This window comes from Methylobacterium mesophilicum SR1.6/6 (assembly GCF_000364445.2).
GTDB lineage: Bacteria > Pseudomonadota > Alphaproteobacteria > Rhizobiales > Beijerinckiaceae > Methylobacterium > Methylobacterium mesophilicum_A.
In genome coordinates this window covers 2,986,692-3,102,034 of record NZ_CP043538.1, presented here as the reverse complement: position 1 = coordinate 3,102,034, position 115,343 = coordinate 2,986,692, and the positions used below count along the sequence as shown (strand labels likewise).

The window sequence follows — 115,343 nt, the reverse complement described above, 5'->3', positions numbered from 1 at the left end:
CCCGAGCAGGTGCGCGCCGTGCTCGACCGGCTGCCCGTGCGCTCGGTCAACCTCGGTACCGGCGAGAACGGCATGCACCCGCGCTTCGCGGAGCTGCTCGCCCTTCTGGCGGACGAGCCGATCAAGCTCACCATCACGTCGAACGGCCACTCGATCGCGGTGATCGGCGACGCGCAGGTCCGGGCGTTCGCCGATGTGGAGTTCTCGATCGATTACCCGACCCGCGAAGAGCAGGACGGGCAGCGCGGCGCCGGCAATTGGGACCTCGTGATGGAGCAGGCGGCGCGATGCCGCCGGCTCGGCGTCGGCGTGACCTTCATCGCTGTGATGATGCGCTCCAACTTCGATCGCCTGCACGAGATCGCGCGGATCGCGGCCCGTTTCGACGCGCCCCTGCGGATCAATGTCTATCAGGCCGTCCGGACGGACGCCTTCGCCCTCACCTATGAGGAGTACTGGTCCGGATTCGAGCGCCTCTTCGCGGAGACCGACGCGATCGCGGTCGGCGAGCCGCTGGTGCGGGCCATGGCGGGCTTGCCCGCCCGCAGGGGCGGCTGCGGCACCGGCACCGTGCGGGTCACGCCGCGCGGCACGGTCAAGCCCTGCGTGTATTGGGACGGGACCGGGCAGAGCCTCGACGCCCTGGTCTCGGCGGGCGCGGCGATCGTCGAGACCGAGCCTTTCGTCGCGGCGCGATCGCTGCCCGCGCCCTGCAGCGGCTGCGTCCACGAAGCCGCCTGCCACGGGGGCTGCGCCGGTCGCCGGCGCCTGATGGGCCGGCACGACGCGCCGGATCCGTATTGCCCGGTCATGCGCGGCGAGAACCGCCCGCTCACCGTGCGGATGGCCGCCGCCCGGGACCTCCCGAAGCTCGAGAGTGCCTGCACCACGATCGTCCAGGCACGCAGCGCGCCTTGACGCGTTCCGGAGGAGGCGCTCAGCGCCCGTCGGCGGCGGTCGCGCCGCATCATGCCGCCGCGATCGAGCGTATTGACCTGACCGGTATTTCGAACCGGGCCAGCTGTGAGGCTACCGCATCGGAGAGCGCCCATCGTGGGTCTGAGCCTGCACCAAGTCGAAGCGTCAGACGTGGTTGCGATGGAACGGTCGCAACCGCACACACGAACCGTGCTTCAGCCAGAGGCGGCTGCGGCATCTATGTCGGCTGGGAACCGTCAGCCCATCGCGACGCCGGATGCTCTCCTCTGAGGGTCTCGAAGATCAGGCCCGATCCGTGCCGGCTTGCCAGCCGACTGCCCGCAGCGAAGCGGTGACGGTCTGTGGCGGCCCCTTCCCGGCGCGCAGCGGCATGGACGGGGATCCAGACGGCTCAACTTGAGGGGTGCCCTCGTCGGTGCGTGCGTTCGACCGAAGGGCCTCGCCTACGGTGGCATTCCTGCGTTTATCTCGTCCCGTCGGATCCACTCGACCAACAGCACGTAGCCGGTTGCCAGCAGGACCGGCCCGACGAAGAGACCGAGAAGGCCGTGAGCGATCAGGCCGCCTATGACGCCGGTTAAAATGACCGGCATGGGCACTTGCATGCCGCGTCCGAGCAGAAACGGTTTGAGGATGTTGTCGCTGAGCCCGGCACCGATGGTCCAGGCGAGGAAGATGACCGCCGGTCGTGTCGCTTCCGTCGCGAAGACATAGGCGATGATCGGCAGGGTCAGGAGGAGTGCCGGCACCTGCACGATGCAGAGGAAAAACGTCGCGAGCGTCAAAAGACCAGCGGCTGGAAGTCCGATGGCAAAGAAACCCGCGCCGAGCAGCAACGCCTGGATCACCGCGACGCCGACGATGCCCAGCGCGACGCTGCGGATCGTCGCGACGATCAGTGCTGCGAGCTGAGAACCTCGCGCCTCGTTACCGGTGGTGCGGGACAGAAATGTCCGCGAGAACTTGGCTGCACTCTCGCCATACGCGATGACCACGGCCGCAATCGCGAACGAGAGAACGAAAGAGATTTCGCTGGTCGCCAAGCCCCGCACGGCCGAGAGAAGCCAGGCCACGGGTCTCTTGAGCATTGAACCGTATCGCGCGAGAGCCAGAGGTGCGTTGGCGGCAGCGAGCGCCCATGCTTCTGCCAATCTCGGACCGACGAGCGGTGCGCGGGCGACCCAGTTCGGGGGCGGCGGCAGGGCCAGCGTCTGATTCTGAACGTCCGACAGGAACGTGTAGATCGTCGATCCGGCCGACGTCACCACCGCGATCGTGGGAACGGTGATGATGGTCCCACCGACGAACCCGATCAGCAGGGCTGACCAACGGTCGCCGATCCGGCTGAGCAGGCGCGCATGCAGCGGATATAGCATGACGGACAGGATCGCTGACCAGATCAGGACTTCGTGCAGCGGAAAGATGATGCGGCCACATGCATAGACCAGCGCTGCCGCCAGTCCGATCCGGATCGCGGCTTCGACCACCGTGGCCCGTGCGTCTTCGCGATCACGGCCGGGCACACGCGAGTCCCTGTCGTCCTGCCCGATGATGCGGCCCGGTGGGGCGCCGGAATTCCGCTCGACGAGCACGGGGTGAGGAGTCTCGAACATAGCTGTCCAGGCCGAGTATGTCGGTCGGCTTCAGCGACAACGGCAGGAGACCTCAGCCGGCGATCGAGGGGGCGTGCTCAGATCAGCTTCCGACCTTGTTCCCGCGCGAGCGTAGCCACGATCCCTATCATCGAACCACGGACGAGATCGTCTTTGCGCTAGCTCAACATCTCGCGCGCGACAGGCCCTTCACCAGATTTCATCAGTCGATCGGCAGCGACGGGAACTCTGATGTGTCCCGTTCGATCAAGCGTAAGTTCTCAGAACCGGAAAAATTGCGGTCCGCAGCCTCACGAGGAGACCGAGGCTTGGCCATGAACCGCTTGCTCACGCTCTCGCTGGCTGCCCTTCTGACCGCCGGCCTCGGCCCGTCGGTTCGCGGCGAGGGTGAGCCGAACGCGGCCTTGGCGGTCGGAACCGTCACGGCGCAGCTCAAGGCCTTGGACAAGGCGCTGGACTTCGTCGGTCGGGTCGAGGCGGTGGGTCGCGTCGAGGTCCGCGCCCGTGTCACCGGCTATCTCGAGGCCGTCCTGTTCAAGGAGGGGGATCCGGTCAAGGCGGGAACCCCCCTCTATCGGATCGAGCGTGACCTGTTCGTGGCCGCCGTCAGGCAGGCCGAAGGCGCCCTGGAGCGCGGTAAGGCGGCCCAGGCTCTGGCCGCCATTCAGTTGCAGAGGGCGCAGGAGCTGCTCGACCGCAATTCGGGGACCGTCGTGGCCCGCGACCAGGCACGCGCCTCCCTCGATCAGGCGAAGGGCGCCGTCACGGGCGACGAGGCCAACCTCCAGACCGCCCGCATCAATCTCGGCTACACAGACATCGTCGCCCCCATCGCCGGCCAGATCGGCCGCACGAGCGTGACGAAGGGCAACGTTGTCGGACCCGACAGCGGCGTGCTGACCACGATCGTCAGTCAGGACCCGATCTACGTCACCTTCCCGGTGAGCCAGCGCGAATTCCTGGGCTACCAACAGGGCGCGAAGAGCCCGGACCGCAGCAAGGTCGGGGTCCGGATCCGATTCCAGGACGGCTCGGACTACGGCCAGCTGGGCCGGGTCGACTTCGTCAACATCAGCGTCGACCGCACGACCGACACGGTCCTGGTCCGCGCCGTCATGCCGAACCCGGCGGGTGCCTTGCGCGACGGGCAGCTGGTCCGGGTCGCGCTGCAGATCGGCAAGCCTGACCAGAAGGTCGTGGTTCCGCAAGCCGCGCTCATCGCCGATCAGGGCGGCGTCTACGTCTTCGTTGTCGAGGACGGGCGGGCCGTGATCCGGCGGGTCAAGCCCGGTGCCGGCGGCACCGGCCCGGATGCGGTCATCGACGACGGCCTATCGGGTGGGGAACTCGTCATCGTGGACGGCTTGCAGCGCGTGCGGCCCGGGATCGCCGTGCAGGCGAACCCGATCGCCCAGCCAGCCAGCGGAATCTGAGACCATGTTCTCGGCGATCTTCGTCGACCGGCCGCGCCTCTCGGTGGTCATCGCGATCGTCACGTCGATCGCCGGAGCGCTGGCGCTCTACACCATCCCGGTCGCGCAGTACCCCGATATCGTGCCGCCCCAGGTTTCGGTCACGACGACCTATCCCGGGGCCTCCGCCGCGGTGGTGGAATCCACGGTCGCCCAGCCCATCGAGTCGCAGGTCGTGGGCGTCGACAAGATGATCTACATGAAGAGCGTCAGCGGCAACGACGGCAGCTACACGCTCACCGGGTCGTTCGAGCTGGGCACCGATCCGGACATCAACGCCGTCAACGTCAACAACCGGGTCCAGATCGCCCTCGCCAAGCTGCCCGAAGACGTGCGCAAGCAGGGCGTCACGGTCAAGAAGAAATCCTCCGCGCTGCTCGGCGTGCTGGCGGTCTACTCGCCCCAGGCCATGCAGGACCCGCTGTTCATCTCGAACTACGTCACGATTAACCTGCTCGACCGGATCAAGAGCACGCCCGGCGTCGGCGACGCGACGCTGTGGGGGCCGCAGGATTACGCGATGCGGGCCTGGGTGCGGACCGACCAGCTCACCGGCCTCAACCTCACCACGGGCGACGTCATCGGGGCGCTGCGGGCGCAGAACGTGCAGGCGCCGGTGGGGCGGATCGGCGCCCGGCCGATCTCCGACGAGCAGCAGCTCCAGCTGAGCATCCAGACGCAGGGGCGCCTGAACTCCGCGGAGCAGTTCCGCGACGTCATCCTGCGCACCAACCCGGATGGATCCGTGCTGCGGCTCGGCGACGTCGCCCGGGTCGAACTCGGCGCGGCCAACCTTGACCGGGAGACGCGTCTGAACGGTAGCCCGGCCACCGTCATCGCGATCTACCAGTCGCCCGGGGCGAACGCTCTGGCGACCCTGAAGGAGGTCGAGCGGCGGGTCGGGGCGCTCGCGAAGGCCTTCCCCGAGGGGCTCGCCTGGAAGGTGACCTATGACCCGACCGCCTTCATCACCGAGACGGTCCACGAGGTCCGGAAGACCCTTGTCGAGGCCTTCGTGCTGGTCGTGGTGGTGGTATTCCTGTTCCTCGGCAGCCTGCGCGCGACGCTGATTCCGACGCTGGCCGTGCCCGTCAGCCTGATCGGGACCTTCATCGCCCTGAAGGCGGTGGGCTACTCGGCGAACTCCGTCTCGCTGCTCGCCCTGGTGCTCGCCATCGGGATCGTGGTCGACGACGCCATCGTGGTCGTCGAGAACGTCGAGCGCGTGATGGAGGAACACCCGGAGCTGTCGCCCCGGGAGGCCACCAAGCGGGCGATGAGCGAGATCACGGCGCCGATCATCGCGATCACCCTGGTCCTGCTCTCGGTCTTCGTGCCGGTCGCCTTCGTGCCCGGGATCTCGGGCGAGCTGTTCCGGCAATTCGCGGTCGCCGTCGCCGTCGCGATGCTGATCTCGGCGCTGAACGCGCTGACCCTGTCGCCGGCTCTGTGCGGCGTGCTGCTGCGACCGCATCAGGGCCCCCGCCGCGGCATCATGGGCGCCATCATGCGGGCGATCGACTGGGTGCGCGACGGCTACGGCGCGGTCGTGGCGCGGATCGTCCGCCTCTCCGTCATCGGCCTCGTGCTCGCCGGCGCGGCCGCCTACGGCGCGGTCCAGCTCGCCAGGACGACGCCCACGGGCTTCCTGCCGGAGGACGATCAGGGCGCCTTCTTCGTCGTGGTGCAGCTCCCCGAAGGCGCCGCGGTCGGGCGGACCTCCGAGGTGGTCGCCAAGGCCGAGGAGATCCTGCGGCAGGAGCACGTGGTCGCCGACACGACATCGGTGATCGGTCTCAATTTCATCGACAACTACTCGCAGGGCAACGCCGCCTTCCTGGTCGTGACCCTCAAGCCCTTCGAGGACCGCACCGGCGCCGGGGACGGAGCCGCGGCCGTCATCGCGCGGCTCGGCCGGCGATTCCGGGAGATCCCAAGCGGGACCGTGGTTCCTCTGGCACCGCCGCCGATCATCGGCCTCGGCACGGGCGGCGGCTTCGCCTACGTCCTTGAGGATCTGCGCGGCGGCGACCCGAAAGACCTCGCCCAGGTCGTGCGCGGGCTGATCGTGGCGGCGAACGAGGAACCGAAGCTCAACCGCGTCTTCAGCACCTTCTCGGCCACGAACCCGTCGGTGTTCCTCGATATCGACCGCGACAAGGTCCAGATCCTCGGCGTGCCCCTGGACAACGTGTTTCAGGCACTGCAGGCCTCCCTCGGCGGCTACTACGTCAACGATATCAACCTGTTCGGCCGTACCTGGCAGGTTCAGGTTCAGGCCGAGGCGGCCGATCGGGCGCGGATCGACGACATCTACCGGATCAACGTGCGCAACAAGGACGGCGAGATGGTGCCGCTGCGCTCGCTGGCGGAGGCGCGGATCGTGGTCGGGCCACCCGCGCTGATCCGCTACAACAACCTGCGGGCGGTCACCGTGCAGGGCTCTCCGGCGCCCGGAGTCTCGTCGGGTCAGGCGCTCGCCACCGTGGAGGCGGTCGCGGGCAAGACCTTGCCGGCGGGGTTTGCGGGCGAGTGGACCGATACGGCGTTCCAAGAGAAGCGGGCCGAGGGCAAGACAGCCATCATCCTCGGATTCGCGATCCTGTTCGCGTTCCTGTTCCTGGTCGGCCTCTACGAGAGCTGGACGATCCCCGTGCCGGTGCTGCTGTCGGTCACCGTCGGGATCCTGGGCGCCTACGCGGCGATGGTCTGGGGCGGCGTGACCCTCGATCTCTACGCTCAGATCGGCATAGTGGTGCTGATCGGCCTGGCCGCCAAGAACGGCATCCTGATCGTCGAGTTCGCCAAGGAGCAGCGCGAGCGGGGCGTACCGCTCCACGAAGCGGCGACCGAGGGCGCGCGCCTGCGCTTCCGGCCGGTGATGATGACCTCCTTCGCCTTCATCCTCGGCCTGTTTCCGCTCGTCATCGCCGTCGGCGCCTCGCAACTCGCCCGGCGCAACGTGGGGACGCCCGTCTTCGGCGGCATGATCGCCGCGTCGTTCCTCGGCATCTTCGTGATCCCGCCCCTCTACGTGCTGTTCCAGAGCCTGCGCGAGCGGGCCTGGAGCCTCGTGGGCGGGAAAGGCCACCGACACGAGCCAGCAGAGTCAGCAGAGCCGGTCGGGACGCAGGAGCACATGCCGGCCGAATGACCGCGTGCGGTCGTGCCGGGCAGGATGGGGAGGCCCAGCCATGATGGACGAGGCGACGCAGGTCCGGGAATTCGTACAGGACGACGAAGCCGCCGACGACGGGCAGGCGCATCCCAAGCTCAAGCGCAAGGCGTACGAGCGGGAATTGAGTGCGTTGCAGGTGCAACTCTGTCACCTGCAGGATTGGGTCCGGAAGACCGGGGCGCGCATCATCGTGGTCTTCGAGGGTCGCGATGCCGCCGGCAAGGGCGGCACAATCAAGGCCCTCACTGAGCGGGTGAGCCCAAGGGTGTTCCGCGTCACTGCGCTGCCGGCGCCATCAGACCGGCAGAAGACCCAGATGTTCGTGCAGCGCTACATCGAGCACTTCCCGGCGGCCGGCGAGATCGTGGTCTTCGACCGGAGCTGGTACAACCGCGCGGGCGTCGAGCATGTGATGGGCTTTTGCAGCGCAGCGGAACGCCGCCGCTTCCTCGAACTCTGTCCGCAGATCGAGCGCTTCATCGTCGGCGGCGGAACGCAGCTGATCAAGTTCTGGCTCGAAGTGGGCAGGAAGGAGCAGAAGCGCCGCTTCCTGGCCCGGATCGACGACCCTCTCCGGCAGTGGAAGCTCAGCCCGATGGACCTCGAGTCCTACAGTCGCTGGTACGACTACTCGATCGCGCGCGACGAGATGCTCGCCGCGACCGATATCGACGAGGCCCGATGGCACATCGTCCGCTCGGACGACAAGCGGCGGGCCCGGCTCAACTGCATCGCCCATCTGCTTCACCTGATTCCCTACAAGGAGGTGAAGCGCGAGGCCGTGACCTTGCCGAAGCGCATCAAGGACAGGGCCTATGACGACGCCCTCAACGCGGGGCACTTCGTTCCAGAGCGATACTGAAAGGGCAACGGCGAGCACCCGCGCGAAGGTCGGTCCGTCAAAGTTCAAGCCCGGCCTTGAACTCTTCGAGGCGGGCGATCGAGACATCGAATCCGGCCCGTGTCGCCTCATCGCGGGTGGCGTCCCGCTGCGTCTGGAGCTGCAGGATCTCCGCGTCGATCTGATCGCCGGTCAGTTCCTCGACGGCGAGGACCCGCTCGGCGAGGATCGTCACCCGCTTGGCCGTGACCTCCGCCAGGGCCCCCCGCACGAAGGCCCGGCGGCCGGTTCCGGCGGCATCGATCGCGAACACGATGCCGGGGTGCAGCGCCGTCACGAGGTGCTGGTGGCCGGGCATGACCGTCATGTCACCCTCGACGCCCGGAAGGACGACGGAGCGGACCTCGCCCGCGAAGACGACCCGCTCGGGAGAGATCAGTTCGGCGAAAAGGTCAGTCATCGTGCTGCGCTCCGTCGCGCGCGGGCACGCCGGCACAGGGGCCGGTGCGCGTCACGCCATGATGCTGAGGCCGCCGTCCACGTGCACGGTCATGCCCGTCAGGTGGGCGGCGTAGGGGGTCGTCAGGTAGGCCGCGGTGAGGCCGACATCGTCGATGTCGACGAGTTCGCCGATCGGTGCGCGCTGCACGGCCTCCGCCAGCAGAACGTCGAAATCCTTGAGGCCCGACGCCGCCCGCGTCTTGAGAGGGCCGGGCGAGACCGCGTGGACTCGGATCGCTTGGCCGCCCAGCTCGTAGGCGAGGTACCGGACCGCGCTCTCCAGAGCCGCCTTCACGGGACCCATCAGGTTGTAGTTCGGGACGACCTTCGTGGCGCCGTGGTAGCTCATGGTGAGGAGCGTGCCGCCGTCCCGCATCAGGGGTGCGGCGAGCCGCGCCATGTGGATGAAGGAGTGGCAGGACACGTCCATGGCGATCTTGAAGCCCTCGGACGAACTGTCGACGAGCCGGCCCTGAAGATCCTCCCTCGGCGCGAAAGCGATCGAATGCAGGGCGATGTCGAGGCTGCCCCAGGTCTCGGTCAGCTGGTGGAATACGGATTCAAGATCCCCTTCCCTCTGGACATCGCAGGGGACCAGGACCGAGGCCCCGAGCTCCCGCGCCAGAGGCTCCACGAAGGGCTTCGCCCGCTCGTTCAGGTAGGTCAGAGCCAGCTCCGCTCCGAGTTGGCGGAAGACCCTGGCACAGCCAAACGCGATGGAGTGCGCGTTCGCGACGCCGAGCACGAGGGCGCGCTTGCCGGCCAGCGCGTTGCCGTCAGGGATCCGGGTCATCGGCGCGCCCTCTGCGACCGGTCCGGGCGGGTGCGGCGCCCGGGCACCTGCGGTGCGGCGCCAGCCGCGGCGGCCTGTACGGGAAGGGGCTCCCGCGCCAGCAAACGCCGGAACTCGGGCATCAGCGCCTTTTGCCCGCCGTCGAAGTTCATGTGCTCCGCGAGCCGCTCAAGGATCTCCAGGAGCCGTCGACGGTCCTCCGCCGTCCGCACGAGTGTCGGCAGAGTCGCGAGGGCGCGTTCGGGCTCGTGCTGGACGATGTAGGATTGCTGCCGAACGATTCGCCGCGCCGCCTCGGCCGGCCGCCCGAGGAGGCCGATCTCCCGGCCGACGAGTTCGCGGATGCGCTTGGCGGTCGAGAGCCGCTTCTCGCGGCTTCCGCGGCGGGCAATCAGCAAGCCTGCCCGGACCGCGGCTTCGACCAGTCCACCCTCCTCGATCCGGACGAGCGCCTCCGCGACGGCCGAGGGTTTGCCCGCCGCCTCAGAAACGGCAGGCGCGCCCGGTTCGGCAGGCACCGCGAGGCTCGCCGGGCCGTAGACCGCGTAGAACGTGTTCTCCACCGCGGCGTCGCGCAAGTGCTGATACAGGTCCCAGACGGCCGAGATGCCGGCCGCCGCGAGCCGCTCAGTGGCGACGCTCGGACCGGTTTCGTCGCGGGGCGCCCGATGAGCCCGCGTGAACTCCGCCCACCCCTTCACCGGCGCCAGCCAGGGATTCAGGTCCGAGATCGCCCAACGCCGCGCCCGGAGCGGGTGAAGCGCGCGGGCGACCCGTGCCGCCTCCGGCGACACGAGGGCTGCGAGCAGCGGATGCGCGAACGTCTCGTAGAGCGCGGCATTCAGCTGCGAAACCCGCTCCACGGCGCCGAACGGGATCTCGTCCCGCCGGGCGTATTTCTGCAGCGCCTGCAGGTCTTCGACCCGCCGCTCCGCCAGCACCACATCGTATTGGGCCGCTCCGCCCGCGCGCGTCTCCTCGATCCGCATCCCGTAGAGGCCCGGCGGCAGGTGCTCGATATATTCGAGCAGGTCGACGATCTGGGCGTGCTCGCGCCGCGCGACGGCCGCCGAGACGAAGATGCCGAGATGCCCGACGCTCTCGTGCATCAGCCCCACGATCACCTGGCCGCTCGCCTTGAGGTCCTCCGTGGTCGGGTAGAGGTCGGCGATCCAGTTGAAGGCCTGCTGCGGCGGCGTGATGTTGTCGCCGAGCGACGCGAACAGGATGATCGGCGCGCGGATCGCGCGGAGGTCGAAGGCCTTGCCCTCGGCCCACTCGGCGCGGCCCGCGGCGAGGCGGTTGCCGACGAACAGGTTGTCGACGATCCAGCGGATCTCGTCCCGGTTCATGAGGAAGTAGCCGCCCCACCAGCGCTCGAAATCGAGGTAGCGCCCCGGTTCGGTGTCGATCTTGGAATAGAGCGTGTAGTTCTTTCCGAAGAACGTGTTGGCCGGGTTCAGGTATTCGAAGTTGTCGACGAGGTGGGCCCCGTCGAATTTGCCACCGCCCAGATCGCTCGCGAGCAGTGCCGTCCAGCTTCCGCCGAGCATGCCGCCCGCGTAGCGCATCGGGTTCTCGGCGTCGTTGCCGGCCCAGTACGACATCGGGGCGCCGTTCACCACGATAGGACCTGCGCCATCGGAGTCGAGCGCGCCGACCAGCATGGCGGCCCAGCCGCCCTGGCAATTGCCGACGATGACCGGCTTGCCTCGGGTGGCATGCCGCGACCGCACGATGCGCACGAACTCGGCTTCCGCCCGCGCGACATCGGCAAGGGTCTGCCCATCGACCGGGTCGGGAAAGAAGATGACCACGTAGACGGGATGCCCCGCCCTGAGCGCTACCCCGACCTCGGATTCGGCCTTGAAGCCCCCGATCCCGGGCCCGTGGCCGGCCCGAGGATCGATGATCACGAAGGGCCGCTTGTCGGGATCGGTGTGCGTGCCCGGCGGCGGCGCGATGCGCGCGAGCGCGTAGTTGACCGGGCGCTCGAATGTCCGGCCGTCGGCCACGACCTCCCAATCGAAGGCCAGCAGGGGCGGCTTGCCGGCCTTCTCATGGTCCAGCCACCCGTTGCCGCGCTGCCGGAGCGTGTCCCAGAACAGCAGCGACCGCTGGGGGAAGTCGGTCCAGTACCGCGCGGCGTCGCTCCAGGCCTGAAGCGGCGTGAGCGGCCGAGTGGCGTCGAGCCATGTCTGGGCCGCCCGACCCATCGTGTCGAAGTAGCTCTGCGCGGCGGCCGCGCAGCGGCCCTGGTAAACATCCGCAATGTGTCTCTGGAGGGCGAAGAGACTGGGGAGTGACGCGTGTCCCCTCGCGGAAGTGGAGGCCTGTGTCCGCTCTTCGGTCATGATTGCCGTCCCGAGCCGTCCTGGACATCACACGTGGAGCTTTTCCCAAGTGAGAAAGAAGCCCACGTCACCCGGCATGCCGTCCGGCCAGTCGACGATCATCGCCGCCAGGCCGTAACCGAGGGGCTGCAACCGCTCGCGCCAGAACTCGTAAGCTTGACGTGGCCGGCCGGTCAGGGTCTCGGACCAGTCAGCCTCCGTGTTGTTGATCGCCCGTCCGCCGTCGCTGCACATCGCGTTCGGAAAGCGCATCACCAGCAGCTCGTTCTTGCCCTGCTCGGCCGCGATCCTCAGCTTGTGCAGAAGCGGCCGCGTGATCTCCTGCACCCGCTCGGGCGTGAGTTCGATGGTTTTGGACAGGGTCTTGATCAGTTCATCTCGCGCCTTGCTCGCCTGATCCTCGGCCTTCATGTCCTTCATGGCTTTGGCGGCCTTCAACTTGGCCGTGTACGCGCCGAGTTCAGCGGCCGACATGAAGGTTTCGTCGGCGAGTTCGAGATCGGTCGGCGGCCTCGTTTTCAACGCTTCCATGGCGATCTCCCGTTGCTCGTAGGGTCGGCCGCGGCCGGCTGCTTTCGTGCTGGGCCAGCACCGCGCGCGTGCCGCGCGCGATCATCAGTTCCTCGTCGGTCGGGATGACCCAGGCGGACGGCCCGGAGCCGCGGGTCACGCGCGGGCTGCCGGACGCATTGGCCGCCTCGTCGAGGGTGAACCCCGCCCAGGCGGCACCCCGCAGGACCTCGGCGCGGGTGGCGGCGTCGTTCTCGCCGATCCCCGCCGTGAAGATGAGGGCGTCGATGCCGCCCAGCGCCGCCACTAGGGAGCCGAGTTCCCGTCCGATCCGGTAGACGAACAGGTCGATGGCGCGGCGGGCATCGGGGTCGGTCACCGCGACGCTGCGCAGCGTGCGCATGTCGTTCGAGATTCCCGAGACGCCAAGCAGCCCCGACTGGGTGTAGAGCATGCGCTCCGCCTCGTCCGGGCCGAGCTTCATCTCGCGCAGCATGTAGAACACGACGCCGGCATCGAGGCTGCCGCAGCGCGTGCCCATGGGCAGCCCGTCGAGGGCGGAGAAGCCCATCGTGGTCGCGACGCTGGCGCCGCGGTTCAGGGCACACAGGCTGGCGCCGCTGCCGAGATGCGCGACGATCACGCGTCCTGCGGCCAGGGCCGGGTCGTACTCCGCCAGCACCGAGGCGATGTAGGCGTAGGACAGGCCGTGGAAGCCGTAGCGCCGCACGCCGCGCTCGATCATCGCGTGCGGCACGGCGAAGAGCCGGGCGATCTCCGGCTGGCCGGCATGGAAGGCCGTGTCGAAGCAGGCGATCTGGGGCAGGTCGGGGAGGCGCCGCTGCAGGATCCGGATCGGTTCGAGGTTGTGCGGCTGGTGAAGGGGGGCGAGCGGAACCAGCCGCTCGAGGGCTTCCAGGACCTGGGTGTCCACCCGCACGGGCTCGGAATAGGTCGTGCCGCCGTGGACGATCCGATGTCCTGCGGCGATCAGCCGAAAGCCGCCGCTTTGCTCGCCGAGCCACGCCGACACGTGCAGCAGCGCTTCCTCGTGGCCGAACGCCCCCCCGCGATCGAACCTCGCCTCGGCGACCACCGAGCCGGTGCCGTCCCGGATGATCAGATGGGCGGACCCGCCGAGGCCTTCGAAGAGGCCCCTGAAGAGGCGGCACGGGCCCGCTGCATCGTCGGACGCGAAGACCTGGAACTTCAGGCTCGACGAGCCCGCGTTCAGCACGAGCAGGACCGGGGTCATCGGCTAGACCTCGGGCAGCAGACGCGCGGTCCGCTGCGCGGCTGCGAACAGCGCGGCGACCGCGCAGGAGGCGAGCCGCGTCACGCGGGAATCGGCCCGGCTCGTCAGGATGATCGGGACCCGGGCCCCGAGCACGATGCGCGCGGCATCGGCGCCGGCCAGGAAGGTCAGGCTCTTGGCCAGCATGTTGCCGGCTTCGAGATTGGGAACGACGAGGATGTTGGCCTGGCCGGCTACGGGTGAGCGGATCTTCTTGATCCGGGCCGCTCCGAAGTCGATGGCGTTGTCGAGGGCGAGCGGCCCGTCCAGCAAGGCTCCCGTGATCTGGTCCCGGTCGGCCATCTTGCAGAGGGCGGCGGCATCGAGCGTCGAGGGCACCTTCGGGTTGACGGTCTCCACGGCCGAGACGATGGCGACCCGAACCCTCTCGACGCCCAGGGCGTGCGCGAGATCGATGGCATTCTGCGTGATGTCGCGCTTCTCCGCGAGCGTTGGCGCGATGTTGATGGCGGCGTCGGTCACGATGAGGGGCGTCGCATGCCCCGGCACATCCATGACGAAGCAGTGGCTGATGCGGCGGGCGGTGCGCAGACCGCTGTCCGGGCGGACCACGGCGGCCATGAGTTCGTCGGTGTGGAGGCTGCCCTTCATCAGCGCCTCGGCCTCGCCGGCACGTACGAGGGCGACAGCCCGGGCTGCAGCGTCATGGCTGTGAATGGCGTCCACGCGGCGATGGGCACTGGGGTCCGCACCGAGGGCAGCCGCGACCGCGCCGATCTTGCCCGGCGGCCCTACCAGGATGGGCTCGATAAGACCGAGTGCCGCCGCTTCGAGGGCGGCCCCGAGCGAGGCCTCATCGCAAGGGTGAGCAACCGCCACCCGCAGCTTCGGCAGCGCCTTGGCGGTAGCGATCAGCCGGTCGTACTTGTCGTGGCGGCGCGTTTCCACCGATGGCCGCTCGGAAGCCAAGGTCGGCACCATCATTCCTCCTGGCGCAACGCACACGTACGCCGCCGCGGCCGATGGCCTGTTGAGCGAGATCAAGTGGTCAAGCACCACCGCCGCGAAGACGCCCCGCAGTGTATGGCTGCCGAGGCTGAATGCTTGATCGGCTGAGACAGCTTAGCGGGCCTGCCATATCAGGAAATTTATCCAAGTCGCTCTGTCGAGATCGAACTGATCACGGGCGTTCATCGTCAGATATTTTGAGACGGTTTGTGTTTTTCAGCCACGAAGGCAGTGCTGGCGGCCGGTCGAGCTATCTGCGGTGTGATGCTGCCGGCGCCATTTCGCGCCGGCGCGAAGACGGTCGTCGCCGTTATCGGCGTGCAGCTTGTCCGGGCTGGGCTGCGGGCGGCGATGCTGGCCGGTGCGCCCCATCGGCGCCGTGTCGACGGTCGCCGCCAGCCTACGGCTGTCGTTGCAGTTGGCCCCGGGGTTTGGGTCAGGCCGATGGTTCGACAGCATAATCAGGAGGGGCGTGCCCCGGCGACCACGACGCGATGGCGCTTCGTCCACGGCGTGCCCCGATCCGTCGGGTTCGGCCCTGACACAGGCTGCCTGCCACGTGCCGAGCCGCCGCCAACTCGTCTTGCCGCTGCAGCCCGGCTCAAAACGCGGCCGGTGCTTCCAGTGCAGGCCCGTGTGCCGCACAAGAATGATCCCCGCCAGCGCCGGTCGGTCTGGGGCGCGCGGTCGGCTGCCTTTCGACTTTTCAAGCTCGGCTGATGCGGCTCGATCCCCACCCGGAGGTCGTCGGAAGCGAACGCGTCTCCGCCCGCCCGACGCGCTCAGGGCGGCGTTATTCGGCGTTCGTTAAGCCTTCGGTAACGATTGCCATTCAGGCTTGCCGCCTTCAGCCCCACAATGGGCTGCCAATCCACGCCCGTCCTATGTGCTCACCGAAGCTCGCCGGGCGGGCGTGGATGTCCGGTTCTTGCACCATGCGGGGGTCGAGGCCTTCCTCCCTCCACGGACGCGCCGATTCGTCCATCAAGCGACGTGATCGGGCGTAGAGGAATCCAGAAAAATTTGAACCGTTTCATCGAGAGCTGCATTGCGTGCGGTCGGCTCCGGTCGACCTCCACGCCCGTAGACTGGTGTGTCCCTCAAGCTGCTAGCGCGGGCGTGGATGCCAAGATCTGGTCTGGCAGAACGGCAGCCGTTTTCGCGTTTCAAAAGCCGGGCCGTCGCGCGTTCGGAAGGCTTCTAGCCGAAACTCTCCGTCACCCAATCGGGTCTCAGCCCGCGATGCACCCCGGTCTGCGCGGTTCCAAACCCGTGATTATTGAATTTTGGAGCGTTCGCGAGCTGAAATACTTATCGAGGCTGCCGGCTGATACGTCACGCTCGTGGCAGTCGGCCTCGGCGGTTTGGTGCCGATTGGCATTCCATTCGGTTCGATCGTCGCATAGTATCCAGGAAAGACAGACGGGTCCTTCACTCGTCGTTACCGCAGCGCTCCCTGACGGCGGATCCGCATAACGGTCTCTCGCGGCTCTCTATAGTTTATAGTCGCAGCAAAGCCGGCTCCCAGTGCTGTCGGACGCGTGCAGGCCTGGACTTTCGAGCCCTCCGGTCTCGTCGTCGCGGGTCTGCTCCACGGCTTCCTGGTGTCGAACCGAGCGCACCAGGTCGGGACAGTCGGGAGCGACGGGGCTGGAAGAAACTTGCGGGGCGGTGCGTGCGGCGCCGCGAATGCAGGCGTTCATGGCCGATCTGCGACGATGCGGAGAGCCTCGGTCGCGCGGGCCCCCGCCGCAGCCTCATGGATGCAAGCAACCGATGGACGTTTTCGCTCCTCCGCGGATTGGAGTCCGAAGCCTCGGCCTCGGCGTCCGCGGCGAAGCGGTCCTCCGTCCGCTCCAGCTCGACCGTCGGCGATGCGATCCGGCGGCTGATGCTCGTCTCGGACATGGAGGCCGCGTCGGCGCCACTCCGGTCGCTGAGGTGGACGGGCGCAATCTCGCGCATCCGGCTCGCCCGAAGGCATTGACCACCAACGCGCAATATCAGCCGGCTAACCTTCGCGTCTGTCCCGTGCCCGAAGCTTCATGCCGGTAAGCGGGGGGCGGCATTTCGGCTATCAATTCAACAGTCTCAACAGTCGAAGCCTATCAGAGAAGCAACGTTTCGCATCAGCGCCATCGCGGGGTTGTCATTTGTCGTGCTTCGCCCCTTGCAGCATGATTGTCAGAGCCGCCGCGCGATCGATCGGACGCTCGAATGAGCCGAGGACCGGTCAAGCCACGGGCATGCCACCCTCATGGGGGTTAAGCTCATGATCGGATACGTGACCCTCGGAACGAAAGATCTGAAGCGAGCGGCTCAGTTTTATGACGCCCTGGCTCATGAGCTGGGTGCCGGTCGCACCATGGAGAGCGACGACTTCATTGCCTGGGGGGAGAGCGGCGGGGGAGCAGGCATCTGCTTGACCAAACCTTTCGACGGCAATCCGGCCACGGTCGGCAATGGCGTGATGGTTGCGCTTGGCGCCAAGGATCGCGAGCAAGTGGCCCGATTGCACAGGCTGGCGCTCGATCTTGGCGGCAGCAGCGAGGGCGGGCCGGGGGTGCGCGGCAACTACTACGTGGCCTACTTCCGTGACCTCGATGGCAACAAGCTCAACGCCTTCGTTACGCGGTGGCAGCGCGACAACGCTCCCTTGAATAAGTAGCTGACGCCGTCTCTAGAGCGTCGAACCTTGCCGGCAGCAAGGATACCCTTCGTGGTGCTCTACGGATCGCCGCCCTGGGACCTTTTGATACGACGATCCGTGAGAGCCTGCGCGACACCACCGGCGGAAGCGATGGCGGTGGCGCGGATCGCGGCGCTGGTTCGGGCGAGGTCGGCCGAGGGGGCATCCAGCTTAACCTTCACGGCGGCCGTGCCGGCGGCTTCGGATGGCACCGACCGCGCTCCGCGCCTCGGCTTCTTGCGGGCTTTGGCGGCTGCTTGGACTGTCTTGCTGCAGGCATTGATGAGGCCAGCCTCCGGCTCAGAAGGGCACCTTTCCGTTGAGGATGTACTTGCCGTCGGGCTCCTCGGTCTGCCGCAGATCTCAGAACCGAACTGCAACGCCGCTTTCCAGCGCCCGGGACAGGAAGCTGAAGGAGCGCATCAGCCGCTCGATCTTCGCCACAAGCAGGCGGCACCGGTGCGCTCGAACGGCATCAAGCGCCGTACCCAGCCGAGAGCAGTGGTCGCTACCGTCTTTCGACGTCCCGATGCTCGACGACGATCCGCCACTTCCCACCGTTCAGGCGGCAGGTATGGGCTCGCGCTGCGACCCCAGGCCGAGACCGCAGCGGCCCTGCTGAACGGCGCTGACCGTCACCGAGGACACCGACGCGCCCTGGGTCACTGAGCACGAACGTGTCATCGGGTTCGAGGGCCGAGTCGCGGGTTTGTCCATTGCAATCGCGGGTGCGAGCGTCCGTCATTTTGCCATCGAATTTCGTGACGGTTCGATCCGGTCTGTGCCTGCTCTATGAGGCATGAGACGAGCGGGCGCGGCTCGGATCGCTGACTACCGGCGCAACGCGGTCATGGATTGCGCTCGTGGCGCGCCGAGGTCAGGCCGTGTAGCGTCCGGCGTGCGATCGGCCCCGACGCAGGTGAGGCTCAGCATGGATGTCGGCCCATCGTCGCCGGTCGAATCCGATCCGGCCATCAGGGCATTTCTCGAACAGTCTGGATTGGTGAAGACCGGCGAAGCAGCGCAACTCGTGCCTCTGACAGGCGGGGTCGCGTCGGACATCTTCCGGGTGGAGCTTGGCGACCGCAGGTTTGTCGTGAAGAGGGCTCTGGCTCGCCTGCGGGTCGAACAGGAATGGAACGCTCCGGTCTCGCGAAATGCCAGCGAGGTGGGCTGGTTCATCGAGGCGCAGCGCGCCGTCTCGAACGCCGTTCCGAAAATCCTCGCGCACAACCCCGCCGCGGGCGTGTTCGCAATGACCTATCTCGACCCTGCGACTTATCCGATTTGGAAGAACGAGCTCCGCGACGGCCGGATCAGCCAGGCGTTCGCCGCGGCGGTCGGCCAAGCCATTGTCGCCGTTCACCAGGCGACCGCTCGATCGGCGGACGTCGCGCGCCGCTTCCGCAACGATGAGACGTTCCACGCCATCCGCCTGGAACCTTACCTTGAGGCGACGGCGCGACGACACAGCGACCTCGCGGAAGAGCTGTACGCGCTGTCCCGCGAAGCGATCCAGCGCAAGCTGGCTCTGGTGCACGGGGACGTCAGTCCGAAGAACATCCTGGCCGGTCCAGCCGGACCGATCCTCCTCGACGCCGAATGCGCCTGGTACGGCGAACCCGCCTTCGACTTGGCCTTCTGCCTCAATCACCTCCTCCTCAAGTGCGTCTGGAAGCGGCAGCACGCGACGCGGTACATCGCCTGTTTCGATGCCCTTTCAGCTGCCTATCTCTCCGGTGTGCAGTGGGAGCGGCCCGAGGATCTGGAGGCGCGTGCAGCGCGGCTCCTGCCGGCACTCCTTCTCGGACGCGTCGATGGCAAGTCGCCCGTCGAGTACATCACAACGGAAGCCGATCGCGAGCGGGTCAGGCAGGTGGCCCGTCGCCTGATCGCGCGCTGTCCGCGGCGGCTGGCCCACGTTCGAGACCAGTGGGCGAAGGAGATCCTGCCGTGACCGATGCCATCATCAGAGGCGTTCACGGACGCCGCGTCTGGGACTCCCGCGGTCGCCCGACCGTCGAGGTCGAGGTCACCCTGCACGAGGGGATCGTCGGTCGTGCGATCGCGCCGGCAGGAGCATCCACCGGCTCGGGCGAGGCAGTCGATCTGCGAGACGCCGGCGCGGCTTTCGGCGGTCTCGACGTCCGCCGCGCGATCGGCAACGTGAACGGTCCCATCGCCCAAACTCTGGTCGGAATGGACGCAGGCGATCTCGCGGCGGTCGACGCCGCGATGATCGCGCTCGACGGGACCCCCGACAAGTCGCGGCTTGGCGGCAATGCCCTCGTCGCGACCTCGATGGCTGCGCTGCAAGCCCATGCCTGCGCCGCCGGCCTTCCCGTCTGGAAGCTTCTGGCCGGGTCGCAACGGGTGCGCATCCCCCTCCCTGAGATCCAGATCTTCGGGGGCGGGGCCCATGCCGAGCGACGCGTCGACGTTCAGGATTTCATGGTGATGTGCCCCGGCGCTGGCTCCTTCGCCGAGGCCCTCGACTGGACGGCCGAGATCTATCGCGCGGCCGGCGGCCTGATGCGCAAGGCCGGCAAGCTCCAGGGCGTGGCGGACGAGGGCGGGTACTGGCCCGTCTTCGCCTCCAATGAGGAGGCGCTGGACACGCTCGTGCTGGCGATCGAGGCTGCAGGCTTCAAGCCCGGCGCCGACGTGGCGATCTCTCTGGATGTCGCGGCCTCGGAGTTCGGGGAAGCCGGCATCTACGCCCTGGCGCTTGACGGACGGAGGCTCGATACGGGCCAGATGATCGACATGCTCGCAGGCTGGCTCCGGACGTATCCCATCGTGTCGGTCGAAGATCCCGTGGCCGAAGACGACACCGACGGCTTCCAGGCCTTCGTGGCGCGCTTCGGCCCGCGGTGCCAGATCATCGGGGATGATTTTCTGGTGACGAACGCGGCGCGGGTGAAGCGGGCCGCCCGTGACCGTTCAGCCAATGCGGTGTTGATCAAGCCGAACCAGGCCGGCACAATTACGGAGACATATGCGGCCCTGCGCGCCGGTCGCGACGCCGGCTTTGGCACCATCGTATCGGCGCGCTCAGGCGAGACGGAGGACACCACCATCGTGGATCTGGCGGTCGGCTGGGATGCCGGGCAGTTCAAGGTTGGATCTTTTTCCCGCTCGGAGCGCATGGCCAAGTGGAACGCGATGTTGCGCATCGAGGAGAGCATGGGCAGCGATGCGGTGTTCTCGGGCTGGTCGGCCCTGCCGTTCAGGAGGAGTGGCCCGCATCCTGAAGGCGACATGCCGTTGTCGAACTGACGGTTCGCATTGCCACGCGGGGAGCCATGTTCGGGCGCGAACCGACAGAGCGGACCTTGTCCAAGGTCGCTGGACCGCTCCGGGATGTGTGTGCCGCGGGACCAGACGCAGCCGTTCGCGCTGCGCGACAAGCGCCGATCATCCCTTCGACAAAAGCATCAGGCTGCCTGAGCAGTGGGGCGTCTAACTCACGGGCCGCACAGCTAAGGTCGACAACAGGGCGCAGAACGTCTCGACCGCCTTCGGCATCGTCCGGCCCGCCTTCTTGATCAGGCAGATCGGACGCTCGAATTGCGGATCGTCGATCAGGCGCGATCGCAGACCGGGCTCAGCCTGGATCTCGCGCGCCGAACCCGGAAGTATCGTCAAACCAAGCCCGGCCCGAACCATGCCGATCGCCGTCATCATGTAGGTCGCCTCACAGGCTATCATCGGCAGACGTCCCGCGCCGATGAAGGCGAGATCGACCACGGCCCGCACGCTCGTGGCGGGATCCATCAAGACCAGAGGAAATTCAGCCAGCGTGTCGATCGTGACTTTCGGGAGCGTGCCGACCGGGTGGCCTTGGGGATAGACGACGTGCAGGGCGTCGCTCGTCCGATGGAGGACGGTGAGGTCCGGATCGCGGACGTCGCCGCCGACGATGCCCACATCGACGTCCTCGGCGCGCACGAGATCGAGGACGCGCTGCGCGATCACGTCCTTGATGACGAATGTCACTCCCGGATGGTCCTGGCGATAGAGCGCGATCGCCTCGGCCAGCGCGGCCGCCGCGAAGGACGGCAGGGTCGCGACGCGCACGACGCCGTGACGGTGGGCTGCGAGGTCGCGGGCATCGAGCACCACCTTGTCGAGATCGCGCAGAACCCGCTGGAAGATTGGCAGGAGATCGCGTCCGAGGCGGGTCGGCGCCACGGTGCGACTCGTGCGGTCGAGGAGTCGCGCGTCGAGACTCTCTTCCAGGCGCTGGATCTGCACGGTGAGCGCCGGCTGCGACAGGTTCAGCAGGGCAGCGGCGCGGGTGAAGCTGCCTGCCTGAACGACGGAAACGAAAGCGCGTACCTGCCGCAGGTTCAGATCCATAATTTTTGACTATCGCTGCAATCCAACCTTTTCAATTGTCTTATGTCGCTGTTCGCGGTTTCCTTTCGGCTGAGAGCGCGAAACAAGGCGCCTCGTCTCACCGGGAGGATTGCATGCTGGCTCTGCTCGGCCTGTGCACGATCGTGCTGCTGCTCGCCGTCATCCTGACCAAGCGCATGTCCCCGCTGGTGGCGCTGATCGTGATCCCGGTAGCGGCCGCGCTGGTGGGTGGCTTCGGCCTCGACACCGGCAAATTCGTCCTCACGGGCCTGCAGAGTCTGGCCGGCGTCGTCGGCATGTTCGTGTTCGCGATCCTGTTCTTCGGCATCGTCAGCGATGCCGGGATGCTCGATCCGATCATCGACCGAATCCTCGCCACGGTCGGCACCCGTCCAACCCGGATCGTGCCCGGTACGACGCTGCTGGCGCTGCTGATCCACCTCGACGGGTCAGGCGCGGTGACGTTCCTGATCACGATCCCCGCGATGCTGCCCCTCTACGACCGTGTCGGCATCGACCGGCGCATCCTGGCCTGCGCGGCCTCGATGGCGGCGGGCGTGAATTTCCTGCCCTGGACCGGGCCGATGATCCGCGCCTCCGCCGCGCTCAAGCTGCCGATCCCGGAGATCTTCTCGCCGCTCGTTCCGGTGCAGGCGGTCGGTCTCGTGTTCATCTTCGCCGTCTCGTACTGGCTCGGCCTGCGGGAGGAGCGGCGTCTCGCACGCATGCCGCAACCTGCCACCGCTGGAACGGACGCAGCGCCGATGATGGCTACGCGCAGATTGAGCGACGCGGAGCAAGCCCTGCGAAGGCCGGACCGGTTCTGGATCAACATCGGCCTTACGGCTCTCGTGCTCGGAACGATGGTGTTCATGGCCGAGAAGGTGCCCCCGGCGCTGATGTTCATGCTTGGGACGTCCCTGGCGTTGCTTATCAACTACCCGCAGGTGGACGCCGAGCGTCAGCGCATCGATGCCCACGCCAAAGCGGCGATCCTGATGGCCTCGATCCTCCTGGCGGCCGGCGTGTTCACCGGGATCATGCAGGGCACCGGGATGCTCAAGGCCATGGCACAGGCCGCCGTGACCTTCGTGCCGCCGGAGATGGGACGACACATTCCCTTCGCGCTCGGCCTCGTCTCGATGCCTCTGTCAATGCTGTTCGACCCTGACTCGTTCTACTTCGGCGTCCTGCCCGTCGTGTCCGAGGTCGCCCACCAACTCGGCGTACCGCCGGTACAGATCGCCCAGGGCGCGCTGCTCGGCCAGATGACCACAGGCTTTCCGGTGAGCCCGCTGACACCGGCGACGTTCCTGGTGTGTGGCCTGACCGGCATCGATCTGGCTGACCACCAGAAGTTCACCTTCCCGTTCCTGCTGGCAGCCTCGGTGGTGATGACCTTCGCCTGCGTCGCCCTCGGCCTGTTCCCCCTTTGAGAGTCCTTCTGACAGCCCCTCTGACAGCGGAGATCGATCCATGAGAACCGTCCGCTTGGGCGCCGGTGCAGGCTACGCTGGCGATCGCATCGAGCCCGCTGTCGAACTCGCCGAGAAAGGTGAGATCGACTACCTCGTCTTCGAGTGTCTCGCCGAGCGCACCATTGCCCTCGCGCAGCAGGCCAAGCTGCAGGACCCTCAAGGCGGCTACGATCCGCTCCTCGAGGCGCGCATGCGTGCGGTCCTCGCGCATTGCCGGGCCCGCGGCATCCGCATCGTGACCAACATGGGCGCGGCCAATCCGCGTGCCGCGGCACAGAAGATCGGAGGCTTGGCGCGGGAACTCGGTCTCGCCGGGCTGAAGATCGCCGCGGTCACCGGTGACGACGTGCTCGACGCGGTGCGCGGCGGCGATTTCACCCTGGAAGAGAGCGGCGAGCCGGTGGCCAGTCTCGGCAACCGCATCATCTCGGCCAATGCCTATCTCGGCGCAGCACCGATCGTTGCCGCGCTCGCGGATGGCGCCGACGTGGTCATCACCGGCCGCGTCGGCGATCCGGCCCTGTTCCTCGCCCCCCTGGTTCACGAGTTCGGCTGGGCGATGGACGATTGGGAACGGCTTGGCCGAGGCACCCTGGTCGGACACCTGCTCGAATGCGCCGGTCAGATCACCGGGGGCTACTTCGCCGATCCGGGCTGCAAGGACGTGCCGCATCTCGCGCGTCTCGGTTTTCCCATCGGTATCGTGTCGGAGGACGGCACGGTCGAGATCACGAAGGTCGAGGGCTCGGGCGGCCGCATCAGCCTCGCCACCTGCAAGGAGCAGTTGCTCTACGAGGTGCACGATCCAGCCCGGTACCTTCAGCCGGACGTGGTCGGCGACTTCTCCAGCGTGGAGATGGAGCAGGTTGGTCCCGATCGTGTCCGGGCGACCGGCGCGACGGGTTCGCCGGCGACGGGCCTGCTCAAGGTCTCGGTCGGGTATCTGGATTCCTACATCGGCGAGGGGCAGATCTCCTACGCCGGACCGAGCGCCCTGGCTCGCGGCCGTCTGGCCCGGGACGTGGTGCTTGAGCGCCTTGCGCTCATCGGTGTGGCGACGAGCGAGCTGCGTTGTGACCTCATCGGCCTCGATGCACTTCACGGGGAGGCCCTCTCAGGTGGACGGGAGCCCTATGAAGTCCGGCTCCGCATCGCAGGTCGGACAGAGACCCATGCTGAGGCTGTCCGGATCGGAAACGAGGTAGAGACGCTCTACACCAACGGGCCTGCGGGCGGTGGCGGTGCCTGGAAGTCAGCGCGCGAGGTGGTGGCGGTGCAGTCGGTCCTCGTTCCGGCCGCGCTCGCTCAGCCGCGCGTACAGTTCGTCGAAGCCTGAGAACTGGAAATCGGACCATGAAGCTGCGCGCGCTCGCCCACTCCCGCACCGGCGACAAGGGCAACACGTCGAACATCTCGCTGATCGCCTATGACGTCGCGGACTATGATCATTTGGCGACGCACGTCACGCCGGAGCGGGTGAAACAGCATTTTCAGGGGATCGTGACTGGGGAGGTCGTCCGCTATGCGTTGCCGAAGATCGGGGCGCTCAATTTCGTCCTGAAGGGTGCTCTCGGCGGCGGCGTGACCCGCTCGCTGGCACTCGACGCGCACGGGAAGGGACTGGGCTTAGCCCTCCTCGATCTCGACATTCCGGAGCGAACCTGAACCGACATCGCGCGTGCCGGGTGAAATCAGCGGCCTATCCAATCCGAGCCATTTGGCGAGGGGGCACGGTGGCGCGGAAGATAAGAAGCGACCACGTCGCTTCCGCGTCTGACACAGGCCCGAGCGATCGATCCGGGCGCGACGCGACCGCCGGGCCTCGGCCGAAGTCGGCTGATTTCCTTGGACGGCGAATGCCGGAATAGTCGAGCGACTTCGATCGCGTGTCGGTTCATTCTGGAGCCGTACGGGACGGTTTCATTGCTGGCTCAACACAGCAGAATGGGATCCAAAGTTCGGCGGGTCGACGGAGAAAGTCCTCACACCGGATCGAATTCAATCGGCTTTTGAAATTGTAATGGCCGTGCGACTCCGATCCGGCAAAACACCTTCTCAACAGCTTGGTTCGGCACTAGTGACCGTTGTGCGAGCGTGAAGAAATCCGTTGGACTGACGGAGTACGATCTGCGCCGGAATGGCTGAAGACGGGATCGCTGATCCTGGCCGCTTCTGGTGTCGGCTCGCCGTGGCGACGGCGCTCGGCACGGCTGGAGACGTCGGCAAGTAGTCGACCGTCGTCGTGCTGCGCGCGCTTCAGGCCGAGTTCGCGGTCGATCGAGCGGCAGCCGCATTGCCCTATACGCTCACCATGCTTTGCTTCGCGGTCGGCGGCCTCCTGATGGGGCGGTTCGCGGATCGTATTGGGGATCGTTCCCCCGCTTATCCTTGGCGCCGTCTGTCGGGCCCTCGGCTCTGGGCTTAGCGCGCTTTCGACCAGTCTCTGGCAGCCCGTCATCGTGCGCGGTCTGCTCGTCGGAGCGCTTCGCAGCTCGGTCGCTTCCGGACCCCACACGGCCGAGGTCTCCCTATGTTTCTGGCGCCGGTACGGCTTGGCCGACGCGCTGTGCGCATCCGGCAACCATCTGGCGGGCACGCTCTGGCCGGCGGTGGTCGAGCATGGGGCTCACGCGTACGGCTGGCGCGCGACGCAGGCCGGCATGGGCCTGTTCTGCCTCGTCGCCATGCTGCGACTCGCGCTGCCGATGCGCGGCCGGTCCGCAAGCTGTGACGACGCGCTCGCCCGGATTCCTCCAGAGTCGCCTCGCCGTGGCCGGCATCGCGTGTGGCGTGGCGATGGCGATGCAGCAGTCACGCGTCCCGCGGATCCACGGGTTACGATCGCGGATGCTGTCCCGTGCCCGTTCGGCAATCCCAGACCCTCGCGGTCGCGTTCATTGAGGAGCACCCTTGCCGAAGGATGACGCTCCGGTTCATGCGTCGCATCGATACTGGGTTCGAGGAAGAGCGGCATGCTGTTGTGGGCTTGGTTCGACTCCCTGTCGCTGTTCGATCAGATCGTCATCGTGGCATGCATCGCCGCGGTCCTGTCCGGCATCTACAAGGCCGGCTACAAGCACGGGTTCGCGGCCGGTGCGGCCTCCACTAGGGCCCGATGGAAAATCCCGTGGCCCTGATGCACTGTCGTGTCGTTGGTGTGCCGGGCGTGTCTGACGGTGCAGCGAAGCCGTCTCGAAGGCCGGCGAGAGAGCGATCTCGCCCTTCTTCTATCGAGCACGAAAGGTGTCGTGAGATGCTCTCAAGGCGGCGAGCCGACTTGTCGTCAGCGAAGGAAGTTCGGGGGCACAGGCGGGCTCGCATTGAGCAGGGTGATCGTGACCCGTCGGTTCGGCGCGATGTAGGGATTGTCTGGGAAGACCGGCTCGGTGTCGGCGCGTCCCACAACGGAAGCGAAGTTGTCGTTGGGAACCCCGGCGCCCGCCAGGATCTCTCGTACGGCGAGCGCACGGCCGGCGGTGAGATTCCACGGTTCGCCCGCCCGCGCCGAGCCCGGGCGCGCGGCGGCCGTGTAGCCGGTGATGGACAGGCGATTGGGCAGCCGGCGCAGAGCGGGCGCGATCGCCTCCAGCACGCGGCGGGTGCGCTCGTAGGGATCAACAGACCCCTCGCGGAACATGGACCGACCGTCCTGGTCCACGAGGGACACGTTGACCCCCTCCTTCGTTTGCTCGATCACGATGTTGCGCGACAGTTCGGCGATGTCAGGCATGTCCTGGAGCGCCTGCCGGAGGCTGGCTATGGCACTGTAGTCAGCCTGCACGGTGGAGGGCGGCTTGCTGGCGTCGAGCTCGTTGGCGCGACCGGGACCGGTCACGCGCGCCCCATCCGCCTGCTGCGCGGAGCCCCGCGCCGCGTCGCGGGGGGTAGACGCCTTGTTGCCTGTCGTGTCCAGGGCGGTGCCGTACATCATTCCGCCCGCGCCGCTGGTTGCAGGGCTCAAGGCCCCCGGCGCGAAATACTCTGCCAAACCGATTTTCTGCTCCTGCGTCGTCATGCTGATCAGCCACATCAGCAGGAAGAACGCCATCATGGCAGTCACGAAGTCCGCATAGGCGATCTTCCAGGCCCCGCCGTGGTGGGCATGGGCGGCCTTCTTGACCTTCTTGATGATGATCGGCTGGATGGGCGTGGTCATCGTGTCCCTGCCGGAGATCAGGTCAGCTTTGGGCGGGCAGAGCGGCGGTTGCCGCTTCCACTTCGCTGAAGGTCGGACGGACGTCGCTCATCAGGGACTTGCGGGCGAATTCGATCGCCATCACCGGCGGCTGGCCGCCGATGTGCGCGAGAAGCCCCGTCTTGAGGGAAAGATAGTATTTGGACTCGGCCTCGAAGAGACTCTTCAGCGACTGCGCCATGGGCCCGAAGAACCCATAGGCGATGAAGACGCCGAAGAAGGTGCCGACCAGCGCACCGCCGATCAGATGTCCCAGCACCTCCGGCGGCTCCTTGATCGCCCCCATTGTCTTGATCACGCCGAGCACGGCGGCGACGATGCCGAGCGCGGGTGTTCCGTCGGCAAGCGACTGCATGGCCGAAACGATGCGCTCTTGCTCCTGGTGGTGCGTCTCCAGTTCCTCATCCATAAGCGCGTCGATCTCGTGGACATTATTGGCGCCGAGCGTCACCATACGCATGTAATCGCAGACGAACTCGACCGCGTGATGATTCGCTGCGAAGGACGGGAAGGCGTTGAAAAGCGCCGAATCTTCCGGGTTCTCGATGTGAGGCTCGATCGCCATCGCACCCTTGGATTTCGCGAGCTTGAACAACGAGTACTGCATCCCCAGCAATTCTACGTAGCTTTGCTGCGTGTATTTGGGGCCCTTCACCAGGGTGCCCAGCATGGCCGGCACGGCCTTGAGCACCGGTCCTGTGTTACCGATGATGAAGGCACCGATCGCCGCACCGAGGATGATCACGAACTCGAACGGCTGCCACAGGACGACCAGATGGCCACCCATCGCCGCGTAGCTGCCGAAGACGCAAGCGAAGACGATCATCGTGCCGACGATCAGCCGCATAATATGCCATCCTTGCGCGGCGCTAGGTTGAGCCCGCGCGTAACCCCCGATGATCTGGCACATCACCGATTATGATTAACGGCGCGTTAGGGCCGCGGTCGGAGCATGTGGAAAGCGCCCTTCCACCGGCTTGAGGCGCGCTGAAACCGCTTCGCGGCACGGGTAGGGACGTATGCAAGCGGACGGCTGGGCGAACGAGGGGCCGGCGGGACGGCCGACCGCGCCGCTGAAGACCTGACCGGTGAATCGGGTCGATGCGCGGAGGGCGCTGAGAGAAAGAGCGCGGCGCTGAACTACCCCGGCTGTCTTGATCGCTCGGTCGCGAAAAACGTTGTCAGAGCCGGGTTCGGCTTCGCGAGTACCGCCGGCGACCAACTATCCCGGATGCGACATAGACGGCTGACCGGTGCAGGAAGCCGTGCGGTAGCCGTCCTGCACCTCTATCGTTCTTCCGAGTCGCGCTCAGCTCGTGTCGGCCGTCCCGTCTCAATCGGTCTTTGTTGATCGACGAAGCATCTGGCCGTTCAGGACGTGCGACGCCTTCGCCCGACGCTGAAGGACAACTGCCCGATCCGTGCGATAGCTCCGGACCGAACGCGAAGGGTGACGCGATCCAAATTCAATCGTTCAAGATGCCCATCGACGGACGAGGACACACGACAGTATCCCGTCAGGCAGCACTCAGGCGAATCCAGCCTGCTACCGCAACCCGAAGTGACCGTATCAGCAAGCCTCGAAGGAGCGCTCCTTCCAGGCCTGCGCCGAGTCTGACTTTTCGGATTGTGGTACGAGAGCGGATCCACTTTGCTTTGAGCAAGACGGGACAGTTTCTGGCGGACAAACCGGTTCGTCAGTCAGCGCTCAGGCCGCAGCCTGCCACTGATCCGCCCGTTGCCGCCGAATCGGTCCGCAGCGCCCCAGGTCGATTCGCTGCGCCGACGCGAAGCTCATCGACGATCAGATGCCCTTCTCTGAGATCTGGTGATCGCGGCATCCGGCACGGCGCGCCTGGCTGCGCGCCTCACCGAGCCTGAGCCTCGCGAAGCACCGCCCGGACCTGACCGGCCGCTAAGGCCAGTGCCGAATCCTCGACGCGACCATCGCCGTGGTCCGCGGCGAGAGAACCCAGCCTATAGGCGATCCGGTGTTCGACGGCTTGCAACAACTCGCGGGCGGGGTCCGCATCGATCCGCAGCAGCGTCTGCGCGAGATCAAGATACGCACTCCGCAGGAGGCTGAATGCAAAGCGTGTCGCGGCTTCATCCGCGATCGGCGTCATATCGGTCATTGCGTGTTCCTCACTCAAAACACGCTCCCCAGACCGCGGGGCTTATATCGGGTTCCGCGAAGATTGTAAAACCTTTATTTTCTGACACCTGAGGCCAGTTTTTAGCCCAGAAATGCCGGGGAGATTTAACATAAGGCAAGGACCTGGCACCGATCCACTTCGGCACAGCTGAGGGCGTTCGCGCCAGGGCCCGGGTGGCGGCTTCAGCTCCCGCGAGCCCGACCGTCAGACTCAGGGTCGCGCCCTCGATGCGCCGAGAAGCGCGCGCTTGACCAGCGACAGGCGCAATTTTTTCTGACCGTGCATCGAAGAGTTTTTCAGGAGCAGAGTAGTCCGAAGTTGGAGTAGTGTGACACGTCAGGCATGTGCATTCGTGCAATGCCGCAGATATTGGTGCGGTGCAATAAGAACTGCATTCAGATTTACGCCATTCCTGAGCCCCCCTGCTCCGGACGGCGCGTGGACGGCGAACGAGAGTGCGGAAGACGGCGGCTGTGCGTTCCGTCGACGTTCAGGACCTCGGAGAGGATCACGATTTCCATGAGGAAGAACAAGGTCATCTCGGCAGACGAGGCCATCGCGCTGATCCGAGAGAACGACGTCGTGACCACTACGGGCTTCGTCCAGAGCTGCATCCCGGAGTCGCTGCACGCGGCGCTGGAGAAGCGTTTCGTCGACACGGGCTCGCCGCGCGGTCTCACGCTGATCATGACCGCGGGCGCGGGCGACAGCAAAGGCCTCGGGACGGGACGCCTGCACCATGACGGCCTGCTCTCGCGCGTGATAGCCGCCAATTTCGGCCGCATGCCGAAGGTCGCGAAGGCCGCGCAAGAGAACTTGATTCGCGGCTACAACCTGCCCCAGGGCGTCATTTCGCAGCTGTACCGCGCCTGTGCGGCGGGCCAGCCGGGCCTGTTCTCCAAGGTCGGCCTGCAGACCTACGTCGATCCCCGCCACGGCGGCGGCAAGGTCAACGAGCTGACGAGCGAGGATATCGTCAAGCTCGTGGAGGTCGATGGTGAGGAGTGGCTGTTCTACACGGCCACCAAGATCGACGTCGCCTTCATCCGCGCGACCTCGGCGGACCCATCGGGCAACCTGTCCTACGAGAAGGAGGCGCTGACCCTCGACTGCCTCGCCCAGGCGATGGCGGCGCGCAACAATGGCGGGATCGTCATCGCCCAGGTCGAGCGCATCGTGGACGACGGTTACCTGCTGCCGAAGGACGTGCGGGTGCCGGGCATTCTGGTGGATTGCGTGGTTGTCGCCGAGCCCGAGATGCACCGGATGAACTACGGCGTGATGCATGATGCGGCGCTGGCGGGCGAGATCCGCGTGCCGGTCACCGGCATCAAGCGGATGGCCTTGAACGAGCGCAAGATCATCGCCCGGCGCGCCGCCTTCGAGCTGCCGCCGAACGGCGTGGTCAATCTCGGCGTCGGGGCGCCCGAGGGCATCTCGTCGGTGGCCAACGAGGAGAAGATCACCCCCTACATCACGCTCACCACCGAGGCCGGGGCTGTCGGCGGCGTGCTGGCGTCGGGTTCGAGCTTCGGCGCGGCCACCAACGCCGACTGCATCATCGACCAGAACCAGATGTTCGACTTCTACGACGGCGGCGGCCTCGACATGACCTGCCTGGGCATGGCCGAGTGCGACCGGGCGGGGAACGTCAACACGTCGAAATTCGGCGGCAAGCTGAACGGCTGCGGCGGCTTCATCAACATCTCGCAGAACGCCCGCACGGTGGTCTTCGCCGGCACCTTCACGGCCGGCGGCCTGGAGATCGCGGTGCATGACGGTCAGGTCCGCATCGTCAGCGAGGGCAAGGCGCGCAAGTTCGTGACCCAGGTGCAGCAGAACACCTTCTCGGGTCCCTACGCGGTAGAGCGTTCCCAACCGGTCCTCTACGTGACCGAACGCTGCGTGTTCCAGCTCACGGCCGAGGGGCTGGAACTGATCGAGGTCGCGCCCGGCATCGACATCGAGCGCGACATCCTCGCCCACATGGATTTCGCGCCCGTGGTGCGCAACCCGGTGCCGATGGATCCGCGCATTTTCCGCGAAGAGCCGATGGAGCTGATCTCCGACCTGCTCAACCTCGATCTGAAGTCGCGCGTCAGCTACGACGGGGAGCGCAACATCCTCTTCATCAACCTGGAAGGCTGGTACTGCCGGGTGAAGGGCGACATGGATGAGCTGCGCATGACCATCGTGGAGGCCTGCCGCAAGGCCGGCCAGCGGGTCAACGCGGTGATCAACCACGATGGATTCCGGCTCAACGAGAACCTGTTCGATGATTACGCCGGGATGATCCAGTATCTTCAGGCGAACTACTACGCCACGACCACCCGCTACGCGACGAGCGCCTTCCTGCGCCTCAAAATGGAGGAAGCGCTGAACAAGCGCGGCGTCGCGCCCCACGTCTTCGAGCGGAAGGAGGATGCGCACGCCTTCGTCAGCAGCACGGAGGACCGGAAGGCGCGCAAGCGGATCTCCCCTGCCGTGGCATCGGCGGCCTGACCAGGGGTCGGATGCGCGGATCGCGTCGGGCAGATCCTCTGATATAGGCGGTTGACGCCGTCCTCGTCCGAGGCCCCGCCGACGTGCGTCGCGAGGAGCCCCAACCCTGGACCTGCATCCGAGCCCAGAACCGTCGCGCGTTGATCGGCCAGGTGTCCCCCACGTCGACAGGCCCGAGTGGATTGCGCATCACGCGCACGACGCGTTGATCGCCGAGCTGGAGACCTGGCCGAAGCCTGGGCTCGTGAGCCCGGTGGATTCCGGTAGCCACGACGACATGGACGCCGCAACTCTGCGGGCTAGTGCGGCGGCGATCCGCCCGTTCTTCGCGGACCTCGTCGTGGCCGGGGCGCGCGGCGCCGCCATGCCGGAACTCCGGGCGATCGGCCTGCGCGCCGAGGAGGCCATGATGGCCGCGACCGGGGGCGTCAATGCCCACCGCGGCGCCATCTTCTCGCTGGGCTTGGTCTGTGCTGCGGCCGGCGCGAACAGCGGAGGCGTCCGGTCGGCCGAGGCGTACGCGCTCGCCGTCGGCCAACTCTGGGGCGACGCCATTGCCCGTGCGCCGGCCTCGCCGACAAGCCACGGCGGCCGAGCGGCGCGCCGCTACGGGGTGGGCGGCGCCAGCGCGGAGGCGGCGGCCGGATTTCCCACGATCCGCGCCACCGGTCTGCCGGCCCTGCGCCTCGGCCGCGCCCGCGCACCTGCCGATCCGACGGCGGCCCGGGTCGACTGCTTCTTCGCGCTTCTGGCCGTCGTCGATGACACCAACCTCCTGCATCGCGGCGGGGCCGACGGGCTGAGCGCAGCGCGCGCGGCCGCCGCGGCCTTCGTGACGGCGGGAGGGATTGCGGCCGCCGGCTGGCGTGACCGCGCGCTCGACGTTCACCGCGCCTTCGTGGCGGCCCGACTCAGTCCGGGCGGCTGCGCCGATCTCCTGGCGACGACACTATTCCTCGACACCTTTGAGACCGGATCCTGAGCACTGGCCGGATCCCTCAACCTGTCCGGCGGGCCGTTCCGCCGCATGGTTCCGAGCGTGACCGCTCCCCACATGCGCCCTGCCCCTCCCCGATCCCGGTTGCCCAGTGACCTTCGTCAGGATCGCGCTCCTCGCGCTCGCTGCCCTCTTCCTCGTGCCTATCGCCATCTCCGCCACGCTCTACTGGCTGAGGGCCAGCGGAGACTGGCGGCTCGCCGACCGATCGAGCGCGGGCCTGCTCCCACAGGCCCGGGCGAATCCGGAGGCCGTGGTGCGGATCCTGTCGGCCCGCACGGTCAGCTGGCGCGGGATCGTCGCGACACACAGCTGGATCGTCATCAAGGATCGCGACGCGCCGGCCTATCAGCGCTTCGACTACACCGCGTGGGGGCAGCCGATCTGGATCGATCGCTTCGTGCCCGATGGCCGCTGGTTCGGGAATGCCCCCGCCGTGATCTTCGCCGCGGACGGGCCGGGCGCTGAGGCGATGCTCCCGCGGATCCGCAAGGCGGTAGCTGAGTACCGCTATGCTCAACCGGGCGACTACGTGGTCTGGCCGGGACCGAATTCGAACACTTTCGTGGCGGCCATCATGGCGGCGGTGCCGGAGATCCGCGCCAGCTTGCCGACGACCGCGATAGGCAAGGATTTTCCCTATGACGGCCGCTGGTTCGGCTCGACCCCGTCGGGCACCGGCATCCGGATCAATCTGGGCGGCTATGCCGGCCTCACGGTCGGCTGGGTTGAGGGGCTCGAACTGAACCTGCTCGGCGGCGTCGCCGGCATCGACCTGCGGCGGCCGGGGATCAAGTTGCCCGCGCTCGGACGGTTCGGGATGTAAGACGGTTTCGCCGACGCCTTCGCCCCGCGCCTCAGTGAACGGCACCGCCTTGCAGCAGCTCGATCGGGGACCCTACCCGTCCTTGTTCTTCCGCGATGACCGCGTAGGGGTTCTCGAAGGCGGAACAGGAGTTATCGGTGCCGCTGCTTGAGGTCTTCACCGAGGCCTCGACGACGGTCCGACACCACAGATGAGGGGTTCGGGTTTGAGCACCGCCTCCTGCCGTTCCGGTTGCGGGTCGGGCGATCCATAAGGCTGGGCACGGACATGTGCGACTGGGCATGATCGGCGGTCGGATTGTGTTTGACGCCGACGTCAGTGACCGGTTGATTCGACTGAGCGGAGCGCCGGGGTCGTGCTGAAGGCCAGCTCAACCGGTGACGAGCGAGATGGCGCGCCGCATCCAGCGCATCTGGGCCTCGACCAAGGAGGGGCTGCGATGCTTGAGGATTGCAGATTTGAGGAGGCTCTTAGGCACCTCCCAGAGCTGAACCGATCCTACCGGGAAATGCGCCACGTCCCCGGCTTTCAGATGATGACGTGTCCCGTCCTGCTCGGTGATGTGCACGTCGCCCTCGAGCACCGTGATGATCTCGTCAGACTGATGGGTCCAGCGGAAGGTGCTCGCCGTCGTGCGCCAGAGATAGACGTCCGCGTCGCCGTCATGGGTTCCGGAGACTGTGGCGATCTCGGTGACGGGATCGCCCGAAACGACCCATTCGGCCGGAATCGGAGACGGAATGAAGGCGGCGGCGCCAGGCCGAATCGCGGTGCTTGCGACGGGCCGGCCGTCTTCGTGCAGCCGGATCTCCACATAGGCGCCCGCGGCGGCCAGTAGCAGGGCGGCACCGACGAGAAACTTCTTCAAAGCCAGCTCCGAAACTCAAGACACAGGGCTCGCCTGGAACAGGAGAACAACGCCTGTTCGCCACCTGCTGAGCTCTAACAGTCTCGCTTGCCATATTCCAGTGGTCTTCACGATCCCGCGAGCTTTTTCCTTAACGGAGCTGTGATCCATCCCGGCTTGAACTTTGTGTTCAAAATTCGAGCTGAGTTTCGACATCAGGCTGGGCGTCCTGGCATCGATGCCATCTGCCACGAACGGCCACGGGGAAGCATCCGTGCTGCCGGAATTGGCGAAGACACGTGCCCGCCGCGACGACCGCGGCGTGTCGATCCTTTTTCTAACCGATGACCGTTCCTGCCGCGCCGTTTCACGTGCGGCCTGTCCCAGGTCGCATGCCACGACGCCTGGCATTGACCCGGACGCCAGATCGATGATTCGGAACGATTAGCCTGGAGGGAAAATCAGTTTTTGAAAGAAACCGACAACGATCAAGCGCATCAAAGCAACGAAATTCTAGAATAGTGTTCCAGTAAAAATAGGATCAGACGGCATCGTTGCAAGCACTCAATCATCTGCTAAGTCGTGCTGTCTCTGACGAACTTTCCGGCCGTACCGATGCGTGTCTCCATCAAAGCTCGGTTGATGCTGCTGCTCGCCATGATGGGGCTGCTCCTCCTCGGCTCCGCGGCGTTGGGAAATTTCGCACTGCACAGCAGCAGAAGCAGTCTACGCACCATCTTTGCAGATCGTGTCCTCTGCCTAAGCCAGATCAGCGAGATCAGAGATTCCTATGAAGCCATCCTCAGGGCCATGCGCCGGGTGATCGGCCGGGAAATCGAGCCGCAGGAGGCCGCCAAAGTCTTCGTCCGGGACCTGTCACGGTCGAAGCAGCTCTGGAACGCCTACAACGCCTCTTACATGACACCTGAGGAGAAGACCGTCGCGTCCGATGTCGATGCCCGTCTCAAGCGCGATGCCGTGATCGTCGAGGATATACTCCGGCGTCTTGAGACGCGGGAAGCGGTCGACTTCGCGGCGGAGCGGATCAAACTGCTCGGCGAGATGGGAGCGACCAGCGTCGGCCTGGCCAAGCTGACGGAGATCCAGGTTCGGGAAGCGAGTGCGGAATATGGCCGCGCGGATGTCCTGGCGGGACGGCTACGGGGCTTACTCCTCGCGGCACTCGGGCTCGCGACGATCGCCGTCGGGTACGGGCTCTTCATCATCATGGTGAAGGTGACGAGGCCCCTCAAGACAATAACCGCGACCATGTCACGTCTGGCGGCGGGCGACCTCGACGCGCCCGTGGCCGGCACACATCGGCACGATGAGATCGGCGCGATGAGCCGGGCCGTCGAAGTGTTCAAAGGCGCGCTCATCGCCAAGCGCGAGGCCGAGCGCGCGGCCGCCGCCGAGCGGACGGTGAAGGCGCGCCGGGCGGACACGCTGGACCATGCCACGGAGGCGTTCCGCGAGCAGGTCGAGCGCATGATGCAGACCCTGTCGGGCGCCGCGAACGAGATGGAAGCGGCAGCCCGCCTCATGAGCCGCAACGCCGACCAGACCGCCGATCAATCCTCCAACGTGTCGTCTGCGGCCGAGCAGACTTCGGCGAACGTGCAGACCGTCGCCGCGGCGAGCGAGGAGCTGGCGACCTCGATCGGGGCCATCAACGCCCAGATCGCCCATTCCTCGGAGATGGCCGAACGGGCCGCCGCCGACGCCTCCGAGACGAACACCCTCGTCATGGGCCTCGCCGACGGCGCGGAGCGAATCGGGACCGTGGTCAGCCTTATCTCCGGCATCGCTGAGCAGACCAACTTGCTGGCGCTGAACGCCACCATCGAGGCGGCGCGGGCCGGCGAGGCGGGCCGCGGCTTCGCCGTGGTGGCCGCCGAGGTGAAGGACTTGGCGTCCCAGACTGCGAAAGCCACGGAGACGATCTCCAGTCAGGTCGCCCACATCCAGGGCCAGACCCAGCAGGCGGTGGACGCCATCCAGGCGATCGCAGCCACCGTCCTGGATCTGCGCTCCATCGCAGTGGGCGTGGCGAGCTCTATGGAGCAGCAGGGTACTGTGACGCAGGAGATCGTCAGGAACGTCACCGAGGCGGCCGGCGGCACGGAGGCCGTCACGGTGAACATCACCGCCGTCACCCAGGCGGCCAGCGAGACCGGCACCGCCGCCGGTCAGGTGCTCGAAGCCGCGACGGCGCTGTCGCGCCAATCCGACGACCTGCGCGGCGCGGTGACCGCGTTCCTGGCGGCCGTGAAGGCGGCCTGAACGCTCACGCCGGAGGCCGGTCGGAGGTCGGCCGCGCAGGCTCCGGCAGACGCATCAAGGCCTCTCCCATGCGCAGCCGCGTGCCCTCTCGTAGGGCCGGGCACAGCTCGAAGCCGGCAGGCGCCAGAACCACGATGGTCGAGCCGTGCTCGAACCAGCCCATCTCGGCGCCCTTGGCGAGGCGCGCGGTGCTCGGCAAGGTAGCTCCCCCCGTGGCGCGCAGGCTCAGTCCGTCAGGCAGGAAGCCCAGGCGCAGGCCAGCCACGAGAATGGCCGCGACCGGTACCAGCGTGACGGCGTGCCCGACCTCCGCGACGGCCAGGCGGATGACCGCGCGCTCGTTGCGACAGAACAGGGCCTCGACGCGCTTCAGCGCGATGGGATTCACGTTCCAGGTATCCCCCCAGATGTGCCGGACGGATTGGACCTGCAGATCGTGGGGCGCGTGGAACCGGTGATACATGCCGGCGGTCAGCCGCAGGGTGGCATAGCTGCCGCCCTCGTGGGCGCGCGCCAGAGCCTCGTCGTTGCCGAGGAGTTCGGCCAGCCGGTAGGCCAAGCCCTTGACCTGGAACAGGCGCCCGGCCTCGACCCGGCCATGCGCGCCCAGGATCGCGTCGCAGGGACTCACGAGGATCGCGGGATCTGCCTCCACCGGCCGGGTACCTGGGCGAAGGGCCCGCACGAAGGCGGCATGCAGGCTCGGGAAGCGCGCCTCCCGGGCATCGCTGAGATCGACGTCGCAGAACAGGCGCCAGGTCGCGATCGAGATGTCTCGCACCAGCGGTTGTTCGATGCGGCTGAACCAGCCCATGAAGCGGGTGGCGAGGCGGCGCGGCAAGCGGTTGGTCAGCAGGAAGTTGAGATCCTCCTGGGCGCCGACCCGCGCCAGCATCGTTCGCAGCCCGAATGAAGTGACCGTCATCATGCCGTGAACCGCCTCCGATACGGCGCGGAGTCATGTCCGCGCTCCTTGCCGCCCTGTCCGCCACCGCCGCCGCGCTTGCCCTGCCGCGGGCCGCAGAGCGCCTGCAGCTTTCCCGCGCGAAGCATCCTTCGCTCACCGGACACGCGCGGATGGCCCGGCGCGTCGCCGGCCTGATCCCGCGCTACGCCTATTCTCAGCGCGCCTTCTTCCGATCCGACGATCCGGATGAGACCGTGGCGCTGCGACGGGAGGCCGGCTTCGCGCGGCTCTCGGACCTCTACCGGACCCGCTTCGCCCGGACCCGGGCCGAGACCGAGGCCGTCCGCGACGGCCTGTCGGACCTGCAATTCACCGGCCTCTACCGGGTGCCGTTCCAGTACGCCGAGCACGTGCGCGCGCATCTGTCGGCCGGCGCCTTCGCCGCCTCGTCCGAGGGCGTGACGGTGACGGATCTCGACGGCAACGTGTTCTACGATCTTGCCGGATCCTACGGCGTGAATCTCTTCGGCGTGGATTTCTACCGCGCCTGCCTGACCGAGGGCGCGGCGCGGGTCGCGGCCCTCGGCCCGGTGCTCGGCCCGCTCCACCCGGTGGTGACCGGCAACGTGGCGCGCCTGAAGGCGATTTCCGGTCTCGACGAGGTCTCGTTCCACATGTCGGGGACCGAGGCGGTGATGCAGGCGGTGCGGCTCGCCCGCTATCACACGGGGCGGCGCCGGATCGTGCGCCTCTGCGGCGCCTATCACGGATGGTGGGGCGAGGTGCAGCCCGGCATCGGCAATCCCGTCCCGACCCGCGACACGCTCACGCTGGCGGATCTGTCCGCGCGCACGCTGCAGGTCCTGGGGACCCGCCGCGACGTCGCCTGCGTCCTGGTCAACCCGCTCCAGGCCATGCACCCCAACGCGGGCGCGCCGGCCGATTCGGCACTGGTCGACAGCGGGCGCAATTCGGCCTTCGACCGCGCCGCCTACACGGCCTGGCTGCAAGACCTGCGCGCCGTCTGCAGCGCGCGGGGCATCGTGCTGATCCTCGACGAGGTGTTCCTCGGTTTTCGCCTCGCCCGCGGCGGCGCCCAGGCGTATTTCGGCATCCAGGCGGACATGGTCACCTACGGCAAGACGCTCGGCGGCGGATTGCCGGTGGGGGTCCTGTGCGGGCGGGCCGACCTGATGCGGCGCTACCGGGACGACCGGCCCGTCGACATCTGCTTCGCGCGGGGAACCTTCAACGCTCACCCTTACGTCATGGGCGCCATGGCCGCGTTCCTCGACCGGCTCGACACGCCCGAAGTCGCAAAACTGTACCGGGATCTCGACGCGACCTGGGACGGACGCGCCGCGAGTCTCAACGGCCTCCTGGCCGAATCCGGGCTGCCCGTGCGGGTGGCCACCATGTCCACGGTCTGGACGGTCCTCTACACCAAGCCGTCGCGCTACAATTGGATGCTGCAATTCTACCTGCGTGCAGAAGGGCTGGCCCTGTCCTGGGTCGGCACCGGCCGCCTGATCTTCAGCCTCGCCTACGACGACGCGGCCTTCGAAACTGTCGCGTCGCGATTCGTGGCGGCGGCGCAGGCCATGCGGGCGGATGGCTGGTGGGACGGGGGAGCGGCCAGCGACAAGGTGATCCGCCGGTCGATCCTCCGGGAGATCGCGGCGATCCGCCTGGGCCGGCACGGCGCCCGCTTCGGATTGCGGGCGCCGGACCAGGGTTGAACCCGTTCGTTCCCAGTCGCCGCCTCAGTCCTCGCCTCAGACGCCGCGTTCGTGCGGTTCCCGTTCCTCGACGAGCTCGCCGTGCATGAGCGCCATCGGCGCCTTGTGATAGAGCTTGATGTCGTGGAACGGGTCGGTGAGGATCTTCGCCACCCAGACGAGACCAGTCTGCACGTCGCGCTGGAGGAAGAGCTGCACCATCCGGAATAGCAGGCCTGCCAGCGCCAGCCATAGCCAGATCCAGCCGACGTTTCGGATCAGCTCCGCGGTGCCCTGATGCGGAGAGATCAATCCGAACAGGCTGGGATCGAAGTAGAGTGGCAGCGGCGACAGCGCCCAGATCGCGAGCAGCACAACCTTACGCTGCAGATTGTACCCGACCTTGATCTCCTCCTTGTGCTCGTGCGTCGCCTCGTTGATGTGGTCGTAGCCCTTCGGCTCGAAGAACAGGTGGCCGGCCTGCCGGGAGGTCATCGCCACCAGCCAGCCGATCAGCGCCGCCGTCGCCGGATCCTTGAACGCGAGGGCGTAGGCCACCAGGAAGCTGACCGCACTCAGGACGTGCAAGCTCTGGTTGATTCGGTTGTGGTGGTAGTAGCGGTGATCGTCCCAGCGCTGCTCGCGCAGCGCTTCCATGAAGCTCGCCATGTTGTGCGTCCCCGATCGGGTGGTTGTGGGCTGTCTTGCCGGCTCGCTCGCCCTCACGCGTCGCGCTTGCGCAGCCGGACGAGGGAGAAGTGGCCGAGCGGCGGCAGCGCCCGGCGTTCAACGAGCTCGACCGGCGCGTCGGATGCCCAGGCGGCGTAGCGGTCCCAGGCGAATTCGGTCCGCCATCCGAGGCGGCTCGTGACCGGGGCCAGCGCGTGCTCGACAGCCCGGCGCAGCCCGCCTTCCGCACCGATCCGCGTCGTGATGACGATCTCGCCGCCGGGCCGGAGAACCCGGGCGAACTCGTCGAGAGCGGCCTCCGGGTTCGGCACGGCCGTCACCACGTACTGCGCGACGACCACGTCGAAGGCTGCGTCAGGATAGTCGAGGTGCTCCGCGTCCATCACGGCCAGCCGCTCGACGTTGCGCAGACCGAGCCGCGCGACGCGGCGGCGCGCCTTCTCCAGCATGGGCGCCGAGATGTCGATGCCGACGATGCTGCGGGCGCGCCGGTAGGCCGGCAGCGAGAGCCCTGTCCCCACGCCGACCTCCAGGATGCGTCCGCCGACCCGCTCCGCCGCCGCCGCCGCGAGCGTGCGCCCCTGCGCGAAGACCGGCCCGAAGACGAGATCGTAGACCGGCGCCCACCGGCCGTAGGCTTTGGCCACACCGTCACGGTCCAGACTAGGGCCGAGCGAGACCGCGCGTGACGAGCCGGTGCCGTGCATTCCGAGGGCCATGCGTTCCATCTCACTGTGTGCCGGGGCGAGTCCGCTGCGGCCGGCGTTGATCGCTGGGTGCAGGGTTGAGGGTGATTTTCGGACCGAACGCCACCCGCACGACGCGGGTCGTCGTCCGAACGATCGCGGCACGGCCGACCATGACAGCGCGGGCCTGGAAGAATGCCGAGGGCTGCTCAGGAGAGACGGGGTGGCGGGCGAAATCGCGCCGCTCTGCATCTCGTGAACCGCACGGCATGCCTCCGCTCAAATCTTTCCGCCGGCAAAGCTATGACTGTCGTTTGACAGGGTTGTGACAGTAAAAGCGAAGCATTTTCAGCGCGTATGCTTCGTTGGCAAAGCATACGCGCAAGACGGATGACTGAATGGAACAGCGTCAACCGCTCCGCCCTGCCGGGGCCGGCGATGGCGGCGAGGGATCATCGCGGAGTTGGGGGCCACCCTGCGGGCACCCACTGTTCACGACGTTCGAACCAACTTGGTCGTATATCCTCGCCGCGACGCCGCGAATGCGCGATGTTTTGATAACCGGATGTCCGGAGGCCGCGCCTTCGACATCATCTCGCCCTGATATCGACGAGATGTGACCCGGTATCGCCATTCAGCACGGGGCGCGTCGGCGCGCCGGAGGAGCATTGCGCGTGAACGACTTCAAGCGGCGTCAAATCTTCGCGGTGGCGGCTATCGCCGGGCTCGCCTTCAGCGCCGGGCAGGTGCAGGCCGCGCAGTGCGGCAACACCGCTGCGGGCTTCGAGACCTGGAAGCGGCAGTTTGCCGAGGAGGCGCGCGGACGCGCCAGCGCGGCGAGTCTGGCCGCGCTCCAGAACACCAGTTACTCCACCGCCACCATCTCGGCGGATCGTGGCCAGCACAGCTTCAAGCTGTCGCTCGAGCAGTTCTTGGCCAAGCGCGGAGGTCCGGCGATCGTCTCGCGTGGAAGGGCGCTCAAACGGCAGAACGCTGCGCTCTTCGACTCGATCGAGCAGCGCTACGGCGTGCCGCCGGGCCCGCTCCTGGCGATCTGGGGCATGGAGACCGGCTTCGGCGCCGTGCGTGGAAACGTGAACACCCTCTCGGCAGTGGCGACGCTCGCCTATGATTGCCGGCGCTCCGAATATTTCACGGACCAGCTCTACGCGGCACTGACCCTGGTCGATCGTGGCCTCCTGACGGCGAATACCCGTGGCGCAGCCCATGGCGAGGTCGGCCACACGCAGTTCCTGCCGAAGAACGTGCTCACGTACGGCACGGGCGATCTCAACAATGTCGGTGCCGCCCTCTCGTCGACCGCCAACTTCCTGAAGGCGCATGGGTGGCGCGCTGGCGCGGGTTACCAGCCCGGCGAGCCGAACTTCGCCGCCATTCAAGGCTGGAACGCGGCGCCGGTCTATGAGAAGGCGATCGCTCTGCTCGGACGCCAGATCGACAACGACTGAAGATCGCTCGCAGCGAATTGCGGCGAGAAAGATCGGGCACGACAGTAATACGCCCAAAAATGGTCTTGATCGATCCAGGATCGACCATCGCGCCGCCCCACAAATGCCTGCCCCGCCCAGCTGTTTAGGCCCGGGCGGGGCCTGTCCGTCCGTCGTGTCGTCTCTGCTTTGTCCGCGGAGATCGCGACGGTCGGGCGAGCGCCCGCTCTGCGACCAGGAGCGTGGGCACTCGCATGACCATCGATTCCGTGCCGCTGGACGGCCGTGGCACCCGGAGCGCGCGGCGCGCCTGCGTAGCACCTTTGGGAGTGCTGACTGGTGCCATCCTCTTGGCTGCCCTGGGAAGCAACCAGTGGCATTTCCATCAGGATACGCTCGTCTCACTGGAGCGGGTGGAGGCCCGTAGTGCCGACGGCGCAGCGGAGACTGCTGGATCGCCCGCCGAGCGTGACGTTGCCACCGCCGGTCACGAGACGACCGCGCCCGGCGTGCCGGCCGTCGACGCTTGGCGCGAGGCCACCGGCGGCCCCCTGTCACGATGGGCTTGGGCCCAGACGGTCTTGCCCGCACTCCCGCCTGACCACGCTGTCGAGGACGAAAGCCGAGCCGGGGTCCAGGGAGAGCCAGAAGCCGGCCGTGAGTTCGAAGCGCAACCAGCCGAGCCGCCGCTTTCCGCGATGATGGTCCCGCTACCGATCCCGCGGCCGCCCGAGTTCCGCGGTCCGGGCGCGGCGGCCACGGCCCGCCGGGCCGAGCGGCGGATGTCGCGGCGGGAGCTGCCGCCTGCCCAACCGACTGCGCCTGCGGTCGACGACCGCTCGTTTCTGGAGAAGTTCTTCGGTATCGAGCGCGCCCCCGCGCTCGCTTACACGGCCCTTGAGAGCAAGCCCATCGACGTTGCCCCGCAGCGCCGCATCACGCCGCCGCTTCCAATGGCCCGGGAGCCCGGCGCGACGGCCGGCATCGCCGTCTACAACATCGCCGCCCGAACCGTGACGCTCCCGAACGGCGAGCGTCTCGAAGCGCATTCCGGCCTCGGCGAAGGACTGGATGAGCCGCGCCTCGTCAATGTCCGGATGCGCGGTCCGACGCCGCCCGGGACCTACGATCTCACCGAACGGGAGGCGCTGTTCCACGGCGTTCGCGCCATCCGCCTCACACCGGTCGGCGGCTCTGAGGCCGTCTACGGCCGCGTCGGGCTTCTGGCGCATACCTACATGCTCGGCCCGCGCGGCGATTCGAATGGGTGCGTCTCATTCCGCGACTACAACCGCTTCCTCGAGGCCTTTCTCCGCGGCGAAGTCCAGCGCCTCGTCGTCGTGAGCGGCTCTCAGGATCCACTGCCGGCCCTTGCGGCAGGCACGGTCACGACCCGGATGGCTCGCAACGGTAGCTGAGGCTTCGCGGCCTCGGACCGTTGCCTGCGCAATATCGACCAGACCTCCAGGCGCGACACCGTCCGGAGCGCGAACGCCCCACCGCGACCGCTCCTGCCCGGAACCCGCCAACGTCGGGCAAGCATCTCCCGGTTGGCGCTGTCTGGTCTGTCGGCCTAAAATTGCGAAAAGAAAATGAACTGCATCAGTAGCTTAGAGGATTTTTTCTGAATGAAAATGCGAGACTATCGTGTAGCAAATGAGAAATTGTCGTTTTCGTCGATCCAGAAATGCGAAGGTCCGTCTCAACGTAAGACATTGGCGTACACCCGCGGTCAGCCAATTTATCCCTATGACGGCGCAAAGCGCCTCCCTGCCTGAGGTCGACGCCGGCGCCAGCCTGCGTCGACACGGATCCATGGTTGATCAACCGGTTCGGCGGCAAGGTACTCGCCAGGACGCCGGCCCAGAGACAGGGTATCCACGATCTGTTTTCCGGCGCTCTCCGGAGGCGGGAGCGCCTGTATTACGGCGAGAACCATCTCGGATGCGGAAACCAGCCACGTCGGTCGTGCGCCAGACTGCCGAAATGCCGAGCGTCACGTTCGAACGTACAACCGGGGCGATGCCGGCTTCGCGAAGCAAGCGTCCGACCGTGCGCGTGTTGGTGGCGTGGCGTCGCGCCAACGCACCGGCCATCACGTAGTCCCTTCGAAAGCTTTGGACCGAACGCTCATCCACGCCATTCCTGGAGAGACGACCGTTACTCTCGTCGCAAGCCGCCAGAAGGCATCCCGCACGGACTAGAACAGGCACCATTCGCGTCGCTACCCCCAAGGCCTCGGCCGCGCGCCGGACGTCGAGCGAGCGGCTGCCATCCTCGTGAAAACGTGTGCCCCACACGGTGTCGAGCGCCACGCCGAAACACGCCAGCGAGGATCGGCAATCGAGGCCAGGCAGCCGGTACACAGGGCAGGCACCTTGCAGGATGCCTCGAATGATCTCGGACAGCTTGCGATGCTTCGAGAGGTTCACCCGTGAGAGCGAGATAACGCCCGACGGACAGCGCGGCGTCGCAACCGCCTCGATTCGGGCCACCAACCCATCGACCTCGTCCGGGCTATAAGCGCAGCTGATACCGTTCCCGCACGGTGGCCGCACGATAGCCAGCAGGCCCGCACGGCGCAGGTCCTCCAGCGCATGCCGGGAGATGCCGAGCCGCGCCGCCGCTGCATCGGGCGCCAAGGTGACGGCGAGGCGGTCGCCGGTTCGCGCCACGGATCCCGCACAGATCCGAAATTCCCGGCGCCCGCCCACACGGCGGGAGCGTCCGACGAGATGGCCCGCCTCCAACATCGTTGCCACCTTGGCGGCGGTGGTGCCGAGGCGCGTGGCCGTCGCCGTCGCGTCGAGCCAAGTCGGCGCCAGCTCCTCGCCCCGGACGGCTGCCCAGCCCTTCGCCGGCCTTCCCGGCCATTTGGACAGCTGGCGGCGCACCTCGTCCACGAAGCCGCGAAACACCACGTCGTCGAGGGCGGCACGCATCCGCAGCATGGTGCGACGGAGGCCCTCCTCGCCGTGGCGGGCCTGGATGCCGTCGAGCCACGGCGCGACGCCGGCAGGCCATTCGAGCAGCGCCGCCGCCGCCCTTTCCAGGACGGCCTCGGTCTCCGCGGCATCGGGCCTCGAAATGAAGCGGCTCCGCCAATCCCCGCCGGCGTCGGAGGCGGTGCCGGCGAACCAGGCCAACCGGGCCGCGGCATCGAACGTCGGGACCGGGGGGAGGCCCTGCGGCCCCTCCGACAGCCCATCACCGCCCAGAAGCCCCTCCAACGCGACGAGCAAGGGCAGCGCTCCCGCGGCCGCAGGCACGACAGGCGCCGTTGCGAGATCTGCTCGGCATCGGCACCGACCGGCCGAGGGCCGATCCCAGCTCAGCGACCGAGCGCAGTCCGGGCATCGGTCGACCAGCCGGAGCCCATGCCGCGTGCACGCCACCAGAAGGCGGCAGTCCCAGGCCGGCCGGGGGCGATGGCCCTCAGCCAGGCAGGTCGGGCAGATGCGGGCCCGGGCAAGGTCCACCAGGCTCGGCGAGACGCGCGCACCCTCGACACCTATCCGACCGTCCAAACCGGGCCAGCTCGCGAGGGCGGCAAGCTCCGCTGCCGGAACCGCGCCGCCAAGCGCCGCCTCCAGCCCGGTCAGGTCGCACGGCCGGGAGGCGAAGGTAGGCGGCAGTCCGGCGATCCGCCGGATCCAGGCCGAGCCGGGATGTGCGTTCGCCTCGGCAAGACGGAGCACGAAGGCGTGCAGCGTCTGGCCGGGCGCCGGTACGGCGCGGGCCACCAGCCTGTCGCGGACCGTTTTCATTTGGTGAGCGCCTCCGCCAAAGCGTTCTTGCGATCGGCCTTCGTCGACTTGTTGCGGGTGTTCCGCGTCCTGCGCAGCTTGTCCTTGCGCCGCTTGTCCTTCGCCGCCGCCGTGACGTAGTTCTCCTCGGCGATGGCGGGTGGAAGCCGGCCGTCCCACTGCGGACCAAACGGGTTGATGAGCTTCTCGTTCGCCTTCTGCGTTCGGAATGCCTTGTCGAACGCTTCTCGCAAAAGCGCGAAATCGATGACCGGCTCCGGCGCCGGCCCGGCGCGCCCGGCCTCGCGGCCGCGCGCGAGGATGATGCGCATCGCCCGCGTCAGGAGCTTCTTGAGGCCCCCGGTCAGCCCCCTGGACGCGTAGAAGAAGCGTTTCGCGGTCTCGTCGTCCATCACGTCGACCTCCTCCGCGAACGGAACGGGTGACTCGGCCCTGAGGCCCGCCAGCAATCCGATGAAGGCGTCACGGCTCGAAAGGTCCTCGTCCGCGTCGTCGCCCCAAACGTACGGCGTCATCTCCAATTCCACGTCCCAGCGACGGTCGAACTGCCCGTCCTGCTCGAACAGCGGTTTCATCCGGTTCAGGCCGAACAGGAAGAAGCATGCGTTGTTGTTCGCATGCCGGTCCTTGATCCAATCGATCAGCTTCTCGGCAGTCAGCACGCCCGCGCGGTCGACCACGCGCTGCCCCTCGTCGATCAGGACGCCCTTCACACCGCAACCCCGTGTCAATCGGTCCAGGCGCTCGTCCAGACCCTCCGGCTTCCCAAGGGAAGCATGGGGGTCGCCGAGCTCCTTGAGCATTTCCCGACCCAGTCGTTCGACCGAGATCCTCGCCGCGGGAAGCGTCACGCAGAGCAAGGGGACATGGTCCGCGACGATGACCGTGCCGTCGGGCATTTGCACGCGCCGGCCGTCCTCGACGCGGGGATGGGCCGCCCTGATCTGCTTGAAGACGGTCGTCTTGCCGACCCCCGAAGGACCCACCACCGGGATGCAAGGCAGCGTCGCGACCTCGCCATCCTCTTCGTAGAGGTCGAGGGCGTCCTCGATTTCCTGGACGACAGCTTGATAGTTGGGATGCTCCACGAATGCGGCGTGCATCTCCCGATGGATGTTGCGGCGGCGCGGCGTGCTGGAGGTCATCTGGTCTCTTCCGAGTAAAACGCAACTTCGGGCGACAAGCCGTAGCGGGCCGACCGCCGGGGCCTTCGACTGGGGGGCGGCCCTCTAGGAGTGGCCGAGGGACTTATTGGACTTGAAGACGGGGATCTCACGCCGTCGCCTCGGACCGGCATCGCTGGCCGGGGGCGAGGCGGGTGATCCCGCTCCCGCCGCCGGGGGCGGGAGCGCCGGGCGTCCCGTCGGATCGACGAGGACGGGCAGCCGGCCATCGTGGTCGAGCGCGGCGAAGGCACGCGGCGTCCCGAGACCCATGGCACGCGCGATCTTCGATTGAATCCCGGTGCCGAGCGCGTCCTGGACAGAGGAGGCGATCAGGCTCTGCAGGTGCGCCTGGCTCTCGATCCAGCCCTCAAGGTCGTCGCGTCCGGAAAGCCGCTCCGAGTGCCGTCGCTGCAGGGTATGTCGATGGAGGTCGAGGTCCTCCGTATAGGCCTGGTCCCGGGCGTAGGCGGGGATCCAGAGTTCCTCGTCCGGGTCCCAGACGTGGACCTTGGATAGGTTGAGCGGGTTCACCTTGACCTTGACGAGAAGCTTCGCCCCGCGCCGACGGCGCAGGATGTCGATGCCGTCCGAGTAATAGTACAGGCCCTCATAGACGACCCCGCGGTTGTCGAGCCGACGCCCTTCGCGGACGATGCCGAAGAGGAAGTCCAGATCCGTTCCGCGTTCGATGAAGGTAGGCTTGACCCGTCGCGTGCCTTCGAGCCAGCGGTCGTTGGGGCTCATCCTCATGCCGTTGCGGGGCGCGTTGGCGTGATAGATGTCCAGCAGCCAATGATGCCACAGCCAGAGCAGATGCCTAAGGCCGATCACGGCGTTGGCCGCCGGGTCGTAGTCGTGCTTGTCGAACTTGAGGTCCGGCGACAGCACGTAGCCGGGCATTTCCTGGAAGAAGGTCTGGTTGGCGACGGCGAATGCACCCTCCACCTCGCCCTTGACCCATGGGCAGCGCGGGGGCGTGAAATCGTAGGGCACGTCGAGGTCGGACGTGATCTGCAGGATCGAGTCGCCGTGCGCCTGCAGACTGTTGTCGAACGTGTAGAAGCGCCCGATGCCGCCCGCGAGGTAGGGGTTGCGGATATCGGGGTACTTGTCCGCGACGTACGACTTCATGAGGCATCCGTGCCGCATGGTGGCGGCCAGGACGAGGTCCCCGGGTGGCTCGAACCCGATGTAAAAGCCGACGATGCAGTTCGAGTAGACATCCACCAGGATCGCCAGCCAAGGACGTCCGAGCGGGATGCCGAGGGTGTCGTGGACCACGAAGAACGGGAGCCGCGTCTCGTCGAACTGCAAGTGGGAGAGCGCCGCCTCGGGAGCGCCCCCCTGGCCCGGTCCGCGATGCATCGCGCGCGCGCGCGTTGCGCCGTATTTGGCGATGTTGCGCAGCTGTGCCGGGAATTGGTTGTAATAGACGTAGAACGTCGACCGATCAGGCAGCTCCAGCGGGCGCTCCGGATGCCTCTGGCGTTCGACCTTCACCTCCGTCAGCGAGGCATCCATGATCTCGCGCATCGTGAGGACGGGCTTTCCGCCGACCTGACGCCGATATTTCGAGGCTTCGAGCAGGCGGCCCATCACGCGCTTGATGGCGGCCGTGACCAGGGGGTCGACCTGGGGCGTCCTGCCGCGCTTATCGAAATCCCCGCGCAAATCGCGCTGGTCGTCGTGCTGCCCGAGGATCGACACCCACCGATAGTACGAGGCCGCGCTGCATGGCTTGGGCGTGCCATACACCTCGATCCCCTGCTCGGATCCGACCTCGGCGCAGATGCGGTCGAGGGCGGTGACCGGACGCATCTTGCCCTTGCGCTCGACCCAGGCGACCACCGCGTGGGCGGATCCCGGCGCGATGCGGCGCTGGACCTCCCGGATGACGCCCTTGCGGTAGCGGACGCGCTTCTGCGCTGTCTCCGGCATGTCGGACAGGGGCACGCCATGGTTGCGACGACGCCGACGCCTCTCCTCCTCGGTCTCCGGCTCCAATCGACTGTCGAGGGTCGCCTCCCCGCGGTCGTAGGCTCGGCGCACCTCGTCCGAGCGGCGCGGCATCACGATGCCGGTCGCCAGCGACTTCGCTTGCCAATGCGAAACGCCGTCGACATCGTACTCGACGACGAGCTCGTACGTGCCGTCCTCGAACCGGACGACCGCACCTGGTCCGAGCGCCACCTTCCTCATGACCGGTCCCCTCCCGCCGCCAACCCGATCCTTCGAAACGGGCCCGCCCCCCGCCGCACCCCCATTCCCGGCCCAGCCGCGGCGTCGAGATCGACCGCGAGGTGGCCGTGCCGCGCAAGCGCGAAGACGGTGTTCAGGTCGAGGCAGTCCGCGAAGGCGGCGACCAGGTCGCCGGCGGACACGCTCCCCCGCTCGGTGACGGCGTCGACGATGGCTCGGATGCGGGTCAGCTCCGGAAGGCGCGTCATCCGCCGCTCGAACACCGCGAGCGCGGTCTCAGCCCGGAGCGAGTCGATGACGTGGCGCTCCGTGAGCACCCGGTAGCCGAGGCCCAATGCATTGACCGCGCGGGCGATCCACGGCCAACGAGCTTCGTTCTCGGCGCTGGCCGCGTCGTCCTCGTATTTGAGCTCGACGAAGTCGCACGACAGCTTTGTCTGGACGTAGGCATCGACGCGATGCGTCGCGAGCCGGTCGCCCAGCCTGTAGCGGATCACGACCGGCTCCTCGCAGAACCACGCGACGTCGCCGTCCAATTCGCACAGCATGGCATGCCGGTATTCCAGCCTCGACCGGAGCCGCATGTGTCGGCACGACTTGAGGCTCGGGAAACGGGTCTGGCGGCCGCGCGAGGCCGAACGGGAGGATCGACCGATGGGCCGGACCGGCGCTTCCGGGAATCGCGCCGCGAAGGCCGGATGGCATGAGACGATGCGGGCGTCCGGGGCGTCCGGCGGGACCACCGGCAACGGCCAGGCCCGCTCCTTGGGCTCGGGGCGACGCCGCCCCAGCGGCGGGGGCGGCGCGGCGCGAGCGAGACCTCGGAAATAGGCCCGGAGCGATGCCTCGTCCGTGCGCGGGCTCGCCGGGATACCCCGACCGGACAGGGAAGGTTCGGCGGTCCCGTCCTTGCCGCTCGGCCCGGGGCCGAAGGCCTGCCGCGCGGGGCCGGGCGGAGGGTCACCGGCTCCATCGGTCAGGGACGGGCATGGGCGCGCGCGCGGCGGGCTTTTTCCCGAGGCGGGTGAGGAAGGGCGTTTCTTCATCGCTGGTGGCAGGTTCTCGGGCAGGAGACCACATCGGTCGGCGGGCCGCGGATGTCGGAAACTCGGGTCGTGGCGAAGGTCGTCGAAGCCGACCGCCCGGCCCGCGCTTCCGCGGGGCCGGGCGGTCGAGAAGGGCTCGCTACCGCGAGTTCTGACAGTGCATCGAGCCGTCCGCCTCGGCATCGAGAGCGGCGCGCCATACCCGTGCGGCCGCGACCGCGTCTTCCGGGGTGACGAGCGCCGCGCCGTTGGCGTCGCGACCGCGGGCGCCGCGCTTGAGGGCGGCGCCGATCGACCGCGCGATCGCCGAGAAGCTCTGCTGCACCCGCTGCCTGTCGGACCCGGCAGGCGACTGGGCATAGACGGCGGTTCCCCGCTCGGCGAGCCACCCGCGCATTTCGTCGGCCTGCCAAAGTACGGCGTGGTCCACGATGACGGCGGCGGCTGCCCGGCAGGTCCACTGCGGCCCGAGCCCGTCGGCGTCGGCGGGGCCGTCGCCGAGAAGCATCATGAGATCGCCGACGGTCGGCGATTCCCGGTACAGGCCCAGTGCGGCCGGGCAGTCGTCGGCGTCGAGCGCCACCGCCATCCACAGGGGCAGTGTGACCCCTCCCTCGGCGAGCGCTGTCTTATGCACCGTGCCGACGACGAGGCAGAGGTTGGGACCCTCGCCCAAGTTAAGAATGCCGGTGGCGCTGGATTGCTGGTTCATGATGGCTCCTCACAGGGAGCCACGCGAAAATCCGACGGAACGACTTGCTATGCCTGCGGCAGCATGGCATACGGGGGATTCGGACCGGATTCGGGCGTGGCTCTCCAGGCTCGTCAGGGTGCCGCCAGCGCAGGCTGTCGAAAAACCTTGTGCGCTGGCGGCGGGACGTTCCGAAACGGGCGCGCGGTCTTGCAGGGCCGCGCGTCCCCATTCGGCGTGACACGCATCGTCCAACCGATGCGGCCACGAAAGACCATCATCCAGTTTTCATGATCGTTCGTCAAGCGATACACGTCGCTGGGCAATCGTGCTCATCCGACGGAAAGGTGATGATGGCCCGGGAGCGGTGAAGCCGCACTCCAAGACCCAAGGATTACTTATCCTATTCTTGAAGGATCGGATCGACGATCCTTGGTGGTCAAGGCCGTCGCTCGAAGGAAAGGCCGACCGAACTTTGGTCCCGAACCTCCGCCGGGACAGGAGCGTCAGGCCAGTCCTTTGCAGCGCCACCGGCAGTTACGCTTCGAGGACGATGGCATGCGGTGCCGCGGCTACACCGCCGGCGCATCATTCGCCCGGGCGGCCGACGAACGCCGTGCGCAGGGACGACTGCTTCTGCCACTCATCGAGGAATCGTCCGAGGTGCGGCCGTCCAGCGCGTTCGCGCCGCAGGAATTCCATGATGCCGCGCACGGCATCGTCGTGCGATGAGGCGTTCATGCGACCGCTCAGGTGCTGGTGGCGGAGATAGACACCGTACAGGTTCAAAACGTCCGTTTCGCAGTAACCTCGCACCCGGCCGACTTCGCCCCGCGCGATCATGTCGGCGACCTGCGAACCGTGCTCGCCGCACTTCCCGGGAAGGCCGACCATCGCGCAGGCTTCCTCCAGCGTGAGGCGTGACGACGCCCCGTAGGTGGACATCATGTCCATCAGGTCCGCATGCCATTCCCCCGAGTATCGCGAGCCGTAGCCCGACCACCGCGTACCCTGATCGAACCATCGCGGTGCGGCGACGCCGTGCAGCATGGAGCGGTGGAGCAAGGTGGGGATGTCGAAAGCGCGCCCATTCCACGAGACGCACCGGAAATTCCGCGTCGAGAAATGCCTCCAGAAGCCCCGCAACAGGCGCGCCTCCCCCCAGCCTTCCTCGCCTCCGCTGCGACAGTCGACGAACCGATACGCCTCCTGGCCGCTCGCGGCGTCCTGCAGGATGTCGGCCTCGACGAGCGAGATGGCGACGATCCTGTGCCAGGCAGTTTTCGGGAACCTGTCGATCGGCCAGTCAGCGGGAACCAGGGTCTCGTCCGGTGTCGTCTCGATGTCGACGACGAGCAGCGCCTCCGGCGCCGGCGCGGTCTCGTTCCGGCGCGACGTCGGCCTGCGCGCGGCCCCCGTGGAAACCGCTTCCCCGCTGGCGGCCGCGGCAGGGCGCGGCGGCGAGCAGGGAAGGTGACCACGCGGGGGGTGGGACGGCGCGCATTTATCGGACCTCATCGGCTATCTCCGGGGTGGTGGGGTTCAGACGACGATCGTGCGGCAGGGGTCGAATCCCGCCGTCGGGTCGCGGGCGAAGGAATTGCTCACCACGCGGGTGCGCCCGATCCGCAGGTCACAGGTCGCCGGCACCTGGCCATGCACCCAGGCGACCGGCGCGCCCCACGATTCCATCACGCCATCGAGGTCCGACACGTGCCAGCAGACGCGCCACGGATCGAGGAGCGGCCGGGCAAGCGCCGGCGGCAGGCACGACCGCGACGGAGGATAGGCGGTCACGACCACCGCGCGGTCGCCGCCGCGGATGCCGGCGACGACCGGGTCGGGCACGTGGCCGTAGCCGCCGGCGACCACGGAAGAAAGGGCATCCTCGATGTAGGCGCGCGACCGGTGGTGGCCGCCGGCCGCATCGTGCGGAAAGAACGGGACGCCGGGCGCGCTCGTCGCGCGGCCCCTGACCGACCAGCAGTGGCGGGCGTGGGCCCGTGCTTGCCGCTCGTTGGCCGCACCGTCGACGGCGAAGCTCGGCCACAGCGTCGCACCGAGGACATGAACGCCGCACGAGGTCGGATCCCCGAGACGGACGGAGGCATCGTGCAGGAGCGCGATTCCCAGGGTCCTCGCGAGCGGCACGGCCTCGGCGAGCGCCTCCGCGACCGGAACTCCGTCGAGGAACTCGGCCGGGCCTGGGACGAGCACGACCGGCCGGCCGCGCCGATGCCCGTCGAGCGCCTGGGCCAGCCAGCGCACAGACCGGCAGAGGCCGGGACAGATGCCGCCGGCTACGATGACGGCGTCGAAGTCAGGGGGCGCGTCGGGCAGGTCGAAAGGCGCAAGATCGACGCGAAGGTCCGACATGATCCAGAGCCGCATCGGAACGGGCTCGGATGGTTCCGGTCGGGCGGAAACAGCGCCGGGCCCGATACCGGAACCGACCAGTGCGCCCGGGGCGGGCGCCTCGACCCGGATGGGAGGATCGGGAACGTGGAGCGTCAAGCATGTCCTCCTTGCGCGGCACGGTTGTGGTCCGCCTCGGCGATCAGCGTCCGCAGCGCGTCGCCCGACACCACGCGCGTTGCGACCAACAGCTCGGCGACCGCCTCGACGGTGGCGCGGTTCGCCTCCACGAGAGCCAGCGCCTCGCCGCTCAGCCGGGTGAGGTCCCGCTCGACGGCTTCGAGGAGCCCAGGTTGGAGCGTCAGCCCGACAGCGACTTCGTGGGGCGCCCCACGGTATGCCAAGCCCTCGCCCAGCCCGAGCGAACCATGGTTGCCGGCGAGCAGGGTCGTGACACGCGCGAGGTCGGAGCGGCTGTCGCCGCCCGCGCCCGCGCTCGGTTCCCCGAGGAACAGGATCTCCGCGGCGCGCCCGGACAGCAGCGCGACCGCTAGGCCCTCGATCTCCGCGCGGGTCGGGGACGGCCCAAGACGGATTTCCGCCGACGTCGCCCCGACCGAGTCCCGACGCGGGACGAGGTCGACCTGCGCGACATGCGCGGCGCCGGTCCGCTCGAACGCAACCCCATGCCCCGCCTCATGGAACGCGCTCCGACGTCGGTCCGCCGGGCTGCCCTTATCCGGCGGCGCCACCCGCTCGAACAGGTCGGCCGCTCGGAGGGGCCGGCCGGCGGCGCGGGCGGCCGCGCGCGCCTCCAATACCCATCCCGCAACCTGTGCGCCGGTGGCGCCGAGGGCGAGATCGCCGAGTGACCCCAGATCGACGTCGGGCAGCTCGCCGTCGTCGAGGTGCTGCCGAAGGATCGTCGCCAAGTCCGCGGCCGAGGGCGCCTTGATCTCGATCACCCGCCCCAGCCTGCCCGGACGGATCAAGGCGGGATCGAGCTTGCCGCCATGGTTCGTCGCCGCGATGATGCAGACCGCCGGCGCACCCGGAGCGTTCAGTGTGTCGAACGCCAGCAGGATGCTGGTGCACAGAGGGGTCCACCACTCGCGCGCCCGGTCGTCCATCGTGCTTCTGTTAGGAATACTGTCCGCTTCATCTAGGAATAGAATGCTGGGAGCGGCAGCGCAGGCATTGGAGTAAGCGGCGTCCCAGGCACGGAGAACCCCGCCGAGATACCCGTCGGACGAGCTGAACCAGGACCCGACCGAGGTCGCCACGAGCGGCAATCCCGCGGTCTTGGCGAGGGAGCGGACGAAGGTCGATTTACCGAGTCCGGGGGCCGAGCTCAGGCAGACGTGGCGGTCGATTTGCTGGAACGCGGGGGCGCCGGTGGCGCGCCAGGTCGCGAGATCGCCAAGGAGGCGGTCGCCCCATGCGCGGGCCTCGCCGAAGCCGACCAGGGTTCCGAAGTCGGGTGCCGCGCCGACGCCCGGGTCGGCCGAGACCTTCGAACGCGCCGCCGCGGAGAGGCGCGCGACGCAGGCCCGGCCGGTCGGACCGCGCACGGCCGCGGCGACCTCGTAATAGCTCAGTCCGCGCGCGATCCCGGGCGGCAGCTTCGGACGCTGCCCCGTGGCAGCTTGGACGACCCGCGCGACCACGGCGTCGGTTGCGCCGGGGAGCCGGATGTGCAGATCCGCCGCCGCGATGAGGGCCGAGGGCAGGTACCGCGCCGGCGATTGCGAGACCCCGAGCACCCGGTCGCCGCGCGACAGCTTGTCGGCTACCTGGCCGTTACCGCGGTCAGGTCGGTCCTCGGACTTCGAGGAGCCGGTGCGCGCCGCGATGAAACCCCACTCCGCCAGGCGCACGCATGCCTCGCGGATCGGCTCGACCCAGTCCGCGGCCGGGACCTCGACCACGAGGGCGAAGGCCGGATCGGCGGCGATGCGGCGGCGCAGCGCTGGAGAGAGCGCCCCTTCAAGGGCGAAGGCCGCCAGCGTCTCGGTCGCGGCACGCCGCTCGTCGGCGGCGACGTCCCCAGTCTCCGCCTCGTTCAGATCGTCCCGCAGGAAGTTGAGATGGGCCATAGTCGCCTCGTCCAAGGATGGGTCGATGTTCAGCACCAGGGCGCGCGGCCTACGACGGCACCTCGACGACGCAGGCCGGATCGAAGGCGGGGTTCTCGCCGTCGTAGCCGAGCGGATTGCACAGGATCCGGGTCGGACCGATCCGGTGGTCGCGGCGGGCGTGGACGTGGCCGTGAAGCCAAAGGTCCGGGCGGCCGGCGGCGATGAGGCCGCCAAGGTCGCTCGCGAAGGCCGGGTTCAGCACGCTGCCGGCGAAGCTCGGGTCGAGCGAGGCACGGGCCGGGGCGTGGTGCGTGACCACGACGTGCGGTCGCGCCCGCGTGTCCGGCGGGTCGACCCTCGACAGCGCGCGTTCCAGGAACTCGCGGGTGATGGCGTGCAGGGCCGCGGCGTCCGCCGGCCGGAAGGTCTGCCAGCCTGGATTTCGGGTCGTCGCGATGCAACGGTGATCGTTGAGACCGGCCTGCGCGGCCGCCATGGCCCGCCGGCGGCTGCCCACGCCGTCGATGGCGTAGTCGGTCCAGAGGGTTCCGCCGGAGAAGGCGACGCCGCCGATCTCGACGGTATTGTCGTCGAGCAGGGTCACGCCGTGCCGCTCCGCGGCCCGGCGTCCGAGCGCGCGCTCCTCGTTCACGGCCGAGCCGTAGAATTCATGGTTGCCCGCGACGACGAGGACCGGCATGTGCGGTCGGATCGCCTGCGCCAGCCACAGAACGGTCTCGGCCAGTCCCTGCCCGACATCGCCGGCGACGACAGCGACATCGGCGTCGGGGATGTGCGCGGGCGTCCAGGGCGCCCGCGACAAGTCTCGGTGCAAGTCGCTGAAGGTCCAGATCCGCACGTGATCGCCTCCTGGGTTCTTGGGATCGTCTCGCCGTTTGGGATGCGGGGGCGGTTACCGCCGCGGCGGGGCGCGGCGCCTCGGCCGCCGCCTCTGAGGTCGCCTTGGACCCACGTCGCGCGGGTCTGGCGACAAGCCGGCGAGAACGTGGGCGAGGACGGTGCGAGCCGCCGGATCTCCCCGCCAGGCGACGACGAGCACCGTCGAAAGCGCGAGGTCCATGACGGCGGGATCCGGTTCGATGCCCCGGGTGAGGTCGAGCGCGACGGCGATGGCGGCCGCGGCCTCGCCCCTCCGGGCCGCGGGCCACGACCTGTGATGCAGGCAGACCTCGCCGGCCAGGGCTCGGCGGACCCTCTGGATCGCGGCGGCCTCGATGTCCGGAAGCCGTACCGTGCGCCAAAGCGCGAGCGGATCACAGCCCCGGGGCGGCTCGCGGCGCAGGGGACGCTTTTCGGTGGGATGGGGGTCGTCGCTCGCGCGCATGCGTCCTCCGGGCTCGCGATGGGCAACAAGGCCCCGCGCCCGCGTGCCGAGGCGCGCGGGCGGGGTTCATCGAACGGGATGGCGGAAGCTTAGTGCCGGTCGAGGCGCTCGGCGCCGACGTCGGGTTGACCTAGGATAAAATACCTAGAAAGCGTCCGCGCCCAGCGCCGGCCATCCGATGCGTACAGGTCGCTGGTCGTGATGCGCCGTCCATCGGGAAAGTTCGGATGCCCGAAGACCTCGCCGGTCAGCACCCTCACGGATCGGCTCGTGAACCGCCAGCGCTCCAGCCGCGGGGCGTCGCGCAGGTCCGCCGGCGCGGGCTTGACCTGGTCACGGATGCCCTGGAGCTCGTCGGCGAGCTCGCGCAGCCGGTCGCCGGCCTCGCGTTCGTCCGGGGCGCGCGCCTGCTCGGCGTCGACGCCGAGGGCGGCGGCATAGGCGACGGGATCGACCGCGTCGGCGTGGCGGTCCGAGGCCGCGGCGCGCAGGGCCGCGAGCAGGGCCACCGAGGCCACGAGGCTGCGGCTCGTGCGGTCGCCCTCAGCGATGCGCTCGGCCTCGGCGCGACCGAAGGCCGGCACGACCATGGGCAAGGCGCGGACGCGGCCGCGACCGGGCGGGAGCGCGTCGTGCGCGCGCATGCGGTGGCCGAAGGCGGCCGCCGCGGCGGCCCCGCCGCTGCGGCCGCAGCCGAGGAGCCACGGCGGCGGGACCAGGTCGAGCCCGAACTCCACCGACGGCTCCATGCCCGCGAGCGCCGCGGCCGCGGCATGTTCGTCAAGGGGGGTCGGGCCCACCGGCAGCACCGATGCCTCGACGCGCGCCCTCAACCCGAGGTCGGCCATGCAGACCGCGGGCAGGTCGAGGATGAGATCCCCCTCGCCGGCCATCGCCTCGGCCGCGATGAGGCCGGCCTCGCGGGCGTCGCCCGCCTCGCGCTCGCTCACGGTCAGCCCCTCCTCCGTGATCGCCCGCCGCGGCAGCGGAGCCTCCTCGGGCAGCCTGACGCGCAGGAGGGTGACCGGCTGGCCGAGGATGCCGTACGCATCCGCGAGGAGGAGTGCGGCGTAGGCGGCGTGGGTCCGGCCGGCGGTGCCGAAGAAGGCTGCGATCAAGGGCAATCTCCATGACCAGGTCCGGACGCAAACGCGCCCGGTGGAAGATCCACCGGGTGCGCATGACCGGACAGGTTTGAGTGATTTGCGAATCTTAAGGCAAAAGAGCGGAAATGAACAGCACTTTCTGAATCGGATCAAGTCAGTCCATAGCTTGATGGTTAATTAGACCGATGCGTCGAAGTATTCAGGCGCGTCGAATACCTAAGTACCGGCGCTTCGCGCCGCGTCCGACCGCCCGGCGAACACCGCGCCGCAACGCATAACGGCGTACGTTACGCGTGGCACGTCCCCGCCCGACTCGCGGACAAAGACCCGCCCCGGGTGGTCCGAGGCGCCCCGCGAGATCGCCGACGGGGACGCCTGGCCGAGAAAGCCTCTCGCCTCGGAACCGACCTCGACCCCGTGGCGATCAGGCGTCGTCGCGCTTGGACCCGAGACGCGGCGACAGGCCGAGGAGGACACGCGGGTCCATGTCCCAGTCGTCGAAGCCCGGATCGAGCAGGCCGACCCCTTCGGCCGACAGGGCGTAGAACTCCTCGAAGGGGTTCGCCAAAGGGCGCGGGACCGCCGCCGGCACCGGCACGCGGGAGATCCGGGCACGCGGGGATGCCGCCCCGGCGCGCGCTCGCCGGGCGCTTCCCGACCGACCGGGGCGGCCGGATCCGGGCGCCGCGACGCGCGGCCCGTGGGCGGGGGCGGCGCGGTTCTGTTTGGTGTGGCTCGTCATCGCTCAGGTCCTTTCGGTTACGCGCGCAGGCGGGCGGCAAGGCGGGCGGGTTGCGTGGCGCCGGGCCGGGCGGGCGCGGGCACCGGGCGGGTCCCGCGGGCGCGCGCCGGGGCGTGCCCGGCGACGCCGAAGGAGGTGGCCAGGGAGCGCGGGTCGCCCAGCGCCGCGGCGCAGTCGAGGAGGCGCTCGCGCAGGTCCCCGTCCGTGTCCGCCGGCGCCAGGATCGCGGCCAGGTCGGCCGCCTCAAAGCGCTCGGAGTACGGGTCGGCCGAGACCGCCAGGAGGGTGGCCGTCAGCGCGACCGCCACATCCCGCGCTGCGGCGTCGAGGTCGCCCGCGAGCAGTCGTACCTGTTCGAGCGGCGAAAGCCGCGGGAGGCGGAGCGGCAGCACGCGCGGGGCCTTGCGCCAAGCCGGGTGGCCGGGCCCGTCGTCGCAGCGCAGGTGCCACGCGCCCGATACGTTTGCATGGAGTGCCTGTGCCGCGGTCAGCCGACAGGCCGTCGCCACGAGGCCCACGTGGTCGCGACGGTCCGGTCCGTGGCCGCCGAGCAGGTCCGTGGGGAGGACCGCGACGACGTCGCCGGCCCGGCGCATCGCCAACCCGGCCATGACGGTCGCCGCGTCCAGCGGGTCGGGGCTAAGCAGGTCGAAGGGACCAGCGAGGCGCGCCAGGCCACAGGCCTGGGACCCGTTGGCGGCGACGGCGACCACGGTCGGTCGGGCGCCGATGGCCGCGAGGCCGCCGGCCAACAGGGCTGCGGCCAGCAGGCCGGTACGATCGTCGGAATGGATGGTCACGATCACGGCGTCCTCCTGTAGGCCGTTGCATCGATGGAATCTTGGCACATGTATTTCCATAATGCTAGAAATAAGAAATAATCTGGTTATCGAATTCCTGGTCCCGCTTGCGCCGAAGCCGGATCGCCACCGGGTGCGGCGAGTGTCCGGTTCGACCGGGTCAGGGTCGGCGCGGCCGCCGTGCGGGAGAGGTCGCGCGGCGGTGGCGGGCAGCGACGTGCCTGATGGCCGCGATCCCGCCGGCGCTTCAGGCGTGGCTTCATGCGTGCCGTCCACACGCTCGCCGTCCGGAGGCCCCATGACGGTGGGGCGGTGCTGACGGCAATCGAGCCGAGGCGGGTCGAGCCAATGCGGCATTTCCAGGGGCTGACGCTCGGCCGTCTCCGCTGGAAGCTGGGCCGGCGCATCAAGGAGAGATGGCCGTTCCGCGTGCTTCTTGACGGGCGTTTCTCGTCTATTCCGTGGGACGGACCATGGCCCGGCCTGGCCCCGAAGACTGGCGGGATAGCCGGCCGGCGCTTCGCTTAACCGAGCCCGCCATCACAACGCTCGCCCGCCTGCGGCTCCGCACCCGGCGAACGGATCGGTCTGCCGGAGGCGATTCCCATCCCCTGCGTTCAGGTCCCGACCGGACCCACTGGTGGCGAAGCGGAGGACGTGGGCGCATCCCCGACGCCGGACGATGCGGGAGGATCGCGATCGTCCACGGCTTATTCGAAATTTCCGGAAAGATGGATTGCGGTCTTCTGCCGCCTGCGCCATAGCGGCGCCATGGACATCGAACTGGCGGCCCGGCAACTCGAAGCACTCGGCAACCCGACCCGCCTGAAGGTCTATCGGGCACTCGCCGGCGCGGGGCGGGAAGGCCTGCCGGTCGGGGAACTCCAACGGCGCGTCGGCATCCCGGCCTCGACGCTGTCCCATCACCTGCGTCGCCTGATCGAGACCGGTCTGGCCGTGCAGGAGCGCCAGGCCACGACGCTGCTGTCCCGCGCGGTCCAGCCGGCGATGCGTAGCCTCGTCGCATTCCTGGCTGAGGGCTGCGGCGTGGACTGATGGCTCGGTCTCTTCGGCGGAGTGGCCCTAACCTTCCTCGGGGTCTCATGGCCAGCCTCCGGTCGGCGGGGCCCCCGGGGCCCCTGCCGGAAGGTCGGCGACGCGGGATCTCGGCAGCCACCTCCCCGGCTAGTGCACGGCCCCCACGCTCACGCCTCCCTAACGCGAAGGACGTACTTCGTCGAATGGTCTTGACGCCGTAACCTGGGCAGCCGGGTCCCTTGCGGCGGCGGTCCCGACGGGCGGCATGGGCTAGGCGTGCGGCTCGGCCGGGCGACGCCGCGTGACGTTCCGGCTCGGGCCGGCGGGCGGCCGTCCATGCTCCTATCGAACTGCCATCGCTGCGGACGGCCCATTAGCGCCGACGCATCGCGGTGCCCGACGTGCCGCGCCGCCATCGGGCCCGAACCGCCGCCGACCTCCCGGGACGAGACAGGCTACCGGATCGCCATGTTCGCGGTTATGTGCGCGATCCTCGTCTACCTCCTCCTACTCCGGCGGTAGGCGCCGCGCGGCCTGCATGCGCCACCTTATGCCGAAACCGACGGACCACTCGTCCGCCGGGCAGATGGTCGTAAGTCCTGCGAACATGGCGGCCTGCGCGGCGAACCGGGATCCCAGCGAGCTCACCAGCCCTCGCTGCCCAGCGGGTCGCGAACGGAGCCGGAACCGCACCGGCGCCGACACGCCGTGATTGTTCGCCTGCCGAGCGTCCAGCACCCGTCCGACCGGTTGCGGCCTGACGCATCGCCGAGCAGGTCGGGTTGGGACGACGCGGTCCGACCCGTTGCAGGCGGTCGATGGCTTTCCATCGGTCCTCGCCAGCGTGGAACGCCTCGACCGGCCCGACGAAGGGATTCCGTCGAACGGGGGTTGTGACAGGTCCGCGTCTTCCCGAACCGCGCCCGCGGCCCACCGCTAGTCGAGGCTCGGGTTCAGGAGCCGCAACGCGTTCGCGGTCACGAGCACGGTGGCGCCCGTATCGGCGAGGATGGCCGGCCACAAGCCGGTGACCCCCAGGACCGTCGTGACCAGGAACACGGCCTTCAGGCCGAGCGCGATGGCGATGTTGGCGCGGATGTTGGCCAGCGTCCGGCGAGCGAGCTCGACCATGCGGGCCACGTCCGCGACGCGCCCGTGCAGGACCGCGGCATCGGCCGCTTCCAGCGCCGCGTCGGCGGCCCCGCCCATCGCGATGCCGACGTCGGCGGCCGCGAGCGCCGGCGCATCGTTGATGCCGTCGCCGACCTTCGCCACGACTAAGCCGCCGGCACGGAGTTCGCGCACGATCCGCTGCTTGTCCTCTGGAAGGAGCTCGGCACGCGCCTCGATGCCGAGGGCGCCGGCCACGGCCCGGGCCGTGCGCGCGTTGTCGCCGGTCAGCATGACGGCACCGATGCCCGCCGATGCGAGGCGGTCGACGCCCTCCTTCGCATCGGCCCGAGGCTCGTCGCGCATGGCGAGCAGGCCGGCCACCGCCCCGTTCGAGAGGAGCACGGACAGCGTCTTGCCCTCGCCTTGCAGGGCGGAGACACGCGCCTCTTGCTCAGGTGTGAAGGTGCACCGAGCGGCGGCCTCCCGCGGCGAACCCAGGAATAGATCGAGCCGCCCCACCTTGCCCTCGACGCCCTTGCCGCCGAGTGCCCGCGTCCCGGAAGCCGGCGGGACCGGCGCCCCGACCTCGGCAGCCTTGGCCAGCACGGCCTTCGCGAGCGGGTGCGAGGAGCCGCCCTCAAGCGCGCCGGCCAGCGAGAGCACGTCCCGCCCGGTCCGGCCGAACGCCACGACGTCGGTCACGACGGGCTTGCCCTCGGTAAGGGTGCCGGTCTTGTCAAAGGCGACCTTCGTCACTGCCGCCAGCCGCTCCAGCACGGCGCCGCCCTTGACGAGCAGGCCCCTGCGGGCACCCGCCGACAGCGCGGCGGCGATGGCCGCCGGCGTCGAGATGACCAGGGCGCAGGGACAGCCGATCAGCAGGATGGCCAGCCCCTTGTAGACCCACTCGGACCACGCGGCCCCGGCGACGAGCGGCGGAGCCAGGGCGACGAGCGCGGCCACCGCGACCACGGCCGGGGTGTAGGCTTTGGCGAACCGGTCGATCAGCCGCTCGGTCGGGGCCTTCGCCTCCTGCGCCTCCTCGACCAGGCGGACGACCCGGGCGATGGTGTTGTCGCGCGCGGCTGCGGTCACCCGCACGCGGATCGCGCCGTCTCCATTGACCGTTCCGGCGAAGACCGCGTCGCCCACTGCCTTGGGTCTAGGCACGCTCTCGCCGGTGACGGTGGCCTCGTCGACGGTGCTCTCGCCATCGATGACGGTCCCGTCCGCGGGGATCCGGTCGCCGGGGCGAACCAGGACGGTCCCCCCGATGCGCAGGCTAGCCGCCGTAACCCGTTCGGTCGCGCCGTCCCGCTCCAGCAGGGCGGTGTCCGGCACTAGCCCGGTGAGCCCGCGGATGCTCGCCCGTGCCCGGCCGGCGGCGACGCCCTCAAGTACCTCGCCGACGAGGAACAGGAACATGACCGTCGCCGCCTCCTCGGTCGCGCCGATCAGGGTCGCGCCGACCGCGGCGACCGTCATCAGCATCTCGATGGAGAAGGGCGTTCCGTGCCGGGCCGCCGACAGGGCGCGGCGGGCGACCGGCACGAGGCCAACCAGCATCGCGGCAAGGAAGAACCAGCGCTCCGTCACGGGGACGGCAAGGCCGAGCACATAGGCCGACGCCACGGCCGCCCCGCAGGCGAAAGCCAGCAAGGCCTTGGGCGCCTGCCACCAGGGCTTATCCGGGGCGTCCGCACCCGTCGCCGCGGCATCCGGATCCTCGGCGCCGTACCCGAGCCCGCGCACCGTCGCGACGATGGTCCCAACGCTCGTCGCCGGACCGTGCATGACCGTGAGCGTCTCGGTCGCGACCGAGACCTCGACGCGTTCGATGCCCGGGAGGCGGCGGACGGCGGTCTCGACCTTGGCGGCGCACGAGGCGCAGTCCATGCCCGAGACGCGCAAGCGCGTGGCGGGGATCTCGGTTCGCTCCAGGGTCGTCGCGTCGCTCATGGCGGGTGCCTTCCGCATCTCTGGATCGGACCCTACATCCTCTAGCGACTGGAGGAGCAAGGACCATGAAGGCGCTCAGCATCGGCGAGGTGTCGCGGCGGACAGCCGTGAAGGTACCAACGATCCGGTTCTACGAGGAGCGCGGCCTGCTCCCGACGCCTGTGCGCACCGAGGGCAACCGCCGTACCTACGGCGACGCCGACGTCAATCGCTTGAAGTTCATCAGGCACGCCCGGGAGCTGGGCTTCGAGGTCGATGACATCCGGGCCTTGCTTGACCTCGCCTCCCATCCCGAGCAACCGTGCGCCGAGGCCGACGCCATCGCGCGCAGGCACCTCGCCGACATCGACGACCGACTCACCCGGCTCACGGGCCTGAGGAAGGAGGTCCGGGCCATGCTCGACCAGTGCTCGGGCGGCCCCGTCCGGCAATGCCGCATCATCGAGGTCCTCGCCGACCACGGGGAATGTCTGCACGACAGGCACTGACCGGATCATCGAAACCTTCCGGCGCCTCCCGGATTGCCCCTTGCTTCTCCAGTCGCTGGAGGAACTAGGCATCGCCGACGGGCCTGCCGAACCGGGAGCGGAGATGACGGAACACCACGACCATTCCCACGGCGGCGACGCCCACGGATCCCACGGCGGCCACGCCCACGGACCCGGGCACGTCCACGCGCCAACGAGCTTCGGCAAGGCGTTCGCCATCGGCATCGCCCTGAACACGCTGTACGTGGTCCTGGAAGCGACCTTCGGCATCCTCTCCGGATCGCTCGCCCTCCTGGCCGACGCCGGCCACAACCTCTCGGACGTGCTCGGCCTGCTGATCGCCTGGGCTGCGTCCTGGCTCTCGAACAAGCCACCGACCGCCGAGCGCACCTACGGCTTCAAGCGTGCGCCCATACTCGCCTCGCTCGCCAATGCCGTCATCCTGCTCGTCGCCGTCGGAGCCATCCTCTGGGAAGCGGTGCGGCGCCTGATCGACCCCGAGCCGGTCGCGAGCGGAACCATCATCTGGGTGGCCGTCATCGGCGTGGCCGTGAACGCGGGCACGGCGTGGCTGTTCATGAGCGGTCGCAAGGGCGACCTCAACATTCGCGGCGCCTTCCTGCACATGGCCGCCGACGCGGGCGTCACGGTCGGCGTCATCGTCGCCGCCCTGATCATCCGCCATACCGGCTGGCAGTGGCTCGACCCGGCCATCAGCATCGCCATCGCCGTCGTGATCCTGGCGAGCACCTGGGGGCTGCTGCGGGACTCGGTTCGCCTCTCGCTGGACGGAGTGCCGCCGGGCATAGGGCTACCGGAGGTACGGGCCTGCCTCGAAGCGTTGCCCGGCGTGGTGCGGCTGCACGACCTGCACGTCTGGCCGATGAGCACGACCGAGACAGCCCTGACCGCCCATCTGGTGGTGCCGGGCGGCCAGCCGGGCGACGACTTCCTGATGGGGGCGGCCCGAACGCTGAAGGAACGCTTTGGGATCGGTCACGTCACCCTGCAGGTCGAGACGCGCGAGGACACCGACTGCGCCCTCGCCTCGGACCGGGTCGTCTGAAGTGGGCGGGGGCCTGCCCGCCTGGGCCTACACCCTGATCCCGGTGGTGGCTGCGGTCGTCGGCGCCGCGGTCGCGGTCAACCTGCGGCCGGGACCCGTCCTCGTCAGCGCGATCCAGCACTTCGCAGCCGGCGTCGTCTTCGCCGCGGCCGCGGGCGAGATCCTGCCCGACCTCAAGCATGCCGGCTCCCCTTGGGCGACCCTCCTCGGCGGCGCGGTCGGCGTCGCCGCCATGCTCGGCGTGCGAACCCTGGAACGGCGGATGAAGGGTCCGGTGGGGCTGATGTCGGTCACCGGCATCGACATCCTGGTGGACGGCCTCGTCCTCGGCATCGCTTTCGCCGCCGGGGCCAAGGCGGGCATCCTCCTGACCGTCGCGTTGACCATCGAGGTTCTGTTCCTCGGGCTCACGGTCGCGAACAAATTCGGCGAGGGCGGCGTCTCCAAGTGGAAGGTGGTCGGTGCCACCGCAGGCCTCGTCCTGCTCCTGCCGCTCGGGGCGCTTCTCGGAGGACCGGTCGGCGCGCTTCCACCGACCGTCCAAGCGGGCTTCCTCGCCTTCGGCCTGATCGCGCTGCTCTACCTCGTCACGGAAGAGCTGCTGGTCGAGGCGCACGAGACGGAAGACCGTCCATGGGTCACGGCGATGTTCTTCGCGGGCTTTCTGCTCCTGCTGCTGCTCGACGAGACGGTCGGCTGAACCGGCGGACCCGACGAGTGGCGCAGGGCCGGCGCGGACGGCCGGTCCGGCCGACGCATCAATCGTCGAAGTCGCGATGGTGGTGATGGTGGCGCCGCTCGCCGTAGAACTACCTGTCCTCGTAGCGACGCGGATGGTGATGCCGGACGACGACGTCGTCATGGTCGCCGTGGCGGTAGACGTCGACATGTTCGTGCGGTCGCCGGTCGCCGTAGCCGCCCTCGTAGTATTGGGCCGAGGCGGCGGCCGGAGCGAGGATGGCTGCGGCCATTGCCAGGATGAAAAGGCGTGCTCTCATGTCCGGTCCTTCCCTGTGACTGTAGAGCAAGGCTGTCGCGACGCCCTTGAACCGCGGCTGAAGGTGACGTTCAGCACGTCGTCGGCCGGGAATGTGACCGGATCGACCGGCGTCTCTCCTCCGCGACTTGTGATACGGCCCTTGAGTCGCGCATAAGGGACGGGATGAGTTCGGCGGGAAGCCAGAGGGCCTTCGGGGCGTGGACGGGGTGGTGGGCGACCGCCGCCCGCGCGCTCGCGCTCGTCCTGACGCTGGCGGTCTCCGTCCCGACGGCAGGCCTCGCCGAGGATCTCGCCTATCATCAGGGCCATCCCGGCCATGACCGCACGGAACTGGTCAAGGCACCGGACCTGATGCCGGCCTCCGCTCAGAAGGCGGATCCCGGCATAAGCTGCCACGTCCATTGCGGCTGCCACGTCGCCATGCCGCTGGACGCTTTCGGGGCCGTCCCTCCCGTGTCGCTTTCGCGACCGTGCTACGGGCAAGCCGCCACGGCCCATTCCTCAATCTTTCCCGACCGCCTGCCGCGTCCGCCGCGCGCCTGAGGTGACGCCGCGAAGGCGTGCGTCCTGAACCCTGGGCCAAGGCCCCGGGACCGCATCCTCACGTCACCGCAACGGGACCGACCCGAAGGCCGTCACGGCACCGGCGTCCCGACGAGCAGGCACCATGCGCATTCTCATCACCGCGGCCCTGGTGGCCGCCGGCGTCCTCGTTGGCGCCGCCGTTCCGGCCGTGTCCGGCTTCGTCCGCGGGCTCCTCGCCTCCGCCGGGCTTCCGCCGACCGCCTCAACCCTCGCCGCCGGACCCGGCCCCGCATCGCCGGGCGAGTCTCGCCATGAGGAAGGAGACGGGCACGACCACGGCAAGGCGGCCGCGACCAAGGCCGACGGAGGCCATGCCCACGGCGAGCACGAGCATTCGGAGGCCGAGGGCGAGGAAGGTCACGTCAAGATGACCGCCGACCAGGTCGAGGGCCAGGACATCAAGGTGGCGAAGGCGGAGGGCGGCGTGCTGTCGAGGCACATCCTCGTGCCCGGCACCATCACCCCGGACACCGACCGGATCGCCCGCGTCCCGGTCCGCGTCGTCGGCACCGTCTCCGAGATGCGCAAGCGCCTGGGCGACGACGTCAAGAAGGGCGAGGTCGTCGCCGTCCTCGACAGCCGCGAGGTCGCCGACGCCAAGAGCGATTACCTCACCGCGATGGTCCAGTCGGACCTCCAGAAGGTCAACTTCGAGCGCCAGCAGAGGCTGCTGGCCTCCGCCGCCGCGTCCCAGGCGGCCTTCGACAACGCCAAGGCAACGTTCCAGGAGAACCAGCTCCGCGTCGACCTCGCCCGGCAGAAGCTCTCGGCGCTGGGCCTGAACGCCTCCGAGGTCGCCGTGGCCCAGAAGCGCGACGAGGCCACGCCGAACGTCTCGACGCTGCGCCAGTACGCGCTGCGGGCCCCGATCTCCGGCCGCATCGTCGAGCGCAAGGTCGACGTGGGCACCGCCGTCGGCAAGGAAGGCGACCCGGCCGACGTCTACACCGTCGCCGACCTCTCGACCGTCTGGATCGAGCTCGCGGTGCCGACCTCGGACCTCGACGAGGTCCGGGAAGGGGCCCGGGTCAACGTGAACCGGGGCGGCCGAAGCGAGCAGGGCAAGGTGGTGTTCGTCAGCCCGCTCCTGAACGCCGACACCCGGTCCGCCCGGGTGGTGGTCTCGCTGCCGAACAAGGACATGGCCTGGCGTCCGGGAACCTACGTCACCGCCGAGGTCGAGACCGCGACGGATCAAGTGCCCGTGCGGGTCGCCAAGGCGTCGCTTCAGACCGTCGAGGGCAAGCGCGTCGTCTTCGTTCGCACCGACGAGGGCTTCGAGAAGCGCGAGGTCGAGCTCGGGCGCTCGGACGACGACGCCTACGAGGTCGTCTCAGGCCTCAAGCCCGGCGAAGACATCGCGGTCGCCAACACCTTCCTCCTCAAGGCCGAGCTCGGAAAGAGCGAAGCCGACCACGACCATTGAGGAGGCCGGACATGATCTCGAAGATCCTCGATTTCTCCGTCCACCAGCGCTGGCTGGTGCTGCTCCTGTCGCTGCTCGCGGCCGCCTTCGGCGGCTACGCGGTGACCAGGCTCCCCATCGACGCCGTCCCGGACATCACCAACAACCAGGTGCAGATCAACACGACGGCGCCGTCCCTGTCGCCGGTCGACATCGAGAAGCAGGTCACCTACCCGGTCGAGACCGCGCTCGCCGGCATCAAGGGGCTGGAATACACCCGCTCGCTCTCGCGCAACGGCTTCTCGCAGGTCACCGCCGTCTTCGCGGAGAAGCTCGACATCTACTTCGCCCGCCAGCAGGTCGCCGAGCGCCTGTCCCAGGTGAAGCGGGAGCTGCCGCCGGGCGCCGAGCCCGCCATGGGGCCGATCTCGACCGGGCTGGGCGAGATCTACATGTGGTCGATCCATTACGCGAAGCCGGGCGAGCGGAAGGTCTCGGCCGGGGGCAAGCCCGGCTGGCAACCCGACGGCAGCTACCTCACGCCCGAGGGCCAGCGCCTGAGGACCGAGCTGGAGCAGACCGCCTACCTGCGCACCGTCCAGGACTGGATCATCCGCCCGCAGATCAGGACCGTGCCGGGGGTGGCCGGGGTCGACGGCATCGGCGGCTTCGAGAAGCAGTACCACGTCCAGCCGGACCCTAATAAGCTCGCCTCCCTCGACCTGTCCTTCTCCGACGTCGCCCGTGCGCTGGATAGCAACAACGCCAACCAGGGCGCCCGTTACCTGGAGGATAACGGCGAGGGCTACGTCGTCCGCGCCGCCGGCCGCTTGGAGGACATGGACGACATCGGCAACGTGGTCGTCGCGACCCGGGGCGGCGTGCCGGTGCGCATCAAAGACATCGCCGAGGTCCGCATCGGGCGCGACCTGCGCACCGGCTCGGGGAGCGAGGACGGCCAAGAGGTCGTCGTCGGCACCGCGCTGATGCTGATCGGCGAGAACAGCCGCACGGTGGCCGCCGCCGTCGACGCGCGCATGGACCAGATCCGCAAGAGCCTGCCGCCCGGGATCGAGGTCCAGACCGTCCTCGACCGGACCCGCCTCGTCGAGGCTACGGTGAAGACGGTGGCCAAGAACCTGTCCGAGGGCGCGGCCCTCGTCATCGTCATCCTGTTCATGCTGCTCGGCAACATCCGGGCGGCCGTCATCACGGCGCTGGTGATCCCGGTGGCGATGCTGATGACCATGTCCGGCATGGTCGAGGCCAGAATCTCGGCGAACCTGATGAGCCTCGGAGCGCTCGATTTCGGGCTGATCGTCGACGGGGCGGTCATCATCACCGAGAACGCGCTGCGCCACCTCGCCGAGCGGCAGCACGCCCTGGGCCGCGGTCTCGACATCGAGGAGCGCCTTGAGACCGTCCGGGCGTCGGCCGAGGAGATGATCAAGCCGTCCCTGTACGGGCAGGCGATTATCATCCTGGTCTACGTGCCGCTCCTGACCTTCACGGGCGTCGAGGGCAAGATGTTCGAGCCGATGGCCCTGACGGTGATCATCGCTCTGGTCTCGGCCTTCGTGCTGTCGTTGACCTTCGTGCCGGCGCTCATCGCCATCGTCATCTCCGGCAAGGTCACCGAGACGGACAACCTCATCATCCGGGCGCTGAAGGCGGTCTACCGGCCGGTGCTCGCCGCCGCGGTGCGGGGTCCGTTCGCATTCATCGGGGCGGCCCTGCTGCTGCTCGTCGGAGCAAGTCTCCTGTTCACCCGGCTCGGGACCGAATTCATCCCGCAACTCGACGAGAAGAGCATCGCACTCAACGCCACCCGCATCCCCTCGACCTCGCTCACCCAGTCGCAGACGATGCAACTGAACGTCGAGAAGGTGGTGTCAAAGTTCCCGCAGGTCGCCTACGTCTTCTCGAAGACCGGCACGGCCGAGGTCGCCTCCGACCCGATGCCGCCGAACTCCTCCGACACCTTCGTCATGCTCAGGCCACAGGAGGAGTGGCCCGACCCGAGCCTGTCGAAGGCCGACCTGCAGGAGCAGATCGAGAAGGCGGTGGGGGCGCTCGCGGGCAACGTCTACGAGTTCTCCCAGCCGATCCAGCTGCGCTTCAACGAGCTCCTGGCCGGCACCCGCGGCGACCTCGCCGTGAAGGTGTTCGGCGAGGAGTTCGAGCCGATGCTGAAGGCTGCCAACGCCGTGGCGACGGTCCTGAAGGGCGTCGAGGGCGCCGAAGATGTCAAGGTCGAGCAGGCGGCGGGCCTGCCGTTCCTAGAGATCAAGATCAACAAGCCCGAGGCGGCGCGCTATGGCTTGAGCACCGGCGCCATCCAGGAGGTCATCGGCGCGGCCATCGGCGGCCGCGATGCCGGCGTCGTGTTCGAGGGAGACCGGCGCTTCCCCATCGTCGTGCGCCTGACCGACAAGGTGCGCGAGGACCGGGAGGCCCTGGAGAACATCCCGGTGCCGCTGCCGCCGGGCCCGAACGGCCGGGCGAGCTCGGTCCTGCTCAAGCAGGTGGCGAGCTTCCAGGTGACGGAGGGGCCGAACCAGATCTCGCGGGAGAACGGCAAGCGCCGGGTCGTCGTCACCGCCAACGTCCGTGGCCGCGACATCGGCTCGCTCGTCGCGGAGGCGCAAGCGAAGGTCGGGAGCCAGGTGCAGTTGCCGCCGGGCTACTACGTGACTTGGGGCGGTCAGTTCGAGAACCTCGCCTCGGCCAAGCAGCGCCTCCTGGTGGTGGTGCCGGTCTGCTTCTTCCTGATCTTCCTGTTGCTCTACTCGGCTCTGGGCTCGCCGCGGGATGCGCTCCTGGTGTTCAGCGCCGTGCCGCTGGCACTGACCGGGGGCATCGTCGCCCTGTGGCTCCGGGGCATGCCGGTCTCGGTGCCGGCGGCGGTCGGCTTCATCGCACTCTCTGGCGTGGCGGTGCTCAACGGCCTCGTGATGCTGACCTTCATCAAGCAGCTCGTCGCAGAGGGCCGCCCGAAGCGGGAGGCGATCCTGGAGGGCGCCATGACCCGGCTGCGGCCGGTGGCGATGACGGCGCTGGTCGCCTCGCTCGGCTTTGTTCCGATGGCGATCGCCACCGAGACCGGCGCCGAGATCCAACGCCCGCTCGCCACCGTGGTCATCGGCGGCCTGATAAGCGCCACCCTGCTGACGCTGGTCGTGCTGCCGGCCCTTTACGCGCGCTTCGGCAAGGCGGAGCCCGCGAAGGTGAACGGCCGGCAGCCGGAGGCCGCCTCGCCGCACCTCAAGGCCGCGGAGTAGTCGATGCGGCAGGTCTATCTCCCGGCGGCGGGATTGGCCGTCCTCGCCTTGTCGTATGGGGCGGCCGCGGCGGGTAGCGGACCGGGCGATGCGCCGTTCGGCCTCGCCTGGGGACCGGTCGGCGAGGTGCCACGCCCCCTGAAGGTCGACCGCGAGGCGAACCTCACGGCACTCTACTACCAGCGCGGACAAGGGCCGGCCACCGGTCCGGCGACGGCGGAAGTCGTCCTCGTGGTCTGCCGGGACGAGGGTCTCCAGCAGGTGATCTGGGTCGGCGTGCCTCTCGACGGCGAGGCCCTCGCGCGGGCGCGGGGGACCATCCACGACGAGGGCGTGCGCCGCTACGGCGAGCCGGGCCGGGGGCCGCTTGCCGATTCCGAGCTTTGGCCTGAGGGCCGCGCGCTCCTGGCGAGCCGGGAGGCCGCGGACGGAAGGCGCGAGCTCGTCATGACCGCCTTCGGACCCGGCTACGCGACCTGCTCGGAAACGCACCACGCGGCGACCGGCCACCCGGCCGGCGCGCACGTGGCCGACCTGATCGACGCGGACGGTCCCTGACGCCGCCCTGCCCGAACGGCAGCGAACACCCGGAAGCGAACATGGGACACGGACATACTCACGGGGGCGGCATCCCCGCGGTCTCGGCGGCGGCCCGTGACAAGGGGCGCCTCGCCTGGGCGCTCGCGCTGACGCTGACCTACATGGGCGCGGAGGTCGTGGGCCGCCTGCTCACCGGCAGCCTCGCGCTGCTGGCCGGTGCCGCTTACATGGTCACGGACGCGAAGGGCTGGCGCTGCTCGCCTTCCACTACGCGGGCAAGGCGCCGACGCCCGGCAAGAGCTTCGGCACCATGCGCTTCGAAATCCTGGCGGCACTGGCCAACGCGGTCGTGCTGCTCGGGGTGATGGCCTACATCCTCTTCGAGGCGTACCTCCGGTTAGCGGAGCCTACCGAGATCCTCGGCTGGCCGATGGTGCTGGTGGCGCTTGCCGGCCTCGGCGCGAACCTCGCCGGCATGAAGCTCCTGGCCGGCGGCTCGTCCGACAGCCTCAACGTCAAGGGCGCCTGCTTCGAGGTGTTCTCGGACATGCTGGGCTCGCTCGGCGTGATCGTGGCCGCCCTGGTGGTGATGGCGAAGGGCTGGGTCTGGGTCGATCCGCTCGTCGGCGCCGGCATCGGCTTGTTCATCCTGCCGCGCACCTGGCGCCTCCTGGGCTAGGCGCTGCACATCCTGCTGGAGGGCACGCCGCCGGGCGTCCACCTCGATGCATTGAAGGCCGGGATCGAGGCGATGCCGAATGGCCGGCGAGCCTACGACCTGCATGCCTGGACGCCGACCTCCGGCTGCGACGCCATGAGCGGGCACGTGATCGTGGACGACGTGGCCCGTAGCCCCGACGTGATCCGGGGCGTCCGTCCCATGATGAAGGAACGCCACGGCATCGAGCACGTCACCATCCAGGTCGAGGACGAGGCGCTTGCGGTCGAGGCCGCCCGCCTTCCGGTGTAAGGGAGCATCGATGGTCGGCAAGAAGGTCGCCCGGGAACAACTCGACTGGGGGCCGCGCTCGCGGCGCAGACGACACGCCCGTCCGGAAATTCGCAGGGCCGCGGCGAGGTCGCTCGTCGCGGCGATGGCGCTAGTTCTGTTGGCGCTGGCACTGCTGATAGCGGCGGCACGGTTTTCCTGAGCCGTTCGATCCCTCAAGCCCCGGGACGCCCGTCGGCTATCCGCAAGGACCCTGTCAGATTGGTCGCGCCTTGCCCGTCATTCGCCGGAAGCGGAACCAGCCGGCATTCGGCCGTCGAAACCGGAACACCATCGGAGCCAGGCCACCATCAGGGAGACTACATCCGCTCCTTGATCCCGGAACCGACGAGCCACCAGTTCACTGGGTAGCTGGTCAGGAATCCCGCCACCATGGCGGCCTGCATGGCGAACCAGAACTCGACCGAGTTCACCGGGGCCGCCTGCCCGGCGAGGTGCGGGTACAGCCAGAACTGCACCAGCGCCATGAGGCCGTACATGCCGACCTGCCAGGCGATCAGCGAAGCGGTGTCCGCCTTCACCGCCGCCACGAGCCCCTGGCCGGGCGACAAGCCGCGCATCGGTACGATGGCGTAATACTGGAATGCGATCCCGAGAGCGTAGGCGAAGACGAAGTCCAGCACCCAGACTGCGTACATCTTCTCCTCGAACAAGGAATGCCAGCCGAACCAGACCGCCACCGCCGGCACGAGGAAGGCGAGCCATTCGGCGGCGACATCGCCCAGCATGCAACCGCTGCCGCAGTGGAGCGCGCCTTTGCCGACCATCACCGGGAACGGCGTCTGGGTCATGTTCGGCGGCTTCTCGCCCCGCTCCTTGGCGTGGTGGTGCGCCTCCATGGTCGCGAGCCGGCCGTAGCGGTAGTACGCCCAGACGACGACGAGCGTCCCGAACAGAGCGCTGACCGGCCAGACGACGTTCATCACCGTCATGTGCTGCGGGTGCCGGATCACCTGGACCGAGAGCAGCAGCGAGCAGGCTGCACCGAGCAGCAGGGCCAGGATCGAGACTGCGTGGAACCATTCCGGGAACATGCGGCACCCTTTCGGCAATGCCCGTGCAACATACCCCCTAGGGGTAAGGTTCCCAGAAGTGACGCAACACACCCATGCTGTTCAATCCAGGGTCAACGCGGCGGATCCCAGGAATACGGGAAGCTCAAGGAGTGCTGCAGGCCGGCTGTGACCCGGAAATCCTGACTGCGGTCGCCGCCGAAGCCGACGCCGACGGCGCCGACCAGCACAGTCTGCGGGGTCACCATGTAGCGCGCGCCGATCTCGGCAAGGTTCACCGCCCGACCTCGCTCGCGGTCGGTCTCGCGGTAGACGTCGGCGACGAGGACGACGGAATTCGAGATCGGCTGGCTATAGGCGACGCCGACCCGGTAGCGGTCGCGCCGCTCGGCCTCCCGGCCGGTCGTCGGGTCGTAGTTGTGGAACCACGACGCATTGAAGTGCACTTGGCGCGGCACGTAGGAGTACGGCGACAATCCCTCCGGGTCTGGGGTGCCGAGCGATTTGGTCGCCAGAAACTTGAGCTCGGTCTCCGTGCCGCCGGCCATCCGGCCGTAGGGGGTGTTCACCCCGAGTGCGACCGCCATGGCGGGCAGGACCAGCCCCTCCTGGTTGAAGTTGTAGAAGCCTTGCGCCCGGAACTCGCCCTGGTCGGTGTCGCTCGCCGTACCGACCCGGTACGGGGCCTCGACCGAGAGCTGGAAGTTCTTGAACGCGCCCCATTCAAGGCGCGGCACCGCCATCAGGCTGCTGGCGCCGCGCGGGTCGTTCCGGATGCGGTTGTACTGAAAGTAAGATTGAACTTCGAGGCCGTTCTCCTTGATCGGGTAGGCGTCCTCGATGGTGATGGGCAGCCCCTCCTCCAGGTTGGTGTGGTCGGCGGCGAGCGCGGGGCCGGCCGTGAGGGCGAGGAGGGCCGTGAGGGCGGCGCGCGTGGTCGTCGACATCGGGGCGTCTCCTCAGCGGGCGGCGACGCGGGCCGGGCCGAGGCTCGGCTCGACGGTCATGTCGATGGGGGCGACGTCGGGCATGCGGGCAGCCTTGGCCTTCCAGGCCTGGACCATGCGCTCGACCATCATGGCCGGGACCTCGCCCGGCTCGGTCGAGCCGGGCATCGCCATCATGCCGGGCGCGACCTGCATCAGGGCGTCGTGGAGCGATCCGGGCACCTCGCCGGGCTCGATGCCGAGACGGCCGTTCATCATCATCTGCCGCATGACGGCGGCCCGCTGCGCCTTGGACAGGCCGCCCGGGTACATCATCGGCAGCATCTCCATGAGCATGTCCATCATGATCATGCCCATCGCGCCCTGGGGCGAGCGCACCCAGGCGGGATAGGTCCTCGGGTCGAAGCCGGGATGGGGCTCGCGGAACTTGCGGGCGTAGGCCTCGTCGCCGGGCTGGTAGCCCATGGCCTCGATGACCCGGTACATCTCGGCCCGCTTCTCCTCGACCGACCAGCCCTTGTAGGCGAGGATCGAGTAGGCGATGCCGTGGAGCATGTGCAGGTTGTCGAAGATGTTCGCGCTCTCGGGGCTCATCCGGGCGTAGCGCGGCATGATCTCGCGCGAGAGCAGCATGCGGCCCGGCCGGTCGGGCATGACCTCGCGGTACATGAGGTCGATGGTCTGGGCCATCGCGGCCTCCTGGTCGCGGTTGCCCGAGATCATCTGCGTCTCGTAGGCGGCCGGGTGCCACCAGTGGGCGACGTAGAACAGGCTCTGGTCGAGGGGATAGAAGTTCCGGAAATAATTGAAGTAGGGCTTCATCATGATGCCCGCCCGCCGCATGGTCAGCTCCAGCGGGGCGACGCTGCGGGGCACGCCCGGCGTCTGCATCGTGAGGTAATACTTGACCGCTCGGTCGGTCCACGCCTTCTTCTCGGCCCAAGGGATCTCGCGGAACGCCATCACGTCGTAGGTCTGCTCGTGATGCATGTGCGTCCAGTCGATGGTCCGGAACAGCGTGTGCATCGCCCGGTCAACGTAGTTCGAGTAGTACGGCATCTCCGGCTCGATGGCCGGTGGGTCGCGCAGCCACTCCTGCGCCTCCTTGTCGAAGCGGGCATCGACAGCGGCGTGGTCCTCGAACCGGGTCAGTTGCAGCAGGTCGTGCTGCTTCGAGTGGAAGAAGTGCATCCCGGCCCCGATGCGGTAGGCCTTGTTGAGCCGGTAGTAGAAGGCGAGGTTGTAGGGCCCCCGCAGGAAGCTCACCTCGTTGCGCTGCTCGATGCCGCCCAAGGCCCGCGCGGCGGTGCCGCCCAAGGCTACCGAGGCCGCCGACGCCATCGCGCCGGTGAGAAAGATCCGCCGTCCGATCATGCCGCCCTCCGACCCGATACCCCTTAGGGGTATTTTACCTGGGCGCGTTTTGGAAGGGTCGGTCGGGGGAATGCTCGCCCTGGACAGGCTTCCCACTGCGAGTGTTGCGGAAGAGCTACTGAACGCGCTTCTGAACCCTTGTTTTGTTTGGGCTGACTAAGCCTGCGGATGTCGCACGCAAAAATTCCATCCATCCTCCGCGACTTGGACCGTCGCTCGCCGCATCAATCCGGCGGAACGGCGGCGTCACCGTTCAAGGAGGGCTTGCATTCCTTCCGATGACTTCAGCGGAACGATGGCCGCAAACCGCTAGGCCATGCTCGTCGGCCAAATCCTTGATCCTGGCGACCAACATCGCACCGGCGACCCTGCGGGCGGAGGTTATGATGGCAGCCGAGACATCCCGGCACCGGCAACCCAGGCGTCGCGGCAAGTTGGCCGCCCCCGAACGGGAGGCTCGCCAGCGCACCGTCGACTTGGCGTCGGCACTGAGCTGCGTCATCTCCGGGACGGTGCGGAATCGGAAGTCCTTCGGTACGGTCTCGGAAAGCCACGGTCCTTCGGCACTGCCCGCCGGGTCGATGCGAACCGTCCCCTTGACCCGAACGTCACGCCAGACGCGCGAGAACCTTGGCCGGCTCCTCGCAGGCCGCGAGCATGCCGTTGTACCAGACGGCCAAGGGCGTGGCCGGGTCCACGCAGGTCTCGAATTCACGGGCGGCCTTGAGGTCCGCGACCGTCTGCGGGGCCGCGTAGCCGAGGGCGCGCATGGTCCGCGGCTCGGTCAGGAACGTCCGGACCATCTCGTCGACCATGGCGTTGGGGCCGCCGAGGTCGGCGCCCCCCATCGTCATGGCGTCGTCCCACGCGAAATCGATGACGGCGACCGGTCGGTTCCGCGCATCGCGGAAGCCCTCGAAGGCCACGGTCAGGTGCTCGTCGCCGAACCCGTATCCGGCGAAGAGCACGGCGTCGCATCCGGCCACGAGACGGTCGAGCTCGGAGTAGTAGGTGCGGAAGGGCCGTTTCAGGATCTGGGTCGTCTTGCCGTATCCCGCGACGATGACCGAGGTCGGGAAATCGATGCCCTCCACGTGGGAGCGCGTGCTGCGGCCGCCGGCGTTCTGGTGGAAGCGGCCGCGGATATCCGGCTGCCAGCGGATCTCGTGCATGTCTCCGGTCGAACCCGGCTCCATGTCGAAATGGACGGACCCGTGGAGGTGCAGCATGCATGCCCAGCCGGATCGCCGGAGGATGCGCTCCTGGTCGAACATGCCGGTCGCCGGGTCGAAGCCGGTCTCGATGCCGGGAAAGGCGCGGTACATCACATTGTCGTAGTTCAGGGTGACCACCGCGATGTCGAACTCGGCCTGCAACGCGGCGACCAGCACTTGGAGCTTCGCGAACTCGGACGCCTTGTCCGCCTCGCTGGCGGCGCAGCGCTCGCGGAACGCCTCCACGACCGCATCGACCGACGCGCGGCCGAGGTCGCGCAGGGTGTCCGGCCCGACCGGTGTGGCCTGCCGACCGAAAAGCGAGACGTTGGGCATTCCTTTGGCTGTCACGACCGCGCCCAACGCCGAGGTCGCGGCGCCGGCGGGGTAAGCCGCGGCGACGGCGAAGATGGCGTAGAGCAAGTCCTCGTAGTGCGGCTCGCGGCGCAGGAACTCGGGCACCGTCCGCTGCCAGTGGGCTCTGACCAAGCCCTCGACATGTTCGTACAGGTTCGTCGCGGGCTCGGCGAGCAACGGGTAGCGCACCTGGATGGCGTCGTTGATGATGGCCCGGACCCCCGCGACGGGGGGCATGCCGAATTCGAGGGACGCACCGGCGCCGACGACCAGCAGAAGTTTTCTTTTCGGCACGTCGCTCCTCCCGTCTTCAGACCACCTTGGCGATGAGGCGGCTCATCTCGTCGGCGAGGCGTGTCCGCTCCTCCTCGGGCAGGTTCCCGGTGAGCGTGGCGTGCACGAGCGCCTGCATGTGGTCGCGCAGCATGTCGGACTGCACCCGCCGGAGAGCGGCGATGACGGCATCGGCCTGGTGGGCGACGTCGACGCAGTAGCGGCCGTTCTCGATCATCTGTTGCAGGCCGCGGACCTGCCCCTCGATGCGGCGAAGCCGGGCGATCTGGCGGGTATGGTCCACGGCCACGCCGCCGTGCCTGTCGTCCGGTTCGCTCATCTCGGGCCCGTGTTGCGACCGCCAAGATAGGTGCTCGGACGCGCCGCCGGAACCCCTGGGGCGCACTCATGCCACGGACAGCCCGTCCCTCGCGGCCGCCCCGACGAAGGCGAGCGCGTCCCGGCGGCGCTCGCCTTCGTCCCCGTACAGGGCCGGCGCTCGCGGGGAGCGGCGCAGGCGCAACGCCTCGTCGATGATGCGCCGCCAATGCCCTTCGAATGAGATCAGGCCGTAGAGACCCGCCTCGGACTTCGAGGGAATGCGCCGAAGCGCGAGCAGGTAGTGCAGCCGACAGGCACCCAGGACGGCCTCGTCCACCTCCAGGTCGGCGGCGGAGATCCGCATGGCATCAAGCGCCCCGGCCGCCCACCCGTCGATCTCGGGCACGTCACGCCAGCCCGGCGCCGGCCCGCGCAGCGTCAGCGCGTGTTCGGCCAGGGCCAGCCTGTCCACCGGTCGGCGCCGGTGCCGCGACCGCGGCTCGAAGCGCCCGTCCCGGACGGCAGGCCCCTCCGCCTGCTGCCCCTGCCAGTCGGGTCTGGCGACGTAGGTGCCGTCGAGGGCGGGGCTTCCGGAACCGGCCAGGGCGGCATGCAGGCCGGCGAGGCGATCCAGCACCTCGCCGTCAGGCCGTCGGGCGACGACGGCGACGAAGTCGAGGTCGCATCGTCCGGGCACGAAATCGTCGAGCGCCGCGGAGCCGACCACGTGGAAACCCGTGACGAGGCCCGGCAGCATCTCGTCGACGGCCGACAGATAGCGCGCGGCCGCAGCGGCCGCCTGCGGGTGCGGCTCGCGGTCGAGGTCCGGGAAGAAGGGCGGGGTCGGCACCGGTCTGCTCAATGGTGGACGGCGAGCATCCAGACGCCCATGGCGACCATCATCAGGTTCTCGGTCAGGGAGACGAAGCCGAGCGGCACCTTGCTCGACCCGCCGACGCAGGCGCATTTGATCTCGCGCTTGTCGACGTAGACCGCCTTGAACACCGAGACCGCGCCGACCGTGCCGATGAACAGGGCGACGGGAATCGAGATCCAGTCCAGCGCGCCCGCCACCATCAGGACGCCCGCGATGCCTTCCAGGAAGGGGTAGGCGTAGGCGTAGCGTACCCAGCGCTGCCCGAGCAGGTCGTAGCCCAGGAACATCGACGAGAAGCTCTCCACGTCCTGCAGCTTCAGGAGGGCGAGCACGCACATGCTGAAGGCGATGAACCACTCGACCGCACGCATCGTCAGCGGCGTTCCGTAGGCGGCGTAACTCGCCGCCAGCGCCATCAGCGCCGTCATCGAGAAGACCGCGACGACGGGCGTGTAGGTCGTGGCGTTCGGGTCGTTGGCGGCCTTGCCGAAGTGGCGCTGCAAGTCGTCGAAGCCGCCGACGAGCTCGCCGTTGATGAAGGTCTGCGGCGTCGACTTGACTTGATGCTCGGCCTTGAAGCGGTCGGTCTCCTCACGAGTGGTCAACCAGTGGTCCTCGACCTCGAAGCCTTCGCGTTCGAGCAAGTCCTTGGCTTTCAGCCCGTATGGGCAGAGGTGCTTCTCCATCACCATGCGGTACAGGGTGGCCTTGCGGGCGGTGGCCGTTGACATCTGTCGTCCTCGTCGGTCGGAGGGAGGGGCGTCGCCCCTCCCGGTCGGGTTTCAGAGTTGTCGTTCAGGCCGCCATCTTCCGGCAGCTCTCGGCGCAGCGCCGGCACTGCGCGACGCAGTCGTCCATGTCGCCGACCTGCTCGCAGCTGCGTGCGCAGTCCTCGCAGACGTCGGCGCACTCCGCGCAGGTGTGCTTGTGATGCGGGGTCCCGAGCAGCATGAAGTGCGCCGAGGTCCGGCATATCTCAGCGCAGGCCAGCATCAGCCGGAAGTGCTCCGGCTCGGCATGCTTGCCGCCCGCCTCAAGACAGTGGTTCGAGGCCATGCCGAGGCAGGTCTGATAGCAACGCAGGCACTCGTCGATGCAGGACTGCATTTCGCTCGATATCTGATGCATCTGTCTCGCTCCTTTCAAGATGGGATCTTAAGTATTGATCGACGCAAGCGCGAGTATTTCTTCCTTGAGCCGAACAATACCAGTTATTCAATCATGAAATTTCGATAAGGTTCATCGGTCCGCATTCCCGGGTGCAATCGGTCAGCCACCGCTTGCTCCTTGCGGACGGCGGCCGCGTCCGGTGGGACGTGACCGTCGTCTCGGGAGGTCGGAGTCGGGCATCCGGCTGACGTGACGGCGGTGTCGGACATCCCGGGCATCGCCTCGCCCCACGGTGCGACGGGCTTGCGCTCGGGCGGGGGTACGCGGCCTCCACACGCTCGTGCCGCTCGGCCGTGACGGTGGCGGTCGGCTACTCCGCGCCTGCCGGGCGTGAACGGTTCGACGTGGCGAATGGCTCTCGCGTCGAGCCCGCCCGGGAAACGACGCGAACGCGGGCGCACCCAGGGCGTCGCGCGCCTCGGGCGCGCCTCAACTCACACGAGGGTTCGGGGCGGTTTGCGCAGCGCCCCGGGTCCGATGCCGGCATGACCGGCGGCATCGTGCGGGATCAGCACGACGACCCGTGAGAGCGGCATCGTCAGGGACGCGTGACCGACGACGATGCCGATCGCGCAGCAGGCCATCGACCCGCATACGCAGCCCACGCAGGCACAGGAGCAACCCGCGCCGGCGTCGTCCGCCCGAAGCGAGCCTGACGTCATCGCGGCCGGCGCCCGAATGATGGAGTGAGCCGGAAGCGTCACCTGGATCGCCGCCTTGCGCATCAACTGGACGCTCACCGGCCGGGCGGCAGGCGCCGCATCAGCCTTTGTCGCGGCGGTTTGCTGGTGACCGCGGTGGCCGCAATGAACGTGCCCCTCATGGGCCTGGACGGCGGACGGCGCGAAGTAGGCGACGATCGCGAGGATCATCGCCGTGAGCAGGCGCACGACTGGCCGGTTAGGACCCATGCGGGTTGAAGACCCAGGTTGCGGCGGCGAGGCCTGAATGGCCTCACGAACTTGAATGCGCACGTACGGGTTTGGTTTCAGCCTACCGCCTCACGCCAGGGCATGCACCGGCTCTGCCGGATAGCCGGCCGCCGTCACCGCCCGGGCGATCCGGTCGGCGGGGCCGCCCGAGCCCGACACCGTCACGAGCTTGGCTCCCAGGTCCACTTCGACCTGTGCGTCCGGCTCGATGCCGAGAACCGCGCGCGTCACGGACTTGGCGCAGCCGCCGCAGCCCATCTTCGACACCTTGAAGCGATACATGACGTTCTCCCGTGTGTGACGTCCCTGCGAGATGGGGATTCCCATGGTGGTAAGGTCAAGGGTTGCGGGTCCGGTCGGCGCCGTCAGACCAGCTCGCCTCCGCGATAGCGGGCGAACGCGCTCCGCCCTCCGGGCCCGAACAGGACGACCGCGTAGGTATCGGGCTCCCTGCCCTCGACCTCCATTCCGGGCGAGCCCGCCGGCATGCCCGGCACGGCCAGGCCGGTGCCTTCGGGCCTTTCGGTCAGGAGCCGCCTGACCGCGCCGGCCGGCACGTGCCCCTCGATCACGTATCCGCCGACCTGGGCGGTGTGGCAGGAGGCGAGATCGCGCGGCACGCCGAGGCGGACCTTCAGCGGGGTCACGGGTCCCTCCGTCACCGTCACGGTGAAGCCAGCCTCGCGCATGTGCGTGACCCACTTCTCGCAGCAGCCGCAACTCGGGTCCTTGGTGACCGCCACCTCGGGCAGGCCCCCGGCTCCCGCACGGCGTGCGACGGCCAAGCCTGCCGCCAGGCCGATCAGGGCGGTTCGCCGCGTCGGCTTGAGTTCGATCTTCATCGTCCGCTCCTCTCGGTTCTCATTCCGCGGCCAGGGACGGCCGCCCGGGCGTTCCGGCATCCGCGGGTTCCGCCTCGGCCTCCGACAGCAGCCCCCGGCCCTTCGCCAGGGCGTAGACCGCCGGGATCACGATCAAGGTCAGGACGGTCGAGGAGACCATCCCGCCGATCATCGGCACGGCGATGCGCTGCATGACCTCGGAGCCGGAGCCCGTGCTCCACAGGATGGGCAGCAGGCCGGCCATGATGGCGACGACCGTCATCATCTTCGGGCGCACGCGCTCGACCGCGCCGACCATGATGGCCTCCCGTAGGTCGCCCTGCGTGGGCGGCCGACCCTCCAGCCGACGCGCGGCGCGAACCTCGTCCCAAGCATGGTCGAGGTAGACCAGCATGATCACGCCGGTCTCGGCGGCGACGCCCGCGAGCGCGATGAAACCCACCGCCACCGCGACCGACATGTTGAAGCCCATCCACCACATCAGCCAGACGCCCCCGACCAGCGCGAAGGGGACCGACAGCATCACGATGAGCGTCTCGGTCAGGCGCCGGAAGTTCAGGTAGAGGAGCAGGAACACGACCAGCAGCGTCAGGGGCACCACGATCCTGAGGCGTGCCGCCGCGCGCTCCAGGTACTCGTACTGACCGCTCCACTGTAGGGTCGTGCCCGGGGGGAGCTCGACCTCGCGGTCGACCGCGGCCCGCGCGTCGGCCACGTAGCCGCCAAGGTCGCGGCCCGTGAGGTCGACAAAGATGTAGACCGCGAGCTGCCCGTTCTCGGTGCGGATCGAGGTCGGGCCCCGGGTGAGCGCGACCTTGGCGACCTCGCGCAGCGGAACCGTGCCGCCCGCCGGTAACGGGACCTGGACCTCGTCGGCGATGGCCCGCGGGTCGGAGCGGAAGGCACGGGGGTAGCGCACGTTGACGGTGTAGCGCTCCCGTCCCTCGACGGTGTTCGTCACGCTCTGGCCGCCGAGCGCGGTGGCGACCACGTCCTGCACGTCGCCGACCGACAGGCCGTAGCGCCCAAGCGCCTCGCGGTCCGGCGTGATGTCGAGGAAGTAGCCGCCGATGACCCGCTCGGCGTACGCGCTCGACGTCCCCGGGACGTCGCGCACCACGGCCTCGACCTGACGGGCGACCTTCTCCATGGCGTCGAGGTCGGTCCCGAGCACCTTGATGCCGACAGGCGTGCGGATGCCGGTCGAGAGCATGTCGATGCGGGCGCGGATCGGTTGGGTCCAGGCATTCGACACGCCCGGGAACTGCAGCGCCTTGTCCATCTCGGCCTTGAGGCTCGCGAGCGTCACGCCCGGCCGCCACTGCGCCTTGGGCTTCAGGGTGATGATGGTCTCGAACATCTCCATCGGCGCAGGGTCGGTCGCCGTGTTGGCCCGCCCCGCCTTGCCGAAGACCGAGGCCACCTCCGGGAAGCTCTTGATGATCCGGTCCTGGGTTGCCAGCAGCTCGCCTGCCTTGGTCACCGAGATCCCCGGCAGGGTCGTCGGCATGAACATCAGCGTCCCCTCGTTCAGCTCCGGCATGAACTCCGACCCGAGCTGCCGGGCCGGCCAGACGGTGGCGGCCAGGACGCCGAGGGCGAGCAGGACGGCCGGGATGCGGGCGCGAAGCACCCCGGCGATGAGCGGCCGGTAGAGCCAGATGAGGAGCCGGTTCACCGGGTTGCGGTGCTCGGGAACGATGCGCCCACGCACGAACAGCACCATCAGGGCCGGGACCAGCGTCACCGACAGCATCGCCGCCGCCGCCATGGCGAAGGTCTTGGTGTAGGCCAGCGGCCCGAACAGCCGCCCCTCCTCGCCCTCCAGGGTGAAGATCGGCAGGAAACTCACGGTGATGATGAGCAGCGAGAAGAACAGCGACGGGCCGACCTCGGCGGCCGCCTCCACCAGGATCTCGACCCGCGGCTTGCCCGGGGGCGCCCGCTCCAGGTGCTTGTGGGCGTTCTCGATCATCACGATGGCGGCGTCGATCATGGCGCCGACCGCGATGGCGATGCCGCCGAGGCTCATGATGTTGGCGCCGAGCCCCAGGGCCCTCATGCCCGCGAGCGCCATCAGGATGCCGACCGGCAGCATCAGGATGGCCACGAGCGCGCTGCGCACGTGCAACAGGAACACCACGCAGACCAGCGAGACGACGACGCTCTCCTCGACCAGGGTGTGCCGCAGGGTGTCGATGGCCGCCTCGATCAGCTGGGAGCGGTCGTAGACCGGCAGGATCTCGGTGCCGGCCGGCAGGCCCTTGGCCACCTCGGCCAGCTTCGCCTTCGCATTCTCGATGACGGTGAGCGCGTTCGCGCCGAAGCGCTGGAGGACGATGCCGCCGGCGACCTCGCCGTCGCCGTTCATCTCGGTGATGCCGCGGCGCTCGTCCGGCCCGAGCTCGACGCGGGCGACGTCCCGGACCCGCAGCGGCGTGCCGCCCGCGGTCTTGAGCACGATGTTCTCGATGTCGGCGACGCCCTTCAGGTAGCCGCGGCCGCGCACCATGAACTCGAACTCCGAGAGTTCGACCGTGCGGCCCCCGACGTCGGCGTTGCTCGCCCGGATGGCGTCCCGGAGCTTGTTCAGGCTGATGCCCTGCGCCCGCAGGCGGTTCGGATCGACGACGACGTTGTACTGCTTGACGAAGCCGCCGACGCCCGCGACCTCGGCCACGCCCTCGGCGCGCGAGGCCCCGAACCGGATCACCCAGTCCTGCAGGGACCGGAGCTCGGCGAGCGTGCGCTCCTTCGCGACCACGACGTATTCATAGACCCAGCCCACCCCCGTCGCGTCGGGCCCCAGCGTCGGCGTCACCCCGGGAGGGAGCCGGCTCGCCGCCGTGTTGAGGTATTCGAGCACCCGCGAGCGGCCCCAGTACGGGTCGGTGCCGTCCTCGAAGATGACGTAGACGAAGCTGACCCCGAAGAACGAGAAGCCGCGCACGACCTTGGCCCGCGGCACCGTCAGCATGGCGGTGGTCAGCGGGTAGGTGACCTGGTCCTCGACCACCTGGGGGGCCTGGCCCGGATACTCGGTGTAGACGATGGCCTGGACGTCCGAGAGGTCCGGGATGGCGTCGAGCGGCAGGGTGCGCACCGCGGCGATTCCCGCCGCCACGGCGAACACGGTCCCGACCAGCACGAGGACGAGGTTGCGGGCCGACCAACCGATAAGGCGCGCGATCACGGTTTGCCCTCCGCGTTCGCGGCCTGCCGGTCGTCCGCCTTCGGGGCCGCCATGGACTGCAGCGCCGCCTTCAGGTTGCTCTCGGCGTCGATGAGGAAGTTCGCCGCCGTGACCACCCGGTCGCCGGTCGCGACGCCGTCTCGGATCTCGGTGTAACCGCCGCCGCTGACCCCGACCTTGACCTCGCGCGGTTCGAAGCGGCCCGCGCCGCGGTCGAGGAGCACGACCTGGCGCGCGCCCGTGTCGATCACCGCGTCGTCCGGGACCGCGACCACGGGCTTGCCCGTGCCCGTGCCGATCTCGACGTCGGCGTACATGTCGGGCAGGAGCGCGCCGTCCGGGTTCGGCAACTCGATGCGCACCCGCGTCGCCCGCGTGTCCGGGTTCACCTGCGGGTAGATCACCGCCACCTTGCCCGAGAAGGTGCGCCCCGGGGCCGAGCGCAGCCGCACGGTGGCGGCCTGGCCGACCCGCACCCCGGCGAGGTCGCGCTCGGGCACGTCGGCCAGGACCCACATGACCGAGATGTCGCCGATCCGGAACAACGTGTCGCCGGCCGCCGCCTTCATGCCCTCGATGGCGGTCCGCTGCAGGACGAGGCCGTCCCGGGGGGAGGACCAGGTGATGGCCATCGGCACCTTCCGGGTGCGCTCCATCTCGTCGATCACGGGTTCGGAGACATTCAGGTTCTGGAGCCTGCGGCGCGCCCCGTCGAAGCCCGAGTTGGCGATGAGCTGGGCGGCGGCCGCGTTGATCTCGGGCGAGTAGACGTGGACGAGCGCCTCGCCCTTGCGCACGCGGTCGCCGGTCGTGACGTTCTCGACGTGGTCGACGTAGGCGTCCGAGCGGGTCGCAACGACGGTGACGCGCCGCTCGTCGAGGGCGAGGGTGCCGGGCACGCGAACCGGCTGGGCCACCACCCGCCGCTCCGCCACCTCGGTCCGCACGCCCGTTCGCTGGACCTTGCCGGGGGAGACCGTCACGACGTCGCCGTCCTGGTCGTCGCCCGCGTAGACGGGGATGTAGTCCATCCCCATCGAATCCTTCTTGGGAACGGCCGAGGTGTCCGCCAGACCCATCGGGTTGCGGTAGTAGAGCACCTTCCTGGGGCCCGCCGCGGACGTCCCGGCCCCCTCGGTTCCGCGCGTCGCCGTGTCTTGGCCGGCCTCGCCGGTCGGCGTCGCGGCGTCGCCCTCGGACCCGTCGAGGCGTACGTCCTCGCTCGCCCGCACCGCGCGGAAGTCGCGCCCGTCCGCCGTCGTCCTCGGCGCGAGCGAGTAGGCGGCCTTCCCGTCCGGGTCGCGGTAGTAGACTACGGGACCCGTGGCCTCCGTCGGCGCCTTCGGCTCCGGCGCGGAGGCCGGAACCCACTCGGCGAACTCGGCCCGCGCGCGCTCGACGAGAACCGGCACGGGGCCGCCATCGCGGCCCGCCCAGTACCCGGTCCCCGCCGCCGCGAACGCGGCAAGGGTCCCGGCGAACCATGCGCGCCGGCTCATTTGACCACCCGGAATTCGAGCCTGTCCTCGACGGTGCCCGTCTCGCCCTGGACCTTGGCGGCGAGCGAGAGCCGCCAGCCTCCGGCCATCGAGAGCTTCGCCCGGAACCGGTAGACGTCCGGCTCGGGGGACGGGATCGGCTCGATCTTCGAGATCATCTCGTCCATGCCGTCCGGGGCCATGTCGATGCGCCGGGCGAAGATCACCGCATCCGGCACGGGTTTGCCGGTGCGCTTGTCGACGAGGCGTACGGCGAGGATGGCCTCGCCGACTCTGGCCTCCTTCCCGGTCAGCTCGAAGGCGTAGTCCTTGATGTCGGCGAGCGCGGGCCGCGCCAGTCCCGACAAGGCGGCACCGAGCAGCGCTGCCACGAGGGCACGCGCGATAGGGTTTCTGGTCACGGATGTCGTCTCCTGAACGCGATGGTCGCCGGCGCGCGGGCGCGCGGCGTCGAGCCGGCGCGCACGCCGGCGGCATCGGGTTCAGGCTCGGGGAGGCTCGGGTGACGGTGTCCCGTGCACGCTGGCGAACGCCTCCGCGGCGGGCCAAGCTCGAATTGTCCGCATCGCGACAGGTGCCGGGACGGACACCGCGGTCGGCAGGAGGGAAGCGATTCCCGCCAGGCACAGCGCCAGGAGCGGGCAACCCGCCTTGGCGCAGTCGGGCTTCGCCGTCTTCCCGGGCGGGCAGCAGGGCATGTCGTCCATGTCCGCATCGTCCATGCCCGACCCGGCGATGTCGGCGTGGTCCGCTGCCGCAGTCGTCCCGCGCACGGTGCGCGCCTGCGCCGCAGCGGACGCGCGCATGCCCGCGGCTGCCGCAGGGGCGGCTACCGGCGTCAGGGCCAGACCGATCACCGCGAGCAGCGGGATCAGCCGCCTCATGGCGAGCCAGAACGTCACGGATCCACGATGCCAGCTTTTCTGTCGGGGCGGAAGGTCGATGGCGGCGCGCCCACAATGCGGCATGGTCGCGGCATGGTCGGGACCGCCCGCACTGTGCAGTTTGGCCCCCGGCTTCAGGCGCATTCCGCCTCGCGTGCGAGGGATGCACTCCTCGACAGATCGGGACGCCCGGTGGCGTTGGAAGTCTCGGGCCGGCCATGTCGGCCGGTGGAGGGACGGCGAGGCATCTTGGTGATCGATCCGGTCGTCAAGCCAACGTCCGGCGCCTCGACAGGACGGAGCGGCGTCCGATGTGTCTGGGGTATGAAGCGGGATGGGACGTTGTCCATCCACCCCGCGAGCGCGTGACCGGGCAGCACGGCAAACATCGCGATGCTGGCGAGAACGGGAACGATCTTGGTTCTCATGGCGGGACCCGTTTATTCACTTTGGAGCTTGGTGCTCCTTGCCTTGAATCCGTTCGTTTCGCGCTCATCGTTACGGCGTTGCGGGAATTCTTTTGATGCCGCGGTCCGCACCGCGATGGCCCGTCATCTTCGCCGACCGGCGTGGGGGCGGAGGACGCGCCGAGCCGGTTCGCTACCATCGAAGCAGGCGCGGACCCAGAAGCGCCCCCGCCAACGTGCACAGCGCGATGGTGCCTCCGTACCAGACGGCCACAAACGGGACGGTGTCGTCCATGCAATGCAGCGAGTAGCCGAGCGCGCTGACGGCGCCCGAGGCGAGGCCGACCAGGGCCCCCGCCCGCACCAGGTCCGTCGGCGCGCCGAACCGCCGGACCGCCCAGGTGACGACGGCGAACGGCACGACGGCGATCAGGGGGATCGAGACGAGGCATTCGAGCCAGGTGTGGCCGGAGATCAGGCCGTGCCAGTGCTCGCGCGGGGTCATCGCCAGGCTCGCCCCCGCCAGCGCCGCGACCGCGACGAACGGCAAGGCGGCGACCCCGAGATGGACGCGGCTCTCGCCTCCGGGCCTCGCGGCCCGGGCGAGGTATCGAAGCGCGAGCCCCCCGACCGCGGCCGCGAACACGAACTTGAAGGCGAGGAACACGAGCGGGCGGGTCTCCGTCAGGCCGGGGCGTACGCCCAGGACCGCGAGCGCGAGGCAGAGCGCAGCGCCGGCGCCGACGGCGACCGCCAACCCGAGCCGCCGGGTCATCCATGGGGTGCGCGCCGGCTCATTCTCGAAGCTGCTGCCCAGCAGGCCGATGAGTTCGTCGGTCTTCATCGCGCCTTGCCTCCCACCAAATTCGCCAGGGCCTTCAGGCCGCGGTGGACGCTCACCTTGACCGCGGTCTCGGTCATGCCGGAGCGCTGGGCCGCCTCGGCGGTGCTCAGGCCCTCCACCTTCGTCGACCGGATCGCGTTCCTCATCTTCGCCGGCAGGTGCGCGAGAAGCCGCTCGACGTCGAGCGAACTCTCCGCGGCAACATGGTCGTCGTGGGCCACCAGCACGCCCGCATCCTCGACGGGAACCTCGGCCGTCGCCGAACGCGTCCGGCGGAGGTGGTCGATGAGCTTGTAACGGGCGATGGCGTGGATCCAAGGCGTGACCGGCTGCGTGACGTCATAGGTATGCCGGCGCGCATGGATCACCAGAAGGGTTTCCTGGACCAGATCCTCCGCCTCGGTGTCGCCGCGTCCGGAACGGATCAGCTTGCCCTTGTAGTACGCGCGCAAATGCGACCCGAGACGCGAGAGGAAGAGCCGGTAGTCGGCGGCACTTCCTTCGAGACTCGCGACGAGCAACCCACGCAATTCCTCCTCCGTCCGGGGCACCGGGGCTAGGCGTGCGGGTTCGCAGCGTGCGCCATGAAGCTCAAAGTACGTCGCATCATTCGCCACACCGCAGCGCCCCCGACCTTCCCGCACCATGGGGTTGCGGGCGAGCATTCCATCCGGCCACCCATTTCAGGTGATCGGTCGTCCCAAGGCAACGGGGACCGCCCCGCCGCACCAAGATCTTTCCGCAATCGAGCCCGGAAAGGTTACAGCGTCTGCGGCATGCCCCCGCCGGCAGGCATGTGCCGCGTTTTATTGCCAAGTCTGTGCCTCGATCCTAAACCGCCGCCGGGCACGACAGGACGGGTCGGGCGGGCAACTTCCGGACCTTCGAGGGCACGCCGCCCGGCAATGGCGCTCCGAAGGGGCGAACCGGGACGGGACGACGGCGGCCCGTCCCGGTGCGGCGCGCCGTCCTTCGCGCCCGGCAATTCCAAGGGGTCCGGCGCGAAGCCGACCCATCCCGCCAGCGACACCTTCCTGGGAGTACGGTCATGATCGAGGTGATCCCGAACTGGCATCCGGTCGCGGTCCATTTCACGGTCGCCCTGCTCATCACGGCAAGCGCCCTCTTCGTCGCCGGGACCCTTCTCCGGACGTCGCCGTCGGGGATCGCCCTCACCGCGGCTGCGCGTTGGAACCTCGCGGTCGGCATCGCGGTCACGGCCGCGACCCTCGCCACCGGATGGTACGCCTACAACACGGTGGCGCACGACGCGGCCTCGCACGAGAACATGACGATCCACCTCCGCTGGGCCGTCGCCACCGCGCTGGTCTTCCTAGCCGCCGGCGGCTTGGCCTGGTTGGAGCGCCGGCGGGGCGCCGGTGCGGGCCTCGCGCTGCTGGCGCTTCTCGCCGGAGGTTCCGGCGCGCTGGCGGTGACGGGGTGGCTCGGCGGCGAGAACGTCTACCGCTACGGCCTGGGCGTCATGGCGCTCCCGAAGTCGGGCGACCACGTCCACCCCGGAAACGGCGGCCTCCCCCACGAGCATGCCGACGAACATGCCCACGACCACGGCCATGACCATAGCCAGGGACACGGCAGTGCGGACGGTCACGCGCCGGGGGACAATCGGGCCGCGCCGGATGCCGCGGCGGGAGGCGGCGATGCGGTGACGGCTCCGGAGGCCGCCGCTCCGCACGGCCACGTCCACTGACCGGGTTCGTCGCCGCCTGCCCCGTTCGCACTCCACCGGAAGGGGTCCTGCCAACGGGCGCGCGGCGACGAACCTCCGGAAGCGGCTTGTGGCGCAAATCCAACAGGATGTTTCTCCAAGACGTCCGCCTGTCCCGGTGGATTGCCGGTGTCGCCGGGTCGTGCAATGCTTCGGCAAGATTGGGCGGAGGTCCTGATCATTGATCTTTGTGCGCGCAGTGATGCTTTCCGTGCTCGCGTTGGCCTTGGCCATCGCGCCTGCGGCGCCGTGCACGATGGGCCACCGTGCCTCGATGCTCGACCACATCGCCGGCGCTTCCGCGGCGGTACCCCATGACCATCATGCGCGTGCGCGCCAGGACGGCGGCGATCCGGAAGGGCACGGGCGGACCGCGCTTCTAGAGGGGGCCCAGGACCTGCCGGCCGCGACCGCCGGCGACGACGGCTGCCCGGGCCATCGGCACCGCTCGAAGCGAACGGCCTGCCCGTCGCCCTGTTGCACGCTGGGCTGCCAGGCGGCGCTGCCGGCGGCGACCTGGATGGTCACGCCCCTGGTCCACACCGTCTCCGACCGCGTCCTGATCGCCCAGGAGGACGGGACCGTCGACGCGCATCCGCTCCGGATCGAGCGTCCGCCGAGGCTTGGCGCCTGACGCGCGGGGGCCGCTAGCGACTGCCCCCGGCCGCTCCGACACGACGGCCACCCATTCCGTTCCATGACCCGACGGCTCGGTCGGGCGCGACCCTGTCGCCGGCTCCAGCCGCGCGGCCGGCGCCGCGCCGGGCCCTGCTCTCGGCCGTCCGCCTCAGTTCGGGAAAACCAAGATGTTCAAGTTGCCGAGACCGGCCGCGCTCGCGGCGGTCCTGCCGCTCGCCGGCTGCATGCCCGCAGCCGTGCCCGTCGGCCTCGTCCTGCCCTCCGAACCCGGCGTGCCGGTCCCGCCGCCCCGATACGCGAAGGTGACCGGGGGCGTGAAGGATTTCCGCGTCGTCGAGCCGAAGGACTGGCGGGAGCTCAACCGGCAGGTCGCGCCGAGGTCCGGTTCCGGCGGGATGGAAGGCATGCCGGGCATGGACGGGATGCCCGGCATGGGCGGCAAGCGCGATTCCGGAGGCCGGTGATGGTCCGTCCCTGTAACCGAACGGGCGCACGCCTCGGACTACCTGGCATGGGATGCCTGTCGACCGCGCCGGGACGCACCGGTCCGACCACGCGCGCGCCAGGCGACATCGCCCGGACGCGTCCCGGGCGCTTGGCCGCGAGCCTGGCCATCCCGGCCCTCCTCCTGGGGGGCTGCGCGAGCTTCTCGCCGGACGCAGGCCTCTCCGTCGCCGGCGGCTACGCGGCGCTCGACCTGCGGAAGGACATCGTGAAGGCGGACGACCAGGGCATCGCGCCGACCGCGGACGCCCGGGTCGACGCGCTGCTGCGGCGTCCCCTGACGGCGGACGGCGCCGTGCAGGTCGCGCTGCTCAGGAACAGGGGCCTGCAGGCCGCCTTCAACGACCTCGGCGTCTCCGAGGCGCAGTACGTGCAGGCCACGCTGCCGCCCTCGCCGCGCCTCTCGATCACGCAATGGGGATTGGGTTTCAACACGGAGATCGAGCGCTCCGTCGCCGCCAGCGTGCTGGAGTTGGCGACGCTCCCGGTGCGTGCCGAGATCGCGCGGCAGCGGTTCACGGCCGATCAGTACAACGCGGCGGAGCAGGTCCTGCGGCTCGGGGGCGAGGCGCGGCGCCAATACTACCGCACCGTGGCGGCCAACCAGGCGACGGCTTTCCTCGAACAGGCCCTGGCCGGCGCCGGATCCGCGTCGACGCTCGCCACGCAGCTGGGCGAGACGGGCGCGCTGAACAAGCTGGAGCAGGCGCGCGAGCATGCTTTCTACAGCGAGCTCGGCGCGCAGCTCGCCAAGGCGCGGGTGCAGCAGCGGGCGGAGCGGGAGCGCCTGACCCGCCTGCTCGGGCTCTGGGGGCGGGAGATCGAGTTCCGGTTGCCCAACGGCCTGCCGGCCCTGCCCGGGAGGCTCGTCGACGGGCGCGCCATCGAGGCCGAGGCGATGAGCAAGCGGGCCGACGTGCAGGCCGCCCGCTTCGAGCTGCAATCGCTTGTGGGGCAGTTCGGGCTGAACCAGGCCAGCGGCTTCGTCAGCGTCTTCGATGCGGGCTTCGCGAACCGGTTCTCGCGGTCGAGGGCCGCGGGGGGCGAGGGCGGTGCCCCGAAGGTCGACAAGGCCAGCCTGAACGGGTTCTCGGCGGATCTCGTCGTCCCGATCTACGACTTCGGGGCCACCGCCGTGCGGGGCGCGCAGGAAAGCTACCTCGCCAGCGCCAACCGCCTGGCGGAGCGCGCGGTCAACGCCCGCTCCGAGGTGCGCGAGGCGTTCCAGCGCTATCGCGGCCAGTACGACATCACGCGGCATTACCAGACCAGCGTCCTGCCGCTGCGCAGGACGATCCAGGACCAGGCCCTGCTCCAGTACAGCGGCATGCTGCTGGACGTCACGACGCTGATCGTCGACGCCCGCGCCAGGATCCTGAGCAACATCCAGGCGATCGAGGCGCAGCGCGACTTCTGGATCGCGGCGACCGACCTCAAGGCGGCGACAGTCGGCGGCGGCTTCTCGGCAGACAATTTCGGCGGGGAGCCCGCGGGAGGCAGCCCGGGCACGAGCCTCGCCGTCGCGACGCCCGGCGGCTGAGCCAAGGAGCCCGATCCGCCCATGACATTCGGAGGGAGATCATGACCGACATCTCGCGCAGGGGCATCCTCGGGGCCGGGGGCCTCGTGCTCGCCGGCACGTCGATGATCAGCGGGCGGGTCCAGGCCGCGGGCCTGCCGGAGGCCCCGATCATGGACAAGGCGACCATGCAGCCCCCGCTCTACCCAAGCAGCGGGCCCGACTACCAGCCGGTGGTGACGCTCAACGGGTGGACGCTGCCCTGGCGCATGCGCGGCGACTGGAAGGAGTTCCACCTGATCGCCGAGCCGGTCGTGCGGGAGATGTCGCCCGGCATGAACGCGCGGCTCTGGGGCTACAACGGGCAGTCGCCGGGACCGACCATCGAGGCGGTCGAGGGCGACAAGGTCCGGATCTTCGTCACCAACCGCCTCCCGGAGGCGACCGCCGTGCACTGGCACGGGCAGACGCTGCCCAACGGCATGGACGGGGTCGCCGGGCTGACCCAGCCCGGCATCCCGCCGGGAAAGACCTTCGTCTACGAGTTCATCCTGAGGCGCTCCGGCACCTTCATGTACCACCCGCACTCGGACGAGATGGTCCAGATGGCGATGGGCATGATGGGCTTCTTCGTCGTCCATCCGCGCGACCCGGCCGAGCGGCGGGTCGACCGCGACTTCGTGTGGCTCCTGAACGCCTACGACATCGAGGCCGGGTCGTACGTGCCCAAGGTCAACACGATGCTCGACATGAACATGTGGTGCTTCAACAGCCGCGTGTGGCCGGGCATCGACCCCATGGTCGCGCGCCAGGGCGACAAGGTGCGGATGCGCTTCGGCAACCTGACCATGACCAACCACCCCATCCACGTCCACGGCGTCGACTTCAAGGTCACCGGCACCGACGGCGGCTGGATCGACGAGAACCGGCAGTGGTCGGAAGTCTCGACCGACGTCGCGGTCGGGCAGATGCGGGCCATCGAGTTCAACGCCGACAACCCGGGCGACTGGGCGATCCACTGCCACAAGTCGCACCACACCATGAACGCCATGGGCCACTCGGTCCGGACCTACATCGGCGTGAACATGAAGAGCACGGCCAAGCAGATCCAGAGGATCGCGCCGGGCTACATGCCGATGGGCTCGACGGGCGGCGGCATGATGTCCGAGATGGAGATGCCGCTGCCGGACAACACGCTGCCGATGATGACCGGTGCGGGCCCGTTCGGGTCCGTCGAGATGGGCGGGATGTTCACCGTCCTGAAGGTCCGCCCAGGGCTGGCGGCCGGCGATTACCGCGACCCCGGCTGGTACCGGCACCCGGAAGGCACCCTCGCCTACGAGTGGACCGGCGAGCCGATGCCCGAGCCGGCCCGCGCCCCGGACACGCCCAAGGGCCGGCGCGCGCGCCAGACCGACCTGCGGGCCGTCGATCCGCGAACGCGCCGGACGGCGTCGAATTCGGGCGGCCACGAGCACTGACGGGACGGCCACGGGCCGCCCGATGGCCTGCCGGGGAGCGCCTTTCGCGCGGCAGGCGAACCCGTTCGGAACGGGAGCGATCCCGTCCGAAGTCCGCCGCGCCGGTCGCCGATTCCCCTCAACGGCGCCGGTGCGGCGGTTCGATGGACCGAAGGAGTAGAGAAGCCATGAGACGCAAGATCACGCTCGCCGTTCTTTCCGCGGCCTTCCTGGCGGTCGCGGCGCCGGCGTGGGCGCAGTCCGTGAAGGGGACGGTGACGAAGGTCGACCCGGCCGCCGGCAAGGTGACGCTAGACCACGCCGCGATCCCGAAGCTCGACATGGACGCGATGACGATGGCCTACGCGGTCAAGGATCCCGCGATGCTCAAGGATCTCAAGGCCGGCGACAAGGTCGACTTCGACGTCGCCGAGACGGGCGGGGCCTACACCGTCACGAAGATCCAGAAGGCGAAGTAGCGCCCCTGAGGCGAGCCCTCGCGCGGCTTCCGCCCGGTCCCGCGCGGGGGCGCCGACACCTTGAGATGGAGCGACCATGCGACGCCTGATCCTGTCCGCCGCGCTCGCCGCGGCCCTCGTCGGCCCGGTCCCGGAACCCGCCGGCGCCCAGCCCGCGAAGGGCGCGCCGGCCGCCCTGGAACGGGCGCGCGAGACGATGGCGAACCGTTTCCGGGACACGAAGCTGACCGGCGACCCGGACCGGGATTTCGCCGAGCTGCTCATCGCCAGTTACGAGGAGACGCTGTTCCTGGCCAAGACGCAGCTCGACTATGGCGGGGACCGGCAGCTGCGGGAGACCGCCCAGAAGATCCAGGACGAGCAGCAGGCGAGGATCGACGCCCTGAAGCAGTGGCTGGTCCGCAGCCGCGAGGCCGGGTACCGGCCGCAGCCGAACCAGACGCCGTCGGGCGAAGGACCGCTTGACCGCCAGGCGAAGGGGGCCCCGGCCCAGGCCCGGCCCGAACCGCCTCCCGCGGAGAAGGCGGCCTCGCAGCCGGCCGCGCCGGCGTCGCCGTCCAACGCTCCCCTCGTCGCCGGGACCGTGAAGAAGGTCGACGACGCCGCGGGCAAGGTGACCCTCGACCACGAGACCATCCCGAACATCGGGATGGACGCGATGACCATGGCCTACAAGGTCCAGGACCCGGCCATGCTCAAGGGCCTGAAGCCCGGCGAGCGGGTGCGGTTCTCGGCCGACCGGGTGAACGGGTCCATCGCCGTCACGCGCATCCAGAAGGCCAAGTGATGGGGACCGGCCGACGGCGCCCGATCCCGGCCGCGGCGCCTCGCGCCCTCGGCGTTCTCCTCGGCCTCGCCGCGGCCGCCGGCGCGGCGACGGCGGCGGAGGGGCCGGGGGGCACCGCGGGAGCAGCCGCCACGGCCGTCGACGTCGGGAACGTCATGGCCGGCGGTCGAGCCGCCTATGGCGAACTCCTGGAGCGGGAGGCTTCGGCACGCGGGGTCCCGCCCGCGCTCGCCGAGGCGGTCGCGTTCGTCGAGAGCGGCTACGACGCCGGGGCCGTCGGAACGGTCGGCGAACTCGGGCTGATGCAGGTCCGCCCGGCCACCGCCACGATGCTCGGCCATCGCGGGCCGGCCGCGGAACTCCTCGACCCGGCCACGAACGTCCGCTTCGGCGTCGCCTACCTCGCACGGGCGTGGCGCCTCGCAGGCGGCGACGTGTGCCGCACCCTCGCCAAATATCGCGCCGGCCACGGCGAGGAGCGTATGACGCCGCGTTCCGTCGACTATTGCCGGCGCGCCCGCGACCGGCTGGCCGCCACGGGTTCGCCGCTTGCGGCGGTCGCGGCGTCGGCCGGCCGTGGCATCCCGCGGACATCCACATCGAAACCCCGCGCGGCGCCGACGGCCGTCACGCTCCTCGCGAACCGGTTCTGGGCCGCCCACGTCGCGCGCGTCCGGGCCGTCGAGATCCGGACCGCGCGGATCATGGGGGGCGGCTGATGCGGTCGGCAAGGGCGGCGCTCGCGCCATCGACCCAGGTGTGCCGGAGGTCGCCGGCGACGCGTGCGTGTCGATCCACGGTTGCCCGGGCGCGCCTTCGGCGAGGCGCGGCGGGCCTGGCATGACGTTCAAGCCCTACCCGCACGCGCGCGGCGACGGCTCCCTCGGCGAAGGATGGGCGATGCTGCGCGCCAGGGTGGCCCGGCGCATGGCCCTGGGTCTTTTCTCCGAGCGGGTCTCGATAGGCCTGACGCGCGACCTATCGGTCGCCGTCGAACCACCGGCCGCCAAAATCCCGGTCCGGCTGCGCGATTTCCGGCCGGACGACCTGCCGGTCCTCTTTCCCGTCGGTGGCGACAAGGCGGCCGAGCGCGAACGCGACGACGTCAGGTGGCGATTGCGCGCCGCCGCGCACGGGGTGCTGCCGAGCCGCTGCTTCGTGCTCGTCGATGAGGTGTCCGGCCGACCCTGCCACATCCAGTGGCTCACTGGCCCGGGTTACGGCGACGCGATCCGGCGGACCGGCGCCCTGCCGGTTCTGTCGGCCGAGGAGGCCATGCTGGAGAACGCCTTCACGCCGGCATCATTCCGCGGCCTGGGCGTCATGGCGGCCGCCGTGTACCTGATCGCCGAACGCGCCCGGGCTTTGGGCAAGCGACGCTTGGTGGCCTTCGTCGACGCCGACAACGCGGCCTCCCTCAAGGCGGTTCGACGGGCGGGCTTCACACCCTGTTCGATCCGGACCAGACGCCAGTTCGCCTTCGGCACCTTCCGCACAGTCCGATTCGATCCGAACGCGGGGCCCGTGCGTCGCGGAGGGGGCACCACGCCGAGGGACGATGGCGCCGGCGCCGGGGACGGCATTCCCTCGAACGGGGGCGCACGAAAGGCGGGGTCGCCGGATGACGGCTGAGACCATCGCTAGCGGAGGCCCACGACGCGCGCCCTCTCTTACCGGAAATACGGAACGAGCTGCCCCGTGACGGCAATCGAAGCCCTGCACAACCTCGCCCACAGGCTCACCGGCCTCGACTACCCGCACGGCCACTGGTGGATCGTCGCCGATGCCTTGCTCGTCTTCGTCATTGCGCCGGCTTGGACCGCGTGGCTCGTCGGCCGCGCCATGCTGCGCCGTCATCGGCGGTCGGCGGTTGCCTCCGGACCCGCCGATGCCCTGCGGGCCGGCCCGTCCCGCGGCCGCCGGCGTCGCGGCTTCGGGCTCCGTTTGGGCCGGCGCCTGGAGGCGTACGTTCTGGGTGCCACCCTCGGCATCCAGGTCCGCCTGGTCTTCCTGTCTCTCGCGACGCTGCCCGCGGCCTGGCTGACCCTTGAGATACCCAAGCACATCGTCAACCATGCCCTCGCCGACGCGCGGGGCGACGGGCATCCAGGAATGACGCTCCTGGGCCTCCCGCTCGGCCGCACGGAACTCCTGTTCGCCCTGTGCGCCGGCTACCTCGCCGTCCTCACCGGGAACGGGCTCCTGAAGTACGCGGCGAACCGGGTTCGCGGACGCGTCAACGAGCGCGTCGTGCGCCGCCTGCGCCTGGCCGTCCTGCGGCGCGTGCGCACGGAGCGCTCGGCCGACCGCCGCACGACGCTCGCCGCCGTGGCCGTCCAGGAGGTCGAGCCCATCGGCTACTTCGGCGGCAGCCTCGTCGCGGTCCCCATCGTGCAGGGGGGTGTGCTGGTCACGAGCGTCGCCTTCCTCCTGCTGCAGGACGTAGCCCTGGGCTTCGCCGCGCTGATCATGCTGCCGGTGCAACTCACGGTCCTGCCGCGCCTCCAGGGGCGCCTGAACGCGAAGGTGCGGCAACGGGTCCTCGCCACGCGCGCGCTCGGCGCCTTCGTCACCACGCCCGAGGCCGCCGAGCCGCCGGGCCTCGCCCCGTCCGTGGCGGGGCGCGATGCGCCAGCCTCGTCGCTGCGGCGGCGGATGGCCCATGTCGAGGAGCTTGAGCGGATCCGGATCGCCATCAACGACATGAAGGGCGGCATCAAGAGCCTGTACAACTACACGTCCAACCTCACGCCGTTCTTCTTCTTCCTGATCGGCGGATATCTCGTCGTGCAAGGCGGCCTCTCCCTCGGCGCCCTCGTGGCGGCGCTCGCGGCCTACAAGGAGATCGCGCCCGCCCTCCGGGAGCTGTTCGATTTCGCCCAGGATTGGTCGGACGCCGCGGCGCGCTTCGCCGAGGTCACGCGCGCCGTCGAGCTTCCGGCCAGCGTTCGGACGGGCATCGCGAGGTCGGTGTCGACGCGGGAGGCGGCCTAGCCGATGCGCGCTCACGCTATGCGTTTCCCCCATCGCGGACACGCCCGTTCCATCTCCCCGGGCCGCGCGCCGGACGAGGTTCCGGTGCGGCCGCCTCCGCGCGCGATGACGGACGGGCGCGTGACGCTCGGGAATCCACCATCGGCTCTTCCGGCCCCGGCGACGCCACGGGACCTGCGGCCGCCCGCGATGCGACCGCGCCACGGCTTTTCCCGGCGTTCGCCGGAGCGGGGCGTTCGCGGGGCCCGGTCGGTCGCGGCGTCCGGGCTCGTCCGGGCGCGCCTGGGCGCCTCGACGGAACGGGCGGCCGGGCGATGAGGATCGGGGAGGCGGCACGCGCCTGCGGGATCTCGCCCAAGATGATCCGCTACTACGAGCGCGCCGGCCTGATCCCGGCGCCGACGCGGTCGATCTCCGGCCATCGGGTCTACACCGAGGACGAGGTGCGCACGCTGCGGTTCGTGCACCGGGCCCGCCTCCTCGGCTTCTCGGTCGCCGACACCGCCATGCTGCTGCGCCTGTGGCACGACGAGGCGCGTGCCAGCGCCGGGGTGAAGGACCTGGCCATCCGGCGCGCGACCGACATGGAACGACGCGCCGCCGCGCTCGCGGACGCCGCGGCCTCGTTGCGGGATCTCGCAGGGACCTGCCCCGGCGACGACGGGCCGGAGTGCCCGCTGATCGACGCCCTCGCCCGCGAGCCCGGGCGGCCGGGCAGCGGGTCTGCTCCAGCCCCGTCGACGCGCATCGGGGCCCGCCAGACGAAATGACGGGCTCGGTCCGGGCGATTTGTCGATCCGGGACCGCGGCACGCCGGCCTCACCTACCTAGCGTGCGACCGTGTCGGAAGACCGCGGGTCAGCGCCCCTGCGCCGTGTTACCCGGCTGGGTGTGAAGCGAACGCCGGAGTTGATCGCATCGCGCGGCCAGCAAGGCCGGGGTCTCGCCCGGCGCGAGGGAGGCCTCGCCTCTGTCGGCGTCGGCACAGCGGCCGAGCATCTCGGGAAGCGTCCTCCCTTCCACGGCCCTGATCCCGAAGCCCTTCATCCCCGGCTCCGTGACGGCCTGCGCTTGTGCGGAACAAAGGCCGGCCACGAGCGACAGCGCGGCAAGGATCGGGCGGGAGGCGTGCGGCACGGTCGATTTCCACGGTTCGGCGAGGGAAGGCATCGCGGCCTCGGACGGCCACCCGGCGACACCGCATCGCGACGGCGTACGGTGCGTCGGGATGCGGTTCAGTACCAGAGGCGCAGTCCAGCCAGCGCCCGCAGGTCCCCGCTGCCCTCGCCGGACCGGCGTCGGTAGTCCGCCGTACCGCCCAGGAACTGCTGGTAGGAGAGGCCCACGTACGGCGCGATTTCGCGGGTGAATTCGTAGCGCAGGCGCAGCCCCATATCGATGTCCGACACGCCGGAACCGAGTTCGCGACCGCGGTCGGCCTTCGAGTAGGCGTTCATCTCGATCTGCGGCTGCAGGATCAGGCGCTGCGTCAGGTAGAGGTCGTACGAGGCGTTGCCCCGGAAGGCGAAGCGCCCGTTGTCGCTGGCATAGCCCGTGAGTTCGAGGTTCCAGAAACCGATGGCCAGCCCCTGGATGCCGAAGGCGGCCCAGGTGCGGTTGCGCAGGCTGTCGATGTCCGAGCGCACGCCCACCTGCATGTCGAAGTAGGTCGAGATCGGCCGGGCGTAGAGGGCCTCATGATCGCCGTCGGAGAAGCGGCCGCGGTTGTCGGCGTTGTAGCGACCTTCCGACTTCAGCCACAGCTTGTTGTAGTCGTCGCCGATCCAGGCCTGACCGTCGTAGCGGAAGTAGCTCTCGCTTCCGAGGCGGCCCTCGAACTGGTCGAGGAAGGCGTGGGCGTAGACCCGGTCGTCGAGAATCGGGTTGCCGTAGGGCGCCGCCCCCTGGAGCGTGTCGGATCCGAGGCGGGTGCCGCCGTTGAGAAGGCCCGTGACACTCTGGGCGAGCGCGGCCGAGGGCGCGAGGGCGAGGAGTGACAGGGCGAGGACGAGGGTTGCCGGCGCGCGCATCAGGCCCCCCTCGGCAGGACGCGGAGGGTGCGGAACATGCCGGCCTCGAAATGGTACAGGATGTGGCAGTGCAGCGGCCATTGCCCGGTCGCAACCGGCGTGACCAGCATCGACAGCTTCTCGGCAGGGGCGACGCTGACGGTATGGAGGTAGGGTCGGTGCCGGCCGTGACCGTTCTCCAGCTCCATCCACATGCCGTGCAGGTGGATCGGGTGGCTCATCATCGTCTCGTTGACCATCACGAGCCGGAACCTCTCGCCGACGGTCACGTCGATGGGGCCGACCTCGGTGAACTTCTTGCCGTCGAATCCCCAGATCATCCGCTGCATGTTTCCGCTGAGCCGGAGCACGATCTCGCGCGTCGGTGGGCGGTCGTCGACGGCGGGGTTGATCGAGCGCAGGTCGGCGTAGGTCAGGACGCGGCGGTTCAGCTGGTTCAGGCCGTCGCCCGGGATGCGGGTGCGGTCGGAAAGCATCTTCGGCTTCATCTGGACCTCGACGCCAGTCTCGTCGAGTTCGACGCCAGGCGGCAGCTTCGCCATGGGTTGGTGGCCCGCGAGGCGACGCTCGTCTGGGACGATCTCGCGGGCGTGCTCGCCGAGTATGCCGCCGATGCGCGAGCCGTCGGGGTAGGACGCGCCGATCTGGTCGCGGCCCATCATGCCCTGCATGCCCATGTCGGTCATGGTCCGCAGCGGCCGCGGGTCGAAGGGCGGGATTTCCGCCTCCATTCCCGACCGGGGCGCGAGCGTGCCGCGGGCGTATCCCGAGCGGCCGAGGTCCTGCGCGAAGATCGTGTAAGCCCGTGCCTCGCGCGGGCGCACGATCACGTCGTAGGTCTCGGCCACGCCGATGCGGAATTGGTCGACCTGCACCGGGACGACGTCGTTGCCGTGGACGTTGACCACGCTCATGGTCAGCCCGGGGATGCGCACGTCGTAGTAGGTCGCCGCGGAGGCGTTGATGATGCGCAGCCGGACCCGCTCTCCGGGCCGGAACAGCGCCGTCCAGTTGGCCCCGGGCGGCTGCCCGTTCATCAGGTAGGTGTAGGTCTCGCCGGACGGCGCCTCCAGGCCGGAAGGGTCCATGCGCGACTCGGACTCATGCCAGCGCTCCTTGACCGTGTCGGCGAGCCCGCTGCGCTCGGAGTCGGCGAAGAACGTCCGCACCGTGCGCTTGCCGAAGTTGTAGTAGTCGGCCTGGTACTTGAGCTTGTTCTGGATGCGCTCGGGATCCTCGTCTGTCCAGTCGCTGAGGAGCACGACGTAATCTCGGTCCGCCTGGACCAGGTCACGGCCGCGCGGCTCGATGATCAGCGCACCGTAGACCCCCTTCTGCTCCTGGTAGCCCATGTGGCTGTGGTACCAGTAGGTGCCGCTCTGCAGCACCGGGAAGCGGTAGGTGAAGGTCTCGCCCGGCTGGATGCCCGGGAATTCCAGGCCCGGCACGCCGTCCATGTCGTTGGGCAGGATGATGCCGTGCCAGTGCATGCCCGTCATCTCGGGCAGTTCGTTGCGGACGTTGATGGTGACGACGTCGCCTTCGCGCCAGCGCAGCACCGGCCCGGGAACGCCGCCGTTGATGGTGTTGGCCCAGGTCGGCGTGCCGGTCTTGTCGACCGTGCCGCGGGCCAGGGTGAGGTCGTACGTGGCCGCCCGCGGCACCGTGGGCTCGCCCGGGCTCGCCAGGGCGAAGGCGGAACGGTCGTGCGCCGCGAGGCCCACGGCGGCGCAGGCGCCGAGGCCGGAGACGAACCTTCGACGGGTCGGAGAGGGATTGTTCTTCGGAATCGACGCCACCTGCGGCCTCTCAGATGGGCCACGGCGCGGAGCCGGGCGACATGTCAGGTTGCCGTGAGGCTGCCGCCTTCCCACGTGGGAGGATCAAGCCGGCAGTCGCGCCGCCGGCGCGTTCCGTGCTCGATGTGATCGCGGGGCAACACCGCCTTCGGGCGCGTGGAGCGCCGCGTCGGCGCGACGTGGTTTATCCCCGCCCGACCTGTTGCGTTCCGAGGTTGGCTCCATCTGCGCCCGCCGCATCCCTTCCTTCGTGTCGCGGGTGGACGGACGTGACGGTGCCGTGACTTGCGTCGAGCCGGCATCTGCGCTTGGGAGGATCCGCCCTACGCCGCGACCGATGCCGGCGACGTCGCCGGCATCGACCGATGGCACGTGTGCCGCCGGCCGGTCTCGATCCCTCACGTCGCCCGCGAGATCGGCTTGGCGATGGCAAGGACGCCCTTCAGGCCGCTGCCGAAGCGGGCGATGGCCTCGCGATGGCCGCGGAGTTCGCTGTAGGGAAGATAGCGCAGGTCCAGCTCCGCGACGCGGGAGAACGCCGGCCGCGCGAACTGGGCGCGGACGTCGCCCTCCCGGTCGTCCGGTGCGACCAGGAAGAAGTTGCGGGCCGTGGCGCCCTCGACGCCGAGCGCGAGGTCGAGCATGCGCACGATGCCCGAGTAGATGCTGGTCGTGTGCTCCACCTCGAACGCGGCCGCCACGTCCGCGGTCCCCTTGCCGATCCAGAGCACGTCGATCAGGCGCACCGTCTCCGTCGACCCCTTCGCGGCGAGGCTCGCCGGCAGGCGGTCCAGGCAGCCGTCGGACAACCGCCCTGACGCGTAGGCCCGGTTGCCGTCGTTCGAGGCGATCCAGACGTCGTAGCCCAGGGCGAGCCCGAGGTCGCGCAGCCAGCCCTGGACCTCGGTGTGCGTGTGATCGGCGTCGCGCCCCGCCTGGACCGACCGCGACGCCGTCTCCGCCGCTTCCGCGCGGACGCGGTCGAGGTCCTCCCGCCAGCGCGCCAAGGCTCCGTCCTCATCCCGGTCCGGCAACGGATAGCGACCCGATCCGACGTCGAACAGGAATCCCGCGACGGCTCCGAAATCATTGGACAGCAGCGCCCGATGGGTCTCGTTGAGCTCCACGATGCCGCGCCGCATCGCCAGGTACTCGTCCCAGCGCCCGAGCTTCACCTTCGCGCCCGTGAGCGCGTTGTACCCCTTGACGATGGCGGTGTTGAACGGCGGCACCTAGGTCGGGTGCAGGAAGTAGAGGAGGTTCGCCGCGGCCGGTCCCAGGCCCTTGATCCGCGCCTGGTCGAGCGCGTGGACGGCGGCGAGCACCTGCGCCTCGGCGTTGCAGCACAGGCAGGCATCGAGGAAGCGCCCGAACACGACCTGGTTCGCCCGGTCCTCGTAGATGTCGGGGATGCGAAGCTTGGGTTTCCAGAGGAAGGCATGGTCGGCCCCCTTGAACACCTGCCTCTGCTCCGCGACCGAATGGACGACGGTCTCAAGGGAAGAGCCTCGGTAGGCATTACCGAACGTGTCGGCCCTGATCTCGTCGACAACGGCTTGCAGGCCGCGCCGGATCGAACGGAAGTTCTTGATGCGCTCCTCCCAGAGGAACCATGTCCGGTAGGAGGCCCCTGGGTCCTCCCGCCAGTGCCGGATGAGATTGGCGACCGTGGCTTGGTTCACGCGTCTGGTCCGTCCATTTGTTGGAAGGGCGGATTATCACGGACGCTCGTCGGTGCCGCCATTGCGCCAACGGTACCCCAGGGGGGTTCCGCGGGGATTGTGCCACCCCGTCGCCGCCCGGCAACGCGGGAGGCGGGCTCCTGAATATCAGGCCTGGCAAGGCCGCCTGCGTCGGAGCGGAGCAAACGCGTCCATTTCAAACACCTACCCCGTTCACGGGTAGTTATGTCGAGCATCTTTTAGACGGGCTCAACCGGGTGTTCCGAGCCGGGATGGCATCGGAAGGCGGTCCCCGTGGTGAACCGCGAGCAGCCCGGCGCCGGTCACGGCACGTTCGCCACTTTCGGCTCCCGTTGGCGGATATCTGGCAGGCGGCTTCGAACGGGAGGTCCGCAGGCATGTTTGCATCCGGGGGGAACAGGCGCGGTCAGGACGTCAAACCCGAATCGACCGACATGTTCGAGGACAGGAAAGACTTTCGGCAAGCACCCGCCTGTGAGCGCACCGTCCTGGGAGCTGACCGGTAATCGGCCCGGTATCCTAATGGCCCGATGCGGACGGGCCATCACCGCGCCGGCGGTTCCGAAACGACGGCCCTGCGACTTCGCCGCCGACGCGCCTCACCCGATCCTCGGGCCAGCGTGGGCGTCGCCCGCTTCCGGCCGTGCGGCCCACAAGGCGCACGCCAGGCCGACGTTGACCAGCGCAAGCACGACCAGCAGACCGTAGGCCGCGTCCGCGCCGCCGTAGGCGAACGCAACGGCCCCGAGCGAGGGGGCGATCGCCTGTGCGATCAGGCCCGGCCGCGCCAGGCGGCCCACCAGGACCGGGTACCGCGCCGGGCCGAACAGCGCGAGCGGTACCGTACCCCGGGCAATCGAGTAGATCCCGTTGCCGGCGCCGTAGAGGACCAGCGCGACACCCACCGCCGGTATCCCCAATGCTAGGACGGCGAGCGCGGACACCACCAGGGCTATGGCCACGGTAAGGGTCCAGAGCGGGTGCTGCCGCCCCTTGTTGGCCATCTCCAGGACGCGCGCACCGACCTGTGCCGGCCCGATCAGCGCGCCGTAGGACACCGCCGCGGCCAGCGCCACGCCGCGTGCCTGCAGCAGCGTGATCAGGTGCACGGAGACCAGCGTCATCACTGTGCCTCCCAGCATCAGGACGCCTGCCATCAGCAGGAAGGCCCGGCGCTCGCGGGCGGTGAGCGGCCCGTCCTCTCGCCGCCCGCCGTCCCGGCCACCGGCCAATATCGGCGGCTTCGGGATCGTGCCGAGCACGAGCGGCAGGGTGACGAGGACGTGCAGCCCGGCATAGGCAAGGCAGGCCCCACGCCAGCCGGCCTGCTCGACGAGGAAGGCGGACAGCGGCCAGCAGACGGTGCTGGCGAACCCGCCCCACAGCGTCAGCGTGGTGATGGCGGGACGGGCCTCAGCGCCGTAGAGCCGGCCGAGGGTGGCGAAGGCAGGATCGTACAGGCCGCAGCCCATGCCGAGCCCGATGAAGACCCACCCCGCGAGGACCGGAAGGCTCGGGGCCAGGCCGATCACGACGAGACCCGCCGCCAGCAGCAGCGCGGCCAGCGCCAGGACGGGGCGACCGCCATGGCGGTGGATGGTAAGGCCGACAGGGGGCGAGGCGAAGGCGGCGACCAGCAGGCCGATGGACAGGCCGCCGACCACCCAGGGGAGCGGCCAGGCGGTGTCGTTCGCGATGGGAGCGGCGAGCACCGCCGGCAGGTAGAAGGAGGAGCCCCAGGCGAGGATCTCGACCACGCCCAGGGCGGAGATGACGAAGAGGCGGCTGTGGCCCTCAGACCTCACGGGGGGTAGGCTTCAGCGCCGCTCCCTTGCCGGCGGCCCCGCGCTCGTACCAACCCTGGGTGCGGTTTACGATCCACACGACCGAGAGCATCACAGGCACCTCGATCAGCACGCCGACCACGGTAGCGAGCGCCGCGCCCGAGTTGAACCCGAACAGGCTGATGGCGGCCGCCACCGCGAGCTCGAAGAAGTTCGAGGCGCCGATCAGCGCCGAGGGGCCGGCCACGCAATGCTGCTCGCCCGCGGCGCGGTTCATGAGATAGGCGAGCCCCGAGTTCAGGTAGACCTGGATGAGGATGGGTACGGCCAGCAGGCCGATGACCGCCGGCTGGGCCAGGATCTGCTCACCCTGGAAGCCGAACAGCAGCACCAGTGTCGCCAGCAACGCCACCAGCGACACCGGCCCGAGCCTGGCGACAAGCCGGTCGTGGGCGGGCTGGCCACCAGACGCAAGCAGGCTCCGCCGAACCACCTGCGCGACGATGACCGGGATGACGATGTAGAGCACCACCGACAGCACCAGCGTGCCCCAGGGCACCGTGATCGCCGATAGGCCGAGCAGCAGACCGACGATGGGCGCGAAGGCCACCACCATGATGGTGTCGTTGAGCGCCACCTGGCTCAGGGTGAAGTGCGGCTCGCCCCGGGTTAGGTTCGACCATACGAACACCATCGCGGTGCAAGGGGCGGCGGCGAGGATGATCAGGCCGGCGATGTAGCTGTCGATCTGCTCGGCGGGCAGGTACGGGCGGAACAGGTAGCCGATGAACAGCCAGCCGAGCGCCGCCATCGAGAACGGCTTCACGGCCCAGTTCACGAACAGCGTCACGCCGATGCCACGCCAGTGCCGGCCGACGTGGCGCAGCGAGGCGAAGTCGATTTTCAGCAGCATGGGGATGACCATGAGCCAGATCAGCACCGCCATCGGCAGGTTCACCTTGGCGACCTCGGCCGCGCCGACGGCGTGGAAGAAGCCCGGCATGACGTGGCCGAGCGCGACGCCGGCCACGATGCAGAGGGCGACCCAGAGGGTCAGGTAGCGTTCGAACAGGGACATCGGGATTCCTTAGGCGGTTGCCACGCGGCGGCCGCTCTCGTCGACCACGCGCTCGCCGTCCTCCTTCACGAACTCGCCCTGTTGCTCCGGCAGCAGGTCGAGCACCGCCTCGGACGGGCGGCACAGGCGCACCCCCTTCGGGCTGACCACGAGCGGCCGGTTCAGCAGGACCGGGTGGGCCTCGACGGCGTCTAGAAGCTGCTCGTCGGCGAGCGCAGGGTCCCCGAGGCCGAGCTCGGCGAAGGGCGTGCCCTTCTCGCGCAGTGCGTCCCGCACCGTGATGCCGGCGCGTGCGAGCATCTGCCCGATGAGCGTCCTGTTCGGCGGGGTCTTGAGGTACTCGACCACGTGCGGCTCGATGCCGGCGTTGCGGATCATCGCAAGCGTGTTGCGGGACGTGCCGCAATCCGGGTTGTGGTAGATCACGATGTCCATCACGCGACCTCCGGGCGGGCCGAGGTCGCGCCGGCGAGCTGGCCGATCTCGCGGACCTTCGACGAGAGGGCGACCGGGTCCAGGCTGCCGAGCGGCAGCGCGACGAAGGCGGCGATCCGGTTCCTGAGGTATCGCTGCGCGGTGACGAAGGCGCGCTTGCGCTCCATCTCCGAGCCTTCCGCCACGGCGGGGTCCTCGATGCCGCAATGCGCGGTCACGGGCTGGCCCGGCCAGTAGGGGCAAGCCTCGCCGGCGGCGTTGTCGCAGACGGTGAAGACGAAATCGAGGACCGGGGCGCCGGGGGCGGCGAACTCGTCCCAGGACTTCGAGCGAAGGCCCTCGGTCGGATAGTCGCTCTCCCGCAGCACCTGGAGCGCCAGCGGATGCGGCTCGCCCTTGGGCTGGCTGCCGGCGGAATAGGCCCGGAAGCGGCCGCCGCCATCCTTGTTGAGCATCGCCTCGGCAAGGATCGAGCGGGCCGAGTTGCCGGTGCAGAGGAACAGGACGTTGTACGTGGGCTCAGGCATGGACGGCGTCTCCAGTGGTGCAGTCGCAGGCGGCGAGCGCGGCCACGGCCGGGGCACAGACTTCCGGATGGCCCTGGCAGCAGTCGCGCATGAGGAACTGGACCAGCTCCGACAGTGCCGGGTAGGCGGCGCTGTAGATGATCGAGCGGCCCTCGCGGCGGGAGGTGACCAGCCCCGCGTGGCTCAGTTCCTTGAGGTGATGGGACACGGTGGCCGCCGACACGCCGACCGCGTCCGCCAGGACGCCGGAGGCCAAGCCGTCCGGGCCTGCGGTCACGAGCGCCCGCACCAAGCGGAGGCGATGTTCCTGCCCGAGGGCCAGGAAGGCTGCGAGGGCTTGCGTCTCGTCCATCGTCGGTACAATTATCAAATTACCATTTGAACGTACAGGAATGCAGATCCTTGGACAAGCCCATCCAGCCCTTCACCGATGGCCTGCCGAACCTGAGCGAGGCGCATTTTGAGGCGCCGACCGCCGAGCGGGTATCGGCGACGGCGCCGCTCACCCACGCTCCCCGCTTCCTGATCCTCTATGGCTCGCTGCGGGAGCGTTCCTTCAGCCGCTTTCTCGCCTACGAGGCGGCGCGCCTGCTTGAGGCCATGCGCGGCGAGGTGCGCATCTTCCACGCGGCCGGGCTGCCGCTGCCCGACGACGCCACTGCCGACCACCCGAAGGTGCAGGAACTGCGCAACCTCTCGATCTGGTCGGAGGGCCAGGTCTGGGTCAGCCCCGAGCGGCACGGCAACATGACCGGCGTGATGAAAGCCCAAGTCGACTGGTTGCCCCTCAGCGAGGGAAGCGTGCGCCCGACCCAGGGCCGCACCCTGGCCGTGATGCAGGTCTCTGGCGGCTCCCAGAGCTTCAACGCGGTCAACAGCCTGAGGGTGCTGGGGCGCTGGATGCGGATGATCACCATCCCAAACCAGTCGTCGGTACCGATGGCCTACAAGGAGTTCGACGACGACGGCCGGATGAAGCCGGGGCCGCTCTACGACCGGATCGTGGACGTTTGCGAGGAGTTGATGAAGTTCACGCTGCTCACCCGCGCGCGGGCCGACTACCTCGTCGACCGCTACTCCGAGCGCAAGGAACGGGAGCCTGAGCGGCTGAAAGCCGTTGCGGCCGACATCGGGTTCGCGAGTGGCGAGCATGATCCGGACCGAAGGAGGCCCGGTCTCCCTCACGGGTGACCGCCGCGGCGCCCTGGCGGTGGCGGAGGAGGATGGCAGCCTTCCTCTCAGCTTGCATCATGCACCCATCCGCAGGAGGCGCGGGGCGTCCGCGGTTACGAGGACCGCGAGGCCGGTGTCGGCCAGCATAACGGGTCACAGCGAGCACCGCCTTCGTGTTTACGGCGATAGCGATGTTCGCCCGGATGACGGCGACTGTCCGGAGGAAGAGCGCCGTCGTGGCCGCCACGTCGCCGACATCACCCGCGCGGCACCGCGGCATCGGCAGTCTTCAGGGCGACGTCGCTCTCGCCCTCCTTCAGGATGCCGGGGTCGGCCGTCACGAGCGCGCGCGTCGTCGATGCCTTCGCCGCCCTTCGGCATGCGTAGCTCAAGCTGCTTCGTGCCGACCATTTCCCAGGCATGCGCCGGACCTGCCACCCCGAGGAGGATGGCAGCGCAGAGCATGCAGGCCCTGAGAAGGTAGGGTCGCATGGGGCTGGCTCCGGAGGCAGACGCCATCGAGGTCACAGGCGGGTCGTCAGGTCGGTGAGCCACGGCGGCGAGGCGTTGACCAGGACAGTCTCCGCAGCCATGTCGTAGCCCGTGGCGATCATCAGGCCGGTGGCCACGAGGATGGCGCCCAGGGCGACCTTTAGCCCCTTGCCGAGCCTCATCATCCGGTCGCGCCAGCGCATCAGCATCTCGCGGGACAGCGTGCCGAGGATGGCGCCCAGGGCGACCTTTAGCCCCTTGCCGAGCCTCATCATCCGGTCGCGCCAGCGCATCAGCATCTCGCGGGACAGCGTGCCGAGGAGCAGGAGCGGCAGGGCGGCGCCGAGGCCGAACAGAAGCATCGTCGCCGCCACCGTACCCAGGTCCCGACCCTGCGATGCGAGGAGGGACGCGGCCCCGAGGGTCGGCCCGACGCAAGGGCTCCAGACCGCGCCGAGCAGCAGCCCGACCCCGAACTGTCCCAGAAGCCCGGCGGTCGAGAAGCCACTGAACCGGCTCCCGGTCCAGTTGCTCACCGGGCCGGCGGCGACGGCAAGTCGGGTTTGGGCGGCCGGAACCATCAGGACGAGCCCGATCAGGACCAGCATGATGGCCGCCACGGTGTGGAAGACATCGACGTCGAGGCCGAGGGCGAACCCCCCGGTCGCCACGAACAGCCCGATGGCCACGAAGGACAGCGCGAGGCCGGCAGCCAGGGCGGCGGGGCCGAGCCGGTGCTCCGATTCGGCCGCGCCCAGAACCAGCGGCAGCAAGGGCAACGCGCAGGGTGACAGCACCGAGAGGATGCCGGCCAGGAACGCGAGGCCGAACGTGGTGGCCATGGCCGGCCTACAAAGCCTTCTCGACGGCGCCTTCGATCCACTCCGGCTGGGTATCGCCGACCGAGCGCCCCGTCTCCTTCTCACCCTTGAAGGTGATCAGGGTGCTCTGCGTCGTCACACCAAACCGCTTCAACACGTCCATGCGGCTGTCGAAGTCGACGTCGAACACCTGGAGGTCCTTGAACCGGGGTTGGGCTTCCAGCTTGGCCAGGAACGGTTTCTGCGCCGCGCAAACGGTGCACCACGGCGCGGTGACATGGACGAGGATCGGCTTGCCCGTCTTCTGGGCGGCCTCGAAGGCGTCGGGAGTGAAGACGGCTTCGGCAGCATTCGCGGCGGTACCGAACAGCAGGGGAGCGGCGGCCAGGGCGCCGAGCAGGACGCGACGCGCGATCATGGGTCGTCTATCTCCTTTGCGATGGGTCGAGGCTTCCGCCCGATTCAGTTGGACGCCTGGGTGACGGCACGGTCGGCATTCACGCGCTCCGACCAGTCCTTGGCCTCGGCCTGCCCCTTGAGGTCGATCAGTTTGGCGCTGTCGACATCGACGTTTTTGAAGTCAGCGCCCGTGACGGTGGCGCCGGTCAGGTTGGCGCCTGACAGGTCCGAGCCCATCAGCACCACGTCGGTGAGGTCGGCGTCCTTCAGGTTCGCGTACTCCAGGCGCGACCGGCCGAGGTTGGCTCCCTTCAGGTTCGCGCCGGAGAGGTTCACCGAGGTGAACACCGTCCGCATCAGGCCCATGGACTGGTTCTTGATGTCGGCCCCACCCTTGAGGTCGACCAACGTCGCGCCGCTCATGTTGGCGCCCTTGAAGTCTCCGATGGGCATGGAGCGGCTGAGGTCGGCGCCACTGAAATTGGCGTCCCGCGCCGTGATCCCGAACATCCTCGCGCCCGCGAGCTTGGCGCCGGACAGGTCGGCCTTCAGGAACCATGCCTGTTCGAGGTTCGCACCGCTGAGGTCCGCCCCGCGCAGGTTGGTGTTGTTCAGGCGCGCCGTCCGTAGGTTGACGCTCCGGAGGTTCAGCCCTGAGAGATTGAGCCCGGAGAGGGACTTGTCGTGCAGGTCGACCGGCTTGCCGTCCGCGGCCTTGATCATCGCCTCGACATCGGCGCGGCTCATCTCGGCCTTGGTCATGGCGGGCGAGGACATGTCCGCCCCGAGCAGCAGATCCTGTTCGGCCGAGGCGGGGCCGGCGGCGAGTACGGCGAGCATGAAGCTGAGGGCGAGGCGGCGCATCCGTTCACTCCTGGCGGGCGCCACACATGGCCGGCGCCTTATCGTGTTCGTTGTGTCGCGATGCTATGCCGGCCCGCTGCACCCGGTCGGTGACCCAGGTCACACAAGTCCGGCGCGGCGGGAGAAAAACACAACGCGCGCCGGACGATCAGCCCGTCGTCATGGCCGGGGGACTACGCCGCCATGACTGATGCCCAGAAGGTCGAACGTTGGATCGACCGATTCCCGCTCCTGCAGGCGCTGAGCCCGGCGCACCTCCAGATCGCCCGGGGGACGGTGCATTTCCCGGTTCTGGACGCGGGCGCCATCGCCTACGAACTCGACGGCGAGTGCGCCAACTACCTGATGTGCCTGGAGGGCCGCACGCGCATCTTCCGCATGTCGGAAGGTGGGCGCGAGGTGCTGATCTACAAGGTCGGCCCGGGCGGCACCTGCGCCCTGACCACACAGTGCCTTCTGTCCGGCGGCAACTTCCCGGCACAGAGCGTGGCCGAGGAACGGACCGAGCTGGCGGCGCTACCGGTGAGCACGTTCCAGCACCTGATGGGCGAGAGCGCCGCCTTTCGCAGCTTCGTCATGGACGACTACACCCGGCTGATGTCCGGCCTGTTCACGCTGATCGACCAGGTCGCCTTCGCGCCGCTCAAGCAGCGCCTCGCCCAACGGCTCCTGGCCGAGGCGGACCCGCGGGGCGTGGCCGCGGTGACTCACCAGAAGCTCGCGGACGATATCGGCAGCGTGCGCGAGGTGGTAAGCCGCATCCTGGGGCAATGGGCCGAGGCGGGCCTGATCGAGGTCCGGCGTGGCGCGGTCGAGATCGTGGACCGCCCCTGCCTGGAGGCCGCGGGTCGGCGGTGACTTGCGGCCTGTCGCCTCCCCGGTCATGATCAGGCCGGATCGACGGTACCGCCGGCCTTCGCCAGGGCCGGGAAGCCGCCGGCGACATGGGCGACGGGGCCGAGGCCCATGTCGTTAAGCGACTTGGCGGCCAGGGCCGAGCGGTTGCCGGAGCCGCAGTAGAGCACCAGGCGCTTGCCACCGCCGAGTTCGGCCCGGTGGGTCGGGCTCGCGGGGTCGGCCTGGAACTCAACGAACCCGCGGGGCACGTGGACGGCCCCGGCGATCCTGCCTGTCTTGGCCAGTTCCTCGCCCTCGCGCACGTCGACGAGCACCGTGCCGGGTTGGCCGAGGCGCGCCAGCGCCTCCTCGGCCGTCAGGGTCTCCACCTCCCGGTTGGCCTGCGCCACCAGGTCCTTCGCGCTGATCGTGGTCATGCTCGTCTCCGTCATTCGCCCCACGCCGCGCCGTCGAGGGTGTCGAGCGGGATCTTCAGGTAGCGGCGGCCGTTCGCCTCGGGCTCGGGCAGGCGCCCGCCGCGGATGTTCACCTGCAGGGAATGCAGGATGAGCTTCGGCATCGGCAGTTCGCGGTCGCGGGCCTCGCGCATCGCCACGAACGCGTCCTCGGTCGGGGTCTCGACGAGGTGCGGATTCTCCGCCCGCTGCCGGGCGACGGTGCTTTCCCAGGCCGCCGCCCGGCCGCCCGGGCGGTAGTCGTGCCCGGTGAACAGCCGCGTGTCGTCCGGCAGGGCCATGATGCGCCGGATGCTGCGCCACAGCGCATGCGCGTTGCCGCCCGGGAAGTCCGCCCGAGCCGAGCCGCTGTCGGGCATGAACAGGGTATCGTGGATGAAGGCGGCATCGCCGATCCGGTAGGCGATGGAGGCCATGGTGTGGCCCGGCGTGAACATCACTTCGACGTCGAGGTCGCCGATCCGGAAGCGCTCGCCGTCGGCGAACAACCGGGACCACTGCGAACCGTCCGTCCGGAACGTGTCCGGCAGGTTGTACAGCCCCTTCCAGAGCCGCTGCACGTCAACGACCTTCTCGCCGATGGCGGTCGGGACGCCCGTCCGGTCGTGGAGGTAGCCGGCCGCCGAGAAGTGGTCGGCGTGCGGGTGCGTGTCGAGAACCCACTCCAGGGCGTAGCCCTCCCGCTCGATATGGGCGAGCAGAGCGTCGGCGGACCGGGTCGCGGTCGCGCCGGACTTCGGGTCGAAGTCGAGGACCGGGTCGATGATCGCGCAGCGCTTCGTCTCGGAGTCCGCGACGACGTACTGGATGCTGCCGGTCGGCTCGTCGTGGAAGCCGGTCACGACGGGATGCCCGCGCAGGGCTCCGGCGGTCTGGTTCGACATGGACCTCCTCCTTTCCGGGTTTAGGCGTTCAGGCCGAGGAGCGGCAGGGCCCCGCGGGCAACGACGTACAGGCCGACCAGGATGACGAGGCCGGCGAAGGTGACGGTCAGGGCGCGCTTGCGCCCGGCGAGGCGCTGGCCAAGCCTCGATCCGAGGAGGCCTCCGAGCACGCCCCCCAGGATGAACAGGCCGGCGAGCGGCCAGTCGATCAGGCCGGAGGCGGCGTAGCTCGCCGCGGTCGCCGCCCCGAAGGCGCTGACCGCGACCAGTGAGGTGCCGATGGCCATGGGCAGCGGCATCGACGTCGCCAGCATCAGTCCTGGCACGATCAGGAATCCCCCGCCGATGCCGAAAAAGCCGGAGAACAGGCCGACCGCGAGGCCGATGCCGAGCAGCCAGGGCAGGAGCACCGGGGCGCTGGCCTTGGTCAGGCGCACGTCCGGGTCGCCCTCGCCGCGCCGCTTGCGCAGCATCAGGCCGCCGACCACGAGCATGACGACCCCGAACAGGGCGAGCAGGCTGTTCCCGTCGACCGCTTTGGCGACCGCCGAGCCGACGAGCGCGCCGAGGACCCCGGCGAGCGAGAACGCCGCCGCGCAACGCCACTTCACGTTCCCGGCCCGCCAGTGCGGGACGAGGTTGCCCGCCGCGCTGACCGAGACCGCCAAGGCACTGGTTCCGATGGCCACGTGGGGCGAGGACACGCCGACCACGTAGGTCAGCAGCGGGACCGCGAGGATCGAGCCACCCCCGCCG

At 69.0% G+C, this 115,343-nt stretch carries 101 protein-coding genes and 4 pseudogenes (2 of these 105 cut by a window edge); 41 read left to right on the top strand and 64 right to left on the bottom strand.

Features of this window, described 5'->3' with window-relative positions; genetic code table 11:
- Positions 1–918, top strand: partial view of a radical SAM/SPASM domain-containing protein gene (locus MMSR116_RS14720; RefSeq protein WP_010682357.1) — the 3' portion only. It extends 129 nt beyond the left edge of the window; 918 of the gene's 1,047 nt are visible here — the last part of the coding sequence; the start codon falls outside the window, past its left edge; the stop codon is at positions 916–918.
- A gap of 168 nt (positions 919–1,086) precedes the next feature.
- Here MMSR116_RS14720 and MMSR116_RS31890 read toward each other — a convergent pair.
- Both MMSR116_RS31890 and MMSR116_RS14715 read right to left on the bottom strand, forming a co-directional pair.
- A pseudogene (locus MMSR116_RS31890) lies at positions 1,087–1,275 on the bottom strand (IS3 family transposase); the annotation flags it as partial.
- Between the two features lie 107 nt (positions 1,276–1,382).
- Positions 1,383–2,531, bottom strand: a complete 1,149-nt coding sequence (locus MMSR116_RS14715) for an AI-2E family transporter (protein WP_010682358.1) — start codon at positions 2,529–2,531, stop codon at positions 1,383–1,385.
- Between the two features lie 335 nt (positions 2,532–2,866).
- On the opposite strand from MMSR116_RS14715, the gene MMSR116_RS14710 reads away from it, so the two are divergent.
- From MMSR116_RS14710 to ppk2, 3 genes are read left to right on the top strand one after another with little or no spacing between them, the layout of a single operon-like run.
- A complete protein-coding gene (locus MMSR116_RS14710; RefSeq protein WP_039892262.1) occupies positions 2,867–3,985 on the top strand; it encodes an efflux RND transporter periplasmic adaptor subunit in 1,119 nt (372 codons plus the stop codon).
- Positions 3,986–3,989: 4 nt separating this feature from the next.
- The gene (locus MMSR116_RS14705) at positions 3,990–7,178 is read left to right on the top strand and encodes an efflux RND transporter permease subunit (protein ID WP_010682360.1); all 3,189 of its coding nucleotides are present in this window, start codon (positions 3,990–3,992) and stop codon (positions 7,176–7,178) included.
- A gap of 43 nt (positions 7,179–7,221) precedes the next feature.
- Positions 7,222–8,064 (top strand): polyphosphate kinase 2, encoded by an 843-nt coding sequence (ppk2, locus tag MMSR116_RS14700; protein ID WP_039892548.1) that lies wholly within the window; start codon positions 7,222–7,224, stop codon positions 8,062–8,064.
- A gap of 37 nt (positions 8,065–8,101) precedes the next feature.
- Here ppk2 and atpC read toward each other — a convergent pair whose 3' ends face one another.
- From atpC to MMSR116_RS31375, 7 genes and pseudogenes are all read right to left on the bottom strand, one after another.
- A complete protein-coding gene (gene atpC / locus MMSR116_RS14695; protein ID WP_010682362.1) occupies positions 8,102–8,503 on the bottom strand; it encodes an ATP synthase F1 subunit epsilon in 402 nt (133 codons plus the stop codon).
- A gap of 51 nt (positions 8,504–8,554) precedes the next feature.
- Entirely contained in the window at positions 8,555–9,337 is a 783-nt protein-coding gene (gene fabI / locus MMSR116_RS14690; protein ID WP_010682363.1) for an enoyl-ACP reductase FabI, read from the bottom strand.
- Positions 9,334–11,691, bottom strand: coding sequence for a DUF3141 domain-containing protein (locus tag MMSR116_RS14685; RefSeq protein WP_010682364.1), 2,358 nt, complete (start codon positions 11,689–11,691; stop codon positions 9,334–9,336). The genes fabI and MMSR116_RS14685 overlap by 4 nt, the downstream gene beginning before the upstream one ends.
- A gap of 27 nt (positions 11,692–11,718) precedes the next feature.
- Positions 11,719–12,222: a hypothetical protein gene (locus tag MMSR116_RS14680; protein ID WP_039892265.1), complete on the bottom strand. Its 504-nt coding sequence runs from the start codon at positions 12,220–12,222 to the stop codon at positions 11,719–11,721.
- On the bottom strand, positions 12,152–13,456 hold the full coding sequence (locus MMSR116_RS14675; RefSeq protein WP_010682366.1) for an acetate/propionate family kinase: 1,305 nt from the start codon (positions 13,454–13,456) through the stop codon (positions 12,152–12,154). Before MMSR116_RS14675 ends, MMSR116_RS14680 begins: the two co-directional genes overlap by 71 nt.
- A 3-nt stretch (positions 13,457–13,459) precedes the next feature.
- Positions 13,460–14,437: a phosphate acetyltransferase gene (locus MMSR116_RS14670; protein WP_039892551.1), complete on the bottom strand. Its 978-nt coding sequence runs from the start codon at positions 14,435–14,437 to the stop codon at positions 13,460–13,462.
- A gap of 272 nt (positions 14,438–14,709) precedes the next feature.
- Positions 14,710–15,201: pseudogene (locus tag MMSR116_RS31375) on the bottom strand (IS5/IS1182 family transposase); the annotation flags it as partial.
- A gap of 1,535 nt (positions 15,202–16,736) precedes the next feature.
- On the opposite strand from MMSR116_RS31375, the gene MMSR116_RS14665 reads away from it, so the two are divergent.
- The 3 genes from MMSR116_RS14665 (at position 16,737) to eno (ending at position 20,432) form a co-directional block, all read left to right on the top strand.
- The gene (locus tag MMSR116_RS14665; RefSeq protein ID WP_010682371.1) at positions 16,737–17,132 is read left to right on the top strand and encodes a VOC family protein; all 396 of its coding nucleotides are present in this window, start codon (positions 16,737–16,739) and stop codon (positions 17,130–17,132) included.
- Between the two features lie 952 nt (positions 17,133–18,084).
- Positions 18,085–19,110 carry a phosphotransferase family protein gene (locus MMSR116_RS14660; RefSeq protein WP_010682373.1) on the top strand — a complete coding sequence of 342 codons (1,026 nt, stop codon included), beginning with the start codon at positions 18,085–18,087 and terminating at the stop codon, positions 19,108–19,110.
- Complete coding sequence (gene eno / locus MMSR116_RS14655) at positions 19,107–20,432, top strand: phosphopyruvate hydratase (RefSeq protein ID WP_010682374.1); 1,326 nt, start codon at positions 19,107–19,109, stop codon at positions 20,430–20,432. Before MMSR116_RS14660 ends, eno begins: the two co-directional genes overlap by 4 nt.
- Before the next feature lie 183 nt (positions 20,433–20,615).
- On the opposite strand, the gene MMSR116_RS14650 is transcribed toward eno, so the two are convergent.
- Positions 20,616–21,515: a LysR family transcriptional regulator gene (locus MMSR116_RS14650; RefSeq protein WP_010682375.1), complete on the bottom strand. Its 900-nt coding sequence runs from the start codon at positions 21,513–21,515 to the stop codon at positions 20,616–20,618.
- A 113-nt stretch (positions 21,516–21,628) separates the two neighbouring features.
- On the opposite strand from MMSR116_RS14650, the gene MMSR116_RS14645 reads away from it, so the two are divergent.
- The 4 genes from MMSR116_RS14645 (at position 21,629) to MMSR116_RS14630 (ending at position 26,130) form a co-directional block, all read left to right on the top strand.
- Positions 21,629–22,951, top strand: coding sequence for a CitMHS family transporter (locus tag MMSR116_RS14645; protein ID WP_010682376.1), 1,323 nt, complete (start codon positions 21,629–21,631; stop codon positions 22,949–22,951).
- Between the two features lie 40 nt (positions 22,952–22,991).
- On the top strand, positions 22,992–24,329 hold the full coding sequence (locus MMSR116_RS14640; RefSeq protein ID WP_010682377.1) for an acyclic terpene utilization AtuA family protein: 1,338 nt from the start codon (positions 22,992–22,994) through the stop codon (positions 24,327–24,329).
- Between the two features lie 17 nt (positions 24,330–24,346).
- On the top strand, positions 24,347–24,658 hold the full coding sequence (locus MMSR116_RS14635) for an AtuA-related protein (RefSeq protein WP_010682378.1): 312 nt from the start codon (positions 24,347–24,349) through the stop codon (positions 24,656–24,658).
- A gap of 1,307 nt (positions 24,659–25,965) precedes the next feature.
- The gene (locus tag MMSR116_RS14630; RefSeq protein ID WP_010682380.1) at positions 25,966–26,130 is read left to right on the top strand and encodes a hypothetical protein; all 165 of its coding nucleotides are present in this window, start codon (positions 25,966–25,968) and stop codon (positions 26,128–26,130) included.
- A gap of 146 nt (positions 26,131–26,276) precedes the next feature.
- On the opposite strand, the gene MMSR116_RS14625 is transcribed toward MMSR116_RS14630, so the two are convergent.
- The 3 genes from MMSR116_RS14625 to MMSR116_RS14615 all read right to left on the bottom strand — a co-directional run bounded on the left by MMSR116_RS14625 (position 26,277) and on the right by MMSR116_RS14615 (position 29,323).
- Entirely contained in the window at positions 26,277–27,149 is an 873-nt protein-coding gene (locus tag MMSR116_RS14625; RefSeq protein ID WP_010682381.1) for a flagellar motor protein MotB, read from the bottom strand.
- 22 nt (positions 27,150–27,171) lie between these two features.
- Positions 27,172–28,035, bottom strand: coding sequence for a flagellar motor stator protein MotA (motA, locus tag MMSR116_RS14620; RefSeq protein ID WP_010682382.1), 864 nt, complete (start codon positions 28,033–28,035; stop codon positions 27,172–27,174).
- A gap of 1,021 nt (positions 28,036–29,056) precedes the next feature.
- Complete coding sequence (locus MMSR116_RS14615; protein ID WP_010682383.1) at positions 29,057–29,323, bottom strand: hypothetical protein; 267 nt, start codon at positions 29,321–29,323, stop codon at positions 29,057–29,059.
- 540 nt (positions 29,324–29,863) lie between these two features.
- Here MMSR116_RS14615 and MMSR116_RS14610 point away from each other — a divergent pair.
- The 3 genes from MMSR116_RS14610 to MMSR116_RS14600 all read left to right on the top strand — a co-directional run bounded on the left by MMSR116_RS14610 (position 29,864) and on the right by MMSR116_RS14600 (position 33,669).
- Positions 29,864–31,846 (top strand): acyl CoA:acetate/3-ketoacid CoA transferase, encoded by a 1,983-nt coding sequence (locus tag MMSR116_RS14610; protein WP_010682384.1) that lies wholly within the window; start codon positions 29,864–29,866, stop codon positions 31,844–31,846.
- Positions 31,847–31,958: 112 nt separating this feature from the next.
- Complete coding sequence (gene mdcB, locus MMSR116_RS14605; protein ID WP_051072114.1) at positions 31,959–32,828, top strand: triphosphoribosyl-dephospho-CoA synthase MdcB; 870 nt, start codon at positions 31,959–31,961, stop codon at positions 32,826–32,828.
- Positions 32,829–32,934: 106 nt separating this feature from the next.
- A complete protein-coding gene (locus MMSR116_RS14600; protein WP_010682386.1) occupies positions 32,935–33,669 on the top strand; it encodes a DUF3750 domain-containing protein in 735 nt (244 codons plus the stop codon).
- Positions 33,670–34,039: 370 nt separating this feature from the next.
- Here the strand turns inward: MMSR116_RS14600 and MMSR116_RS14595 are convergent, their stop codons facing one another.
- A complete protein-coding gene (locus tag MMSR116_RS14595; protein WP_010682387.1) occupies positions 34,040–34,537 on the bottom strand; it encodes a cupin domain-containing protein in 498 nt (165 codons plus the stop codon).
- A 594-nt stretch (positions 34,538–35,131) separates the two neighbouring features.
- Between MMSR116_RS14595 and MMSR116_RS14590 the strand changes: the two genes are divergently transcribed.
- Positions 35,132–36,799 (top strand): methyl-accepting chemotaxis protein, encoded by a 1,668-nt coding sequence (locus MMSR116_RS14590; RefSeq protein WP_010682388.1) that lies wholly within the window; start codon positions 35,132–35,134, stop codon positions 36,797–36,799.
- A 4-nt stretch (positions 36,800–36,803) separates the two neighbouring features.
- On the opposite strand, the gene asd is transcribed toward MMSR116_RS14590, so the two are convergent.
- Positions 36,804–37,727, bottom strand: coding sequence for an archaetidylserine decarboxylase (gene asd / locus MMSR116_RS14585; RefSeq protein WP_010682389.1), 924 nt, complete (start codon positions 37,725–37,727; stop codon positions 36,804–36,806).
- A gap of 32 nt (positions 37,728–37,759) precedes the next feature.
- On the opposite strand from asd, the gene MMSR116_RS14580 reads away from it, so the two are divergent.
- Entirely contained in the window at positions 37,760–39,445 is a 1,686-nt protein-coding gene (locus MMSR116_RS14580; RefSeq protein WP_010682390.1) for an aminotransferase class III-fold pyridoxal phosphate-dependent enzyme, read from the top strand.
- A 36-nt stretch (positions 39,446–39,481) separates the two neighbouring features.
- Here MMSR116_RS14580 and MMSR116_RS14575 read toward each other — a convergent pair whose 3' ends face one another.
- Complete coding sequence (locus MMSR116_RS14575) at positions 39,482–40,093, bottom strand: hypothetical protein (RefSeq protein ID WP_010682391.1); 612 nt, start codon at positions 40,091–40,093, stop codon at positions 39,482–39,484.
- 53 nt (positions 40,094–40,146) lie between these two features.
- Positions 40,147–40,833 carry a class I SAM-dependent methyltransferase gene (locus tag MMSR116_RS14570; RefSeq protein ID WP_051072115.1) on the bottom strand — a complete coding sequence of 229 codons (687 nt, stop codon included), beginning with the start codon at positions 40,831–40,833 and terminating at the stop codon, positions 40,147–40,149.
- Between the two features lie 641 nt (positions 40,834–41,474).
- Between MMSR116_RS14570 and MMSR116_RS14565 the strand changes: the two genes are divergently transcribed.
- Together MMSR116_RS14565 and MMSR116_RS14560 are read left to right on the top strand one after the other, a co-directional pair.
- Entirely contained in the window at positions 41,475–42,269 is a 795-nt protein-coding gene (locus MMSR116_RS14565) for a lytic murein transglycosylase (protein ID WP_010682393.1), read from the top strand.
- 233 nt (positions 42,270–42,502) lie between these two features.
- Complete coding sequence (locus tag MMSR116_RS14560; protein WP_010682394.1) at positions 42,503–43,666, top strand: DUF2778 domain-containing protein; 1,164 nt, start codon at positions 42,503–42,505, stop codon at positions 43,664–43,666.
- A 405-nt stretch (positions 43,667–44,071) separates the two neighbouring features.
- Here the strand turns inward: MMSR116_RS14560 and MMSR116_RS14555 are convergent, their stop codons facing one another.
- The 12 genes from MMSR116_RS14555 to MMSR116_RS14500 all read right to left on the bottom strand — a co-directional run bounded on the left by MMSR116_RS14555 (position 44,072) and on the right by MMSR116_RS14500 (position 59,549).
- A complete protein-coding gene (locus MMSR116_RS14555) occupies positions 44,072–46,015 on the bottom strand; it encodes a TniQ family protein (protein ID WP_039892270.1) in 1,944 nt (647 codons plus the stop codon).
- Positions 46,012–47,118: a TniB family NTP-binding protein gene (locus MMSR116_RS14550; RefSeq protein WP_244625690.1), complete on the bottom strand. Its 1,107-nt coding sequence runs from the start codon at positions 47,116–47,118 to the stop codon at positions 46,012–46,014. Before MMSR116_RS14550 ends, MMSR116_RS14555 begins: the two co-directional genes overlap by 4 nt.
- 126 nt (positions 47,119–47,244) lie before the next feature.
- Positions 47,245–49,380, bottom strand: a complete 2,136-nt coding sequence (locus tag MMSR116_RS14545; protein ID WP_010682398.1) for a hypothetical protein — start codon at positions 49,378–49,380, stop codon at positions 47,245–47,247.
- Positions 49,377–49,964: a hypothetical protein gene (locus tag MMSR116_RS14540; RefSeq protein ID WP_158168878.1), complete on the bottom strand. Its 588-nt coding sequence runs from the start codon at positions 49,962–49,964 to the stop codon at positions 49,377–49,379. Before MMSR116_RS14540 ends, MMSR116_RS14545 begins: the two co-directional genes overlap by 4 nt.
- Positions 49,965–50,565: 601 nt before the next feature.
- Positions 50,566–51,138 carry a hypothetical protein gene (locus MMSR116_RS14535; RefSeq protein ID WP_010682400.1) on the bottom strand — a complete coding sequence of 191 codons (573 nt, stop codon included), beginning with the start codon at positions 51,136–51,138 and terminating at the stop codon, positions 50,566–50,568.
- A gap of 567 nt (positions 51,139–51,705) precedes the next feature.
- A complete protein-coding gene (locus MMSR116_RS14530; protein WP_039892273.1) occupies positions 51,706–52,635 on the bottom strand; it encodes a 3'-5' exonuclease in 930 nt (309 codons plus the stop codon).
- Between the two features lie 24 nt (positions 52,636–52,659).
- Complete coding sequence (locus MMSR116_RS14525) at positions 52,660–53,508, bottom strand: hypothetical protein (protein WP_106428215.1); 849 nt, start codon at positions 53,506–53,508, stop codon at positions 52,660–52,662.
- Between the two features lie 119 nt (positions 53,509–53,627).
- Entirely contained in the window at positions 53,628–55,568 is a 1,941-nt protein-coding gene (locus MMSR116_RS14520; RefSeq protein ID WP_010682403.1) for an AAA family ATPase, read from the bottom strand.
- Between the two features lie 49 nt (positions 55,569–55,617).
- Complete coding sequence (locus MMSR116_RS14515) at positions 55,618–56,409, bottom strand: metallophosphoesterase (RefSeq protein ID WP_039892276.1); 792 nt, start codon at positions 56,407–56,409, stop codon at positions 55,618–55,620.
- Positions 56,410–56,984: 575 nt separating this feature from the next.
- Positions 56,985–58,013: a hypothetical protein gene (locus tag MMSR116_RS14510; protein WP_010682405.1), complete on the bottom strand. Its 1,029-nt coding sequence runs from the start codon at positions 58,011–58,013 to the stop codon at positions 56,985–56,987.
- A 412-nt stretch (positions 58,014–58,425) separates the two neighbouring features.
- Positions 58,426–58,599: a hypothetical protein gene (locus tag MMSR116_RS14505; protein WP_010682406.1), complete on the bottom strand. Its 174-nt coding sequence runs from the start codon at positions 58,597–58,599 to the stop codon at positions 58,426–58,428.
- A 161-nt stretch (positions 58,600–58,760) separates the two neighbouring features.
- Positions 58,761–59,549 carry a hypothetical protein gene (locus MMSR116_RS14500; protein ID WP_010682407.1) on the bottom strand — a complete coding sequence of 263 codons (789 nt, stop codon included), beginning with the start codon at positions 59,547–59,549 and terminating at the stop codon, positions 58,761–58,763.
- A gap of 765 nt (positions 59,550–60,314) precedes the next feature.
- Here MMSR116_RS14500 and MMSR116_RS14495 point away from each other — a divergent pair.
- Positions 60,315–60,599, top strand: a complete 285-nt coding sequence (locus MMSR116_RS14495; RefSeq protein WP_010682409.1) for an ArsR/SmtB family transcription factor — start codon at positions 60,315–60,317, stop codon at positions 60,597–60,599.
- A gap of 918 nt (positions 60,600–61,517) precedes the next feature.
- Here MMSR116_RS14495 and MMSR116_RS14490 read toward each other — a convergent pair.
- Positions 61,518–63,653, bottom strand: coding sequence for a heavy metal translocating P-type ATPase (locus MMSR116_RS14490; protein WP_010682411.1), 2,136 nt, complete (start codon positions 63,651–63,653; stop codon positions 61,518–61,520).
- 65 nt (positions 63,654–63,718) lie between these two features.
- Here MMSR116_RS14490 and MMSR116_RS14485 point away from each other — a divergent pair, with 65 nt between their 5' ends.
- The 3 genes from MMSR116_RS14485 (at position 63,719) to MMSR116_RS14475 (ending at position 65,907) form a co-directional block, all read left to right on the top strand.
- A complete protein-coding gene (locus tag MMSR116_RS14485; RefSeq protein ID WP_010682412.1) occupies positions 63,719–64,141 on the top strand; it encodes a MerR family transcriptional regulator in 423 nt (140 codons plus the stop codon).
- 103 nt (positions 64,142–64,244) lie between these two features.
- Positions 64,245–65,207, top strand: a complete 963-nt coding sequence (locus MMSR116_RS14480; protein WP_039892560.1) for a cation diffusion facilitator family transporter — start codon at positions 64,245–64,247, stop codon at positions 65,205–65,207.
- Positions 65,208–65,220: 13 nt separating this feature from the next.
- Entirely contained in the window at positions 65,221–65,907 is a 687-nt protein-coding gene (locus tag MMSR116_RS14475; protein WP_039892563.1) for a ZIP family metal transporter, read from the top strand.
- Between the two features lie 109 nt (positions 65,908–66,016).
- Here MMSR116_RS14475 and MMSR116_RS14470 read toward each other — a convergent pair whose 3' ends face one another.
- Complete coding sequence (locus MMSR116_RS14470; RefSeq protein WP_010682415.1) at positions 66,017–66,205, bottom strand: hypothetical protein; 189 nt, start codon at positions 66,203–66,205, stop codon at positions 66,017–66,019.
- A gap of 164 nt (positions 66,206–66,369) precedes the next feature.
- Between MMSR116_RS14470 and MMSR116_RS14465 the strand changes: the two genes are divergently transcribed.
- From MMSR116_RS14465 to MMSR116_RS31370, 6 genes and pseudogenes are all read left to right on the top strand, one after another.
- The gene (locus MMSR116_RS14465) at positions 66,370–66,750 is read left to right on the top strand and encodes a hypothetical protein (RefSeq protein ID WP_010682416.1); all 381 of its coding nucleotides are present in this window, start codon (positions 66,370–66,372) and stop codon (positions 66,748–66,750) included.
- A gap of 124 nt (positions 66,751–66,874) precedes the next feature.
- Positions 66,875–68,218, top strand: coding sequence for an efflux RND transporter periplasmic adaptor subunit (locus MMSR116_RS14460; RefSeq protein WP_010682417.1), 1,344 nt, complete (start codon positions 66,875–66,877; stop codon positions 68,216–68,218).
- An 11-nt stretch (positions 68,219–68,229) separates the two neighbouring features.
- On the top strand, positions 68,230–71,478 hold the full coding sequence (locus MMSR116_RS14455) for an efflux RND transporter permease subunit (protein ID WP_010682418.1): 3,249 nt from the start codon (positions 68,230–68,232) through the stop codon (positions 71,476–71,478).
- A 3-nt stretch (positions 71,479–71,481) separates the two neighbouring features.
- Positions 71,482–72,036, top strand: a complete 555-nt coding sequence (locus tag MMSR116_RS14450) for a hypothetical protein (protein ID WP_010682419.1) — start codon at positions 71,482–71,484, stop codon at positions 72,034–72,036.
- A 41-nt stretch (positions 72,037–72,077) separates the two neighbouring features.
- Positions 72,078–72,988, top strand: a pseudogene (locus tag MMSR116_RS14445) (cation diffusion facilitator family transporter).
- A gap of 10 nt (positions 72,989–72,998) precedes the next feature.
- Complete coding sequence (locus tag MMSR116_RS31370; protein WP_191991901.1) at positions 72,999–73,169, top strand: hypothetical protein; 171 nt, start codon at positions 72,999–73,001, stop codon at positions 73,167–73,169.
- A 157-nt stretch (positions 73,170–73,326) separates the two neighbouring features.
- Here MMSR116_RS31370 and MMSR116_RS14440 read toward each other — a convergent pair whose 3' ends face one another.
- From MMSR116_RS14440 to MMSR116_RS14360, 17 genes are all read right to left on the bottom strand, one after another.
- Entirely contained in the window at positions 73,327–74,061 is a 735-nt protein-coding gene (locus MMSR116_RS14440) for a DUF4396 domain-containing protein (protein ID WP_010682420.1), read from the bottom strand.
- 92 nt (positions 74,062–74,153) lie between these two features.
- Entirely contained in the window at positions 74,154–74,987 is an 834-nt protein-coding gene (locus tag MMSR116_RS14435) for a hypothetical protein (RefSeq protein ID WP_010682421.1), read from the bottom strand.
- A 12-nt stretch (positions 74,988–74,999) separates the two neighbouring features.
- Positions 75,000–76,361: a hypothetical protein gene (locus tag MMSR116_RS14430; protein WP_039892281.1), complete on the bottom strand. Its 1,362-nt coding sequence runs from the start codon at positions 76,359–76,361 to the stop codon at positions 75,000–75,002.
- 608 nt (positions 76,362–76,969) lie between these two features.
- On the bottom strand, positions 76,970–78,226 hold the full coding sequence (locus MMSR116_RS14425) for an SIR2 family protein (RefSeq protein ID WP_010682423.1): 1,257 nt from the start codon (positions 78,224–78,226) through the stop codon (positions 76,970–76,972).
- 16 nt (positions 78,227–78,242) lie between these two features.
- Positions 78,243–78,545, bottom strand: coding sequence for a metal-sensitive transcriptional regulator (locus MMSR116_RS14420; RefSeq protein ID WP_010682424.1), 303 nt, complete (start codon positions 78,543–78,545; stop codon positions 78,243–78,245).
- Positions 78,546–78,611: 66 nt separating this feature from the next.
- Positions 78,612–79,376 (bottom strand): hypothetical protein, encoded by a 765-nt coding sequence (locus MMSR116_RS14415; RefSeq protein ID WP_010682425.1) that lies wholly within the window; start codon positions 79,374–79,376, stop codon positions 78,612–78,614.
- Between the two features lie 8 nt (positions 79,377–79,384).
- Entirely contained in the window at positions 79,385–80,134 is a 750-nt protein-coding gene (locus tag MMSR116_RS14410) for a MauE/DoxX family redox-associated membrane protein (protein WP_010682426.1), read from the bottom strand.
- Positions 80,135–80,198: 64 nt separating this feature from the next.
- Complete coding sequence (locus MMSR116_RS14405) at positions 80,199–80,531, bottom strand: four-helix bundle copper-binding protein (RefSeq protein ID WP_024827676.1); 333 nt, start codon at positions 80,529–80,531, stop codon at positions 80,199–80,201.
- A 476-nt stretch (positions 80,532–81,007) separates the two neighbouring features.
- Positions 81,008–81,445, bottom strand: coding sequence for a hypothetical protein (locus MMSR116_RS14400; protein WP_244625666.1), 438 nt, complete (start codon positions 81,443–81,445; stop codon positions 81,008–81,010).
- 129 nt (positions 81,446–81,574) lie between these two features.
- Entirely contained in the window at positions 81,575–81,787 is a 213-nt protein-coding gene (locus tag MMSR116_RS14395) for a heavy-metal-associated domain-containing protein (protein WP_010682429.1), read from the bottom strand.
- Positions 81,788–81,870: 83 nt separating this feature from the next.
- Positions 81,871–82,347 carry a DUF411 domain-containing protein gene (locus MMSR116_RS14390; protein WP_010682430.1) on the bottom strand — a complete coding sequence of 159 codons (477 nt, stop codon included), beginning with the start codon at positions 82,345–82,347 and terminating at the stop codon, positions 81,871–81,873.
- Between the two features lie 19 nt (positions 82,348–82,366).
- A complete protein-coding gene (locus tag MMSR116_RS14385) occupies positions 82,367–85,540 on the bottom strand; it encodes an efflux RND transporter permease subunit (protein WP_010682431.1) in 3,174 nt (1,057 codons plus the stop codon).
- Positions 85,537–87,039, bottom strand: a complete 1,503-nt coding sequence (locus MMSR116_RS14380; protein ID WP_010682432.1) for an efflux RND transporter periplasmic adaptor subunit — start codon at positions 87,037–87,039, stop codon at positions 85,537–85,539. The genes MMSR116_RS14385 and MMSR116_RS14380 overlap by 4 nt, the downstream gene beginning before the upstream one ends.
- A complete protein-coding gene (locus MMSR116_RS14375; RefSeq protein WP_010682433.1) occupies positions 87,036–87,440 on the bottom strand; it encodes a FixH family protein in 405 nt (134 codons plus the stop codon). The genes MMSR116_RS14380 and MMSR116_RS14375 overlap by 4 nt, the downstream gene beginning before the upstream one ends.
- A gap of 81 nt (positions 87,441–87,521) precedes the next feature.
- Complete coding sequence (locus tag MMSR116_RS14370; RefSeq protein ID WP_039892282.1) at positions 87,522–87,941, bottom strand: hypothetical protein; 420 nt, start codon at positions 87,939–87,941, stop codon at positions 87,522–87,524.
- 582 nt (positions 87,942–88,523) lie between these two features.
- A complete protein-coding gene (locus tag MMSR116_RS14365; protein ID WP_010682436.1) occupies positions 88,524–89,174 on the bottom strand; it encodes an NrsF family protein in 651 nt (216 codons plus the stop codon).
- Complete coding sequence (locus tag MMSR116_RS14360) at positions 89,171–89,839, bottom strand: sigma-70 family RNA polymerase sigma factor (protein WP_412760007.1); 669 nt, start codon at positions 89,837–89,839, stop codon at positions 89,171–89,173. The genes MMSR116_RS14365 and MMSR116_RS14360 overlap by 4 nt, the downstream gene beginning before the upstream one ends.
- A 383-nt stretch (positions 89,840–90,222) precedes the next feature.
- Between MMSR116_RS14360 and MMSR116_RS14355 the strand changes: the two genes are divergently transcribed.
- The 11 genes from MMSR116_RS14355 (at position 90,223) to MMSR116_RS14305 (ending at position 100,055) form a co-directional block, all read left to right on the top strand.
- A complete protein-coding gene (locus tag MMSR116_RS14355) occupies positions 90,223–90,885 on the top strand; it encodes a DUF2231 domain-containing protein (protein WP_010682438.1) in 663 nt (220 codons plus the stop codon).
- A gap of 274 nt (positions 90,886–91,159) precedes the next feature.
- Positions 91,160–91,537 (top strand): hypothetical protein, encoded by a 378-nt coding sequence (locus MMSR116_RS14350; protein WP_127991785.1) that lies wholly within the window; start codon positions 91,160–91,162, stop codon positions 91,535–91,537.
- A gap of 172 nt (positions 91,538–91,709) precedes the next feature.
- On the top strand, positions 91,710–92,006 hold the full coding sequence (locus tag MMSR116_RS14345; protein ID WP_010682440.1) for a hypothetical protein: 297 nt from the start codon (positions 91,710–91,712) through the stop codon (positions 92,004–92,006).
- Between the two features lie 47 nt (positions 92,007–92,053).
- Positions 92,054–93,586, top strand: a complete 1,533-nt coding sequence (locus tag MMSR116_RS14340; protein WP_010682441.1) for a TolC family protein — start codon at positions 92,054–92,056, stop codon at positions 93,584–93,586.
- 41 nt (positions 93,587–93,627) lie between these two features.
- The gene (locus MMSR116_RS14335; protein WP_010682442.1) at positions 93,628–95,046 is read left to right on the top strand and encodes a multicopper oxidase family protein; all 1,419 of its coding nucleotides are present in this window, start codon (positions 93,628–93,630) and stop codon (positions 95,044–95,046) included.
- Positions 95,047–95,213: 167 nt separating this feature from the next.
- A complete protein-coding gene (locus MMSR116_RS14330; RefSeq protein ID WP_010682443.1) occupies positions 95,214–95,504 on the top strand; it encodes a copper-binding protein in 291 nt (96 codons plus the stop codon).
- A 76-nt stretch (positions 95,505–95,580) separates the two neighbouring features.
- Complete coding sequence (locus MMSR116_RS14325; protein ID WP_010682444.1) at positions 95,581–96,291, top strand: copper-binding protein; 711 nt, start codon at positions 95,581–95,583, stop codon at positions 96,289–96,291.
- Entirely contained in the window at positions 96,291–97,010 is a 720-nt protein-coding gene (locus tag MMSR116_RS14320) for a transglycosylase SLT domain-containing protein (RefSeq protein WP_010682445.1), read from the top strand. Before MMSR116_RS14325 ends, MMSR116_RS14320 begins: the two co-directional genes overlap by 1 nt.
- A 121-nt stretch (positions 97,011–97,131) precedes the next feature.
- Positions 97,132–97,923 (top strand): GNAT family N-acetyltransferase, encoded by a 792-nt coding sequence (locus MMSR116_RS14315; protein ID WP_010682446.1) that lies wholly within the window; start codon positions 97,132–97,134, stop codon positions 97,921–97,923.
- Positions 97,924–97,989: 66 nt separating this feature from the next.
- Positions 97,990–99,285, top strand: a complete 1,296-nt coding sequence (locus MMSR116_RS14310; RefSeq protein ID WP_010682447.1) for a hypothetical protein — start codon at positions 97,990–97,992, stop codon at positions 99,283–99,285.
- A gap of 314 nt (positions 99,286–99,599) precedes the next feature.
- Complete coding sequence (locus MMSR116_RS14305; RefSeq protein ID WP_051072117.1) at positions 99,600–100,055, top strand: MerR family DNA-binding transcriptional regulator; 456 nt, start codon at positions 99,600–99,602, stop codon at positions 100,053–100,055.
- Between the two features lie 88 nt (positions 100,056–100,143).
- Here the strand turns inward: MMSR116_RS14305 and MMSR116_RS14300 are convergent, their stop codons facing one another.
- The 9 genes and pseudogenes from MMSR116_RS14300 to MMSR116_RS14260 form a co-directional block, all read right to left on the bottom strand.
- The gene (locus MMSR116_RS14300; RefSeq protein ID WP_127991786.1) at positions 100,144–100,455 is read right to left on the bottom strand and encodes a hypothetical protein; all 312 of its coding nucleotides are present in this window, start codon (positions 100,453–100,455) and stop codon (positions 100,144–100,146) included.
- A 65-nt stretch (positions 100,456–100,520) separates the two neighbouring features.
- A complete protein-coding gene (locus MMSR116_RS14295) occupies positions 100,521–101,315 on the bottom strand; it encodes a copper resistance protein B (RefSeq protein WP_010682450.1) in 795 nt (264 codons plus the stop codon).
- Positions 101,315–103,114 carry a copper resistance system multicopper oxidase gene (locus MMSR116_RS14290; protein WP_010682451.1) on the bottom strand — a complete coding sequence of 600 codons (1,800 nt, stop codon included), beginning with the start codon at positions 103,112–103,114 and terminating at the stop codon, positions 101,315–101,317. The genes MMSR116_RS14295 and MMSR116_RS14290 overlap by 1 nt, the downstream gene beginning before the upstream one ends.
- A gap of 398 nt (positions 103,115–103,512) precedes the next feature.
- A pseudogene (locus MMSR116_RS14285) lies at positions 103,513–104,796 on the bottom strand (type II restriction endonuclease).
- 620 nt (positions 104,797–105,416) lie between these two features.
- On the bottom strand, positions 105,417–106,622 hold the full coding sequence (locus MMSR116_RS14280; RefSeq protein WP_010682453.1) for an MFS transporter: 1,206 nt from the start codon (positions 106,620–106,622) through the stop codon (positions 105,417–105,419).
- Positions 106,612–107,679, bottom strand: a complete 1,068-nt coding sequence (gene arsB / locus MMSR116_RS14275) for an ACR3 family arsenite efflux transporter (protein ID WP_010682454.1) — start codon at positions 107,677–107,679, stop codon at positions 106,612–106,614. Before arsB ends, MMSR116_RS14280 begins: the two co-directional genes overlap by 11 nt.
- Positions 107,680–107,688: 9 nt before the next feature.
- Positions 107,689–108,114, bottom strand: a complete 426-nt coding sequence (gene arsC, locus MMSR116_RS14270; protein WP_010682455.1) for an arsenate reductase (glutaredoxin) — start codon at positions 108,112–108,114, stop codon at positions 107,689–107,691.
- Complete coding sequence (locus MMSR116_RS14265) at positions 108,114–108,641, bottom strand: arsenate reductase ArsC (protein ID WP_010682456.1); 528 nt, start codon at positions 108,639–108,641, stop codon at positions 108,114–108,116. Before MMSR116_RS14265 ends, arsC begins: the two co-directional genes overlap by 1 nt.
- Positions 108,634–108,993, bottom strand: a complete 360-nt coding sequence (locus tag MMSR116_RS14260; protein ID WP_010682457.1) for an ArsR/SmtB family transcription factor — start codon at positions 108,991–108,993, stop codon at positions 108,634–108,636. The genes MMSR116_RS14265 and MMSR116_RS14260 overlap by 8 nt, the downstream gene beginning before the upstream one ends.
- 50 nt (positions 108,994–109,043) lie before the next feature.
- Between MMSR116_RS14260 and arsH the strand changes: the two genes are divergently transcribed.
- Positions 109,044–109,832 (top strand): arsenical resistance protein ArsH, encoded by a 789-nt coding sequence (arsH, locus tag MMSR116_RS14255; protein WP_010682458.1) that lies wholly within the window; start codon positions 109,044–109,046, stop codon positions 109,830–109,832.
- A gap of 239 nt (positions 109,833–110,071) precedes the next feature.
- On the opposite strand, the gene MMSR116_RS32250 is transcribed toward arsH, so the two are convergent.
- From MMSR116_RS32250 to MMSR116_RS14240, 4 genes are all read right to left on the bottom strand, one after another.
- Complete coding sequence (locus MMSR116_RS32250; RefSeq protein WP_280178356.1) at positions 110,072–110,206, bottom strand: hypothetical protein; 135 nt, start codon at positions 110,204–110,206, stop codon at positions 110,072–110,074.
- 132 nt (positions 110,207–110,338) lie between these two features.
- Positions 110,339–111,148: a cytochrome c biogenesis CcdA family protein gene (locus MMSR116_RS14250; protein ID WP_127991788.1), complete on the bottom strand. Its 810-nt coding sequence runs from the start codon at positions 111,146–111,148 to the stop codon at positions 110,339–110,341.
- Positions 111,149–111,155: 7 nt separating this feature from the next.
- Positions 111,156–111,545, bottom strand: a complete 390-nt coding sequence (locus MMSR116_RS14245; RefSeq protein ID WP_010682460.1) for a thioredoxin family protein — start codon at positions 111,543–111,545, stop codon at positions 111,156–111,158.
- 44 nt (positions 111,546–111,589) lie between these two features.
- The gene (locus tag MMSR116_RS14240; protein WP_010682461.1) at positions 111,590–112,390 is read right to left on the bottom strand and encodes a pentapeptide repeat-containing protein; all 801 of its coding nucleotides are present in this window, start codon (positions 112,388–112,390) and stop codon (positions 111,590–111,592) included.
- 183 nt (positions 112,391–112,573) lie between these two features.
- Between MMSR116_RS14240 and MMSR116_RS14235 the strand changes: the two genes are divergently transcribed.
- On the top strand, positions 112,574–113,248 hold the full coding sequence (locus MMSR116_RS14235) for a Crp/Fnr family transcriptional regulator (protein WP_010682462.1): 675 nt from the start codon (positions 112,574–112,576) through the stop codon (positions 113,246–113,248).
- Between the two features lie 29 nt (positions 113,249–113,277).
- Here MMSR116_RS14235 and MMSR116_RS14230 read toward each other — a convergent pair whose 3' ends face one another.
- The 3 genes in view from MMSR116_RS14230 to MMSR116_RS14220 are tightly spaced (at most 20 nt apart) and all read right to left on the bottom strand, a layout consistent with a single transcriptional unit that may run on beyond the window.
- Positions 113,278–113,664: a rhodanese-like domain-containing protein gene (locus MMSR116_RS14230; RefSeq protein ID WP_010682463.1), complete on the bottom strand. Its 387-nt coding sequence runs from the start codon at positions 113,662–113,664 to the stop codon at positions 113,278–113,280.
- An 11-nt stretch (positions 113,665–113,675) separates the two neighbouring features.
- Entirely contained in the window at positions 113,676–114,587 is a 912-nt protein-coding gene (locus MMSR116_RS14225) for an MBL fold metallo-hydrolase (RefSeq protein ID WP_024827702.1), read from the bottom strand.
- A gap of 20 nt (positions 114,588–114,607) precedes the next feature.
- Positions 114,608–115,343 carry the 3' portion of a sulfite exporter TauE/SafE family protein gene (locus MMSR116_RS14220; protein ID WP_010682465.1) on the bottom strand. It continues 74 nt past the right edge of the window, so 736 of the gene's 810 nt are visible here — the last part of the coding sequence; its start codon lies off the right edge, out of view; its stop codon occupies positions 114,608–114,610.

Coding starts and splice junctions, on each gene's coding strand:
- MMSR116_RS14435 (WP_010682421.1), bottom strand. CDS start 74,987: ATGTCGACGACCACGCGCGCCGCCCTCACGGCCCTCCTCGCCCTCACG.
- asd (WP_010682389.1), bottom strand. CDS start 37,727: ATGATGACGGTCACTTCATTCGGGCTGCGAACGATGCTGGCGCGGGTC.
- MMSR116_RS14580 (WP_010682390.1), top strand. CDS start 37,760: ATGTCCGCGCTCCTTGCCGCCCTGTCCGCCACCGCCGCCGCGCTTGCC.
- MMSR116_RS14645 (WP_010682376.1), top strand. CDS start 21,629: ATGCTGGCTCTGCTCGGCCTGTGCACGATCGTGCTGCTGCTCGCCGTC.
- MMSR116_RS14680 (WP_039892265.1), bottom strand. CDS start 12,222: ATGGAAGCGTTGAAAACGAGGCCGCCGACCGATCTCGAACTCGCCGAC.
- MMSR116_RS14525 (WP_106428215.1), bottom strand. CDS start 53,508: ATGCGGCTCTGGATCATGTCGGACCTTCGCGTCGATCTTGCGCCTTTC.
- MMSR116_RS14710 (WP_039892262.1), top strand. CDS start 2,867: ATGAACCGCTTGCTCACGCTCTCGCTGGCTGCCCTTCTGACCGCCGGC.
- MMSR116_RS31370 (WP_191991901.1), top strand. CDS start 72,999: ATGGTCGGCAAGAAGGTCGCCCGGGAACAACTCGACTGGGGGCCGCGC.
- MMSR116_RS14265 (WP_010682456.1), bottom strand. CDS start 108,641: ATGCCTGAGCCCACGTACAACGTCCTGTTCCTCTGCACCGGCAACTCG.
- motA (WP_010682382.1), bottom strand. CDS start 28,035: ATGCGGCTGATCGTCGGCACGATGATCGTCTTCGCTTGCGTCTTCGGC.
- MMSR116_RS14485 (WP_010682412.1), top strand. CDS start 63,719: ATGAAGGCGCTCAGCATCGGCGAGGTGTCGCGGCGGACAGCCGTGAAG.
- MMSR116_RS14625 (WP_010682381.1), bottom strand. CDS start 27,149: ATGACCACGCCCATCCAGCCGATCATCATCAAGAAGGTCAAGAAGGCC.
- MMSR116_RS14260 (WP_010682457.1), bottom strand. CDS start 108,993: ATGGACGAGACGCAAGCCCTCGCAGCCTTCCTGGCCCTCGGGCAGGAA.
- MMSR116_RS14225 (WP_024827702.1), bottom strand. CDS start 114,587: ATGTCGAACCAGACCGCCGGAGCCCTGCGCGGGCATCCCGTCGTGACC.
- MMSR116_RS14315 (WP_010682446.1), top strand. CDS start 97,132: ATGACGTTCAAGCCCTACCCGCACGCGCGCGGCGACGGCTCCCTCGGC.
- MMSR116_RS14590 (WP_010682388.1), top strand. CDS start 35,132: ATGCGTGTCTCCATCAAAGCTCGGTTGATGCTGCTGCTCGCCATGATG.
- MMSR116_RS14640 (WP_010682377.1), top strand. CDS start 22,992: ATGAGAACCGTCCGCTTGGGCGCCGGTGCAGGCTACGCTGGCGATCGC.
- MMSR116_RS14380 (WP_010682432.1), bottom strand. CDS start 87,039: ATGAGCCGGCGCGCATGGTTCGCCGGGACCCTTGCCGCGTTCGCGGCG.
- MMSR116_RS14610 (WP_010682384.1), top strand. CDS start 29,864: ATGAGGAAGAACAAGGTCATCTCGGCAGACGAGGCCATCGCGCTGATC.
- MMSR116_RS14635 (WP_010682378.1), top strand. CDS start 24,347: ATGAAGCTGCGCGCGCTCGCCCACTCCCGCACCGGCGACAAGGGCAAC.
- MMSR116_RS14465 (WP_010682416.1), top strand. CDS start 66,370: ATGAGTTCGGCGGGAAGCCAGAGGGCCTTCGGGGCGTGGACGGGGTGG.
- MMSR116_RS14235 (WP_010682462.1), top strand. CDS start 112,574: ATGACTGATGCCCAGAAGGTCGAACGTTGGATCGACCGATTCCCGCTC.
- MMSR116_RS14665 (WP_010682371.1), top strand. CDS start 16,737: ATGATCGGATACGTGACCCTCGGAACGAAAGATCTGAAGCGAGCGGCT.
- atpC (WP_010682362.1), bottom strand. CDS start 8,503: ATGACTGACCTTTTCGCCGAACTGATCTCTCCCGAGCGGGTCGTCTTC.
- MMSR116_RS14490 (WP_010682411.1), bottom strand. CDS start 63,653: ATGAGCGACGCGACGACCCTGGAGCGAACCGAGATCCCCGCCACGCGC.
- MMSR116_RS14685 (WP_010682364.1), bottom strand. CDS start 11,691: ATGACCGAAGAGCGGACACAGGCCTCCACTTCCGCGAGGGGACACGCG.
- MMSR116_RS14535 (WP_010682400.1), bottom strand. CDS start 51,138: ATGAACCAGCAATCCAGCGCCACCGGCATTCTTAACTTGGGCGAGGGT.
- MMSR116_RS14365 (WP_010682436.1), bottom strand. CDS start 89,174: ATGAAGACCGACGAACTCATCGGCCTGCTGGGCAGCAGCTTCGAGAAT.
- MMSR116_RS14545 (WP_010682398.1), bottom strand. CDS start 49,380: ATGAGGAAGGTGGCGCTCGGACCAGGTGCGGTCGTCCGGTTCGAGGAC.
- MMSR116_RS14495 (WP_010682409.1), top strand. CDS start 60,315: ATGGACATCGAACTGGCGGCCCGGCAACTCGAAGCACTCGGCAACCCG.
- MMSR116_RS14455 (WP_010682418.1), top strand. CDS start 68,230: ATGATCTCGAAGATCCTCGATTTCTCCGTCCACCAGCGCTGGCTGGTG.
- MMSR116_RS14705 (WP_010682360.1), top strand. CDS start 3,990: ATGTTCTCGGCGATCTTCGTCGACCGGCCGCGCCTCTCGGTGGTCATC.
- MMSR116_RS14405 (WP_024827676.1), bottom strand. CDS start 80,531: ATGCATCAGATATCGAGCGAAATGCAGTCCTGCATCGACGAGTGCCTG.
- MMSR116_RS14355 (WP_010682438.1), top strand. CDS start 90,223: ATGATCGAGGTGATCCCGAACTGGCATCCGGTCGCGGTCCATTTCACG.
- MMSR116_RS14570 (WP_051072115.1), bottom strand. CDS start 40,833: ATGGCCCTCGGAATGCACGGCACCGGCTCGTCACGCGCGGTCTCGCTC.
- MMSR116_RS14555 (WP_039892270.1), bottom strand. CDS start 46,015: ATGAAAACGGTCCGCGACAGGCTGGTGGCCCGCGCCGTACCGGCGCCC.
- MMSR116_RS14480 (WP_039892560.1), top strand. CDS start 64,245: ATGACGGAACACCACGACCATTCCCACGGCGGCGACGCCCACGGATCC.
- MMSR116_RS14470 (WP_010682415.1), bottom strand. CDS start 66,205: ATGAGAGCACGCCTTTTCATCCTGGCAATGGCCGCAGCCATCCTCGCT.
- MMSR116_RS14560 (WP_010682394.1), top strand. CDS start 42,503: ATGACCATCGATTCCGTGCCGCTGGACGGCCGTGGCACCCGGAGCGCG.
- MMSR116_RS14660 (WP_010682373.1), top strand. CDS start 18,085: ATGGATGTCGGCCCATCGTCGCCGGTCGAATCCGATCCGGCCATCAGG.
- MMSR116_RS14440 (WP_010682420.1), bottom strand. CDS start 74,061: ATGTTCCCGGAATGGTTCCACGCAGTCTCGATCCTGGCCCTGCTGCTC.
- MMSR116_RS14340 (WP_010682441.1), top strand. CDS start 92,054: ATGGGATGCCTGTCGACCGCGCCGGGACGCACCGGTCCGACCACGCGC.
- MMSR116_RS14250 (WP_127991788.1), bottom strand. CDS start 111,148: ATGGCCACCACGTTCGGCCTCGCGTTCCTGGCCGGCATCCTCTCGGTG.
- MMSR116_RS14650 (WP_010682375.1), bottom strand. CDS start 21,515: ATGGATCTGAACCTGCGGCAGGTACGCGCTTTCGTTTCCGTCGTTCAG.
- MMSR116_RS14520 (WP_010682403.1), bottom strand. CDS start 55,568: ATGGCCCATCTCAACTTCCTGCGGGACGATCTGAACGAGGCGGAGACT.
- MMSR116_RS14335 (WP_010682442.1), top strand. CDS start 93,628: ATGACCGACATCTCGCGCAGGGGCATCCTCGGGGCCGGGGGCCTCGTG.
- MMSR116_RS14670 (WP_039892551.1), bottom strand. CDS start 14,437: ATGGTGCCGACCTTGGCTTCCGAGCGGCCATCGGTGGAAACGCGCCGC.
- MMSR116_RS14295 (WP_010682450.1), bottom strand. CDS start 101,315: ATGCGCGCGCCGGCAACCCTCGTCCTCGCCCTGTCACTCCTCGCCCTC.
- MMSR116_RS14550 (WP_244625690.1), bottom strand. CDS start 47,118: ATGCACGCCGCATTCGTGGAGCATCCCAACTATCAAGCTGTCGTCCAG.
- MMSR116_RS14430 (WP_039892281.1), bottom strand. CDS start 76,361: ATGATCGGACGGCGGATCTTTCTCACCGGCGCGATGGCGTCGGCGGCC.
- MMSR116_RS14460 (WP_010682417.1), top strand. CDS start 66,875: ATGCGCATTCTCATCACCGCGGCCCTGGTGGCCGCCGGCGTCCTCGTT.
- MMSR116_RS14400 (WP_244625666.1), bottom strand. CDS start 81,445: ATGATCCTCGCGATCGTCGCCTACTTCGCGCCGTCCGCCGTCCAGGCC.
- MMSR116_RS14345 (WP_010682440.1), top strand. CDS start 91,710: ATGTTCAAGTTGCCGAGACCGGCCGCGCTCGCGGCGGTCCTGCCGCTC.
- MMSR116_RS14300 (WP_127991786.1), bottom strand. CDS start 100,455: ATGCCTTCCCTCGCCGAACCGTGGAAATCGACCGTGCCGCACGCCTCC.
- MMSR116_RS14575 (WP_010682391.1), bottom strand. CDS start 40,093: ATGGCGAGCTTCATGGAAGCGCTGCGCGAGCAGCGCTGGGACGATCAC.
- MMSR116_RS14390 (WP_010682430.1), bottom strand. CDS start 82,347: ATGAAGATCGAACTCAAGCCGACGCGGCGAACCGCCCTGATCGGCCTG.
- MMSR116_RS14240 (WP_010682461.1), bottom strand. CDS start 112,390: ATGCGCCGCCTCGCCCTCAGCTTCATGCTCGCCGTACTCGCCGCCGGC.
- fabI (WP_010682363.1), bottom strand. CDS start 9,337: ATGACCCGGATCCCTGACGGCAACGCGCTGGCCGGCAAGCGCGCCCTC.
- MMSR116_RS14450 (WP_010682419.1), top strand. CDS start 71,482: ATGCGGCAGGTCTATCTCCCGGCGGCGGGATTGGCCGTCCTCGCCTTG.
- MMSR116_RS14540 (WP_158168878.1), bottom strand. CDS start 49,964: ATGCGGCTCCGGTCGAGGCTGGAATACCGGCATGCCATGCTGTGCGAA.
- MMSR116_RS14360 (WP_412760007.1), bottom strand. CDS start 89,839: ATGCTCGCCCGCAACCCCATGGTGCGGGAAGGTCGGGGGCGCTGCGGT.
- MMSR116_RS14330 (WP_010682443.1), top strand. CDS start 95,214: ATGAGACGCAAGATCACGCTCGCCGTTCTTTCCGCGGCCTTCCTGGCG.
- MMSR116_RS14350 (WP_127991785.1), top strand. CDS start 91,160: ATGGGCCACCGTGCCTCGATGCTCGACCACATCGCCGGCGCTTCCGCG.
- arsB (WP_010682454.1), bottom strand. CDS start 107,679: ATGTCCCTGTTCGAACGCTACCTGACCCTCTGGGTCGCCCTCTGCATC.
- MMSR116_RS14675 (WP_010682366.1), bottom strand. CDS start 13,456: ATGACCCCGGTCCTGCTCGTGCTGAACGCGGGCTCGTCGAGCCTGAAG.
- MMSR116_RS14325 (WP_010682444.1), top strand. CDS start 95,581: ATGCGACGCCTGATCCTGTCCGCCGCGCTCGCCGCGGCCCTCGTCGGC.
- arsC (WP_010682455.1), bottom strand. CDS start 108,114: ATGGACATCGTGATCTACCACAACCCGGATTGCGGCACGTCCCGCAAC.
- MMSR116_RS14245 (WP_010682460.1), bottom strand. CDS start 111,545: ATGATCGCGCGTCGCGTCCTGCTCGGCGCCCTGGCCGCCGCTCCCCTG.
- MMSR116_RS14230 (WP_010682463.1), bottom strand. CDS start 113,664: ATGACCACGATCAGCGCGAAGGACCTGGTGGCGCAGGCCAACCGGGAG.
- MMSR116_RS14410 (WP_010682426.1), bottom strand. CDS start 80,134: ATGTCAACGGCCACCGCCCGCAAGGCCACCCTGTACCGCATGGTGATG.
- MMSR116_RS14630 (WP_010682380.1), top strand. CDS start 25,966: ATGCTGTTGTGGGCTTGGTTCGACTCCCTGTCGCTGTTCGATCAGATC.
- MMSR116_RS14530 (WP_039892273.1), bottom strand. CDS start 52,635: ATGAGGTCCGATAAATGCGCGCCGTCCCACCCCCCGCGTGGTCACCTT.
- MMSR116_RS14320 (WP_010682445.1), top strand. CDS start 96,291: ATGGGGACCGGCCGACGGCGCCCGATCCCGGCCGCGGCGCCTCGCGCC.
- MMSR116_RS14305 (WP_051072117.1), top strand. CDS start 99,600: ATGAGGATCGGGGAGGCGGCACGCGCCTGCGGGATCTCGCCCAAGATG.
- MMSR116_RS14615 (WP_010682383.1), bottom strand. CDS start 29,323: ATGACCGATATGACGCCGATCGCGGATGAAGCCGCGACACGCTTTGCA.
- MMSR116_RS14395 (WP_010682429.1), bottom strand. CDS start 81,787: ATGTATCGCTTCAAGGTGTCGAAGATGGGCTGCGGCGGCTGCGCCAAG.
- ppk2 (WP_039892548.1), top strand. CDS start 7,222: ATGGACGAGGCGACGCAGGTCCGGGAATTCGTACAGGACGACGAAGCC.
- MMSR116_RS14420 (WP_010682424.1), bottom strand. CDS start 78,545: ATGAGCGAACCGGACGACAGGCACGGCGGCGTGGCCGTGGACCATACC.